Below are 112,794 nucleotides of genomic sequence, written 5' to 3'. Positions count from 1 at the left end.
GGGATTTGCTGGGCGAGGGGGGCATGGCCTCGGTCTACCTCGCGTACGACTCCGCGCTCGACCGCCAGGTCGCCATCAAGACGCTCCACAGCGAACTGGGCCGCGAGGCTTCCTTCCGCGAGCGCTTCCGGCGCGAGGCGCAGGCTGTTGCGAAACTGTCGCACACCAACATCGTCTCGGTCTTCGACACGGGCGAGGGGACCGTCACCTTCGGTGCCGGCGGCGGCGACGAGGCGGTCATGCCGTACATCGTCATGGAGTACGTGGAGGGCCAGCCGCTGGGCTCGGTACTCGACGCGGACGTGCACCAGTACGGGGCCATGCCGGCGGACAAGGCGCTGAAGGTGACGGCCGACGTGCTGGCCGCGCTGGAGACCAGCCACGAGATGGGCCTGGTCCACCGCGACATCAAGCCCGGCAACGTGATGATGACCAAGCGCGGCGTGGTCAAGGTCATGGACTTCGGCATCGCCCGGGCCATGCAGTCGGGGGTCACCTCGATGACGCAGACCGGCATGGTGGTCGGCACCCCGCAGTACCTGTCCCCGGAGCAGGCGCTGGGGCGCGGTGTGGACGCCCGCTCGGACCTGTACTCGGTCGGCATCATGCTGTTCCAGCTGCTGACGGGCCGCATCCCGTTCGAGGCCGACTCCCCGCTGGCGATCGCGTACGCGCACGTCCAGGAGGAGCCGGTGGCCCCGTCCTCCATCAACCGGTCGATCACGCCGGCGATGGACGCGCTGGTGGCGCGGGCCCTGAAGAAGAACCCGAACGAGCGCTTCCCGACGGCCGCGGCCATGCGGGACGAGATCATGCGGATCATGTCGGCCGGCCACACCGGTGCCCCGGCGATCGTCCCGGGCGCGGCCACGGGCGGCAGCGGCGCGGGTGTGGGCTCGACGGTGTTCCCGCCGGTGGACGCGGGCTTCCAGCCGCCCCCGGCGCACTCGCTCCAGCAGCCGTACCAGGCCCCGCAGACCCCGCCGCCGGGCCCGTACGCGCAGCCGGCCCCGACGCAGCAGCAGCCGGGCGGCTACGCGTACCCGCACACGGCGCAGGCGCCGCAGCAGCAGCAGTACGCGCCGCAGACCCCGCCGCCGTTCACCATCTCCCCGGCTCCGGCGCCCGCTCCGGCGCCCTCGGGCGGGAAGAAGAACACGCCGGTGGTGGTCGGCGCGATCGTGGTGGCCCTGCTGGCCATCGGCGGGCTGATCGCCGTGCTGAACATGGACGACGGCGACAAGGACGAGAACAACACCGCGGGCCCCGCCGCCTCGGCGTCCGCGTCGGCCTCGGCCAAGGCGGGGCACAAGGGGCCGGACATCTCGCGCACGATCGACGCCGAGAAGTGCAAGAGCCCCACGAAGTCCTACAAGGACTCGACGAAGGTCATGGCCCCGGACTTCCGGTACAAGAACCTGATGTCGATCAAGCAGTGCATCCAGGCGGCCGGCTGGAAGTACAAGATCACGGAACGCGACGAGACCGTCTACGGCCAGGACACGGTGCTGGAGCAGCTGCCCGAGGCCGGGGCCGACGTGCCCAAGGAGGGCACGGAGTTCACGCTGATCGTGTCGACCGGAAATCCGCAGTAGCGGACCACCCGCCGCGGACCGCGGACTGACGCCCGGGCATCCCGGGGCACCCTGACGGGTGTCCCGGGATGCCCGTTTTATCCCCCTGTGCCAACCTGAGTCCGACGCCTCGGCTCCCGGCGTCCAGGCCGCACGGAACGGGAGGGGCCACCCGTGGTCCAACGCCTCCGCGCCCCGCACTGGACGGTCGGAGCCGCACTGGCGGCCGCCGCCCTGCTGGCCACCGCGCCCGCCTGCGCGACCTCCGCCCGCTTCCCCGCCGCCGCGGTGCGCGAGAGCCCCGGCCCCGGGAACCCGGGGCAGCTCCCGGCGGCGGACGAGGAGGTCCCCGAAGAAGCGTACGAGGAGCTTGCGGGGAGCCCCGGAGGCGTCGGGCGGGAGCACCCGGGGCGGCCCGCGGACGCCCCCGCCGACCCCGAGGTCACCACCGTCTCCCGGCCCCTGCACCCGGTCCGCCCGGCCCCGCGCCCGGAGCGCCAGCGCCCCGCCACCCAGCGGCCCGCCACCCGGCGGCCCACCACCCCGGCGAGCCCCGTGCCCAGCCCCGCGCCGAGCGGCTCCACCCCGGCCTCGGCACTGGGCACGGAGCCGAACGAGCGGATCGCCGACCTGGCCGCGCACCTGCTGCCGCTGGGCACCGGACTGGCCCTGATGGGCGTCGGACTGGGGTACATGGGCGTCCGGCTGCGGCGGGGCCGCTAGCGGCGGACGGGGCACCGGCGCGTACCCCGGTACGGGCATACTCGGTATACATACCGAGTATGCCCGTGTATACATACCAAGTATGTCAATCCGCCACGGCCTTCTCGCGCTGCTGGAACGGGGCCCCCGCTACGGCTCCCAGCTGCGCACCGAGTTCGAATCCCGCACCGGCTCCACCTGGCCCCTCAACGTCGGGCAGGTGTACACCACCCTCGCCCGCCTGGAGCGCGACGGACTCGTCGCGCCCGGCGGAGAGGACGCCGCCGGGCACACCCTCTACGCCATCACCGACACCGGGCGCGGCGAGCTGCGCGACTGGTACGAGCGCCCGGTGGACCGGGCCAACCCGCCCCGCGACGAGCTGGCCATCAAGCTCGCCATGGCCGTCGGGGCCCCCGGTGTGGACATCCGCGCCGTCATCCAGTCCCAGCGGCACGCCACGGTCAGGGCGATGCAGGACTACACCCGGCTCAAGGCCCAGGCCCTGTCCGCCATCGAGACCGGGCAGGCACACGAACGCGACGACGTGGCCTGGCTGCTGGTGCTGGAGCAGCTGATCTTCCAGACCGAGGCCGAGGCCCGCTGGCTCGACCACTCCGAGGCCCGCCTGGTCCGGCTGGCCGCGCTCGGCACCACCACCGGCGGCGCACCGGCCGCCCCGTCCGCCGGCACCGCCACGCCGCCCCCGGCGGCCGCCACCGGCCCGACCACCGGCACCACCGGCCCTGCCGCCCGTACGCGGCGGGGCTGAACAGCCCTTCCAAGGGGGATTTTTCATGCCCGACCAGCAGCACAGCTCCCACCCGAACCACGCGAACCACCCGAACCACCCGAACCACGCGAGCCACGCGAGCCACCCGGGGCGCGACTCCCAGCCCTCCGCGCCCGTGCTCCGGCTGGAGAACCTCGTCCGCACGCACGGCAGCGGCGCCACCGAGGTGCACGCCCTGCGCGGGATCGACCTCGCCGTCCACCCCGGCGAACTCGTCGCCGTCATGGGCCCCTCCGGCTCCGGGAAGTCCACCCTCCTCACGCTCGCGGGCGGGCTCGACACCCCCACCGGCGGCCGGGTCGTCGTCGAGGGCGTCGACCTCACCACCGCCGGACGCCGCAAACTGGCCGCCCTGCGCCGCCGCAGCATCGGCTACGTCTTCCAGGACTACAACCTCATACCGGCCCTCACGGCGGCCGAGAACGTGGCCCTGCCCCTCGAACTCGACGGGACCTCCGCCCGCAGGGCCCGCACCGCCGCCCTCGCCGCCCTGGAGGAGATCGGCCTGCGCGCCCTCGCCGACCGGTTCCCCGACGAGATGTCCGGCGGCCAGCAGCAGCGCGTGGCCATCGCCCGCGCCCTCGTGGGCGACCGCCGCCTGGTCCTGGCCGACGAACCCACCGGTGCCCTCGACTCGGAGACCGGGGAGTCCGTGCTCGCCCTGCTGCGGCTGCGCTGCGACGCCGGCGCCGCGGGGATCCTGGTCACGCACGAGCCCCGCTTCGCCGCCTGGGCGGACCGGGTGGTGTTCCTGCGCGACGGCAGCGTCGTCGACGAGACCCTGCGCAGCCACGCCGACTCGCTGCTCTCCGGGCGGGCGGCCGGCCTGTGACCTCCCCGCTCGCCTCCTGGTACCACTCCTGGGTCGCGGCCCTGCGCATCGCCCGCCGCGACGCCTGGCGCGCCAAGGGCCGCAGCGCCCTCGTCCTCGCGATGATCGCCCTGCCGGTCGTCGGGGTCAGCGCCGTCGACCTCACCCTGCGCAGCGCCGAACTCACCCCCGGGCAGACGCTGTCCCGCCGGGTCGGAGCCGCCGACGCCCGGATCGAGTGGACCGGCCTGTCCGGCCCGATCCTCCAGAGCCCCGACGGCGAGCGCTACGCGCCCGTCGGCGGCTACGCCACGTACCGGCCCGACCCGGAGAAGGAGCCCGACCCGCTCAAGAACGCGGTCCCGGCGGGCGCCGAAGCCGTCCGGGAAAGCAGCGCCGGCGTCAAGGTGCACACCCGGCACGGCCTCCTCGACACCCAGCTGCGCGAGCTGGACGTCCACCACCCGCTCACCGGGGGCCTGTTCACCCCCCTGCGCGGCCGGCTGCCCCAGGGACCGGGCGAGGTCATCGCCACCGCCGCCTTCCTGGAGCACTCCGGGCTGTACGTGGGCTCCTCGGTGACCCCGCGCGGCTCGAAGGCCCCGTACCGGATCACGGGGGCCTACGAACTGCCCTCCGAGCTGGCCCGGGACGAACTACTGGCCCTGCCGGGCACCCTGCTCGGCCCGCTCGACCGGGACCTGACGGCGGCCGGGGCGCCCGGACTCCACCCCACCGACTCCTTCCTCGTGAAGGTCGGCGGCGATGGTTTCACGTGGAACATGGTCAAGGAGGCCAACGCCAAGGGCGGCCTCGTACGCTCCCGCGCCGTGGCCGAACACCCGCCCGCAGACTCCGCGGTGCCGCTCTACGCCCAGGAACCCGACCAGCGCTACGCCAGGCCGGGCCCGGACGGCGGCCGGATCACCGAGAAGGCCGTCATGGCCACCGTCGTGGGCCTGGCCCTGCTGGAGGTCTGCCTGCTCGCCGGACCCGCCTTCGCGGTCGGCGCCCGGCGCTCGCGCCGCCAGCTCGGCCTGGTCGGCGCCAACGGCGGCGACCGCCGGCACATCCGGGCCATCGTCCTCTCGGGCGGCCTGGTCGTCGGCGCCGTGGCCGCCGTCACCGGCTGCGCCCTCGGCGTGGGCCTCACGATCGGGCTGCGGCCGCTCCTGGAGGAGAAGATCGGCAGCCGCTTCGGCGCCCTCGACTTCCGCCCCCTGGAACTGCTCGGCATCGCCCTGCTCGCCGTGCTGACCGGTCTGCTGGCCGCGTTCGTCCCGGCCGTCACCGCCTCCCGGCAGACCGTGCTGGCCTCCCTCACCGGCCGCCGCGGCATCCGGCGCGCCAACCGCGTCCTGCCTCTGGTCGGGCTGCTCGCCGTCGCCGTCGGCGCCGCGCTGGCCCTCTACGGGACCCGCTACCGGGTCAGCCCGACCGTCGTCATGGGCGGCAGCGCCCTCGCCGAGCTGGGCGTCGTCGCCCTCACTCCGGTGCTGGTCGGCCTGTTCGGGCGGCTGGGGCGGTGGCTGCCGCTGTCGCCGCGGCTCGCGCTGCGCGACGCCGTCCGCAACCGGGGGCGTACGGCCCCGGCCGTGGCCGCCGTACTGGCCGCCGTCGCCGGAACGGTGGCGGTCTCCACGTACCAGCACAGCCGGGACGTCCAGGCCCGCCACGAGTACGTCGCCGAACTCCCCGCCGGCGCCGGCCTGCTCAGCGCCAACGGCAACAGCTCCCACAAGGACGTGCCGACGGCTCGCGAGACCCTCACCCGCACCCTGCCGGTGGCGGTACGCGCCGATGTGGACCGCCTGTCGATCGGCAACCCCAACTGCGAGCAGTACAGCAGGGAACCGGGCTGCGGACGGGTCGCGCTCATCGTCCCGAAGGAACAGCGCTGCCCGCTGTACGAATCCGAGCACGGCCCCGCCGACTTCCCGAAGGAGGAGGTGAAGAAGCTGCGCCAGGACCCCCGCTGCGCGGTCCCGCGCCGCCCGGGCTCCACCTTCGACACGATCGTGGCGGACGAGAAGCTCCTCCAGGTCCTGGAGGTCACGGACCCGGGTTCGGTGGCGGCACTCAAGGCGGGGCGGCCGGTCGCCTTCGACCGCCGCGTCGTCAAGGACGGGAAGATCACCCTCCGGCTCGTCACCGACCCCGTCGCCGCGCAGAAGGCCGAAGCGGTTCACGCCGAACTCCCCGGCCAGGACAAGGTCTTCGCCGTCCACCAGGCGCCCGAGGGCGTCGACTCCTGGGGTGTGCGGGTCGTCCTGCCGCCCGCCGCCGTGAAGGCCGCCGGTATCGCCACGGCCCCGGTCGGGGCGTACTTCAGCCTGGAGCGGGCCGCCACCACCGAGCAGCGCCAGCGCCTGGACGGGGAGATCGACCGCACGGGCGCCGACGTCCGCGTCTCGATCGAACGCGGCTACCAGGAGGACAGCACCATCGGCATGCTGGCCCTCGCCGTGTTCGCGGGCCTGGTCACCATCGGCGCGGCCGGCATCGCGACGGGCCTGGCCCAGGCGGACTCCGAGGCCGATCTGAAGACCCTGGCGGCGGTGGGAGCGGCCCCGCGGGTGCGGCGCACCCTCAGCGGCTTCCAGTGCGGGGTGGTCGCCCTGATGGGCGTCGTCCTCGGCTCGGCGGCGGGCATCCTGCCCGCGGTCGGCCTTCGCCTCACCCAGGAGCGCGAGCAGCGGAGCCTGCTCCAGCGCGCCGTCGAGATGGGCCACTCCACTCCGGACGAGTCCCTCTACGTGCCGATCGCCGTCCCCTGGGACACCCTGGCCGGGCTCCTGGTCCTCGTCCCCCTGGGCGCGGCCGTACTGGCCGCACTGGTCACGAAGTCGAGCGGCGCCCTGGCCCGCCGGGCCGCGGGATGACGTCGCCGCCCCCGCACAGGGTGGATCACGCCCGTGCGGGGGCACACCGTGTGAGAACGAAGGTGTGCGAGAGAATGGCGGCATGGAGATGCCGAGGAGTGAACGGTCGCAGGACAGTCCCCCGCACGTCCTGATCGTGGGACAGGACGGGTCGGCGGTCGGCGGCGCCGATGACGAGTCGCGCGAGGTCCCGGTGACGGAGATGGTCGAACAGCCCGCCAAGGTCATGCGGATCGGCAGCATGATCAAGCAACTTCTGGAAGAGGTCCGCGCCGCACCTCTGGACGAGGCCAGCCGGGTCCGTCTCAAGGACATCCACGCGGCGTCGGTGAAGGAACTGGAAGACGGCCTGGCCCCGGAGCTGGTCGAGGAACTGGAGCGCCTCTCCCTGCCGTTCACGGAGGAGGCGGTTCCGTCCGAGGCCGAACTACGGATCGCCCAGGCGCAGTTGGTGGGGTGGCTGGAAGGCCTCTTCCACGGCATCCAGACGGCCCTGTTCGCGCAGCAGATGGCGGCGCGGGCCCAACTGGAGCAGATGCGCCGCGCCTTGCCCCCCGGCGGCCCCCACGACGACGACGAGGGAGGCCCCCACGGCGCCATCCGCTCGGGCCCGTATCTCTAGCCTCCGGCGGGGCTGTTCACAGCCCCGCCGGCGTGTGAGGCGTCGGGGGCCGACGGCAGCCGGGGGAGGGCCTGGGGGCGGGGGCTTCCAGGACACGCCGAAAGGGCGGGGCGGGGAGAAGGTTCCGCGCAGCGGCACACCCGCAGCCACCGCCGGACCGGCCCCGGCGTAAGCGGGGGGTAAGCGGGGTCCGACGGAACCCATATGGCCCCCGCATACTCAGGGGCATGAGCTACGACGCCATCGTCCTCGCCGGCGGCGCCGCCCGGCGCCTCGGCGGGGCCGACAAGCCCACCCTCCCGGTGGGCGGCCGCACCCTCCTCGACCGCGTCCTGGCGGCCTGCCAGGACGCCGCCGCCACCGTCGTCGTCGGCGGCCGCAGGCCCACCGCCCGCCCCGTCGACTGGACCCTGGAAGCCCCGCCCGGCGGCGGCCCGGTGGCCGCGCTCCAGGCCGGGCTGCGGCGGACGACCGCCGGGCTGGTCCTCGTACTCTCCGCCGACCTGCCCTTCCTCGACGGGGACACCGTCCGGTCCCTCCTCTCGTCGGCCGCCGCCGGCTCCGGGGACGGGGCCCTGCTCAGAGACTCCGAGGGCCGCGACCAGCCGCTCGTCGCCGCCTACCGCACCGAACCCCTGCGCCGCGAGATCGCCCTGCTCGCGACCGAGCACGGCACCCTTCACGGCCTCCCCCTGCGCGCGCTCACCTCCGAGCTGGACCTGGCCAGGGTCACCGCCGCCGCGCCACTCGCCTCCTTCGACTGCGACACCTGGGAGGACCTGGCGACGGCCCGTGCCCGGATCAGGGAGCATGGGAACGTGCTGGATCAATGGATCAACGCCGCCAAGAACGAGCTCGGCATCGACGTGGACGTCGACACCAAGACCCTGCTCGACCTCGCCCGTGACGCCGCGCACGGTGTCGCCCGGCCCGCGGCCCCGCTGACGACCTTCCTGGTCGGCTACGCGGCCGCACGCGCCGAGGCCGCCGGCGCGGACCCCGCCGAGGCCGTCGCCGAGGCCTCCCGGAAGGCAGCCGCCCTGGCTCTGCGCTGGGCGGCGGAGGCCGAATCCCCCGACGCCCGGCCCACCGACCCCGAGGGGAGCGGCTCTCCATGACCCGTACCGATGCCGACGGCGCCCTGGACGAGGCGCTCGCCCTGGTCAGCCGTACCTCCGCCGCCGACGGCGGGACCGGCGGGCACCGCGCCAGTGCCTGGCAGCGCGCCCGGGAGACCGCCGCCCTGGCGGGCACGACCGTCCGGGCCCGCAGCCACCGGGTGGCCCTCGCGGACGCGCTCGGCGAGGTACTGACCGGGTCCCTGGACGCCCTCGGCGACCTGCCGTCCTTCGACACCTCCGCCATGGACGGCTGGGCGGTCGCCGGGCCCGGCCCCTGGGTGATCCGCCCCGGCGACGGGATCCTGGCCGGGGGGACCGCAGACGCGTCCCCCGCACCCCTCGCCGACGGCGAGGCCGTCCGGATCGCCACCGGCGCCCGCATCCCCGCCGACACCACCGCGGTGATCCGCAGCGAACACGCCCGCGAGTCCGGCACCCAGCTGCACGCCACCCGCCCCGTCGGCACCGGCCAGGACATCCGCCCGCGCGGCCAGGAGTGCCGCTCCGGCGACCCGCTGCTCCCGGCCGGCTCCCTGGTGACCCCCGCCGTCCTGGGCCTGGCCGCGGCCGCCGGGTACGACGAGCTGGTCACCCGGCCCCGGCCGCGCGTGGAGATCCTCGTCCTCGGGGACGAGCTGCTCACGGAGGGCCTCCCGCACAACGGGCTGATCCGCGACGCGCTCAGCCCCATGCTGGGCCCCTGGATCACCCGCATCGGGGCCGAGGTGGTCTCCACCCGCCGGCTCGGGGACGACCCGGCCGGGGCCGAGGCCCTCTTCGAGGCGATCACCGGCTCCACCGCCGACCTGGTCGTCACGACCGGCGGCACCGCCTCCGGCCCCGTCGACCACGTCCACCCCGTACTGGAGCGGGCCGGCGCCGAGCTGCTCGTGGACGGGGTCGCCGTGCGCCCCGGACACCCGATGCTGCTGGCCCGCCTCGGCGACCGGACGGACGGCCGCCACGTGGTCGGCCTGCCCGGCAACCCCCTCGCGGCCGTGTCCGGCCTGCTGACCCTCGCCGAGCCGCTGCTGCGCGCCCTCGCCGGCCGCCGCCAGCGCCCGCGCTACGCCGTACCGGTGCAGGGCGACGTGCCGGGGCACCCGTACGACACCCGGCTGGTGCCGGTCCTGCTGACCGACGAGCACGCGGTACCGCTGCGCTACAACGGCCCGGCGATGCTGCGCGGGGTGGCCGCCGCCGACGCGCTGGCCGTCGTACCGCCGCACGGCGCGCGGAACGGGCAGGAACTGGAGGTCCTCGACCTGCCGTGGGCCGCCGGGGGATGTTTCACGTGAAACTGCACGGTCAGGACGCGATGGCGCGCGGCGCCGACGAGAGGCTCGTCTCACGCCGCATCAAACTGCCCAAGCGGGTGGTGGAAAGACCGCTGCGCCAGGTCGCCAAACGGCTGCTGATGGCGCTGTTCGTGCTCTGCCTGACGGTCCTGATCGTCTGGCTCGACCGGGACGGCTACCACGACAACGCCAACGACGAGGTCGACCTCCTCGACTGCGTCTACTACGCGACGGTCACCCTGTCGACGACCGGATACGGCGACATCGTCCCGTACAGCGACAGCGCGCGGCTGGTCAACATCCTGCTGATCACCCCGCTGCGCGTGCTGTTCCTGATCATCCTGGTCGGCACCACCCTGGAGGTCCTGACCGAACGCACCCGGGAAGAATGGCGGTTGAACCGCTGGAGGAAGAACTTGCGCGAGCACACGGTCGTCGTCGGCTTCGGCACCAAGGGCCGCTCGGCGCTCCAGACGCTGTTGGCGACCGGCCTCCAGAAGGAGCAGGTCGTCATCGTCGACCCCAGCGCCAAGGTCGTCGACATGGCCAACGCGGAGGGGTTCACGGGGGTCGTCGGCGATGCCACCCGCTCGGACGTCCTGCTGCGCGCCGAGCTCCAGAAGGCCCGTCAGATCATCATCGCCACCCAGCGGGACGACACCGCGGTCCTCGTCACGCTGACGGCCCGGCAGCTCAACCGGGGCGCGCGGATCGTGACCGCGGTCCGTGAGGAGGAGAACGCGCCGCTGCTGAAGCAGTCCGGCGCCGACGCCGTCATCACGAGCGCGAGCGCCGCCGGGCGGCTGCTGGGACTGTCCGTGCTGAGCCCGAGGGCGGGCGCGGTGATGGAGGACCTCATCCACCAGGGCAGCGGCCTGGACCTGATCGAACGGCCCGTCAACCGGTCCGAGGCCGGGCTGGGCGTGCGGGAGACGGGGGACCTGGTGGTCAGCGTGGTGCGCGGGCACCGGCTGCTCGCCTACGACGATCCGCAGGCGAGCCCGCTCCGGCTGACCGACCGGGTGATCACCATCGTGCGGGCGACCCCGCAGACGACCCCTCAGGTCACCCTCGGCCCGGCGGAGTAGCGGGCGCGGTAGATTCCGGGCCATGCATGCGATCACCATCGAGCAGCCGGGCGGCCCCGAGGCCCTCGTCTGGGCCGACGTACCCGATCCGGTGGCGGGCGAGGGCGAGGTGCTCGTCGAGGTCGCGGCGAGCGCCGTGAACCGCGCCGACGTCCTGCAGCGGCAGGGCTTCTACGATCCGCCGCCGGGGGCCTCGCCCTATCCCGGCCTGGAGTGCTCCGGACGCGTCGCCGCCGTGGGGCCGGGAGTGTCCGGCTGGGCGGTGGGCGACGAGGTGTGCGCACTGCTGTCGGGCGGCGGGTACGCGCAGAAGGTCGCCGTGCCGGCGGGCCAGCTGCTGCCGGTCCCGCAGGGCGTGGACCTGGTGGCGGCGGCCGCGCTGCCGGAGGTGGTCGCGACGGTGTGGTCCAACGTGTTCATGGTCGCGGGGCTGCGGCCGGGCGAGACCCTGCTCGTGCACGGCGGTTCGAGCGGCATCGGCACCATGGCGGTCCAGCTGGGCAAGGCCGTGGGCGCGCGGGTGGCGGTGACGGCGGGCGGCAAGGAGAAACTGGAGCGCTGCGCGGAGCTGGGCGCGGACATCCTGATCGACTATCGCGAGCAGGACTTCGTGGAGGAGCTGCGGACCGCGACGGGCGGCGCCGGGGCGGACGTGATCCTGGACATCATGGGCGCGAAGTACCTGGACCGGAACCTGGAGGCCCTGGCCGTGAACGGCCGGCTGGCCGTGATCGGCTTCCAGGGCGGGGTGACGGCGGAACTCGACCTGCGCAAGCTCCTGGCGAAGCGGGGGGCCATCACGGCGACCTCGCTGCGCGCCCGCCCGCTGGAGGAGAAGGCGGCCATCATCGCGGCGGTGCGGGAGCACGTGTGGCCCCTGATCGGCGCGGGCCGCGTCCGGCCGGTGGTCCACGCGACGTATCCGATCACGGAAGCGGCGGAGGCCCACCGGGTCCTGGAGTCGAGCTCGCACGTGGGCAAGATCCTCCTGACGGTCTGAGGGCCTCCCGAGGCCCACGGGAGGCTCCCGGGAGCCCTCGGCCCGACGGTCCGGCACGGTCGGCGGAGAACGGCGGCGGCCAGCCCCTCCGGAGGCGGGGAGGGCCACCGTCCGGGCCGTCCTCCGCCCGGCGGCCTGGACCCCGCCGCCCCTGCCCCTTGCCCGACGGGCGGGCCGCCCGCCCGCGCCCGGCTACAGACCGCGCAGCAGGACCGCCGGGTTCTCCACGCAGTCCGCGACGTAGCGGAGGAAGCCCCCCGCCGCGCCCCCGTCGCAGACCCGGTGGTCGAACGTCAGCGACAGCTGGACGACCTGACGGACGGCCAGCTCGCCGCGGTGCACCCACGGCTTCGGGACGATCCGCCCGACGCCCAGCATGGCCGCCTCCGGGTGGTTGATGATCGGCGTGGAGCCGTCCACCCCGAAGACCCCGTAGTTGTTCAGGGTGAACGTCCCGCCCGTCAGGTCGGACGGGGCCAGTTTCCCGGCCCGGGCCAGCTCCGTCAGCCGGGCGAACTCCGCCGACAGGGACTCGGGGCTGCGCGTGTGGGCGTCCCGGACGACCGGGACCATCAGCCCGCGCTCGGTCTGGGCGGCGAAGCCCAGGTGGACCGCGGGGAGCCGGACGATCTCGTTCGCCGCGAGGTCCACCGTGGAGTTGAGCTCCGGATACCGCGCCAGCGCGGCCGTGCAGATCCGGGCCAGCAGCGCGAGCACCGAGATCTTCGGGCCGTCCACCGCGTTCATCGCGGCCCGCGCCGCCATCAGCTCGGTGGCGTCCGCGTCGACCCAGCAGGTGGCCTCGGGGATCTCGCGCCGGCTGCGCGAGAGCTTCTCCGCCACGGCGCCGCGCAGCCCCTTGAGCGGGATGCGCTCGCCCCGCGCGGCCACCGCCACGGGGGCGGCCACGGGCGCGGGTGCGGCCACGGGCGCGGGTGCGGCCACGGGGGCCCGGAGCGCGGCTTCCACGTCGGCCCGCAGGATCAGGCCCTCCGGCCCGGATCCGCGCAGCGCCCGAAGGTCGACGCCGTTGTCCCGGGCCAGCTTGCGCACCAGCGGCGAGATGACGGGCACCGGCCCGGCGGGAGCCGCCGGGGCCGGGGCCGCGACCGGGACAGGGACCGGTGCAGCGACCGGGGCCGCGGCGGGCGCCGACACCGCGCTGGTGACGGGTCGCACCCGCCGCCGACGCGCCGGGCGCGAGTGGTCCGAGCCGTACCCGATCAGAGGCCGGGGCGCGTTGGCGGAGCCTTCGGCATCCGCCTCGGCGACCGGGGCCTGCGGAGCCCCGGCGGGCGCCGACTCCGCACCCACCGCCACGGTGATCAGCGGGGCGCCGACCGGCAGCTCCTCGCCCTCCTCGCCGAACCGGGCGGTGACCACACCGCCGTACGGGCAGGGCACCTCCACCATCGCCTTGGCCGTCTCGACCTCGACGACCGGCTGGTCGATGGCGACGACGTCGCCCACCGCCACCAGCCACCGCACGATCTCGGCCTCGGTCAGCCCCTCGCCGAGGTCGGGCAGCTTGAATTCCATGACCTGCGCCATCAGTTCTCCCACTGCAGGCGGGCCACCGCGTCCAGGATCCGCTCCACACCGGGCAGGTGGTGCTTCTCCAGCATCGGCGGCGGGTACGGGATGTCGAAGCCCGTCACGCGCAGCACCGGCGCCTCCAGGTGGTGGAAGCAGCGCTCGGTCACCCGGGCCGCGATCTCCGCACCCGGGCCGCCGAAGCCGCCGGCCTCGTGGACCACGACCGCGCGCCCGGTGCGGCGCACGGAGGCGACGACCGTCTCCTCGTCGAAGGGGACGAGGGAGCGCAGGTCCACGACCTCCAGGTCCCAGCCCTCCTCACGGGCCGCCTCGGCCGCCTCCAGGCAGACCGGCAGCGAGGGCCCGTAGGTGATCAGGGTGGCGCTCGTACCGGCCCGGCGGACCAGGGCCTCGCCGATGCCCGGCACGGGCGCGGGCGCCTCCGGCGACCACTGCGACTTGGACCAGTAGAGCCGCTTCGGCTCCAGGAAGACCACGGGGTCGTCACTGGCGATGGAGGCGCGCAGCAGCCCGTACGCGTCCTCGACGGTCGCCGGGGTGACGACCGTCAGGCCCGGCGTGGCCGTGTAGTACGCCTCGGAGGAGTCGCAGTGGTGCTCGACGCCGCCGATGCCGCCGCCGTACGGCACGCGGATGGTGATCGGCAGCGGCATGGCGCCCCGCGTGCGGTTGCGCATCTTCGCCACGTGCGAGATGAGCTGCTCGAACGCCGGGTAGGCGAACGCGTCGAACTGCATCTCCACGACCGGCCGCAGCCCGTACATGGCCATGCCGACCGCGGTGCCGAGGATGCCGGCCTCCGCGAGCGGGGTGTCCGTGACCCGGTCCTCGCCGAACTCCTTCGCGAGCCCGTCGGTGATCCGGAAGACCCCGCCGAGCGTCCCGACGTCCTCGCCCATCACGTGGACCGTCGGGTCCTCGGCCATCGCGTCCCGCATGGCCCGGGTCAGCGCCTGCGCCATCGTCGCGGGCTTGACCCCCTGCTGAGCCACCGTGGTCATGCGTCACCTTCCGCTTCCAGTTCGGCGCGCAGCATGGCCGCCTGCTCGCGCAGCCGGCCGGTCTGCTCGGCGTAGACGTGCGCGAAGAGGTCCATCGGGTCCAGTACGGGCTCGGCGTTCATCCGCTCGCGGAGGTCCGCCGCCATCGCCTCGGCCGCGTCGCGCGCCTCCCGGACGCCGGACTCGTCGAGCCAGCCGCGCGCCGTGAGCTCGCGCTCCAGCAGCTCCACCGGGTCGTGCGCCTTCCAGGCCTCGACCTCGGAGTCGGACCGGTAGCGGGTCGCGTCGTCGGCGTTCGTGTGGGCCTCCATCCGGTAGGTGACGGCCTCGATCAGGGTCGGGCCGCCGCCCGAGCGCGCCCGCTTCACGGCCTCGGTGAGGACCTCGTGCAGCGCGGCGGCGTCGTTCCCGTCGACCAGCCGGCCGGGCATCCCGTACCCCACGGCCTTGTGGGCCAGGGTCGGGGCGGCCGTCTGCTTGGCGAGCGGGACGGAGATGGCGAAGCCGTTGTTCTGGACCAGGAAGACCACCGGGGCCTGCCAGACGGCCGCGAAGTTCAGCGCCTCGTGGAAGTCGCCCTCGCTGGTGCCGCCGTCGCCGACCATGGCGAGCGCGACGACCTCGTCCCCGCGCAGCCGCGCGGCGTGCGCCACGCCGACCGCGTGCGGGAGCTGGGTGGCGAGCGGGGTGCACAGCGGGGCTATGCGCAGCTCGCGCGGGTCGTAGCCGGTGTGCCAGTCGCCACGCAGCAGCGTGAGCGCCTGGACGGGGTCCAGTCCGCGCGCCACGGCCGCGAGGGTGTCGCGGTAGCTCGGGAAGAGCCAGTCCTGCTCCTCCAGGACCAGCGCGGCCGCGATCTCTGCGGCCTCCTGCCCGACGGTGGAGGGGTACACGGCGAGACGGCCCTGCCGGGTCAGCGCGGTGGCCTGGGCGTTGTAGCGGCGGCCCCGCACCAGCTCGGCGTAGTAGCGGCGCATCAGCGCGGGGTCGAGGTGCTCGGCCGCCGCGGTGCCCAGGACCCGGTAGGGCTCCGGGTCCGGAAGCAGCGGAGCGGCCTCCGTGCGGGGCCTCCAGGCGGGCGGCGGGGTGACTCGGTGGGACGCACCGGCACCGGGCAGCTCTTGGACCGTCATGGCGGCGTACACCTCCTCGTGGGAAGCGGGCAGGGCGGGCCCCCGGTTGTGGGGTGCCTCACCTACCGATTGTTCGGTCGTCGGCGCAATTTGGCTACAGGCGCCTTCAGGCTGTGGACAAACTGGCGACGGGGCCCTGGGATGGGTGCAGGACGTCCAGGAGAGGGAGGCAGTGGGCAATGCCGGATGAACAAATGGCCGGAACGGGCTCCGTACCGGCTTCACCGGGGGGTGCCCCGGCCGCTCCGGCGGCACCGCCGGTTCCCGTCCCGCCGGTGGTACCGGCGCCGCCCGTGCCGCCCCGCCCCCTCGACCCGATCGACCGGTCGATCATGCGCCTGCTCCAGGCGGACGGCCGGGCGTCGATACGGTCGGTGGCCGAGCAGGTGCACGTCTCGCGCGCGAACGCGTACGCCCGGATCAACCGGCTGATCGACGACGGGGTGATCCGCGGGTTCACAGCCCGGGTGAACCACGAACGGGCAGGTCAGGGGGCATCGGCCTATATCACCCTGAAGATCGTCCAGAACTCTTGGCGGACGGTGCGCGAAAAGCTGCGCGAGCTGCCGGGGGCCGCCCACATCGCCCTCGTGAGCGGGGATTTCGACGTCCTGCTGCTGGTCCACACGGCGGACAACCGCACGCTGCGGGAGCTGGTGCTGACGCGTCTGCAGTCCATCCCTGAGGTGCTGTCCACCCGCACGCTGCTGGTCTTCGAGGAGACGGACCTGCTGGACCCGGGCCCCGCCGGCGGCCCGGCGCTCACGGAGGACTGAGGACGCCCGCGGAGGGCCGGAAAGGGGGGAGGGGGGAAGGGGAAAGGGGGCCGGAATCCGGACCCCCCTTCCCCCGCCGCTCCCGCTAGGACTTCGCGCGCAGGCCGTCCAGGGCCATGCTGACCACGGCGTCCGCGAGCTGGTCGGGGGTCGTGCCCGGGTGCGGGCGGTACCACTCGACCAGTGAGTTGACCATGCCGAAGAGCAGGCGGGTGGCCAGCCGGATGTCCACGTCCGCCCGCAGGTCCCCGTCCGCGGCGGCGGCCTTGAGCAGCTCGGCGACCTGGTGGTCGAACTCGCGGCGGCGCTCCAGGGCCCAGCGCTCGGTGCGGGTGTTGCCCCGCACCCGCAGCAGGAGGGTGACGTACGGGAGCTCCGCGACCAGGACCTCGACCGTGCGGCGGGTGACGTACTCGACGCGCGCGACCGCGCGACCGCGCAGGGCGCCCGGCTCCTCCAGGACCGCGAAGAGCTCGTCCAGCGCCCGGCTGACGGCCCGGTGCAGCAGCTCCTCCTTGCCCGCCACGTGGTGGTAGATCGAGGACTTGGAGATCCCGGCGGCCTTGGAGAGGTGCTCCATGGAGGTGCCGTCGTAGCCGCGCTCGTTGAAGACCTGCACCGCCACCGACAGCAGCGTCTCGGGGGTGTAGGTGTCGCGCCTGGCCGTGGTCATCCGGCGACCTCCTCCGCCGCCTCTGCGGCGGCCTCCTCCGCTTCGCCGTCGTCCGCGTAGCCCAGTTTGAAGAGGGCCAGCGAGGGGGCGTAGCGGCCGCCGGGGCAGCGCTCGTCGAGGTGGTGCAGGAGGTCGTACGCCCAGTCCCGGCCGACCCGCGCGTGCCATTCGGAGGGGCCCAGCGGGTAGTTGACGCCGAGCCGCATCGCGGTGTCGATGTCCTCGGCGGAGGCCACCCCGCGCGCCACGGCGTCGGCGGTGAGGTCGATCAGCATGGCCACGGTCCGGGCGACGATCATGCCGGGGACGTCCCCGATGACGGAGACCTCCTTGCCAAGCCGCTGGAAGAGGCCGACGGCCTCGGCGAGGGTGCGCTCGCTGGTGTCCTCGCTGACCGACAGGGCGATCCGGGTGGCCTCGCGGTAGTCCAGCGCGAGGTCGAAGTAGACGACGTCGGTGAACTCGACCGCGGTCCTGCCGTCGGCGAGCACCAGCTGGCCCTCGCCGGGCAGCTGGATGTACGGGCCGCCGTGCGCGGTGGAGGTCACCGCGATGCCGGCCTCCTCGATGAGCCCCGCCAGGGCGGCGGCCGGTCCGAGGTCGCCGACGACGGACACCTTCTCCGGCGCCTTCTGCGGCTCGGCGTTGCGCGGGGCGGGCGGCTGGGCGCCCTCGCCGTACGGGTACCAGCCGTGCCCGGACTTGCGGCCGAGGCGGCCCGACTGGACCAGCCGGCGCTGCGCGAGCGAGGGGGTGAACTTGGGGCTGCGGAAGAAGGACTCCCACACCGAGCGGGTGACGGCCTCGTTGACGTCCTGGCCGATCAGGTCGGTCAGGGCGAACGGGCCCATCTTGAAACCGCCGCTCTCGCGCAGGACGGCGTCGATGGTCGCGGGGTCGGCGCCCTGCTCCTCGTACACGGCGAAGGCTTCCGCGTAGAAGGGGCGGGCGATCCGGTTGACGATGAATCCGGGGGTGTCGGCGCAGCGGACCGGGGTCTTCCCCCAGCCCAGGACCGTGCGGTACGCGCGTTCGGCGGCGGCCGGGTCCGTGGCGGAGCCGCTCACCACCTCGACGAGGGGGAGCAGCGGGGCCGGGTTGAAGAAGTGCAGGCCGAGGAAGCGGCCGGGGTGCGCCAGACCGGCGGCGAGTTCGGTGACGGAGAGGGAGGAGGTGTTGGTGGCCAGCAGGGCGTCCGGCGAAACCACCTCTTCGAGTGCGGCGAAGAGGGCGTGCTTGACGGTGACGTCCTCGACGACGGCCTCGATGACCAGGGCGGCGTCGGCGAGGTCGGCCAGGCCCTCGGCCGCCCCGATCCGGCCGGCGGCCTCCTCGGCCTCGGCGCGGTCGAGGCGGCCCTTGGCGGCCATCCGCTCGACGCGGTCGCGCACGAGGGCGGCCCCGGTGGCGGCGAGGGCGGCGTCGATGTCGTGGATCAGCACGCGGTGGCCTGCGAGGAGGGCCACCTGGGCGATGCCCTGACCCATGGTGCCGGCGCCGACGACCGCCACAGTGCGGGACCGCTCGATTGCTGTCATGTCCTGATCCTCCCGCACCGGGTTGTCCACAGGTCCTGCCGGGCCCTCTTGTCCCGACCGATCGTTCGGTTACTCTAACTCCAGTCTGCTCTTCTTCACCCGCCCCTGCCTGATCTCACGCTGAGAACCAGCCTGATCCTGCCCGGCTCAACGAGGAGTTGGTCCCTGATGGCCGCCGAGCTCACCCTCTCCCAGCTCACCGAGAAGCACCGGCCCACGCTGGACCAGGCGCTGGCTGCCATCCGCAGCCGCGCCTACTGGTCCCCGCACCCCGAGCACCCCAAGGCCTACGGGGAGACCGCCCCGGCCGACGGGCTCGCCGCCTTCGAGGCCGTCCGCGGCACCCGCTTCGACCTCGACCAGCCCGGCACCGACGGCTGGACCGGCGGCGAGGTCTCGCCGTACGGCCCGGAGCTGGGCGTGGAGTACCCGCACGCCGACGTGGACGTCCTGCTGCCCGCCATGAAGGCCGGCATGGGCGCCTGGCGCGACGCCGGACCCGCGGCCCGCGCCGCGGTCTGCATCGAGATCCTCTCCCGCATCTCCGCCCGCACCCACGAGTTCGCGCACGCGGTGATGCACACCAGCGGCCAGGCGTTCATGATGGCGTTCCAGGCGGGCGGCCCCCACGCGCAGGACCGCGGCCTGGAGGCCGTCGCCTACGCGTACGAGGAGCAGACCCGGGTCCCCGGCCAGGCGGACTGGTCCAAGCCGCAGGGCAAGCGCGACCCGCTGGAGCTCGGCAAGACCTTCACGGCGGTGCCGCGCGGCGTCGCGCTGATGATCGGCTGCAACACGTTCCCCACCTGGAACGGCTACCCCGGCCTGTTCGCCTCCCTGGCCACCGGCAACGCCGTCCTGGTCAAGCCGCACCCGCGCGCCGTCCTCCCGCTGGCGCTGACCGTCAAGGTGGCCCGCGAGGTGCTCGCCGAGGCGGGCTTCGACCCGAACCTGGTCGCGCTGGCCGTCGAGCGGCCGGGCGAGGGCATCGCCAAGACCCTCGCGGTCCGCCCCGAGATCAAGCTGATCGACTACACGGGTTCGACGGAGTTCGGCGACTGGCTGGAGGCCAACGCCCGCCAGGCGCAGGTCTACACGGAGAAGGCCGGCGTCAACACGGTCGTCGTCGACTCGACCTCCGACTACAAGGGCATGCTGTCCAACCTGGCCTTCTCGCTGTCCCTCTACAGCGGCCAGATGTGCACCACCCCGCAGAACCTGCTGATCCCGCGCGAGGGCATCGAGACGGACGCCGGCCACAAGTCGTACGACGAGGTCGTCGCCGACCTCGCCGCCTCGGTCGGCGGCCTGCTGGGCGACGACGCCCGGGCCAACGCTCTGCTGGGCGCGCTGGTCAACCCGGACGTCAAGGCGCGCCTGGAGGCCGCGGCGGGTCTGGGCGAGGTCGCGCTGGCCTCCCGCGAGGTGGCCAACCCCGAGTTCCCGGACGCGGTCGTGCGCACCCCGGTGATCGTGAAGCTGGACGCCGGCAAGCCGGACCCGGAGGCGGCGTACCTGTCGGAGTGCTTCGGCCCGGTCTCCTTCGCGGTGGCGGTGGACTCCACCGCCGACGCCCTGGAGCTGCTGCGCCGCACGGTGCGGGAGAAGGGCGCGATGACGGTGGGCGCCTACACCACCTCGGCGGACACCGAGCGGGCGATCGAGGAGGTCTGCCTGGAGGAGTCGGCGCAGCTGTCGCTGAACCTGACGGGCGGGGTCTACGTGAACCAGACCGCGGCCTTCTCCGACTTCCACGGCTCGGGCGGCAACCCGGCGGCGAACGCCGCGCTGTGCGACGGGGCGTTCGTCTCCAACCGCTTCCGCGTGGTGGAGGTCCGCCGCCAGGCGTAGCCCTCAGGACCGGGGCCCTCCCCAGTGGAAGAGGGTCATCGCCACGCTGGTGGCCAGGTTGTAGCTGGAGACCTGGGGCCGCATCGGGAGGGACACCAGGTGGTCCGCCCGGGCACGCAGCTCGGGCGAGATCCCGTGGCGCTCGGAGCCGAAGGCCAGCAGGGCGTCGTCCGGGAGGGTGAGGGCGCGGATGTCCTCGCCCTCCGGGTCCAGCGCGTACACGGGCCCGGGCGGCAGCTCCTCCAGCTCCAGCCGGTCCACGGTGGTCGCGTAGTGCAGCCCGGCCCCGGCACGGACCACGTTGGGGTGCCAGGGGTCGAGGTCGCCCCGGGTCACCACGCCGGTGGCGCCGAAGCCCGCGGCGAGGCGGACGACGGCGCCGACGTTGCCGAGGTTGCGTGGGTTGTCGAGCAGGACGATCGGCGCGGGCCGGGGCATGCGCGCCAGGGCGGCCCGCCCGGCGTCCCGGTCGGGCCGGACGGCGAGGGCCGCGACGCCGGTGGGGTGCACGCGGGGCAGCAGCTCCTTGAGCGGCCCCTGGCGCAGCAGCCGCGCCACCGCCTCCTCCACGTCGGGCGCGAGCTCGGCGGCGAGCGCCCGCACCCGCTCGGGCTCGTCGGCGACGACGGCCACCACCTCGGCCCCGAACCGCAGCGCGTGCTTCAGCGCATGGAACCCGTCCAGCAACACGACATCGTCCCGCCCGGCCGCCCCGGCCCACTCCCGCACCACACTCATACCCCCGACCCTAAGGCCCGGCCGGGCGGCGCCGGGCCGCCGCTGCGCGGAGCGCCCCCCTACCCGGCCTTCCACCGTTCTCCGGGCTCCGCCCGGACCCGTTCCGGGTGCTCCGCGCCCGTCGCCCGAACGCCGACGGGGCTGGAGTCGCAGCGGCTATCCGGCCTCGCCGGCGTTGGGGGCGCGGGGGTCCGGGGGCGGAACCACCAGAAGCGGGGGCCGGGGCGGAGCCCCGGGAAGCGGAGGAAGGGCGGGGCGGGAAGCCGCTCCGCGCAGCGGCACCCGCAGCGCGCAGGCCCGCGCCCCCACCCACACCAGGAACCCGGTCGGCAGGAACACCGCATCGGCGGCGATCATCGCCAAGGAGAAGAACGGCAGCCCCAGCAGCACCGCGATCCCCGCGTGCTCCAGCATCATCACCGCCAGCAGCACGTTCTTGACCCGCCGGTTGAACAGCGTGAACGGGAACGCGACCTGCACCACCACGGTCCCGTAGGTCAGCAGCATCACCGCCACCCCGCTGCCCGCCAGCACCCCCGACAGCCCCGGCCACGGGGAGAAGTAGTCCAGCCGCAGCGGGTAGTACAGCGCGGTCCCGTCCTGCCAGCGTGAGCCCTGGATCTTGTACCAGCCCGCAGTCGCGTAGATCAGGCACACCTCCGCCGTGATCACGAGCATCCCGGCGTTGTGCAGCAGATTGGCGAGCACGTCCAGGGCGGCCCGCCGCTCGCCCTCAGGCTCGTACCGCTCGGCCAGCCACCACAGCAGGGCCCCCGCCCACAGCGCCGCGAACACGGCCGCCCAGCCGTCGCTCAGCCGCCCGCCGAGCACCGCCCAGGCGAGGAGCGCGCCCAGCACGCCCCACAGCGCCGGTCCGGCCGGCCCCGCCGCGGCGCTGCCGCGCAGCCGGGCCCGCCGCGCGTCCAGCGACCAGACCTGCGCGCAGCGCGTGAGCACCAGGTAGACGGCCATCAGGTGGATGACGTTGTCGCCGCCGTCGCCCATGAACACGCTGCGGTTCTGCAGCGACAGCACCCCGACCATGAACAGCACGGACGTCGCCCGGGTCCGCCAGCCCAGCGCCAGCAGCGCGCTCGCGGCCACGGCGAGGCCGTAGACGAGCTCGAACCACCACCCGGACGCGGACCACAGCAGCACCGTGAAGGCGTGGTTGCCGGCGAGCAGCCGCTCGGCGAGCTGCCAGCTCCACGGCCCGTCGGGCCCGTACAGCTCCTGGCGGTGCGGGAACTCGCGCAGCAGGAAGAACAGCCAGGTCCCGGCGAAGCCGATGCGTACGACGGCGCTCTGGTACGGGCCGAGGGCCTGGCCGCTGACCTGCGCGAGCGCCCGCCTCAGACGGTCCACCACGGCAGCTCCCGGTAGTACGTCTGGGTGTCCGTCTTCTCCCCGCTCCAGGCAGGCGCGGCCACCGAGCGCGTCGCCGAGCGCAGCTGGACCCGTACGATCCGGTCCCCGCCGGGGAGTCCCGCCCCCAGCCGGCCGCCGGCGATCCGCTTCAGGTAGGCCTCGGACAGCTCGCCGCGGTCGGCGTTGGTCGCCTTGTTGTCGTCGTCGTGGGAGCCGGTGAAGAAGTCCCAGGCCCGGCGTAGCTCGTTCTGCCGGGTGTGGCTCGGCAGCGGGCTGTGCCGGATGGCGGCGGCGTCCTCGGCGGACAGGTCCCGCCAGTCCGTGGTGACGAGGGCGCCGGCGGCGGTGCGGACCTGGGCGCGGGCCTCCACGGCGATGTTCTGCTGGAGCGGGTTGGGGGCGAAGAGCCTCCAGTTCTGCTCGAACTCGGGGTAGATCCAGCCGTCGACCAGGCCCGCGTGCCGCTTGCTCAGCGTGTTGGAGGGGGCGACGTGCAGGAAGACCAGCCCCAGGTGCAGGCAGGCGGCGACGGCCAGCGCGCCGGTGACCAGCGCCGCGAGAACCCGGTACGGGAGGGACAGCCCGGCGATCCCGGGCGCCCGGGGAGGGGCCGTGCCGGGCCCGTCCCCGCGCTCGCGCTCGTTCGCGTCCATCCCGCCCCGATCATCCGGCGTCCACAGGCTTGCCCACAGAGGTTGACACCCTACGGGCCGCCGTCTCACCATTGAAGAGGATGAACCGAACGATCGGTCGGTCGGGCGGACGGCAGACTCGGACGCAGATTCGGACAGGGAGCCGTGATGGTCGCAGTGACTCCGGAGACGGGGACGTCGGGCGGGGTGGACGGAGGGTCCGCCGGCCTCGGCGCGCAGCTGAGGGCGGACTTCGACGCCGCCGTCGCGGCGGAGGAGCGCGTGGAGCCGCGCGACTGGATGCCCGAGGAGTACCGCGCCTCCCTGGTCCGGCAGATGGCACAGCACGCCCACTCCGAGATCATCGGCATGCAGCCCGAGGCCAACTGGATCACCCGCGCGCCCTCGCTGCGCCGCAAGGCGATCCTGATGGCCAAGGTCCAGGACGAGGCGGGGCACGGCCTCTACCTCTACAGCGCCGCCGAAACCCTCGGCACCAGCCGGGACGAGCTGCTCGACAAGCTCCACTCCGGCAGGCAGAAGTACTCCTCGATCTTCAACTACCCGACTCTGACCTGGGCGGACGTCGGCGCCATCGGCTGGCTCGTGGACGGCGCGGCGATCACCAACCAGGTGCCGATCTGCCGCTGCTCCTACGGCCCCTACGCCCGCGCGATGGTCCGGATCTGCAAGGAGGAGTCCTTCCACCAGCGCCAGGGCTACGAGCTGCTCCTCGCCCTCTCCCAGGGCACCGAGGCCCAGCACGCCATGGCCCAGGACGCCGTGAACCGCTGGTGGTGGCCGTCCCTGATGATGTTCGGCCCGCCGGACGACGAGTCGGTCCACAGCGCCCAGGCGATGGCCTGGCGGATCAAGCGCCACTCCAACGACGAGCTGCGCCAGCGCTTCGTCGACATCGCCGTCCCGCAGGCCGAGTCCCTGGGCCTGACCCTGCCCGACCCGGACATCCGGTGGAACGAGGAGCGCGGGCACCACGACTTCGGCGCCATCGACTGGGCCGAGTTCTGGGACGTGCTCAAGGGCAACGGCCCCTGCAACGAGCAGCGCATCAGCCAGCGGCGCAAGGCCCACGAGGAAGGCGCCTGGGTCCGCGAAGCGGCCACGGCGTACGCGCAGAAGCACACCGGCACCGGACGAGAGGTACAGGCATGACGCAGAACTGGCCCCTGTGGGAGGTGTTCGTGCGCTCGCGCCGCGGCCTCTCGCACACGCACGCGGGCAGCCTGCACGCCCCCGACGCCGAGATGGCCCTGCGCAACGCACGCGACCTCTACACGCGGCGCAGCGAAGGCGTCTCCATCTGGGTCGTTCCCTCCGCGGAGATCACGGCCTCCTCCCCGGACGAGCGGGACCCGTTCTTCGCCCCGTCCGCCGACAAGCCCTACCGCCACCCGACCTTCTACGAGATCCCCGAGGGGGTGCGCCACCTGTGAGCACCGACACCACCACCCAGCCGGCGGTCACGGCAGCCGTCCTCGCCCTCGCGGACGATGCTCTGATCCTCTCCCACCGCCTCGGCGAATGGGCCGGCCACGCCCCCGTCCTGGAGGAGGAGGTCGCCCTCGCGAACATCGCGCTCGACCTGCTCGGCCAGGCCCGCGTCCTGCTCTCCATGGCGGGCGACGAGGACGAGCTGGCCTTCCTGCGCGAGGAGCGCGCCTTCCGCAACCTCCAACTGGTCGAACAGCCCAACGGGGACTTCGCCCACACCATCGCCCGCCAGCTGTACTTCTCCCTGTACCAGCACGAGCTGTACACGGAACTGGCCGCAGGCGACGGCCCGTTCGCCCCGCTGGCGGCCAAGGCCGTCAAGGAGACCGCCTACCACCGCGACCACGCCGAGCAGTGGACGCTGCGGCTCGGCGACGGCACGGAGGAGAGCCGCCGGCGCATGCGCGCGGCCCTGGACGGGCTGTGGAAGTACACCGGGGAGATGTTCCGCCCCGTCGAGGGCCTCGACGTGGACCCCGCCGCCCTGGAGGCCCGCTGGCTGGCCGCGCTGGGCGGCGTCCTGGAGCGGGCCGGACTGGACCTGCCCGAGGGCCCGCGCACGGGCGCCTGGACCGCCGGAGCCGGCCGCCAGGGCCTGCACACCGAGTCCTTCGGCCGGCTGCTCGCGGAGATGCAGCACCTGCACCGCAGCCACCCCGGAGCGTCGTGGTGACCGCCGCCGCCGGGGCGAGCCGCCTGGAGGCGGAGCTGGCCGAGCTGGCCGGCACCGTCCCGGATCCGGAGCTGCCCGTCCTGACCCTCGCCGAGCTGGGCGTCCTGCGCGGCGTGCGGATGCATGACGAGGGGTACGCCGAGGTGCTCCTGACTCCCACCTACACCGGCTGCCCTGCCATCGAGGCGATGTCCGCCGACATCGAGCGCGTCCTCACCGACCACGGCATACCCCGGGTGCGGGTCACCACCGTGCTCGCCCCCGCCTGGTCCACCGACGACATCAGCGCCGAAGGCCGCCGCAAGCTCGCCGCGTTCGGCATCGCCCCGCCCCGCCCGCACTCCGCCGGCGGACCGGTCCCGCTCACCCTGTCGGTGCGCTGCCCGAACTGCGGCTCCACCGACACCGAGCTGCTCAGCCGGTTCTCCTCCACGGCCTGCAAGGCGCTGCGCCGGTGCGTCGCCTGCCGCGAACCGTTCGACCACTTCAAGGAGCTGTAGATGGCCGCACCCCGCCACGGCGCGTTCCACCCCCTGACGGTGGCGGCGGTCGACCGGCTCACGGACGACTCGGTGGCGCTGACCCTGTCGGTGCCCGAGGAGCTGCGCACCGAGTACCGGCACGCCCCCGGCCAGCACCTGACGCTCCGCCGCAGGCCCGCCGAGGGCGCCGAGGTCCGCCGGACCTACTCGATCTGCTCCCCCGCCCCGTCCGCCGACGGCCCGGGCCCGGCCGAGCTGCGCGTGGGGGTGCGCCTGGTGGAGGGCGGCGAGTTCTCCACCTTCGCCCACAAGGAGATCGGCACCGGCGACGTGCTGGACGTGATGGTCCCGGCCGGGCGGTTCACCCTGGACCCGGCGGCCGCCCCGGCCTCGGCGCACTACGCGGCGATCGTCGGCGGCAGCGGCATCACCCCGGTCCTGTCGATCGCGGCCACCCTGCTCGCGGCCCGCCCCGACGCCCGGTTCTGCCTGGTGCGCAGCGACCGCACGGCGGCCTCCACGATGTTCCTGGAGGAGGTGGCCGACCTCAAGGACCGCTACCCGGACCGCTTCCAGCTGGTCACCGTCCTCTCCCGCGAGGAGCAGGAGGCCGGGCTGCCGTCCGGGCGGCTCGACGAGGCCCGCCTCACGTCCCTGCTGCCCGCGCTGCTGCCGGTCGGCGAGGTCTCGGGCTGGTTCCTGTGCGGCCCGTACGGGCTGGTGACGGGTGCGGAGCGGGCCCTGGCCGCGCTGGGCGTCGTACGGACCCGGGTGCACGAGGAGGTCTTCCACGTCGAGGAGACCGCCCCGCTGGACCCCGTGCGGTCCTCGACGCCGGTCGCGGCCCACGGGCGGGTCACCGCCCGGCTCGACGGCCGCTCGGGCACCTGGCCGGTGCAGGCCGGGGAGTCCCTGCTGGACGCCGTGCTGCGCAACCGCGCGGACGCCCCGTACGCCTGCAAGGGCGGGGTCTGCGGAACCTGCCGGGCGTTCGTGGTCTCGGGCGAGGTGCGCATGGACCGCAACTTCGCGCTGGAGGAGGAGGAGACGGAGGCCGGGTTCGTGCTGGCCTGCCAGTCCCACCCCGTGACGGAGGAAGTGGAGATCGACTTCGACCGCTGAGCCGCCCCGGCGGGCTGTGTTTCTGCCGCCTCCTGCTCTATCTTGACGCCCCGTCAGGTCCAGTGGCCGAGCCCGCTGGACCACAGCACCGGTGCGCGCGGGAGGACAGGCAGTGGACTTCACCTTCACCGAGGAACAGCGGGCGGCCGTCGAAGCGGCGAAGGCGGTGTTCGCCGACGTCGCCCCCGACGGCGTCCCCAGCCCCGCGCTCACGCCGGGGGCCGTCGCCGAGGAGTTCGACCGGCCCCTGTGGGCCACGCTCGCCCGCTCCGACCTGCTGGGCCTCGTGCTCGCCGAGGAGCACGGCGGGGCAGGCCTGGACACCGTCGCGCTCTGCCTGGTGCTGCGCGAGGCGGCCGGGGCGCTGGCCCGGGTGCCGCTGCTGGAGCACTGCGCGACCGCCATGGCCGTCCAGTCCCACGGCGGCCCCGAGCTGGCCGCCGCCCTGCTGCCCGGCGCCGCGCGCGGCACGCTCGTCCTCACCGCCGCCGCGCAGGGCCGCACCGGCCACGACCCCGCCGAACTGGCCGTCACCGCACGCCGCGAGGACGGCTCCTGGATCCTGGACGGGGTGCAGACCGCCGTCCCCTGGGCGCACTGCAGCGACTGGATCGCCGTCCCCGCGCACACCGGCGACGGCGGGGCCGTCCTCGCGCTGATCCCCCGCGCCACCGAGGGCCTCACCCTCGCCGACCAGTACTCCACCAGCGGGGAGAAGCTCGCCGAGCTCACCCTGGACGGGGTCCGGGTCCCCGCCGCCCACCTGATCGACGCCCCCGGCGCCTGGGAGCGGCTGCGCCAGGTCCTGACCACCGGGACCTGCGCCCTCGCGCTCGGCCTCGGCGAACGCGTCCTCGCCATGACCAGCGACTACACGGGCAAGCGGGAGCAGTTCGGCTTCCCCGTGGCCACCTTCCAGGCCGTCGCGGTCCAGGCCGCCGACCGCTACATCGACCTGCGCGCCATGGAGGTCACCCTCTGGCAGGCGGCCTGGCGGCTCGACGCCGCGACCGGAGCGGCGGGCGGTCCGCTGCCCGCCTCCGGGGACGTGGCCGTCGCCAAGATCTGGGCCTCCGAGGGCGTGCGCCGGGTCGTGCAGACCGCGCAGCACCTGCACGGCGGCTTCGGCGCCGACACGGACTACCCGCTGCACCGCTACCACGCCTGGGCCAAACAGCTGGAGCTCCAGCTCGGCCCGGCCGCCGCGCACGAGGAGGCCCTGGGCGACCTGCTGGCCGCCCACCCCCTCGGCTGAGGCCGGAGCCGGGCGGGTGCCGGAACCGGTCGGCGGGCCCGCGCCGGGCCCGCGCCGGCGCACGTCAGCCCGGCACACGTCGACCCCGGCGCGCGTCGGCCCCGGAGGGCGGAGGCTAGAGGACGAAGGCCGGGTTCCCGTTCTCCGCCACCATCGGCCGCCCGGCGCCGTCCCAGGCCTGCATCCCGCCGGACACGTTGACGGCGTCGATGCCCTGGCCCACGAGGTACTGGGTGACCTGGGCGCTGCGCCCGCCCACGCGGCACATCACGTACGCCGTGCGGCCGTCCGCGACCGCCTCCGTCACCTCGCCGAAGCGCGCGACGAAGTCGCTCATCGGGACGTGCAGCGCGCCCTCGACATGACCGGCCGCCCATTCGTCGTCCTCACGGACGTCCAGGACAAGGCCTTCGGCGGGCACCGCGGCGGCCTCCACCGAGGGGAGCGGTCCGAAGTTCATGACAGCCTTCTCTCTTCACGGATCTGGCCTGCCAACCTATCCGACCCCGGCACCCGGGCTCACGGAGTCGCGAAGGACGCCAATTCCGCCTCGCGCTCGGAGACCTGGGCCAGCAGCTGCTCGGCGATCTCCTCCAGCAGCCGGTCCGGGTCGTCGGGGGCCATCCTCAGCATCGCGCCGATCGCGCTGTCCTCCAGCTCCTTGGCCACCATCGACAGCAGCTCCTTGCGCTGCGACAGCCACTCCAGCCGGGCGTACAGCTCCTCGCTCTCGCCCGGCGCCGCGGCCTGCGGCACCGGGCCCGCGTCCCACTCCTCGGCCAGCTCGCGCAGCAGCTGCTCCTCGCCGCGCCCGTAGGCGGCGTTGACCCGGGCGATGAACGCGTCGCGCCGCGCCCGCTCCGTCTCGTCCTGAGCCAGGTCCGGGTGGGCCCGGCGGACCAGCTCGCGGTAGAGCCGGCGGACCTCCTCCGAGGGGCGCACCCGCTCCGGCGGGCGCACCGGCCGGTCGGTGAGCATCGCGGCCGCGTCGTCGGAGATCCCGTCCGAGCCCAGCCAGTCGTGGAACAGCTCGTCCACCCCGGGCATCGGCATGACCAGCGAGCGGGCCTCACGGGCCCGCCGCAGGTCCTCGGGATCGCCGCTGCGGGCGGCCTTCGCCTCCGCGATCAGCGCGTCGAGCTCGTCGAGCCGCGCGTACATCGGCCCGAGCTTCTGGTGGTGGAGCCGGGAGAAGTTCTCGACCTCCACCCGGAAGGTCTCCACCGCGATCTCGAACTCGATCAGTGCCTGCTCGGCGGCCCGCACGGCACGCTCCAGGCGGGCCTCGGGGCGCTCGTCACCGGAGGCGGCCTGCTCTTCGGGGGCTGTCTGTCCGCTCTGCTCGCTCACCCGGCCAGCCTACGGCCCGACCGGGGGAGCCGTTCCTCCCCCGGCCCCGCGGACCGCCGGTCAGACCCCGAACTCGGCCGCGATCCGGCCGGAGCGCACCGCCGCCACCAGGTCCGCGTGGTCGGCCTCGCTGCGGTCGGCGTAGGCGACGGCGAAGGCGGCCACCGCCTCGTCCAGCTCCTCGTTCTTGCCGCAGTACCCGGCCAGCAGCCGCGGGTCGGCGCTGTGGGCGTGCGCACGGGCCAGCAGGGCGCCGGTCATCCGCCCGTAGTCGTCGAGCTGGTCGGCGGTCAGCGCCGCCGGGTCCACGCTGCCCTTGCGGTTGCGGAACTGGCGGACCTGGTACGGGCGCCCCTCGACGGTGGTCCAGCCCAGCAGGATGTCGGAGACCACCTGCATCCGCTTCTGCCCGAGCACGACCCGGCGGCCCTCGTGCTCCTCCTCCGGGGAGTGGAAGCCCAGCGCGGGCAGGTGCGGCAGCAGCGCGGAGGGCCGGGCCTCCTTGACCTGGAGCACCAGGGGCTCGCCCCGGTGGTCCAGCAGCAGCACCACGTACGAGCGGGTGCCCACGCTGCCGGTGCCGACGACGCGGAAGGCCACGTCGTGGATCGCGTAGCGGGCCAGCAGCGGCAGCCGGTCCCCCGACAGCGTCCCCAGGTAGGGGCCCAGCGAGGCGGCCACGGCGGCGGCCTCCTGGTCGCCGACGCGGCGCAGCACGGGCAGCGCGTCCACGAAGCGGCGGCTCCCGTCGTCGACCGCCTCGGTCGACTTGGCGGCGAACCGGGCGGAGGTGTTGTTGCGGGCCTTCGCCGAGACCCGCTCCAGCGTGCCCAGCAGGTCGCGGGCGTCGGTGTGGGAGACGAGCTCCTCGTCGGCGATGGCGTTCCAGGCGTCGAGCGCGGGGAGCTTGGCCAGCAGCCGCATGGTGCGCCGGTAGGCGCCCACGGCGTCCCGCGCCGCCGCCCGGCAGGTGTCCTCGTCGGCGCCGGCGACGCGTCCGGCCAGCACCAGCGAGGTGGCGAGGCGCTTGACGTCCCACTCCCACGGGCCGAAGACGGTCTCGTCGAAGTCGTTGAGGTCGATCACGAGCCGGCCGCGCGCGTCACCGTAGAGGCCGAAGTTGGCGGCGTGGGCGTCACCGCAGATCTGCGCGCCCACCCCGGTCACGGGTCCGCCGGACAGGTCGTGCGCCATCAGGCCGGCGGCTCCCCGCAGGAAGGCGAAGGGATTGGCGGCCATCCGGCCCACGCGTATCGGGGTGAGCTCGGCGACCCGCCCGACGTTGGACTCCTCCACCGCGCGCACGGCGTCCGGGCGGTCGGCGGGTATCTCGAAGCCGGCGTGGGCGGAGCGCGGCACGCGCAGCCGCAGCGCCCGGCCGGCCTCCTTGGGGGAGCCGGCCACGGTCCTCGGGGCGAAGCCCGGGACGCGCGGGACGCGCCCGCCGGACCGTCCCGCGTCGGCGGCTTCCGCCGCGTCCGCCGCGCCCACCGCGTACCGTCCCGATGCCGTCGCCATGTGCGCCGCCCCCCGCCTCGTCATGCCCCACCGGCGGCTTCTCCGCCGGTCAGATCGGCCCGACGGTACCCCAAGTCCCCCGGACGGCACCGCCACAGGGCTGCCACAGCCCTGCTACAAACCGGCGTCCCGCGCCAGCAGCGCCGCCTGCACCCGGTTCTCGCACCCCAGCTTCGCGAGAATCCGGCTCACGTACGTCTTCACCGTCGCCTCGCTCATGTGGAGCCTGCGGCCGGCGTCCGCGTTGGACAGGCCCTCCCCGAGCAGCGCCAGCACCCCGCGCTCCCGCTCGCTCAGCCCCGCCACCCGCCGCCGGGCCTCCTCGCCGCGGCCCGCGGCCTGCCCGCCGGCCAGCTGGTCCACCACGTGCCGGGTCGCGGCGGGGGACAGATAGGCGTCGCCGGCCGCGGCCGCCCGGACCGCGCCGATCAGTTCGCCGGGCGCCGAGTCCTTCAGCAGGAACCCCGCGCCGCCCTGGCTCAGCGCCCGCAGCACGTTCTCCCGCTCCCCGAAGGTGGTCAGGATCAGCGCCCGCGCGCCCGGCACCGCCCGCCCCAGCTCGCCCAGCGCGGTCAGCCCGTCCATCACCGGCATCTGGATGTCCAGCAGCACCACGTCCGGGGCGTGGGAGCGGGCCAGCTCGACCGCCTCCCGCCCGTCGGCACCCTCCGCCACGACCTCGATGTCCGGCGCCGAGGTCAGGATCATCCTGATCCCGGCCCGGATCAGCGGCTCGTCGTCAGCGATCACCACTCGGATCACCTTGGCTGTCACCCGCGCTCCTACTGCTCGACCTCGTACGCCTGCTTCTCCACGAGCTTGCCGTCCAGGAAGCAGAACCGGAAAACGGTGTCCTTCGTGAGCTCCGAGGAGTCCACGGCCAGCAACGCCAGGCAGTCCGACCCCGCCGGCGGCGGCGGGCCCTTGCGGTCCACGCCCATCGTCAGGACGCTGTCCCCGTCCGGCAGCCGCTTGCGCACGGACTCCTCGGACTCGCCCACGTGCACCGCGTCGTACTGGTCCTTGCTGATCATCGCCTGGTCCGCGGTGCCCACCAGCAGGACCACCCCGGCGCCCAGCACGATGACGAGCAGCACCACGGCCGCCACCGCGATCCCGCAGCCCGTCGCGACGCCCCCGGCCCGGCTGCGGAGGGGCACGGACAGCTCGCGGTCCAGCGCCGCCCAGTCCATCGGCGGGGCCGTCCTGGCGGCCCCCTCCCGTGCCAGCGACAGCGCCTGCGACCGCTGGCCGAAGTCGTCGGCGAAGTCTGTGGCGACGTCGTCGGCCGCCCCGGCCGGCTCCGTCCCGTACGGCAGCACCCCGGCCACCCGGAACCCGCCGTCCCCGGTGGCGCCCGCGTGCACCATGCCGCCGACCAGCCGGGCCCGCTCCCGCAGCCCCGTCAGGCCCTGTCCGCCGGAGACCACCTCGCCCGAACCCCTTTCCGGGGCCGGTCCGTTGGCGATCTCCACCACCAACGAGTCGTCCTCGTAACGGAGTTCCACGGCGATCGACGACCCCGGGGCGTGCTTGTAGGCGTTGGTCAGCGCCTCCTGCACGATCCGGTACGCGGCGTGGTCGCAGGCCGCGACCAGCTGCCGGGGCCGCCCCGCCGTGCCGAACCGCACGTCGGTCCCCGCGGCCCGCGCCGCCTCCACGATGCCCGCGATCCCGGCCACCCCGCGCGCGGCCGGCTGCGCCTCGTCCGCGGGGGCGGGGGCCTCCACCCCGTCCCGCAGGATCCCGACGACCTCGCGCAGCTCGTGCATCGCCGCCACCGAGGCCTGCCGCAGCACCCCGACCGCCTCGCGCTGGCGGTCGGTCAGCGCGGGGTCCACCTCCAGCGCCCCCGTGTGCACGGAGATCAGCGCCAGTTGGTGGCCGAGGCTGTCGTGCATGTCCTGGGCGATCCGCTGCCGCTCCCGCAGCCGGGCCTGCCCGGCGACCATCGTCCGCTCCCGCACGAGCCGGTCGTTGCGCTCCTGGAGGGCGCTCAGCAGGGTCCGGCGCTGGTGCCAGTACCGGCTGGCCAGGCCGGGCATGACGGTGGCGGCGAGGAAGAGCAGGGTGGCGAACACGATCACCAGGAAGGGCCGCATCTGCGCCCACTGGTCGACGAGCGTGAGGCCGACCGACGCGACGAAGGCCAGCACGAACGCCCCGAGCGCCCGGCCCACGCCGACGATCCTGCGTCCCGCGGACCAGCCCAGCACGATCGTCACGAGGAACACGGCGGGCAGGAACGCGCTCGCCGCGGCGCCCGCCACCAGCGTGGCCGCCGGCAGCCGCCTGCGCAGCAGCACCAGCGCCACCACGGCCACGGCCCCCAGGGCCGTCTTCAGGCCCCAGCTGTTGCCGAGTTCGTCGACGCCGAGGCCCAGCAGGGCCAGCAGCCCCGCGAGGGCCAGGTCCCCCGCCAGCATCCGCCGGGACCAGGTCTCCGGCCCCTCCAGCCACTCCCGGCCCGCACGCACCCTCGCCTTGACATCCACGCGACCGACCCTAGACAGCGGCACACCACGCGGGCCGCCCTCTTTCGTCGCGCCCGGCACGACGAAAGTCGGACGATCGTCGGCGACGCACGACGGCGGCCGCACGAACGGCCGGAAACAGCGAGAAGCCCCGATCCGGAGTCCGGACCGGGGCTTCCCCGATGTGGGCGAGGGGGGATTTGAACCCCCACGTCCCGAAGGACACTGGCACCTGAAGCCAGCGCGTCTGCCGTTCCGCCACTCGCCCGAGCAGCTCTCCAGTGGATCTTGCCTTTCGGCCCGTTCCCCTGGCGACGTCGAAACAGTAGCACGTCAGAAGGGGTGGATTGAAATCGCTTTCCCGTCACCCCCGGTGGACCTCCCGACGGCCCCTCCCGCAGCCCCCTCCGGGTGCGGGACACTGTCCTTGGAGCACCCCTACGATCCCTTGTGAGTACCAACACTCCTGTGGACAGGAGCGAAGGGGAACCACCCGAATCCGCCACGCGTGGATACGATCAGTAAGCAGTACAGGGCGACAGCGACGGAGGAGGTGCCCGATGGGAGTCCTGAAGCGGTTCGAGCAGCGTCTCGAAGGTCTGGTGAACGGCACCTTCGCCAAGGTGTTCAAGTCCGAGGTCCAGCCGGTGGAGATCGCCGGCGCCCTCCAGCGGGAGTGCGACAACAACGCCACCATCTGGAACCGCGAGCGGACCGTCGTCCCCAACGACTTCATCGTGGAGCTGAGCTCCGGCGACTACGAGCGCCTGAGCCCCTACTCCGGGCAGCTCGGCGACGAGCTCGCGGGTCTCGTCCGCGACTACGCCAAGCAGCAGCGCTACAGCTTCATGGGCCCCATCAAGGTCCACCTGGAGAAGGCCGAGGACCTGGACACGGGCCTCTACCGCGTCCGCAGCCGCACCCTGGCCTCCAGCACCTCCCAGGACCCCTCCCAGGCCCCCCAGGGCCGGCCGGGCGGTTACGGCTACCCGCCGGTCGCCGCCCCTCCCATGCCCGCGGGTCCTCCCCCGGGCGCACCCGGCGGCCGCCCCGGCGGCGCCCCTGCGACTTCCGGCGCTCCGGGCACCATGCGCCGCTGGATCGAGATCAACGGCACCCGCCACCAGATCTCGCGTCCCACGCTCGTACTCGGCCGCAGCACCGAGGCCGATGTGCGGATCGACGACCCCGGCGTATCCCGCCGGCACTGTGAGATCCGGACCGGAACACCCCCGACGATCCAGGATCTCGGGTCCACCAACGGCATCGTGGTGGACGGACAGCACACCACCCGCGCTACGCTCCGCGACGGCTCGCGGATCGTCGTGGGCAGCACCACCATCATTTACCGGCAAGCCGAAGGGTGAAGCGGGGGCAATGTCAGAGCTGACCCTGACGGTCATGCGGTTGGGTTTCCTGGCCGTTCTGTGGCTGTTCGTCATCGTGGCCGTTCAGGTCATCCGCAGCGACCTGTTCGGTACGCGCGTCACGCAGCGCGGCTCGCGCCGCGGCGGCGGCGCGGCGGCCGCGCCGCAGCAGACCGGGCGGCAGGCCGCCCCGCCGCAGCAGCGCCAGCGCCGGGGCGCGCCGACCAAGCTCGTCGTCTCCGAGGGAACCCTCACGGGCACCACCGTGACCCTCGCCGGCCAGACGATCACGCTGGGCCGCGCCCACGACTCCACGATCGTGCTGGACGACGACTACGCCTCCAGCCGCCATGCCAGGATCTACCCCGACCGTGACGGCCAGTGGATCGTCGAGGATCTCGGGTCCACCAACGGCACGTATCTCGACCGGACCCGACTCACCACCCCGACGCCCATTCCGCCGGGCGCCCCGATCCGCATCGGCAAGACCGTCATCGAGCTGCGGAAGTAGTACGAGAATGAGCGAGCGGAGCGAGCGAGCCGCAGCGGTCCGTCCCACCGGGGACACGGGCCCGAGCGCGCTCCCGACCGGAGGGTGGGCAGTGTGGCTCGAGACCGGTTGTACCCCGAAGCGTCGTCGACAGGGCAGGTGCGCATGAGTCTGTCCCTGCGTTTCGCCGCCGGATCGCACAAGGGGATGATCCGCGAGGGCAACGAGGACTCCGGCTACGCCGGTCCCCGGCTCCTCGCCGTCGCCGACGGCATGGGCGGCCAGGCCGCCGGCGAGGTAGCCAGCTCCGAGGTCATCTCCTCGCTCGTCCAGCTCGACGACGACATCCCGGGCTCCGACATCCTGACGGCCCTCGGTATCGCCGTGCAGCGGGCCAACGACCAGCTGCGCGTCATGGTCGAGGAGGACAGCCAGCTGGAGGGCATGGGCACCACGCTCACCGCCCTGCTGTGGACCGGCCAGCGGCTCGGCCTCGTCCACGTCGGCGACTCGCGCGCCTACCTGCTCCGCGACGGCGTCCTCACCCAGATCACCCAGGACCACACCTGGGTCCAGCGGCTCGTCGACGAGGGCCGGATCACCGAGGAAGAGGCCACCACCCACCCGCAGCGCTCGCTCCTGATGCGGGCGCTCGGCAGCGGCGACGTCGTGGAGCCCGACCTCTCCATCCGCGAGGTCCGGGCCGGCGACCGCTACCTGATCTGCTCCGACGGCCTGTCGGGCGTGGTCTCCCACCAGACCCTGGAGGAGACCCTCGCCGACTACCACGGCCCGCACGAGACGGTGCAGTCCCTGATCCAGCTCGCCCTGCGCGGCGGCGGTCCGGACAACATCACCTGCATCGTCGCGGACGTCCTCGACACCGACAGCGGCGACACCATGGCCGCCCAGCCGAACGACACCCCGGTGGTCGTCGGCGCGGTCGCCGAGAACCCTCACCAGCTCTTCGACGGCAACGCCATGCAGACCCCGGCCGGCCGGGCCTCGGGCCTCGGCCGCCAGACCCCGCCTCCCCAGGGCGCCTTCGGCCCCCCGGGCAGCGGTGAAGCCGCCGGCTACGGCTACCCCGACCAGAGCCAGGGCGGCGGCGCCCCGTACGGAACCTTCGGCGAACCCGAGGCCTACGACGCCGACGGCCAGTACGACGACTCGTACGACCACCCGCGCAAGCGGCGCAGCAAAGGGCGCAAGTGGACCACCCGCACCCTGATCCTGCTCCTCGTCGCCGGCGTCGTCGGCGGGGGCCTGTACGCCGCGCACCGCTGGACGCAGACCCAGTACTACGTGGGCGTCAAGGGTGACCACGTCGCGCTGTACCGCGGCATCAGCCAGAACCTGGCCTGGATCCACCTCTCTCAGGTCGAGACGGATCATCCCGAGATCGAACTGAAGTACCTGCCGTCCTTCAAGCGGAAGCAGGTCGAGGCCACCATCAGCGAAGACAACCTCGACGGGGCGCGCAAGAAGATCGACGAGCTCGGCACCCAGGTCTCCGCCTGCAAGCAGGAAGAGGCCCGCCGCGCCGCCGAAGCGCAGGGCAGCCAGACGCCCGGACCCAGCCTGACTCCCGCGGAGCAGGCTGTCGTCGGCCAGTGCGAGAAGCAGTAGAGATACGCGGGCACAGGGGGCCCGCCACACCATGAGCGTTGTCACCAACACGACCACCATCGGCGCCATCGAGGCGCCGAGCCGGCGGAACACCGAGCTCCTGCTGCTCGCCTTCGCCGTGGTCATCCCGATCTTCGCCTACGCCAACGTGGGCCTGTCGATCCACGGCGAGCTGCCCCCGGGCATGCTGGTCTACGGGCTCGGCTTCGCCGTGCTCTCCGGCATCGCGCACCTCGTCGTACGCCGCTACGCCAAGTACGCCGACCCGCTGCTGCTGCCGATCGCGACGCTGCTCAACGGGCTCGGCGTCGTCCTGATCTGGCGGCTCGACCAGTCCGAGCGGCTGCGGACCCTCGCCAAGCGCAGCTTCGGCACCTTCTCGGAGTCCGCGCCGCGGCAGATGATGTACACGGGGCTCGCCATTGCCCTGTTCTCCGTCGTGCTGCTGGTCCTCAAGGACCACCGCGTGCTCCAGCGGTTCACGTACATCTCGATGGCCGGCGCCCTCGTCCTGCTGATCCTGCCCGTCGTCCCGGGTCTGGGCGCGGACGTCTTCGGCGCGAAGATCTGGATCAGCGTCGGCGGGTTCTCCATCCAGCCCGGCGAGTTCGCCAAGATCGTCATCGCGATCTTCTTCGCCGGCTACCTGATGGTGAAGCGCGACGCCCTGGCCCTGGCCAGCCGCCGCTTCATGGGCCTCTACCTGCCGCGCGGCCGCGACCTCGGCCCGATCCTGATGATCTGGGCGATGAGCCTGCTCGTCCTCGTCTTCGAGAACGACCTCGGCACCTCGCTGCTGTTCTTCGGCATGTTCGTGATCATGCTGTACGTGGCCACCGAGCGGACCAGCTGGATCGTCATCGGCCTGCTCATGTCGGTCGGCGGCGCCACGGTCGTCGGCATGACCGCCAGCCACGTCAAGGTCCGCGTCACCGCCTGGCTCGACCCCTTCGCCTGCTACACCACCTCGGGCGCCTGTGAGCAGGTCGGCCAGTCGATCATGAGCTTCGGCTCCGGCGGCGTCCTCGGCACCGGCTGGGGCCAGGGCAACTCGGACCTCATCGGCTTCGCCGCCAACTCCGACTTCATCTTCTCGACCGTCGGCGAGGAGCTCGGCCTGACCGGCGTCATGGCCTTCCTCCTGCTCTACGGCCTGATCATCGAGCGGGGCGTGCGCACCGCCCTCGCCGCCCGCGACCCCTTCGGCAAGCTCTTCGCCATCGGACTCTCCGGCGCCTTCTCCCTCCAGATCTTCGTCGTCGCCGGCGGAGTCATGGGCCTCATCCCCCTCACCGGCATGACCATGCCCTTCCTCGCCTCCGGCGGTTCTTCCGTCCTGGCGAACTGGGTGCTCATCGCCATCCTCATCCGGATCAGCGACACCGCACGCCGACCCGCCCCGGCCCCCGCTCCGTCCCCCGACTCCGAGATGACCCAGGTGGTCCGCCCGTCATGAACAAGCCCCTGCGCCGCATCTCGCTGTTCTGCGGGCTCCTCGTCCTCGCCCTGCTGATCCGAACCAACTGGCTGCAGTACGTCCAGGCCGAGGACCTCAGCACCCGCAAGGAGAACCGCCGGGTCCAGATCGCCCAGTACGCCACGGAGCGCGGCAACATCATCGTCGGCGGCCAGCCGATCACCGGGTCCGCGGTCACCGACGGCAGCGACTTCAAGTTCAAGCGGACCTACATCGACGGCCCGCTGTGGGCGCCGGTCACCGGCTACGCCTCGCAGGCCTTCGGCTCCACCCAGCTGGAGAAGATCGACGACGGCATCCTCACCGGCAACGACGACCGGCTGTTCTTCGACCGGACGATCGGCATGTTCACCGGTGAGAAGAAGCAGGGCGGCAACGTCATCACCACCCTGAACGCCGACGCCCAGAAGGCCGCCTTCCAGCAGCTCGGCGACAAGAAGGGCGCGGTCGCCGCCATCGACCCGCGCACCGGCGCCATCCTGGCCCTGGCCAGCACGCCCTCGTACGACCCGTCGACCTTCGCGGGCAACTCGAAGAACGACGAGAAGGCCTGGCGGACGCTGAACGACAGTGCCGACAAGAACCTGGTCAACCGCGCCCTGCGCGAGACCTACCCGCCCGGCTCCACCTTCAAGGTGGTCACCGCCGCGGCCGCGCTGGAGCACGGGGTGGTCAGCGACATCAACGCCCCGACCGACACCCCCGAGCCGTACATCCTGCCGGGCACGCGGACCCCGATGGTCAACCACGCCAGCGGCTGCGAGAAGGCGAGCCTGAACGACGCGCTCAAGGTCTCCTGCAACTCGGTCTTCGCACACATCGGCGACAAGGTCGGCCGCGACGGCATGGTCGAGACCGCCCAGAAGTTCGGCTTCAACAGCACCATCGACACCCCGGTCCGCGCCTTCGCCAGCGTCTACGACAAGACGATGGGCAAGGACGGCAACGCGCTGAGCTCGATCGGCCAGTTCAACACGGCGGCCACCCCGCTGCAGATGGCCATGGTCACCGCGGCCATCGCCAACGACGGCAAGCTGATGAAGCCGTACATGGTCGAGCAGCTCACCGCGCCCAACCTCGACACGATCGAGAAGCACGAGCCGCAGGAGATGAGCCGGCCCCTCAGCGCGGCGAACGCGCAGAAGGTCCAGCAGATGATGGTGAACGTCGTCGAGAACGGCACGGGCACCTCGGCCAAGATCAAGAACGTCAAGGTCGGCGGCAAGACCGGTACGGCCCAGCACGGCGAGAAGAACGCCAAGCGCCCCTACGCCTGGTTCATCTCCTACGCGGAGCTGCCCGACGGCTCCTCCCCCGTGGCCGTCGCCGTCGTCATCGAGGACAGCGACGTCAAGGACCGCGAGGACATCACCGGCGGCGGCCTGGCCGCGCCGGTCGCCAAGGCCGTCATGGAAGCCGTGCTGAAGAACAAGGGATGAGTCCCGCAGACAGGATCCGAGCGCTCGGTACCGGTCCGATATCAGCCTGTGGTCACGAACCGATCACCGACGATCGGCCGGTAGCCTTGCCGCGGACAGCACACCGCCGGACCACACACAGGTGCGGTCGGGACTGACGGAGAGGGCTGGAACGTTATGGAAGAGCCGCGTCGCCTCGGCGGCCGGTACGAGCTGAGCCACGTGCTCGGCCGCGGTGGCATGGCCGAGGTCTACCTCGGGCACGACACCCGGCTCGGCCGTACCGTCGCCGTCAAGACCCTGCGCGCCGACCTCGCCCGTGACCCGTCCTTCCAGGCCCGGTTCCGCCGCGAGGCCCAGTCGGCCGCGTCCCTCAACCACCCGGCCATCGTCGCTGTCTACGACACCGGCGAGGACTACGTCGACAACATCTCCATCCCGTACATCGTGATGGAGTACGTCGACGGCTCCACCCTGCGCGAGCTGCTGCACTCCGGCCGCAAGCTGCTGCCCGAGCGGACCCTGGAGATGTGCATCGGCATCCTCCAGGCGCTGGAGTACTCGCACCGCGCCGGCATCGTGCACCGCGACATCAAGCCCGCCAATGTCATGCTCACCCGGACCGGCCAGGTCAAGGTCATGGACTTCGGCATCGCCCGCGCCATGGGCGACTCCGGGATGACCATGACGCAGACCGCCGCCGTGATCGGCACCGCCCAGTACCTCTCCCCGGAGCAGGCCAAGGGCGAGCAGGTCGACGCGCGCTCCGACCTCTACTCCGCGGGCTGCCTGCTCTACGAGCTGCTCTGCGTGCGACCCCCGTTCGTCGGCGACTCCCCCGTGGCGGTCGCCTACCAGCACGTACGGGAAGAGCCGCAGCCGCCGTCGAACTTCGACCCCGAGATCACGCCCGTGATGGACGCCATCGTCCTCAAGGCCCTGGTCAAGGACCCCGACTACCGCTACCAGTCCGCCGACGAGATGCGCGCGGACATCGAGGCCTGCCTGGAGGGCCAGCCCGTCGCCGCGACCGCGACCATGGGCGGCGCCGGCTACGGCTACCCCGACCAGGGCGGCTACGGGCACCAGGGCTACGACCAGCCCACCACCGCCCTGCGCTCCCCGGACTCGGGCCAGACCTCGATGATGCCGCCGATGCCCCCCGGGGGCGACGGCGGATACGGGTACCAGGACCAGGGGCACGGCGGCTACGACCAGGGTCACGGCCGGCGCCAGCAGAAGAAGAGCCGCGCCTCGACGGTCCTGCTGGCCGTCGCCGGTGTGCTCGTCCTGGTCGGCGCGATCCTGATCGGCAAGTCCCTCTTCAACACCGCGGACAACCGCCCCGCCGTCCCCAAGCTCGTCGGCCAGACCTTCGAGTCGGCGCAGGGCAGCGCCAAGAACATGGGCCTCACGGTGGAGAAGGAGGCCGAGGAGCCCTGCGCGGACCAGCCCAAGGGCAACGTCTGCTCGCAGAACCCGGCCGAGGGCACCAAGGTCGACAAGGGCTCGTCGGTCAAGGTCAAGGTCTCCTCGGGAGCGCCCAAGGCGGCGGTCCCCGACGTCGCGCGGCTGAAGTTCGAGGACGCCGAGGCCCTGCTGAAGAAGAGCAACTTCCAGGTCGAGAAGAAGCTCGTCGAGTCCGACGGCGCCAACCCCGGCACCGTCCTGGACCAGAACCCCAAGGCAGGCACCCAGGCCGAGCAGGGGTCGGTGGTCACCCTCCAGGTCGCCAAGGAGGTCGCGAAGGGCATCGTCCCGGACCTCACCGGCATGACCAAGGAGGCCGCGGTGAAGGCCCTCCAGGACGCCAAGCTCAAGCTCGGCAGCACCACCGAGGTCGATCAGCCCGGAGCCGCGCCGAAGACGATCGTGGCGCAGCAGTACGCGCCCGGCCAGCAGCTCCCCAAGGACACCCCGGTCAACGTCAGCATCACCAAGGCGTCCTCGCAGCCGGCCGCCGTTCCGGTGCTGACCGGGCAGACCGTGGCCCAGGCCAAGAACGTCCTCAAGCAGGCCAACCTGAGCTTCGGGGCCGTCCTGGGCGGTCCGACCGACGACAACGCCATCGTGGTGGCCTCCGACCCGGCCGCCGGTACCCCGGTCCCGGGCGGCACAGTCGTCAACGTCCGCACCATGGCGAACCCGAGCCAGCCGCAGGACGGCGGGCAGGGCGGCGGAGGCTTCTTCGGCGGCCTGACCGGCGGCCGACGGTAGCCGGCCGGCGACACCGCCCGGTTTCACGTGAAACAGGCCCGGCCCCTCGTGGGGGCCGGGCCTGTTCCGCATGCGGCGCGCGATCAGCGCAGCTCGGCCGGCGGGGTGCGGTTCGCGTCCACCTTCTCCGTGCGCACCAGCTCGCCCCAGACGATGTAGCGGTACTTCGAGGTGTAGACCGGGGTGCAGGTCGTCAGCGTGATGTAGCGGCCGGGGGCGGTCTTGCCCGACTCCTTCGGGACCGGGTTGATCACGTCCGTGTTGTACTTCGACGTCTGGGCGAGCTCGGCGAAGACCTTGTACACGTACCAGGTGTCTTTGGTCTCGAAGACGACCGCGTCGCCCTTCTTCACCTTGTCGATGTTGTGGAACTTCGCCCCGTGCCCGTCGCGGTGCGCGGCCAGCGCGAAGTTGCCCTCGGCCTCCCAGGGCAGCGCCGCCTTCACCGGGTCCGTGTAGTAGCCGGCCACGCCGTCGTTGAGGACGTCCGGGGAGGTGCCGGTCTTGACCAGCACCTCGCCGTTCCTCATCGACGGCACATGCAGGAAGCCGACCCCGCCCTGGGTGTCGAGGGCCCCCGGCTGCGCGGCCGAGCCCGCGGCGGGGCCGGGAGCCTGCTGCCACTGCCGGCGGATCTGGTCGCCCCGGGCCGAGGCCTGCCGGTCGGCGAGCACGTTGGTCCACCACAGCGAGTACGCCACGAACAGGCCCAGGACCAGCCCCACCGTGATCAGGAGCTCCCCCAGCAGGCTCAGGGCCCCGGCGACCACACTGCGGTCGGCGGGCGGCGGTGCGGAGCGGCGGCGGGCACGAGACACTGCGGATCGTCCTTACAGGCTGTTCAGCGGCTGTTCAGCGCGGGCGGAGCACCCTGGCTGCGCGGGCGTTCGTCGACCATCCTGCCCCATACGATCATCCGGTAGGTGCTCGTGAACTCCGGGGTGCAGGTCGTCAGCGTGATGTACCGGCCGGGGCCGGTGAATCCGGAGCCCTCCGGCACCGGCTTGATGACGGACACGTTCGCCGGGGAGGTCTGCGGCAGGGACGAGGTCATCCGGTACGTGTAGTAGGCGTCGCGGGTCTCGACCACGATCGGGTCGCCCGGCACCAGCTGATTGATGTACCGGAACGGTTCGCCGTGGGTGTTGCGGTGTCCGGCGACCGCGAAGTTGCCCTGCTTGTCGGCGGGCATCGCCGTCTTCAGCGCGCCCTCGCCGTAGTGGCCGACCATCCCCTTGTCGAGCACCTTCGCCTTGCTGACGCCCTCGGCCACCGGCACCTTCAGGTCCAGTCTGGGGATGTGGAGGATCGCGAAGCCCTGCCCGGGTTCGAAGGCCGCCACGGGCGGCGCGGCGGCCGCCGGGGGGTTCTCCCAGTTCTGCCGCAGCGAGCCGGCGGCCCCGTTCGCCTCCCGCTCCGCCAGCAGGTTCGTGTACCAGAGCTGGTAGGCGACGAACAGCAGCATCACCACGCCGAGGGTGATGAACAGTTCGCCGACGGCCCGGCTGAGCACCACCACGGGCCCCCCGGAGCGCGGGCGGGCGCGCCTGCGGCCCCGCCCGCCCCGTCTGCGGGCCCGCGCGTGCGAGCGCTTCGCGGCCTCCTGCGCTGCCCTGCGCCGCGCGGCCCGGCCCTCGCTGGGCGCGGACGGCGCGACCGTCGTCACGCGACGGCCTTGCCCACCACCGGGGCCAGGCCTTCCGACCGTGCGAGGGCGCCGGCGTCACCGCAGCGCACGAGCCAGTTGGCGAGCATCCGGTGGCCCCACTCGGTCAGCACCGACTCGGGGTGGAACTGGACGCCCTCCACGTCGTGTTCCCGGTGCCGCAGGCCCATGATGATCCCGTCCTCGGTGCGCGCGGTGACCTCCAGCACGTCGGGCAGGGTCTGCGGCTCCGCGGCGAGGGAGTGGTAGCGGGTCGCCGTGAACGGCGAGGGGAGTCCGGAGAAGACGCCCAGCCCCTCGTGGACCACGGGGGAGGTCTTTCCGTGCAGCAGCTCGGGGGCGCGGTCCACGACACCGCCGTAGGCGACGGCCATGGACTGCATGCCGAGGCAGACGCCGAAGACGGGGACTCCGGTGTCGGCGCAGTGCCGGACCATGTCGACGCAGACGCCGGCCTCCTCGGGCGTGCCCGGACCGGGGGAGAGGAGGACGCCGTCGAAGCCGTCCTGGGCGTGGGCGAGCTCGACCTCGTCGTTGCGCAGCACCTCGCATTCGGCGCCGAGCTGGTAGAGGTACTGGACCAGATTGAAGACAAAGCTGTCGTAGTTGTCGACAACCAGAATGCGCGCGCTCACGGAGTCGCTCCCGATCCCTCGTCCACCGTCACATCGTTGAAGGGAAGGAGCGGCTCGGCCCAGGGGAAGACGTACTGGAACAGTACGAACACCACCGCGAGGACCAGTACGAGAGAGATCAGCGCCCGCACCCACGCGTTGCCCGGCAGATGCCGCCAGATCCAGCCGTACATTCCGTCCGTTTCCTTCGTCGTCCACGATTCACTCACGCACCGCGGGGGCGGTACCGCACCAGACTACGGGCCGGGGCCCCCGCGGCGGGGGTCACCCGGACAATCCCCCGCGATCGGCGGGACGGGTTCCGGTGAGCTCCGCCCAGACGATCAGGCGGTGGCTGTGGCCCCATTCGGGGTCGCAGGTGGTGAGGGTCAGGTACCTGCCGGGAGTGGCGAAGGGCGAGCGGCGCGGGACGGGCTCGACCACTCCGGTCTCGGTGGGCAGAGTGCGCAGCGGGTCGGCGCGGACGGTGTAGGTGTAGCGGTTCACGGCGTCGCGGACGATCACGGTGTCGCCGGGGCGCAGCTCGTCCAGGTCCTTGAAGGGGTCGCCGTAGGTGCGCCGGTGGCCTGCGACGGCGAAGTTGCCCTCCCCGCCGGGGCGGGCGGTGCCGGCGTAGTGGCCGAGGCCCTTCTTGAGCAGGTCGGTGTCCGTGCCCTCCAGGACCGGCTTGCTCCAGTCCGCGCCGAAGCGGGGGACGTACATCTCGGCGAAGGCCTGTCCGGCGGGGTAGGGCTGCGGCGGGGGCGGATCGGACGGGGCCGCGGGGGCCGACGGGCCGGGGGAGGCCGGCTGGGCGGGGGAGGCCTGCTGGGGCGCGGGGGCGGGGGCCGCCGCCGCCCAGCGGTCGCGCAGCCGGGCCCGTTCGCCGTCCATGGCCTGGTCGGCCTTGACCCCGGTCCACAGCAGCACGTACGCGACGAACAGCACGATCAGCGTCCCGGCCGTCAGGCACAGCTCGCTCAACGTCCGTACGGCGAGGCGCAGTACGGCGTCAGGGCGAGGCGGACTCCAGCGGCTTCGCATAGTGGAGGTCCACTGTGCCGGAGTAGCCGGGAAGTGTCAGCCTCTTGTCCTCGTCCACTTTCCAGCCGAGCCCGTACGCGTTGACGTACAGCTGGTAGTTCTGGATGGCGGGGGAGGCATTGAGGGCCTTGCGCAACGCGCCCGGGTCGCCGACCGCCGACACCTTGTACGGGGGCGAGTACACCCGGCCCTGGAGGATCAGGGTGTTGCCGACGCAGCGGACGGCGCTGGTGGCGATCAGCCGCTGGCCCATGACCTCGATGCCCTCGGCGCCGCCCTGCCACAGCGCGTTCACCACGGCCTGGAGGTCCTGCTGGTGGATCACGAGGTCGTTGGGCTGGGGCTCGGGCACGCCCGGGACGCGGGCGGTGGCGTTGGGCGGGGCGTCGTTGAGGGTGACGCTGAGGCCCTTGCCGGTCAGCTCCTCGGTGCCGGAGGCCTTGCGCAGGGCGGCGAGCTTGGCGTCCTCGGCCTTGGTGCTGCCGTTGTCGCGGTCGGCGAGGGCGTCGACCTGTGTGCGGACGGCGGCGGCGGTCTTCTCCAGCTCGGCGTTGTTGGAGCTGCGCTCGTGGATCAGGTCGGAGAGCTTGAGCAGGGAGGCGTCCGTGCGGATGTTCGTACCCTTGGACGTGTTGAAGCTGGTGACGAAGATGAGGCCCGCCAGGGCGAACACGGCGGCCGTCAGCAGCCCCATCGCCCTGGCCCGGCGGCGGGGACCCGCGGAGGAGTCGCCGGAATCGCTCAACGTACCCTTCTCCTTCAACGCCACAGGTCCACTACGCTAACGGACGCCCGGGGCAGGCAAGGTCCCCAGCGCATCGACAGGAGAGCCCCTCGTGCCGAAGTCACGTATCCGCAAGAAGGACGACTACACGCCTCCGCCGGCGAAGCAGGCGCAGCAGATCAGGCTGGGGAGCCGCGGCTGGGTCGCCCCGGTCATGCTGGCCTTCTTCCTGATCGGTCTCGCGTGGATCGTCGTCTTCTACGTGACCGACACCCAGCTGCCGATCGAGGCTCTGGGCAACTGGAACATCGTGGTCGGTTTCGGATTCATCGCTGCCGGATTCGGCGTCTCCACCCAGTGGAAGTAGTACACGGATAGCCGAGCGGCGCAACCTCTCCCCAGGAGTTATCCACAGCGTCATCCACACCTGAGGAAAAGACAGAAGATCTGTGGATAACTCTGTGGAGAGTTGACGCCGGTGTGATCAGGTGAGCGCGGCCGTGCGCACCATGATCAGGGCCGCTGTCAGCAGGAGGACCACCACACAGGTGCCTCCCTGAACCAGTGTGCGCCTCCTGCCCGTGGCGGGGGCGAGCATGCCCAGCGCGACCAGCGCGCCCGTCACCAGGCCGCCGATGTGCGCCTGCCAGGACACCGACCAGGCGCCCCCCAGGGGCACGAAGGTCACCAGCAGCATCAGCCCGAGGGTGACCAGCACCGGCCGCATCTCGTACCGCAGCCGGCGGGCGAGGACGACGGTGGCGCCCAGCAGCCCGCAGATGGCGCCGGAGGCGCCGAGCGTCGGGGTGTTGGGCGCGGTCAGCAGGTAGACCAGGGCGCTGCCGCCCAGGCCCGACAGCAGGTAGAGGGCCAGGTAGCGGGAGCGGCCCAGGGCCGCCTCCAGCGGGCCGCCGATCACCCACAAGGCGACCATGTTGCCGAAGATGTGCCACCACTCGACATGCAGGAACATCGAGGTCAGCAGCCGGTGGTACTGCCCGGTCGAGACGCCCTCGACGGGCGCCCCGTAGTACTCCACGTACCGGCCCAGCAGCTCCAGCTGGACGGCCAGGCCCGGTACGGCGTACACGGCGAGGAACACCGCCACGTTGACCCCGATGAGGATCTTGGTGATCAGCTGGGGGTCGGCGGCGACCAGCCCGCCCGTGACCGTGCGCGGAGCGTTGGCCGCCGGGGCGTGCCCGGTGCCGGAACCGCCCCGGACGCACTCGGGGCACTGGTAGCCGACCGAGGCGCTGATCATGCACTCCGGGCAGATGGGCCGGTCACAGCGGGTGCAGCTGATGCCGGTGTCGCGGTCCGGGTGGCGGTAGCAGCCCGGCAGACGGTCGGTGTCCATCGGTCCCCTCGGTCGGCGGCGGGGCGGGCCGTGCGCGTCCCCGCGGATCCGTACACATGCAGTACGGACGGGCGGGTCCCGTTGGTTCCCGGGGCGCCCCGGGAACTGGCGGACGGCGGAGCCGTCAGTGCCCGGCCCCGCGGCGCTCGACGGACACGGACTGGATGATCACGTCGTCCAGCGGCCGCTCGGTGCGCGGGTTGGTCGGGCCGGACGCGATGGCGTCCACGACCTTCTGGCTGTCCTTGTCGGTGACCTCGCCGAAGATGGTGTGCTTGCGGGTCAGCCAGGCGGTGGGCGCCACGGTGATGAAGAACTGCGAGCCGTTGGTGCCCGGGCCGGCGTTGGCCATGGCGAGCAGGTAGGGCTTGGTGAAGGCCAGGTCGGGGTGGAACTCGTCGGCGAACCGGTAGCCGGGGCCGCCGGTGCCGTTGCCCAGCGGGTCGCCGCCCTGGATCATGAAGCCGCTGATGACGCGGTGGAAGACGGTGCCGTCGTAGAGCGGGGACGTGGTCTTCTGGCCGTCCGTGGGACGGGTCCACTCGCGGGCGCCCGTGGCGAGCTCCACGAAGTTCCGGACGGTCTTCGGCGCGAAGTTCTCCAGCAGCTCGATCTCGATGTCGCCGTGGTTGGTCTTCAGGGTGGCGTAGAGCTTCTCGGCCACGGATCTGCCTTCCATAGTCATCACTGTCGGTCCCGATCCTCCCACGGAGGGGAGTACCCGGAGGAAATTCCCCCACCCGGATGCCCTGTCACGCATGCCGCACGGCGCTGTGGCAGGCATGATCCGACAAAGGGTGGAAAGGTGAACTGTGTCCGCCACCGAGGAGGAGGATCCCGTGACCCGCAAGGACAGCGTGAGCCTGGCCGCCGAGAACGCCAGGGACGCCGTGAGGCACGCGGCGGAGGCGGTGGCCCCCTATGCGGAGACCGCCCGGGACGCGGCCGTCCACTACGCCCAAGAGGCGAACGCACGGCTGGCCCCCAAGGTCTCCCACGCCGCCAACCAGGCGTCCCAACAGGCCCGCGCCGCCTACGACACCCATCTGTACCCACGGATGACCGCGGCGCGCACGCATCTCCCGCCGCACGTGGACCGGGCCGCCACGAAGGCCGTCCACCAGACGCGGCAGGCGTGCCGGCACGCCGTCGAGTACACGGCACCGCGCCTGGAGAGCGCCATCGCCGCGGGCCGGCCGGTGGCCGAGGAGGCCTCGAACCGCTCGATGGCGGCGCTGGCCGCGCTGCGCGGGCAGGTCACGGCCGAGGAGGTGCGGCAGCTGGTACGACGCCACGAGCGGCGGGCGAAGTGCGGGCGGCTGTTCAAGGGCGTCGCACTGGCCGCCGTGCTCGCCGGCGCGGCCTACGCGGCCTGGCGGTGGTGGGACCAGCAGTCCAACCCGGACTGGCTCGTGGAGCCCCCGGCCGCCACCGAGCCGTCGGCGCAGGACGCCGCGGCCTTCGACGAGGCGCAGGCCGCCAAGGAGAAGGAGAACGGGTCGCCCTGAGCGGACCCGCGCATGACGGCGGGGGCCCGGATCCTGGTGGATCCGGGCCCCCGCCGTCATGCGGGACGCCCGCTCAGCCGGGCAGGGTCAGCACCTGCCCCGGCTGGATGAGGTCGGGGTTGGCGCCGATCACGCCCCGGTTCATCGCGTACAGCTCGCGCCAGCGGGCCTCGTTGCCGAGCTCGCGGCGGGCGATCGCGGCGAGCGAGTCCCCCGCCCTGACGGTGTACGTACGCTTCTTGGCGGCGGCCGGCGGCCTCGGCGGCACGGGCACGGCCTTGTGCGCGGCCGACAGGTCGCTGGGCTCGGCCGGCGCCGGGTGCGGCCGGGCCTGCCCCGCCGCGGTCCTCGGCATGGCGGCCTTCGGCGCGCCGGCCGCCCGCTCGGCCGCCGCCTTGCCGGCCCCGGACGCGTCGGCGTACTTCGACCCCATGTCGGACGGCGTCGGCGGGGCGGCTCCCGCGCCGCGCTCGGCGGCCTGCTGCTCCTTCTGCTCCGCCTGCTTCTTCTTGTCGTGCTTCAGGAAATCGAAGAGCCCCATCTGCGTGTGCCTCCGGCGTGGTGTGGGTGTGCCCCCTGCGTGCCTGCCTCCACCCACTGTCGGCCACGGGGAGCGCCGGGGCCCTGTGGCCGGGCCGTCCGGGGGACCCCGCCGGCCGGCCGCCCCCCGTGCCGTCCGGCTGTCACTCACCGTGTCCCTTGCCGGAGTTCCGGGGAGACGACGGGAAAGGGGGATGACAGAAGACCCCCTGACCGACGTTTCCGCAGGTCAGGGGGTCTCTTGAAGTGGAGCCTAGGAGATTCGAACTCCTGACATCTGCCTTGCAAAAGCAGCGCTCTACCAACTGAGCTAAGGCCCCGTGCGTCCGGACGCGGGTCCTCCCCCGGGAGGGAGTGTCCGTTCCGCAGGACAGAGTACCCGGTGCACCCCCTCATCCCGCAAAATGATAGGGACTCCCGCCCCGCGACCACGCTCCGTAAGATGCTCGCGAGGTTCGCACCAGCGAAGGGGAGTAGGAAGAGTGGACGCAGTACAGCAAGAGGCAACCGCCAGAGCCCGGGAGCTTCAGCGCAGTTGGTACGGGGAGCCGCTGGGCGCCCTGTTCCGGCGGCTCATAGATGACCTCGGCCTGAACCAGGCTCGCCTCGCTGCTGTCCTCGGACTGTCGGCGCCCATGCTGTCCCAGCTGATGAGCGGGCAGCGCGCCAAGATCGGCAACCCGGCCGTCGTCCAGCGGGTCCAGGCCCTCCAGGACCTCGCCGGGCAGGTGGCGGACGGCAGCGTCAGCGCCGGCGAGGCCACCGACCGGATGGACGAGATCAAGAACACCCAGGGAGGGTCCGTCCTCAGCAACAGCGGCCAGACCACGACGAGTTCCGGCGCCCCCACCGTCAAGCGGGTGGTCCGGGAGATCCAGTCGCTGCTGCGGTCTGTCTCGGCGGCGGGCGACATCATCGACGCGGCGAACGCCCTCGCCCCGAGCCACCCCGAACTGGCCGAGTTCCTGCGGGTGTACGGCGCCGGGCGCACGGCCGAGGCGGTGGCCCACTACGAGGCCCACCAGAACTGACGCACCGGGGGCGGACGGGGGCGGAACGGGGGGACGGGCGCGGCGACGCGTGAGGTCTTCGCCGGCCGGTACGAGCTGGTCGACCGGGCGGGCCGGGGCGGCGCGGGTGCCGTCTGGCGGGCCTGGGACCGACGCCGGAACCGGTACGTCGCGGTGAAGGTGCTCCTCCGGGGCGACGCCCGCACGCTCCCGGGGTTCGTGCGCGAGCAGGCCCTGCGCATCGGCCACCCGCACGTACTCGCCCCCTCCGGCTGGGCGGCCGACGACGGCGAGGTCCGCTCACCAGGGACCTGGTCGGCGGCGGCACCCCGGCCCAGGTGGTCGCGGACTGCGGGCCGCTGCCGCCCCGCCTCGCGTGCGTCCTGCCCGACCAGCTCGTGTCGGGGCCGGCGGCGGTGCACGCGGAGGGCGTCGTCCACCGCGACGTCACGCCGGCCGGCATCCTGCCGGAGGCCACCGGGAAGGGGGCGGCCGCACCCGGCCGTCCGACTACCGCTACGCCGTCGGGCCGCTCGCCCTGTACGTGCCGACGGGCCGCAAGCCCGAATCCCGGTCACTGGTCGAACAGTTCTCCGGCCACGGTCTCCCCGACATCCCTGAAGGGGTCTCGGCGCCGCTGTGGGACGCCGTCGCGCACCTCCTGCACCCGGAGCCCCAGAACCGGTTCCGCAGCGCCACAGGGGCGCGCAAGGCCCTTGCCGAGGCCGACCGGCCGTTCCCCTTCCCGGTCGAGGACGAGGAACGGGTCAAGGCCTTCGACCAACTGGCCCCGCTCCCGCCCGGCTTCACCCCACAGGGCCCCCAACACCCCTCTGGCCTGCGCCACATGATCACGCCATCCCGACGGCCCGCCTCGGCGCGCCGGCCCCCAGGCCCCCAGCGCCAGAGCCCCCTGAACAGCACGAAGCCCCGACTGCAGCGGCAGCCGGGGCTTCATGAGATCAAACGTGGGGCTCACACGCCGGAACCGGAAGGCACGGAGTCGGTTGCCTCCGTCCACAGGTCCTGCTCGGCGCGGTCCGCCTGGATCTGGCGGTACACGAGGAGCCCGCCGATGGCGGCCAGTGCGACCAGGAGCAGCTTCTTCACCGCGCGACCTCGTCTTTCGTTGACGTTGGGGACTTCTGGGCGCCAACAATACACACCGACCGATACCGATCGGTTATCTAGGGGGCCCTGGACGGCCCAACGGCGAAGACCCCCAGTCCTGAGGACTGGGGGTCTTCGACTCTGTGGGGCTAACAGGATTTGAACCTGTGGCCTCATCCTTATCAGGGATGCGCTCTAACCAACTGAGCTATAGCCCCTCCGCGCCTGCGCGCTGACTCCTGAAGATTAGCGCACAGACGCAGTGGAACCCAAATCCGCTCCCGCGGGGCTTTCCCGCAGGTCAGTCATCGGGTCATTCGTCCTCGGCCAGCGTGAGCTCCACGCCGCCCACGAAGCCCGCCGACAGGTTGTAGATGAACGCGCCCAGCGTCGCCAGGGCGGTCATCAGCACGACGTCGATCACCGCGATGACCGAGGTGAAGATCAGTACGCGCGGCAGCGACAGGAACGACTGGAGGTCGAACCCGTTGCCCTCGTTCGAACCGGTGGCCTCGCTGATCGTGCCGCCGACGGTCGAGAAGATGCCCATGGCGTCCATGACCATCCACAGCACCGCGGACGCCACGATCGTGCAGACACCGAGCGCGATGGACAGCAGGAAGCTGACCTTCATCACCGACCACGGGTCGGCCTTGGCCACCCGCAGCCGCGCCTTGCGCGTCCTGGGCGTCGTACGGGTCCCCGGACGGGGCGCCCGCTGCTTGCCCGGCCCCGCGGGCGCCGCGTAGGCCTGCGGGGGGTGGTAGGGCTGCTCGGCGGCGTCCTTGGCCGCGCCGGACTTCTGCTTCTGCTTGGACTGGGACTGCGGCTTCGCCTGCGGCTCCGACTGCGGTCCTCGGGTGTCCGTCACGGTTCCCCCCCTGCCTTCGGCGGGGGTACCCCCGCCCTGGGATTCCGCGGCGGGGCCACGGGCACCGTTCGCTCCAGTCTTGGCCGGTCCGGCGCCCGTGGCTCCACTCACGACTTACTCCTCGTGCTCCCGATCCGAGGACCCTTCGCCCCCGGCGGCCTCGACGGCCGTTGCCTCGGCTGCCGCGGTCTCGATCCCTGTCTCGGTCTCGTCGACCTCGTCAGCTTCCTGACCGGCCTCGGCGTTGCGGGCGATACCCACCACGGCATCCCGCTTGCCCAGGTTGATCAGCTGGACGCCCATGGTGTCACGGCCCGTCTCCCGGACTTCGTTGACTCGCGTGCGGATCACACCGCCGCTGAGCGTGATCGCGAGGATCTCGTCCGATTCGTCCACGACCAGCGCGCCCACGAGCGACCCGCGGTCCTCGACGATCTTGGCGGCCTTGATGCCCAGACCGCCGCGGCCCTGGACGCGGTACTCGTCCACCGCGGTCCGCTTGGCGTAGCCGCCGTCGGTCGCGGTGAACACGAACGTGCCCGGACGCACCACGCTCATGGACAGCAGTTCGTCACCCTCGCGGAAGCTCATGCCCTTCACGCCCGAGGTGGCGCGCCCCATCGGGCGCAGCGCCTCGTCCGTCGCCGTGAAGCGGATCGACTGCGCCTTCTTGCTGATCAGCAGCAGATCGTCCTCGGCGGACACCAGCTCGGCGCCGATCAGCTCGTCGTCGCCCCCGTCCTCGGTCTCCCGGAGGTTGATGGCGATGACGCCACCGGAACGCGGCGAGTCGTAGTCCTTCAGCGCCGTCTTCTTCACCAGGCCGGCCTTGGTGGCCAGGATCAGGTAGGGCGCCGCCTCGTAGTCGCGGATCGCGAGGATCTGGGCGATCTTCTCGTCCGGCTGGAAGGCCAGCAGGTTCGCCACGTGCTGCCCGCGGGCGTCACGGCCGGCGTCCGGCAGCTCGTACGCCTTGGACCGGTAGACGCGGCCCTTGTTGGTGAAGAACAGCAGCCAGTGGTGCGTGGTGGACACGAAGAAGTGGTCGACCAGGTCGTCCTGCTTCAGCTTCGTGCCGCGCACGCCCTTGCCGCCGCGCTTCTGCGAGCGGTAGTCCTCGGTCTTGGTGCGCTTGACGTAGCCGCCGTGCGTGATGGTGACGACGATGTCCTCTTCGGCGATCAGGTCCTCGATGGACATGTCACCGTCGAAGGGCACCAGCTTGGAGCGCCGGTCGTCGCCGTACTTCTCGACGATCGCGGCCAGTTCCTCGCTGACGATCGAGCGCTGCTTCTCCGGCGAGGCCAGGATCGCGTTGTACTCGTTGATCTTCGCCTGGAGCTCGTCGTGCTCGGCGACGATCTTCTGGCGCTCCAGGGCCGCCAGGCGGCGCAGCTGCATCTCCAGGATGGCGTTCGCCTGGATCTCGTCGATCTCCAGGAGGCCCATCAGGCCCTCACGCGCGATCTCGACGGTGTTGCTGCGCCGGATGAGGGCGATGACCTCGTCGATGGCGTCCAGCGCCTTGAGCAGGCCGCGCAGGATGTGCGCCCGCTCCTCCGCCTTGCGCAGGCGGAAGCGCGTACGGCGGACGATGACCTCGATCTGGTGCTGCACCCAGTGGCGGATGAACGCGTCGATCGACAGGGTGCGCGGCACCCCGTCCACCAGCGCCAGCATGTTCGCGCCGAAGTTCGTCTGCAGGTCGGTGTGCTTGTACAGGTTGTTCAGCACGACCTTGGCGACGGCGTCCCGCTTGAGCACGATCACCAGGCGCTGGCCGGTCCGGGACGAGGTCTCGTCGCGGACGTCGGCGATGCCGCCGATCTTGCCGTCCTTCACCAGGTCGGCGATCTTCTGCGCCAGGTTGTCGGGGTTGGTCTGGTACGGGAGCTCCGTGACCACCAGGCACTGGCGGTTCTGGATCTCCTCGACCTCGACCACGGCGCGCATCGTGATGGAGCCGCGACCGGTCCGGTACGCCTCCTCGATGCCCTTGCAGCCCACGACCAGGGCGCCGGTCGGGAAGTCCGGGCCCTTGATGCGCTCGATGAGCGCGTCCTGGAGCTCCTCGTGCGTGGCGTCCGGGTGCTCCAGCGCCCACTGGGCGCCGGCCGCGACCTCGCGCAGGTTGTGCGGCGGGATGTTGGTGGCCATGCCGACGGCGATGCCGGCGGAGCCGTTGACGAGCAGGTTCGGGAACCGCGCCGGCAGGACGGTCGGCTCCTGGTTGCGGCCGTCGTAGTTGTCCTGGAAGTCGACGGTCTCCTCGTCGATGTCCCGGAGCATCTCCATGGCCAGCGGCATGAGCTTGCACTCGGTGTAGCGCATGGCGGCCGCCGGGTCGTTGCCCGGGGAGCCGAAGTTGCCGTTGGAGTCCACCAGCGGCATGCGCATCGACCACGGCTGGGCCAGGCGGACCAGGGCGTCGTAGATGGAGCTGTCGCCGTGCGGGTGGTAGGTGCCCATGACGTCGCCGACGACGCGGGCGCACTTGTAGAAGCCCTTCTCGGGCCGGTAGCCGCCGTCGTACATCGCGTACAGCACGCGCCGGTGGACGGGCTTGAGGCCGTCCCGCACGTCGGGCAGCGCGCGGGAGACGATGACGGACATCGCGTAGTCGAGGTAGGAGCGCTGCATCTCCGTCTCGAGCCCGACGGGCTCGATGCGCAGCACGGGCTGCTCCTCCGCGGGATTCTCTGCGGTGGGGGTGGTTTCGTCGGCCATTGCTGGTCAGAAGTCCTTTCAGGCGGTCAGCGGAGGCCGACTCAGATGTCGAGGAAGCGGACGTCCTTGGCGTTGCGCTGGATGAAGGAGCGCCGCGCCTCGACGTCCTCACCCATCAGCACCGAGAACAGGTCGTCGGCCTGCGCCGCGTCGTCCAGCGTGACCTGGCCGAGCACACGGTGGTCCACGTCCATGGTGGTGACGCGCAGCTCCTCGGCGTTCATCTCGCCCAGACCCTTGAAGCGCTGGATCGAGTCTTCCTTGATCCGCTTGCCGTTCTGCTTGCCGAGCTCGACCAGGGCGTCGCGCTCACGGTCCGAGTACGCGTACTCGAAGTCGTCGCGGCCCCACTTGATCTTGTAGAGCGGCGGGCGGGACAGGTAGACGTGCCCGGCCTCGACCAGCGGACGCATGAAGCGGAACAGGAAGGTCAGCAGCAGGGTGTTGATGTGCTGGCCGTCGACGTCGGCGTCCGCCATCAGGATGATCTTGTGATAGCGGAGCTTCTCGATGTCGAAGTCCTCGTGCACACCGGTGCCGAAGGCGCTGATCAGCGCCTGGACCTCGGTGTTCTGGAGGATCTTGTCGATACGGGCCTTCTCGACGTTCAGGATCTTGCCGCGGATGGGCAGGATGGCCTGGTACATCGGGTTGCGGCCGGACTTCGCGGAACCGCCGGCGGAGTCACCCTCGACGATGAAGATCTCGCACTTGGTCGGGTCGTTCGACTGGCAGTCCGAGAGCTTGCCCGGCAGCGAGGCGCTCTCCAGGAGGCCCTTGCGGCGGGTCAGGTCGCGGGCCTTGCGGGCCGCGACGCGGGCCGTGGCCGCCTGGATGGCCTTGCGGACGATGTCCGCGGCCTCGACCGGGTTGCGGTCGAACCAGTCGCTGAGGTGCTCGTGGACGACCTTCTGCACGAAGGTCTTGGCCTCGGTGTTGCCCAGCTTGGTCTTGGTCTGGCCCTCGAACTGGGGCTCGCCCAGCTTGACCGAGATGATCGCCGTCAGACCCTCGCGGATGTCCTCGCCGGCGAGGTTGTCGTCCTTCTCGCGGAGCAGCTTCTTGTCACGCGCGTAACGGTTCACCAGACCCGTCAGCGCAGCGCGGAAGCCCTCCTCGTGGGTGCCGCCCTCGTGCGTGTGGATCGTGTTCGCGAAGGAGTAGACGCCCTCGGTGTACTGCGAGTTCCACTGCATGGCGATCTCGACCGAGAGCATGCGCTCCTTGTCCTCGGCCTCGACGTCGATGACGGTGGGGTGGATCAGCTCGCCCTTGCGCGAGTTGAGGTACTTCACGAAGTCGACGATGCCGCCCTCGTAGTGGTACTTCACCGTGCGCGCCTGCGGCTCGGTGATGTCCGCGTCCGGGTCGTCCGCGCCCGCCGTGGCCTTCGCCGACTCGCGCTCGTCGGTCAGCGTCAGGGTCAGGCCCTTGTTGAGGAAGGCCATCTCCTGGAAGCGCCGCGACAGCGTCTCGAAGGAGTACTCGGTGGTCTCGAAGATGTCCCCGTCGGCCCAGAACGTCACCGACGTGCCGTGCTCGCCGGTCTCCTCGTTCTTGGCCAGCGGGGCCGTCGGCACGCCCAGCTTGTAGTCCTGGGTCCAGCGGTGGCCGTCCGTCTTGACCTCGACCGCGACCTTCGTGGACAGGGCGTTCACGACGGACACGCCGACGCCGTGCAGACCGCCGGAGACGGCGTAGCCGCCGCCGCCGAACTTGCCGCCGGCGTGCAGGACCGTCAGGACGACCTCGACGGCCGGCTTCCCCTCGGACGGCACGATGCCGACCGGGATGCCTCGGCCGTTGTCGATCACGCGCACCCCGCCGTCGGCGAGGATCGTCACGTCGATGGTGTCCGCGTGCCCGGCCAGCGCCTCGTCGACCGAGTTGTCGACGACCTCGTAGACGAGGTGGTGCAGCCCACGCTCACCCGTCGAGCCGATGTACATACCCGGCCGCTTGCGGACCGCGTCCAGGCCCTCGAGGACCTGGATCGCACTGGCGTCGTAATTCTTCTCGTTGGAGTCGCCGGAATCGGCCACGAAGCGCCCTTTCTGGCACAGCGCAGCCCGTACTCCGGACCAGCATGTGCACCGGCGGGAGCGGCCGCGTCGATCTGCGTTGTCTGCGTTGTCGGGTGTCTCCCCGCCAATCGGGCGGGATTGTCTCCAGTCTACCGGTACCACTGACATGAGTGGGGGTTTGCCGGTGCCTGAGTCCGCATGTGCCGCCCTGAACCTCCTCTCTCCGACTCCCCATATCCAGGGAGGGGCCCAAAGAGGCTCACACGGGCGTCCAGCGCTTCGGCCTGTCAACCCACGGCTACCGTGAGGGACGCCGCATTCGGCGCCCCGTCCCGTCGGACTCCGAGGGGCGGGGCGCGGGGCCCCGCAGAGGGCTACCCGTAGGTATCGCCGGGGCCGGAACTGCCCGGGGCGCGCAGCGGCCCGTACCGCTTGGGGCGGGCGCCGGGCCCCTGGACCTTGATCATCCGGACGGTGCCCTGGCCGAGCTCCGCGTTGAGCCGGGCCACCAGCTGCGGGGCCAGCAGCTTCAGCTGGGCGGCCCAGGCCGAGGAGTCGCAGCGGACCAGGAGCTCACGGTCCTCGTAGCGTTCCGGTTCGCAGTGCGCGGCGATCTCCGGACCGACGATGTCCGCCCAGCGCTCCATCACCCCGGCGACCGCGATCGGCATCTCCCAGCCGCGCTCGGTGCGCAGCCGGTCCAGCGCCGCCATCAGCGGCATCGGATCCCGGGCGTCGGCGCGGGCGCCGGAGCGCAGCCCGGGCTGCTGCCGGTTCTTCCTCCCGGTGGCCGCGTTGCCCCGCGCCCGGGCCTGCTCGCGCGCGGCGGCCAGGGCCTGGCGGGCCAGGTCCACGCCGGAGGGCTCGGCGGCCCGGCGCCGCTCCCGGTCCCCCCCGGTGCCGTCGCCGCGGGGGACGCCGGTGCCGTCGCCGCGGGGGACGCTGCCGGAGCCGCCGGTGTCGGAGCCGCCGTTCACAGCCGGGTCACCTCACCGCCGGACACCGCGAACCGCGTCCCCGTCAGCACGCCCGGCACGTCGTCGTCCACCGCCGCCGTCACCAGGACCTGCTCGCCCGGGGCCACCAGTTCCGCGAGCCGCTCACGGCGGCGGGCGTCGAGCTCCGCGAAGACGTCGTCCAGGATCAGCACCGGCTCGTTGCCCTCCGAGCGCAGCAGCTCGTACGAGGCCAGCCGCAGTGCCAGCGCGTACGACCAGGACTCGCCGTGGCTGGCGTACCCCTTGGCCGGGAGGTCGCCGAGGTGCAGGAGCACGTCGTCGCGGTGCGGCCCGACGAGGGTCACGCCGCGCTCGATCTCCTGCTTGCGCACCTCGGACAGACCCGCCAGGAGCACCTCGTAGAGCGCCTCGCGGGTCCGGGGCCCGCCGCTGTCGACGCCCTCGCCGACGGAGGCCCTGTAGGCGAGCCCGAGCGGGCCGCCGCCGGGCGCGAGCTGCTCGTATGCCTTGTCGGCCAGCGGCAGCAGGGTCGCGATCAGGTCGAGCCGGTGGGCGAGCAGCTCGGCGCCCGCGCGGGCGAGGTGCTGGTCCCACACGTCGAGGGTGGACAGGTCCATGGAGCGGCCGCCGTGCCGGCGGGCCATCGCCGCCGACTTCAGCAGGGTGTTGCGCTGCTTGAGCACCCGCTCGTAGTCGGAGCGGACGGCCGCCATGCGCGGGGAGCGGGCGGTGACCAGCTCGTCCAGGAACCGGCGCCGCTCGCCCGGGTCGCCCTTGACCAGGGCCAGGTCCTCGGGGGCGAACAGCACGGTCCGTACGATGCCCAGCACGTCCCGCGGCCTGACCTGCGAGGACCGGTTGATGCGCGCCCGGTTGGCGCGCCCCGGGTTGAGCTCCAGTTCGACCAGCTGCTGGCGCTCGCCCTGGGTCACGGCGGCGCGGACGACGGCGCGGTCGGCGCCCATCCGCACCAGGGGGGCGTCGGAGGACACCCGGTGGCTGCCCAGGGTGGCCAGGTAGCCGACGGCCTCGACGAGGTTCGTCTTCCCCTGGCCGTTGGGGCCCACGAAAGCCGTGACGCCCGGGGCGAGGGGGACCTCGGCCCGGGCGTACGAGCGGAAGTCGGCCAACGAGAGATGCGAGACGTGCATACGGCGCCGACCTCCCCCGGCTTCCTGCTGCTGTGCTCTGTGGTGCTGTGGTGCGGTTACTTCTTCTCGACCGCGTGGCCGCCGAACTGGTTGCGCAGCGCCGCGATCATCTTCATCTGCGGCGAGTCGTCCTGGCGGGACGCGAAGCGGGCGAAGAGCGAGGCGGTGATCGCCGGCAGCGGCACCGCGTTGTCGATCGCCGCCTCGACGGTCCAGCGGCCCTCGCCCGAGTCCTGGGCGAAGCCCTTGAGGCCCTCGAGGTGCTCGTCCTCGTCCAGGGCGTTCACGGCCAGGTCCAGCAGCCAGGAGCGGATGACCGTGCCCTCCTGCCAGGACCGGAACACCTCGCGGACGTCGGTGACCGAGTCCACCTTCTCCAGGAGCTCCCAGCCCTCGGCGTAGGCCTGCATCATGGCGTACTCGATGCCGTTGTGGACCATCTTCGCGAAGTGGCCGGCGCCGACCTTGCCCGCGTGGACGGAGCCGAAGTCACCCTCGGGCTTGAGGGCGTCGAAGACCGGCTGGACCGCGGCGACGTGCTTCTCGTCGCCGCCGTACATCAGCGCGTAGCCGTTCTCCAGGCCCCAGACGCCGCCGGAGACGCCGCAGTCGACGAAGCCGATGCCCTTGGCCTCGAGCTCCTTGGCGTGCTTCTCGTCGTCCGTCCAGCGGGAGTTGCCGCCGTCCACGACGATGTCGCCGGGGGAGAGCAGCTCCGCCAGCTCGTCCACGGTGGACTGCGTCGCGGCGCCTGCCGGGACCATGACCCACACCACGCGGGGGGCCTGGAGGCTGTCCACAAGCTCCCGCAGGCTGTGGACATCGGCGAGGTCCGGATTGCGGTCGTATCCGATGACGGTGTGGCCTGCGCGGCGGATGCGCTCGCGCATGTTGCCGCCCATCTTGCCGAGACCGACGAGACCGAGCTCCATCAGGTGGGTTCCTTAAGCGTTGGGGCCGTCTGTATCGGGGCTCCCCGGGGACCGGTGGTTTCCGGCCGTTTTCTCCTGGGTCGCCCGCCGGGTCCGAGCCTACGCCGGGCGGTGGCGCGGGGCCGCTCCGCACGGCGCCGGGCCCGGCGCCCGCTGCTGCGGGTCCGGGCCCGGTACCGGTGCGCGCAGGGGCGTCAGCCGGAGAGGCGGACCGGCATGATCAGGTACTTGTAGGCCTCGTCAGCCTCCGCGTCGACCGCCGGACGGCCGCTGAGCAGGGCGGGCTTCGTCGAGGTGGTGAAGCTGAGCTGGGCGGCCGGCGAGTCGATCGCGCTCAGGCCGTCGAGCAGGAAGGTCGGGTTGAAGGCGATCGAGATGTCGTCACCCTCCAGCGTCGCGTCGACGCGCTCCACAGCCTGTGCATCGTCGCTGGAGCCGGCCTCCAGGATGAGGACGCCCTGCTCGAAGCTGAGGCGGACCGGGGTGTTGCGCTCGGCGACCAGGGCCACGCGCTTCACGGCCTCGACGAAGGGGGCGGTCTCGATCACCGCGACCGAGTTGAACTCCGTCGGGAAGAGCGTGCGGTACTTCGGCAGGTCGCCCTCGAGCAGGCGGGTGGTGGTGCGGCGGCCCGCACCCTCGAAGCCGATGAGGCCCTCGCCCTGGCCGGAGCCGGAGAGCGCCAGGGTGACGGTGTCGCCGCTGGTGAGGGACTTGGCGGTGTCGAGGAGGGTCTTGGCGGGCACCAGGGCCACGGCCGAGGCGTCCGGGTTCTCCGGCTTCCACAGGAACTCGCGGACCGCGAAGCGGTAGCGGTCGGTGGAGGCCAGGGTGACGCGGTCGCCCTCGATCTCGATGCGGACACCGGTCAGCACGGGCAGCGTGTCGTCGCGGCCGGCGGCGATGGCCACCTGGGCGGCGGCGGAGGCGAAGACCTCGCCGGGGACGGTGCCGGTGGCGGTGGGCATCTGCGGCAGGGCCGGGTACTCCTCCACAGGCAGGGTGTGGAGTGTGAACCGCGAGGAGCCGCAGACCACGGTCGCCCGTACACCGTCTGTGGAAATCTCCACCGGGCGGTTGGGGAGGGCGCGGCAGATGTCGGCGAGGAGCCGGCCGGAGACGAGGACGGTGCCGTCCTCCTCCACGTCCGCCTCGACGGAGACGCGGGCCGAGACCTCGTAGTCGAAGCCGGAGAGGGACAGGGTCCCGTCCTCGGCCTTGAGCAGCAGGCCCGCGAGCACGGGCACCGGCGGCCGGGCCGGGAGGCTGCGTGCGGCCCAGGCCACCGCCTCCGCGAGTACGTCGCGCTCCACCCGGATCTTCACCGGAACCGCCTCCTGCTGTTGCTCGCTCGTCTGCCGGCCTTCGTCGTCGGTCGTCGATGCCTCGACCGATGCCGGTGACCAGTCTGACGTACGGCGCCGACAGTCGTTGCGGCTGGCGGTCAAGTCGGGAGCGAGGCGGCGGGACGGCCGTCCGGCGAGTTGTGCACAGGACCTGCTTGAAAACCGAATCCACGCCAACTGTCTATGGGGGTAGTAGTAGGGCCTGTGGAAACGGTGGAAAAGCTCGTCTTCGCAGGTCAGACCCAGTTTTTTATCCCCACACCCTGTGGGTGGCACCGGTGGACAACACGGTGTCTCTGTGGAGAAAGGAAAGTTCTGCACAGGCCGTCCCCAGGGGGCCCCCACTACTCCACAGGTGTGTCCCCAGTTTTTCCCCAGAAGTCCACAGCCCAAACGTCGACATCCGTGTGACGGCTTTCACTCGTGCCGGTGATGGGAGGGGGCCGGTTGCCGAACAGTGGACAACCGTGTGGAGAACCGTCGGGAACCTGTGCACAGGATGCGCGAACCTGTGAGTCGGCGGTGGACAGAGGAGTGGACGAGCCTGTGGATGATTTTTCTGTCCACAGGCTGTGGATGAGGCTTGCGCACAATTCCACACGTCCCTGACCTGGGCTGATGATCCCTCAACCCGCACCCCTGTGGACAGATTGTGGGTGAGCAGCACTGTCCTCAGCCTGTGGACAGGAGAAAGTTGGGGAATCTGTGGACAACTGCCTCTCCAGGGGGCGTATTCGAACAGAGCAGGGGCGCACGAACGACAAAGGGCGCCCCCGGTTCGTTCCGAGGGCGCCCTGTGCCGGGGTCTGAGAGGCCCCCGACGCGCCGACCGAGGCCCGTCGTCAGCCGTTCTTGATGCGGTTGGTGAGCTCCGTGACCTGGTTGTAGATGGAACGCCGCTCCGCCATCAGGGCGCGGATCTTGCGGTCCGCGTGCATGACGGTGGTGTGGTCGCGGCCGCCGAACTGGGCCCCGATCTTCGGCAGGGACAGGTCGGTCAGCTCCCGGCACAGGTACATGGCGATCTGCCGCGCCGTCACCAGCACCCGGCTGCGCGAGGATCCGCACAGGTCGTCCACGGTCAGCCCGAAGTAGTCCGCGGTGGCCGCCATGATGTCGGCGGCGGTGATCTCGGGCGCGCTGTCCTCGCCGCCCGGGATCAGGTTCTTGAGGACGTCCTCCGTCAGACCCAGGTCCACCGGCTGCCGGTTGAGGCTCGCGAACGCCGTGACCCGGATCAGCGCCCCCTCCAGCTCGCGGATGTTGCGCGAGATGCGGGAGGCGATGAACTCCAGCACCTCCGGAGGGGCGTTGAGCTGCTCCTGGACCGCCTTCTTGCGCAGGATCGCGATCCGGGTCTCCAGCTCGGGCGGCTGGACGTCGGTGATCAGGCCCCACTCGAAGCGGTTGCGGAGCCGGTCCTCCAGCGTGACCAGCTGCTTGGGCGGCCGGTCGGAGGACAGCACGATCTGCTTGTTGGCGTTGTGGAGCGTGTTGAAGGTGTGGAAGAACTCCTCCTGCGTCGACTCCTTGCTCGCCAGGAACTGGATGTCGTCGACGAGCAGGATGTCCATCTCGCGGTAGCGCTTGCGGAACGCGTCGCCCTTGCCGTCGCGGATGGAGTTGATGAACTCGTTGGTGAACTCCTCCGAGCTCACGTACCGCACCCGGGTGCCCGGGTAGAGGCTCCGCGCGTAGTGCCCGATGGCATGCAGCAGGTGCGTCTTGCCGAGGCCCGACTCCCCGTAGATGAAGAGGGGGTTGTAGGCCTTCGCGGGCGCCTCGGCGACGGCCACCGCGGCAGCGTGCGCGAAGCGGTTGGAGGCACCGATGACGAAGGTGTCGAAGAGGTACTTGGGGTTCAGCCGGGCGGTCGGCTCCAGCGGGCCCGAGGTGGAACCGCCGGAGGGGGCCGACGGCGGCGGTGCGGGCGTGGGCCGGCCGGGGGCCGGACGCGGCGCGGGCTGCTCGTACGACGGCTGGTCGTACTGCTGCGGCTCGTACTGCGGGGGTTCGTACTTCTGCTGCTCGTAGCCGCCCTGGTCGTAGCCGCCGGCCTCGGGCTGCTGGAGGTAGCCGGGCTGCGGGGAGGCGTACGGGTCCCGCTCGGGGAAGCGCTGCTGCTGCCAGCCGTAGTCGTCCTGGCCGCCGCGGGGCCAGGCGCCGGGCTCGGGGCGCGGCTGCTGGTAGTCCGGGTAGGCGGGGCGGGCGGTGGGCAGCTGCTCCTCGCCGGGGCCCGGGCGCGGGCCGCCGTACGGCTCGTAGGCCTCGCGGGAGGAGGGGGCGGGCGCGGCGGGGGGCGCGGGCTCGCCGGCGGAGTCGTCCACCGTGATGGCGATGCGGATCGGGCGGCCACACTCGCGGCTGAGGGCGTCGCTGATCAGCGGCGCGAGACGGCCCTCCAGGACCCGCTTGCCCCATTCGTTGGGGACGGCGAGCAGGGCGGTGTCCGCGACCAGGGCCAGCGGCTGGCAGCGCTCCACCCACTGCTTGTCCTTCGGCTCGATCCCCTGCTGACCCTCGCCGAGCAGCTTCTCGAGCACGCGTGGCCACACTGCGGCAAGATCGGCAGGTACGTCAGCCACAGAGCACGCTCTCTCACAGGTCCCTCGTCCCACGAATGTGTGGTTCTTTGGGACGGTCGGGACAAAAAACAGGGATCAGACCACGGTAGTCAGGCCGGTGGCTGCGGTTCAAGTCGTTGTCCACAGCCTGTGCACAGTGTGGGGCAGAGGGCGCTCGGTTTGACCGGATGGCGTAGCCCCGCGTACCGTAGCGAGGTCGAGTTGTCGATGGCTGCTGCCGCCTGCCTACCGATGGGCGAAGGTCACTGATTGTGATCATTTAGCGGTGTCCACTCGGGCGAACACGCGAGTTCCTCGTGGGCGCACGGTGACAGCCAGGCGATGTACCGCCACAACGATTCATTTTCTGGAGCCCCCGAGTGAGCAAGCGCACCTTCCAGCCGAACAACCGCCGTCGTGCCAAGACCCACGGCTTCCGTCTGCGTATGCGTACCCGCGCCGGTCGCGCCATCCTGGCGAACCGCCGCAGCAAGGGCCGCGCCGCCCTCTCCGCGTAACAACGCGCAGGTCGTGACGTCGTGCTGTCTCCCGAAAATCGGCTGAGGCGGCGCGAGGACTTCGCGAGCGCGGTGCGCCGAGGCCGTCGGGCCGGTCGCCCGCTCCTCGTCGTCCACCTACGTACAAGCGGTGCAACGGACCCGCACGGGCCGGGGGAGACTGATCCCTCGACGCGTGCGGGTTTCGTCGTCAGCAAGGCCGTAGGCGGCGCGGTGATCCGTAACCGGGTCAAGCGTCGTCTGCGTCACCTCGTACGGGATCGGCTCTCCGTGCTGCCCGCCGGTAGCCTGGTGGTGGTGCGGGCGTTGCCCGGAGCGGGTGAGGCCGGCGTCGACGAATTGGCCCGGGACCTGGATGCCGCTCTGGTGCGGCTCCTCGGAGGCGCGGCTCGATGAAGTACCCGCTGCTCGCTTTGATCAAGCTGTACCAGTGGACGATCAGTCCGCTGCTCGGGCCGGTGTGCCGCTATTACCCCTCGTGCTCGCACTACGGGTTCACGGCCATCGACCGGCATGGTGCGGTGAAGGGATCGGTCCTGACCGCCTGGCGGATCCTGCGGTGCAACCCGTGGTCCCCCGGCGGTGTCGACCATGTCCCACCTCGTAAACGCCCGCGTTGGCACGAGCAGCTGCGCAGTGCGTTGCGTCGACCTCGCAATGCTCAAGGAGCCTGATTAGTGGACACGATTGCCAGTCTGTTCAGCTTTATCACCACGCCAGTCTCGTGGGTCATCGTCCAGTTCCACAGCCTGTACGGCGCGCTCTTCGGGCCGGACAGCGGTTGGGCCTGGGGCCTGTCCATCGTGTCCCTGGTGGTCTTGATCCGCATCTGCCTGATCCCGCTCTTCGTGAAGCAGATCAAGGCGACGCGTGGCATGCAGGCGCTCCAGCCGAAGATGAAGGCGATCCAGGAGCGCTACAAGAACGACAAACAGCGCCAGTCCGAAGAGATGATGAAGCTGTACAAGGAGACGGGTACCAACCCGCTCTCCTCGTGCCTTCCCATCCTGGCGCAGTCCCCGTTCTTCTTCGCGCTGTACCACGTGCTCTCGGCCATCGCCAACGGCCAGACCATCGGCGTCATCAACCAGTCGCTCCTGGAGAGCGCGCGCCAGGCGCACATCTTCGGTGCCCCGCTGGCGGCGAAGTTCACGGACAGCGAGGAGAAGGTCGCCGCCCTCGGCGCCTCCCTGACCGACGTCCGGATCGTGACCGCGGTCATGATCGTCATGATGTCGCTGTCGCAGTTCTACACGCAGCGCCAGCTGATGCAGAAGAACGTGGACCTCTCGGTCAAGACGCCGTTCATGCAGCAGCAGAAGATGCTCATGTACATCTTCCCGCTGATCTTCGCCTTCATGGGCATCAACTTCCCCGTCGGTGTCCTCGTCTACTGGCTGACCACCAACGTGTGGACCATGGGCCAGCAGATGTACGTGATCAACCAGAACCCGACCCCGGGCAGCAAGGCGCAGGACCAGTACCTGACCCGTCTGCTGAAGCACGTCTCCACGCACGGGAACGTCAAGGGCCGGGGCAAGAAGAAGATCGTCGCGGCGATCGTGGCCAAGGGCCCGGACCGCAACGACAACGAGCGCAAGTTCATCACCGCGCTGTCGAAGCAGGGCATGGCCGCGCAGGCGGACGGTTCCGTGATCAGGAGTTCCGAGGCCACTGCGGACGCGGACTCGGCGAGCGGTGGCGTCGCGACGAAGCGGCAGCAGCCCAAGCGCCAGTCGAAGTCGAAGCGCCAGACGCCCCCCAGTAAGCCCTCGAAGAAGTAGAAGGAGTCCCTCCCGTGACGGAAGGCACCACCACCGCCGCCGCTGAGAGTGGCGACACCCTCACCCGCCTCGAGCAGGAGGGTGAGATCGCGGCCGACTACCTCGAGGGTCTGCTGGACATCGCCGACCTGGACGGCGACATCGACATGGACGTCGAGGCCGACCGCGCCTCGGTGTCGATCGTCAGCGACTCGAGCAGCCGCGACCTGCAGAAGCTCGTGGGCCGCGACGGTGAGGTCCTGGAGGCTCTCCAGGAGCTGACCCGCCTCGCGGTGCACCGGGAGACCGGGGACCGCAGCCGGCTGATGCTGGACATCGCGGGCTTCCGGGCGAAGAAGCGTGCGGAGCTGGCGGCCCTGGGCGCCAAGGCCGCGGCGGACGTGAAGGTCTCGGGCGAGCCGCTGAAGCTCGCTCCGATGACCCCGTTCGAGCGCAAGGTCGTCCACGACGCCGTGGCGGCCGCCGGTCTCAAGAGCGAGTCCGAGGGCGAGGAGCCGCAGCGCTTCGTCGTTGTGCTTCCGGCCTGACCCGGAATGGTGTGAGTCGGCCCCGCCTGTGTCGCAGGCGGGGCCGATGTTTGTAAGCCTGGCAGTTGAACGACCACGGTTTGACGTGAGCGGTTCTGTACGGAAGGACGGTCCCCGTGACGGAGGCAGCGGAGCTTCCCCCGGCGCCTGAAGAGGCGCGCGCGGTGTTCGGTGAGTTTTTCCCGGAAGCTGTGCGGTATGCGGAGCTGCTCGCGGACGCGGGCGTCAAACGAGGCCTCATCGGGCCCCGTGAGGTTCCCCGGCTGTGGGAGCGGCACCTGCTGAACTGCGCGGTGCTCTCCGAGGTGGTGCCCGCCGGCGTCACCGTGTGCGACGTGGGTTCGGGCGCCGGCCTGCCCGGTATCCCGCTGGCCCTGGTCCGGCGGGACCTGAAGATCACCCTGCTGGAGCCGCTGCTGCGCCGGACGACCTTCCTCCAGGAGGCCGTCGAGCTGCTGGGACTGGACCATGTCACGGTGGTGCGCGGCCGGGCCGAGGAAGTGCTCGGCAAGGTCCAGCCGGTGCACGTGGTGACGGCACGCGCGGTGGCCCCGCTGGACCGGCTGGCGGGCTGGGGCGTGCCGCTGCTGCGTCCCTACGGCGAGATGCTCGCGCTCAAGGGCGACACGGCCGAGGAGGAGCTGGTCTCGGCGAAGGTGGCCCTCAGCAAGCTGGGTGTGGTGAAGACCTCAGTGCTCCAGGTCGGCGAGGGCGTGGTCGATCCCCTGTCCACGGTGGTCCGGGTGGAGGTCGGGGAGAGCCCCGGCGGGGTGCGTTTCGCGGCCAAGCGGGCGAAGGCCGCGCGGGTCGGCCGGACGCGCAGGCGCCGTTGATCTTCGTGCCGTAGGTGGGTTTTGGGGCGGGTTGGGCCCTATAGGTGCGGATTTCGGAGTGTCGTAGAGGGCTGAAGTCTCCGCCCCGGCATCGTGTTTCACGTGAAACATCGCTCTCTGCTGCACGGAATCATCAGCCGCGGCCGGGCTGCTGCCGCCCCCCGTCCCCGCCAGGACGCGGGGGTGACGGAGCTGTCCACAACGGCGGATTCATCCACAGGAGCACGGGCCCCGCTGGTTCGCGACCCGGGTGGCATGGCAGGCTCTGTTCATCGCGAGCCCGCTGCCGAGGAGAGTGACACCGTGCGGTCCGACGCCAACCTCGCGGGGCCGATGACCGATCCGGTCCCCGGTCCCCGCTCTGAACCGCCAGGCGATGTCTCGCCCGAGGCGCCCCCGGTGGTGGCCGGGGGAGAGACCTCGTTGCCCCTCGTGGACAACGACGACACCGAGGACACCCCCATCGAGCGCGCCGCGCAGCTGGCGGTGGAGTCCATCGGGCGTTCCGGTGTCCCGCTGCCCCGGCCGGCGCAGACGCGGATCATGGTGGTCGCCAACCAGAAGGGCGGCGTGGGCAAGACCACGACGACCGTGAACCTGGCGGCCTCCCTGGCCCAGCACGGTGCCCGCGTGCTCGTGATCGACCTGGACCCGCAGGGCAACGCCTCGACGGCACTCGGGATCGACCACCACGCGGACGTGCCCTCCATCTACGACGTGCTCGTCGACAGCCGGCCGCTGCTGGAGGTCGTCCAGCCGGTGGTGGACGTGGAGGGCCTCTTCTGCGCCCCCGCCACCATCGACCTCGCGGGTGCGGAGATCGAGCTCGTGTCCCTGGTGGCCCGCGAGAGCCGGCTCCAGCGTGCGATCCAGGCGTACGAGCAGCCGCTCGACTACATCCTGATCGACTGCCCGCCGTCCCTGGGCCTGCTGACCGTGAACGCCCTCGTGGCGGGCGCGGAGGTGCTGATCCCGATCCAGTGCGAGTACTACGCGCTGGAGGGGCTGGGCCAGCTCCTGCGCAACGTCGACCTGGTGCGGGCCCACCTGAACCCGACCCTGCACGTGTCCACGATCCTGCTGACGATGTACGACGGCAGGACCCGGCTCGCCTCGCAGGTGGCGGAGGAGGTGCGCACCCACTTCGGCGAGGAGGTGCTGCGCACGAGCATCCCGCGGTCGGTGCGCATCTCGGAGGCTCCGAGCTACGGGCAGACCGTCCTCACGTACGACCCGGGTTCCAGCGGCGCCCTCTCCTACCGGGAGGCGGCGCGGGAGATCGCGCTCCGGGGAGCCGGAATCCATTACGACGCCCCGAGCGCCCCCATGGGCACGGGCATGAACAGCACGCAGAGTATGGCGGAGGGGATCCAGTGAGCGAGCGACGTAGGGGTCTGGGGCGGGGGCTCGGCGCGCTGATCCCGGCCGCTCCCCAGGAGAAGACGCCGGTGACGGGCGGCGGGTCCACCTCTCCTTCGGCGGTGCCGGTACTGACGTCGGAGCGGGGCGTCGCCGCGGCGAAGCTCGCCGTGCTGACGCAGACCGATGTTCCACGTGGAGGATCGGCCCCGGGTGAGCCGGCGGCCGTGCCCGCACCGGCCCGGCCGGAGGAGGAGGTGGCGGGGGCGACGTTCGCGGAACTCCCGCTGGACGCCATCACGCCGAACCCGCGCCAGCCGCGCAACATGGAGCACCTCGACGAGGATGCGCTCGCCGAGTTGGTGACCTCGATCCAGACGGTGGGCCTGCTCCAGCCCGTGGTGGTCCGGGAGGCCGAGCCCGGGCGCTATGAACTGATCATGGGCGAGCGGCGCTTCCGCGCCTGCGGTCAGGCGGGGCTGGAGCGGATCCCGGCGATCATCCGGGCGACGGACGACGACAAGCTCCTGCTGGACGCCCTGCTGGAGAACCTGCACCGGGTCCAGCTGAACCCGCTGGAGGAGGCGGCCGCGTACGACCAGCTGCTGCGGGAGTTCAACTGCACGCACGACCAGCTGGCGGACCGGATCGGACGCTCGCGTCCGCAGGTCACCAACACCCTGCGGCTGCTGCGGCTCACGCCGGAGGTGCAGAAGAAGGTGGCCGCCGGTGTGCTGCTGGCGGGTCATGCGCGGGCCCTGCTGGGCGTGGAGAACGCCGAGGAGCAGTTCCGTCTCGCCCAGCGGATCGTGGCCGAGGGCCTGTCGGTGCGTTCGGTCGAGGAGATCGTGCAGCTGATGGGCTCCGAGCCGTCGGGCACCGCGAGCACCGTGAAGCCCAAGGGCCCTCGGGCCGGCGGCCGGGTGTCGCCCGCGCTCAGCGAGCTGGCGACGCGCCTGTCGGACCGGTTCGAGACGCGGGTGAAGGTGGATCTGGGCCAGAAGAAGGGAAAGATCACCGTCGAGTTCGCGTCGATGGAGGATCTGGAACGGATCCTGGGGACCCTGGCGCCGGGCGAGGGCCGGGTGCTGGAGCAGGGCCTCTCCGGGGAGTAGCCCCTCGTCTCCTGTCGTCGCCGCTGCCCCCTGCTTCTCGAGCCACCCTCGAAGAAGCGGGGGGCAGTGGTTACGATGCCGTCATGGGTCGTCGGCTCGTACCGCTCACGCTGGACAACCTCCAGGACCTGCCCAGGCGTTGCCGGGGCTGCGTGTTCTGGGAGCTGGATCCCGTCACCGGCGGGGCCGCTGTGAAAGCGGGCACCGCGGAGCTGGAGAAGGAGGCCTGGATCTCCGCCGTCCTCCTGGACTGGGGCTCCTGCGGCCGGGTGGTCTACGTGGACGAGGTTCCGGTCGGGTTCGTCCTCTACGCGCCGCCCGCCTATGTCCCGCGTGCCGCCTCGTTCCCGACGAGCCCGGTCTCGCCCGACGCAGTGCAGCTGATCACCGCCTGGATCATGCCGGGCTATCAGGGGCAGGGTCTGGGGCGGGTGATGGTCCAGACGGTGGCCAAGGACCTGCTGCGGCGGGGCTTCAAGGCGATCGAGGCTTTCGGTGACGCCCGCTGGGAGCGGCCGGCGTGCCTGCTGCCGGCCGATCATCTGCTGTCGGTCGGCTTCAAGACCGTCCGTCCCCATCCGGCCCATCCGCGGCTGCGGCTGGAGCTGCGCACGACGCTGTCGTGGAAGGAGGACGTGGAGCTGGCTCTGGACCGGCTGCTGGGCGGCGCGAGGGCGCGGAAGGAACCGGTGCTGCGGCCCCTGTGAGGATCGCAGGACACGAGAACGGGGCCGCCCCTCCGGAGGGGCGGCCCCGTTCTTCACGTGCTCCCCGGCTGCACCGGGGCCGGCTCTTAGGCCTTGACCTGGATGAAGCCGTCCAGGTCGCGCAGGATGGCGGCCTTCGGCTTGGCGCCGACGATGGTCTTGGCGACCTCGCCGCCCTGGTAGACGTTCAGCGTCGGGATGGACATGACGCCGTACTTGGCGGCCGTGGCGGGGTTCTGGTCGATGTTGAGCTTGACGATCTCGATCTGGTCGCCGTACTCGGCCGCGATCGCCTCCAGCGACGGGGCGATCTGGCGGCACGGACCGCACCACTCGGCCCAGAAGTCCACGAGCACGGGCTTGTCGCTGCCCAGGACCTCGGCGTCGAAGTCTGCGTCAGTCACGTTCTTGAGGGTGCCGGCCACAGCGGCCTCCTTTTTTCCTGCGGGTGGGGTGTAGGGGGGGTGGTGCGGGGTCAGACGGTCGCGGCGGCGGGCTCGGCGTCCGAGAGGGCGGCCAGGAAGCGCTCCGCGTCGAGAGCGGCGGAGCAGCCGGTGCCGGCGGCGGTGATCGCCTGGCGGTAGGTGTGGTCCACGACGTCGCCGGCGCCGAAGACACCGGTGACGTTGGTGCGCGTCGAGGGGGCGTCGACCTTCAGGTAGCCCTCGTCGTCCAGGTCGAGCTGGCCGGTGAACAGCTCGGTGCGCGGGTCGTGTCCGACGGCGATGAACAGGCCGGTCACGGGGAGCTCGGAGGTCTCGCCGGTCTTGGTGTTGCGCAGGGTCAGACCGGAGAGCTTCTGCTCACCGTGGATCTCGGCGACCTCGCTGTCCCAGGCGAAGCTGATCTTCGGGTCGGCGAAGGCGCGGTCCTGCATGGCCTTGGAGGCGCGCAGGGTGTCACGGCGGTGGACGATCGTGACGGACTTGGCGAACCGGGAGAGGAAGGTCGCCTCCTCCATCGCGGTGTCGCCGCCGCCGACCACGGCGATGTCCTGGTCCTTGAAGAAGAACCCGTCGCAGGTCGCGCACCAGGAGACGCCGCGTCCGGAGAGCGCGTCCTCGTTGGGCAGGCCGAGCTTGCGGTGCTGGGAGCCTGTGGTGACGATGACGGCCTTGGCGCGGTGGACCGTGCCGGCGGTGTCGGTGACGGTCTTGATCTCACCGGTGAGGTCCACGGAGACGACGTCGTCCGGGACGAGCTCCGCGCCGAAGCGCTCGGCCTGCGCACGCATGTTGTCCATGAGGTCCGGGCCCATGATGCCCTCGCGGAAGCCGGGGAAGTTCTCGACCTCGGTGGTGTTCATCAGCGCGCCGCCGGCGGTGACGGCACCCTCGAAGACCAGGGGGTTGAGCGAAGCGCGTGCGGTGTACAGGGCGGCCGTGTAACCGGCCGGCCCGGAGCCGATGATGATCACGTTTCGTACGTCGCTCACGGGTTCTTTCCTCGTCTCTGCGGACTTCGTGCTGCCTACCGGGGGCCGGTGCGGACTCTCACCCCACCCAACGGATCCTACGGCGCGTGCATTCCCCTGCCGTCACCCTCTGCCTAGGAATGCGCCGCGCGCGAAGTCCTTCAGCTGCGGGGATAGGTCTGGGTGAGAAGTGGCTTTTCCAGGGTCGCGGAGGGGTTGTCCGCACAGCCGGAGGCCACGAGGTAGGCGTCCACCAGGGCGGGGTCCTGGGTATGGGGCAGGACGACGAGGTAGACCGGTGTGCCCTGGTAGCGGCCCGGTTCGGCGGCGAGGGGGGCCTCGGTGCGGCCGGTCGCCCGTTGGACGCACGCAGGGACCGCGGCCGGGGCCGGCTCCGGCGAGCCCGGCCGCTCGGCGGGGGCGAGCCCGGGAGAGGGGTTGTCCAGCTGCATGGTCCGGTTCGTGTCCCCGGGTGCCGTCTCGGGAGCGTTCGCGGCAGGGCCGGCGGCCAGGAGCCGGTGGACGTTCTGCCGGAGTCCCTGGGCGGTGTACTCGCCGGGGGCGGCCGAGCCGGCGGCCCGCACGGTGTTGTTGCTCGTGGCGGTGTCGTGGGCGCCGGTTCCGGTGAGCCCGTTGAAGAGGAGGACGCCGAGTGCGCAGGCGGCCGCCCCGGCCAGGCCGGCGAGGACGGCGATCCGGCGGCGGGCGCGGCGACGGCCGGGCCCGGTTGAGCCGGACGGGTGACCGGCCGGCCGGCGGGCCTCGGTCCGGCCCGGGGTGCCGGGCGTTGTTTCACGTGAAACATCGTCCGAGGCGCGCGGTTCGGGGGCGGAGGGGGCCTCGGCCCGGGACGAGGTGGAGTCGAGCAGGGCCTCGGCGGCGAGGGCCGCGTCGATGCGTCCGGCGATCTCGGAGGGCATTCGCGGCGGTCCGGGCAGGGTGCCCAGCAGGGAGCGGATCTCCTCCAGGGAGGCCAGGACGTCGGCGCACAGGGCGCAGTCCGCGAGGTGGCGGCGGACCTCGGCGGTGCGGGAGGGGGAGAGGAGCCCTTCGGTCAGGTCGGAGATCTCCGAGACCTCCGGGTGCCGGATCGTGCCGGCGGTGCCGGTTGTCGGGGTCACGGTCGTCCACCTCCGCCCTTCACAGGGTCTGGGTCCGGTTCGGGATGCCTGGGGTCTGCCGCAGATGGGACGGGTGCCCCCGGCGTCCGGTTCCTTGCCCGCTCGGTGGCGGTGTTATCCCCGGCATTCGTGCGCAGATGAGTGAGGAGCGGGAGGAGTTTCGCCCGGCCGCGCGCGCACCGGCTCTTGACCGTTCCGACGGGGACGTCGAGGACTGCGGCGGCTTCGGCGACGGGGTATCCCTGCATGTCGACGAGGACGAGGGCGGCACGCTGGTCGGCCGGGAGGGTGGCGAGGGCGGCCAGGAGCTGGCGGTGGAGGTCGTGGCGTTCGGCGGGGGCCTCGGCGGACTCGTGCGGCTCCAGGAGGCGCTCCAGGCGCTCCGTGTCGTCCAGGGGCGCGGTCCGGCGGGAGGCGGCCCTGCGGGCACGGTCCAGACAGGCGTTGACGGTGATCCGGTGCAGCCAGGTGGTCACCGCGGAGTTCCCGCGGAAGGTGTGGGCGGCCCGGTAGGCGGAGACCAGGGCGTCCTGGACGGCGTCGGCCGCCTCCTCCCGGTCGCCGAGGGTCCGCAGGGCGACGGCCCACAGCCGGTCGCGGTGCCGCCGCACCAGCTCACCGAAGGCTTCCGGATCCCCGGCGACGTGCAGGGCCAGGAGTTCCTGGTCGCTGCGGTCGCCGGCTGCGGCTTCGTCCAACGGTGAGCCCCTCCCCTGCCGTGCGTCAGCCCTTGAACTTCACGTCCGTGATGCCCTGCTTGTAGCCGGCGCCGCTGTAGTCGTCGTAGCCCGCGTATGGCATCTCGGTGATCCACAGGAGCACGTAGCGCGTCTTGACCGGCTTGTCCGTGGTCAGCTTGGCGCTGTTGACCTTGGTGGTCGTGCCCGCGATCTTCTTCATCGACGCGAGCCTGGTCTTGGGCTGCAGACCGTCGACCGCGTACAGCGTCAGGGTGGTGTGGTCGCCCGCGTGCCTGAGCCCTATCGAGGCTTCGCTGACCTCCTGCTCGGAGCCGAGGTCGTAGACGATGCCGACGCCTTCCTTGATCACGATCTTCGGGCCGTCGGAGAAGCTCTTGGTCCGCCAGTAGCTGGAGGTGTCCCCGTCGTACGTCTTGCCGACGTCAGCGGCGTTCTGCGGGACGCCGTCCGGGGCGTACTCCTTCGCGTCCTTGACGGCGAGCGGAGCGGGGTCCTTCTTCTCCGGGGCGGGGCCCTGCTGCTGTGGCTGGGTCGTCTCGTTGTTGTTCTGCTTGCCGTGGCCCAGGAGGGCGTCGGCAAGCTGCCAGCTGCCCAGACCCAGGGCGGCGATCAGGAGGGCGGCGACACCCCACTTCAGGGCGCGGCCCGTACGGCTCTGCAGCGGGGGCGGCGGGGGCACCGGGACCGTGATCGGCGTCGTGGGCATGCCGACGGGAGCCGGGCGGCCGTAGCTGCCCTGCTGGTAGGTGGTGTGCTGGTACTCCGGCGGCGCCGTGAAGGCGGGCTCCGGCGGCTTGATGCGGGGCATCGCCGCGACGGCCTTGGCCAGCTCCTCCGGAGTGGTGCAGGCCGGCTCCTGGCGGGAGGCGGTGGCCCCGTCGTTGGCGAGGGCGCGCATGGCGAGCTCGCCGAGGCCCCGGTGGACGCCGGCGCGGACCTGGTCGGGGGCGAGCAGGCCGACGCCCTTGGGCAGCCCGCGCAGGCCGTAGGCGTCGTTCTCGTACGGCCAGCGCTGGGTAAGGGCGGCGTACAGCAGTGCGCCGATGGCCTCGGTGTCCGCCCGCTGCGGGGTGTCACTGGTGATGCCGCGCAGGGCGGCGTTCACGGCGAGGCCGCGGATGCGGTACTGGCCCGTGGAGGTCCGCAGTATCGCGCTGGGGGTCAGGCGCAGGTGGGCCAGGCCCTCGCGGTGCGCGGCGGCCATGGCCTGGGAGACCTGGCTGACCAGCTGGTAGGCCTCGTGGGGCTCCAGGGTGCCGGCGGCGAGGACGGCCGTGAGCTCGGTGGCGTCCGGCAGCCACTCGTGGACGACGTAGACGAGGTCGTTCTCCTCGACGGCGTCGAGGACCTGGACGAACCGGGGGTCGCCGAGCAGGGCGGAGGAGCGGGCCGCCGCCAGGACGGTGCGAGCCCGGGGGTGGTCGGCGGGCAGGAGGTGGACCCCGACGGCGCGGCGCAGCTTCTCGTCCATCGCGCGCCAGCTGCTGAATCCGTCCAGACGGGTGACGCACTCCTCGAGGCGGTAGCGCCGCGCGAGCTTGTGGCCGCTGTGGAGTTCGGGCGCGGCCACGGGTGCCGCGCTTCTGCGTTCGCCGTCCTTCTCGGGCATGGGCTCGTCCGCGGCTCGTCCGTTCTGGGTGTCCACCCCGTCGGCCGTGGCCTTGGCCGCATCTGCGGCCAGCGGCTGGTCGCCGCTGTTGTCGGCCACGTCGACGGCAGCTGTGCTACGTTCCGCCACCGTCGTCCCTGCCTCCCCATCCGTTGCGCGCTGTCGGCCAGTCTGCGAAGCCATGCCAATTGTGCCCACAGTCCGGCGCTATGCACGACACACGATGGGGCCCGACGGTTGTGCGCATCAGCGACCCAGTCGGCCGCGGACCATTCCGACCATGGAGTTGAGCTCTTCGATGCGCATGCGCTTGGCGGCGAGGAGGAACACGGCCCCCAGCGCGATGCCTCCGGCGACCAGGGCGGCGACGGAACCGAGGGCTCCGCTGCCCAGGACCTGCATGACCCCGTAGGCGGCGGCGCCGGCCACCGCGGCGGCCGGGACGCACGCGCCGATCAGGCGGGTGTAGGTGCGCATCACGTGGGCGCCGTCGAGGTCCCCGCCGAGGCGGGCCTTGAGGCGGCGCCAGGCCACGCCGACGCCGACCAGGTAGCCGAGGCCGTAGGCGGCGGCCATGCCGACGACAGCCCAGCGTGCGGGCAGGACGAAGTAGGCGAGGGCCGAGACGGCGGCGTTGACGGCCGCGACGATGACGGTGTTGTAGAAGGGGGTCCGGGTGTCCTCGTAGGCGTAGAACCCGCGCAGGACCACGTACTGGACGGAGTACGGGATCAGGCCGAGGCCGAAGGCCATCAGCATGTAGCCGATGTTCACGGCGTCCTTGCCGGCGCTGGCGTAGAGCAGGGTGGCGATCGGGACGCCGAGCGCGAGGAAGGCGAAGGCGCAGGGCACGATGGCGACGGCCGAGGTGCGCAGGCCGTAGGAGATGTCGTCGCGGACCGCGGCGGCGTCGCCGTCGTGGGCGGACCGGGAGATCCGGGGCAGGACGGCGGTCATGACGGACACGGTGATGATGGCCTGCGGCATCTGCCACAGCAGGAGCGCGTATTGGTAGGCGGTGATGCCGGTACCGCCGTGGCCGAGCTTCTCCGCGGCCGTGCCGGCCGCGGTGGCGAGCTGGGTGACGACGACGAAGCCGATCTGGTTGGCGAGGACGAAGAAGAAGGTCCACTTCGCCAGGCCGACCGCCTTGCCGAGGCCGTGGCCCTTCCAGTCGAAGCGCAGGCGCGGCTTGAAGCCCGTCTCGCGCAGGTAGGGCAGCATCGCGAGGGCCTGGACGGCGAGGCCGAGCAGGGTGCCGATGCCCAGGAGGCGGACGCCTTCGGGGGTGATGGTCGCCTCGGAGACCCCGGAGGTGGTGAACCCGCCGAAGGCCCAGATGAAGGCGCCGAAGGTGGCGATGATGACGATGTTGTTGAGGACCGGGGTCCACATCATCGCGCCGAACCGGCCCCGGGCGTTGAGGATCTGACCGAGCACCACGTGGACGCCCATGAAGAACATCGTGGGCAGGCAGTAGTGGGCGAAGGCCACGGCGACGTCGAGGCGCTTCGGATCGCCGGCGATGGTCGGCGACATCATGCGGATGAAGATCGGGGCGGCGAGGACGCAGACGACGGTGACCGAGCCGAGCAGCGTGATGACGAGGGTGAGCAGGCGGTTGGCGTAGGCCTCGCCGCCGTCGTCGTCGTTCTTCATGGCGCGCACGAGCTGCGGGATGAAGACCGCGTTGAGGGCGCCGCCGCCGACGAGGACGTAGATCATCGTCGGCAGGGTGTTGGCGACCTGGAAGGAGTCGTTGAGGGAGGCGACGCCGATGGCGCCCGCGGTGATCAGGGTGCGGGCGAAGCCGGTGATGCGGGAGACGATCGTGCCGGCCGCCATCAGGGCGCTGGACTTGAGGAGGCTGGCGGCCTTGCCGGCGGGCTTGCTCGGGGCCGGGGCCGCGACGGGGGCCTCCTCGGCGGGGGCGCCGGGGGCTGCCTGCTGGTCGCGGTAGAGGTGCGTGAAGGCGTCGGGCTCGGGCTGCTCGTCGGAGGCGCTGGTCACGAGCGAGTCCACCCCGACGAACTGCGTCGTCGAGGCGTGGTCGCCGTACGGCAGGTGGCGGGACGGGCCGTCCGGCTCGGGCGGCGGGGTCTGGGCCCAGACGCGCGGGTCGGGACCGTGCGAGGGCGCCTGGGGCGCGGCGTACAGCGGACCCGGCTCCTGGTAGGTGCCCGGCGGCGGCGGGGGGTGCGAGGCGCGGTCGTAGAGGACCTCGGCGACGGGGTCCTGGGCCGACAGGTCCTGCGACCGGTACGGGTCGCGGTCGTAGGCGTCCTGGACGTACGGGTCGTGCTCCGGCGCGGCCGCGGGCGGCGGAACCTGCCCGGGCACCGGAGTGCCGGGGGCAGTGCCCTGGGCGGGCCCAGGCCCGCCCGCGCCCTGCGCGCGGTCACCGTCGTACGGCGCGTTCATCGCAACCCCACCTCATCGTCCCCAGGCCGACCGGCCACGGCATCGCTCAACGGTCCACTGTCTCACCCGTTCCGGACCCCTCTGTGCTTTGCGGTCCGGTGTCCGCGGTCCCGTCACTCGGCTGCGTGCTCTCCTCGGCGGCCGCGCGGGCGGCGACCCGCTTGCGGCTGGCGTACATCTTGATGCCGGCCAGGACCAGGAGGAGCACACCGCCGGCGATGACGAGCATGACGGTGGGGGTGATCTCGGTGGCCTCGACGGTGAACTTGCGTTCCTTGCCGTATGGCACGCCGTCCTTGGTGAACAGGCGCGCGGTGACCTCGACCGGACCACTTGCGGTGGCGTTGGCGGTGAACTTTACCGTCTGGCTGTGGCCGCCCTGAACGGTGACTTCCTGTTCCGATTCGCCGCTGTCGCCGAACATCAGGCGGGTCGGGTTGGCGGACTTCACCCTCAGTACAAGGTTGTGTACGTCCTGGACGAGGCTGTTCTGGACGCTGACCGGGATCGTCGCGCTATGTCCGGACAAGGTGGCGTCGGACTTGGGGATGACCTTGACCTTGTCGGTCAGCCCGAGCAGGTAGGACTGGACCTCGTCGCGGTAGCGGTCGGCCTCCTCGGGGCGGCCGCGCCAGGACGTGGACATCTCTCGGTTGGTGGTGTTGCCGAAGGGGATCTCGACCCGGTCCGGTGCCGTGAGGATGACCTTGAACCGGTCGAGGGTGCTCTGGGTGGTGCGGATCTTCTCGAACGCCGACACCGGGAGCTCCTGCCGGCTCAGGGCCTCGGGGTACTGGCCCGCGCCGGGGACCTGGGTCGCGGCTCCGGGGTCGGGCTTGGCGGCGGCCGCCGCCTCCAGGTCGGAGGGCTGGGTCCAGCGTGCGGCCTGGAGCCCGCGCAGTGCGGTGGCCATCGACTCCGCCTGGGTGGTGGAGGGCCGGCGCTGGGGCGCGACCACGTAGCTACGCGGCTCGTCGCCGCGCTGGAGGTTGAGCGCCAGGCTGTGGGCGAGGAACCGCTGCACTGCGAGCGTGGAGTTCCCGGCGCTCGCCATGTCGCCCTCGAAGGCGGTGGACAGGTCGGCGTCGGCGACCACGGCGGTGGTACCCGCGCCGATGGGACGGGCGGCGCTCGGGGTGTAGCCGAGGGCGCCGGTCTCCTGGAGGCTGTCGCTGCGGGTCAGCACATTGTGGGCGCCGGCCGAGGTGGCCACGTTCACGATCGACGGGTCGATCGCGCCGTCCACGGGCCAGGAGAAGTCGGTGGAGGGGGTGACGTGCAGCACGGTCTCGACGGCCTGCTTCGCCTTGTCGGTGGCGGGCCGCAGCTGGCCCAGTGTGCCGGAGACGTCCTTGCCGTGGTGGGCGAGGGAGGCGATGTCGGGGTCGGCGAACGGCAGGGCGACGACCTTCTTGCTCTGTACGGCGCTCTCCAGGGAGCTCAGCCACTGCTCGGCCACGGCCTTGTTCCGGCCCTGGACGGGCTTGCCGTCCGGGTCGGCGCTGCGCACCCGGTAGCCCTTGGTCATCGCGTCCACGGTGGCCAGCAGGTCGGGGTCGATGACCCAGGTGACGGGCAGGTCCTTGCCGAGCGAGACCATCCGCTCCAGCCGTCCGCCCGGCCGCAGCTCGTCGGCCAGGGAGTCGTCCTTGAAGACCGGGGTCTGGACCTCGTCCGAGCCGGTCTCGGCGGTGACACGGGTCGTGGAGACCAGCGGCCAGACGTAGGTGAGGGAGGACCGTTTGGCGGCCGGGTCCGGCTGCCAGGGCAGGAAGGTCCGCTGGATGCCGAGCACCTGCTCGGACGGGCGGCTGTCGGTGGTCCCGGACACGGAGACGCCCAGCTGGTAGACGCCGTCGGCGCCCAGGTCCAGCTTGTTCACCGGCACCTTGATCGTGAAGGGCTGACCCACCTTCGAGGGCAGGGAGTCGATCTTCACGGCGAAGGCCGGGTCGATCTCCCCCGGGTCGGCCCCGGGCCGGAAGCCCTTGCGGTCCGCCACCTCGTCGATGGCCGATCGGTCGCCCACCATGGGGCCGACGCGCAGCCCGACGTGGGCTCCCTTGATCGTCTCGCGGCCGTTGTTGACCACGGTCCCCTGGATGGTCAGCGTGTCGCTCTTGACCGGAGCGCTCGGCGACACCTCGGAAAGCTGCACGTCGACGGGGGAATCGGCGGCCTGCGCGGTGGGGGCGGGGGCGTAGACGAGGGCAGCCAGCACCGGCGTCCCGCTCAGCAGGACGACCGCCCGCCGCAGCCATCGGCGCCGGGCGGGGGCGGGGGCCGCCCCCTGGATGTCTGCCGCCTCGGCCACGCGCTCACCAGTCCCTCGAAGTGTCAGTGGTCGTCGGTTCTGCGTCCTCGCATGGTAACGAGGCGCGCTGTGCGCGAGTGCCGCGCCTTGCTCCACAAGATCGGTTCCGGATCCGTTCCGGTTCCCGGGCCGCAGCGCTGCTTCCCGGGCGAAACCGGGCGGCCCCGGCCGGGCGGGCCACGTACCCTTTTCTGTTGTGCCGAACGCCAATGAAGACAACCCCAGTGCCCTGAGTCAGGTGCAGCGCCGCGCGGTCAGTGAACTGCTGCGGGTCGCTCCCGTCGCCGACGAGCTCGGCCGCCGGTTCCAGGAGGCGGGCTTCCGCCTCGCCCTGGTCGGAGGGTCCGTACGCGACGCGCTGCTCGGGCGTCTCGGCAACGACCTCGACTTCACCACCGACGCGCGTCCCCAGGACGTACTGAAGATCGTGCGGCCGTGGGCCGACTCGGTCTGGGACGTCGGCATCGCCTTCGGTACGGTCGGTGCCCAGAAGGAAGGCTTCCAGATCGAGGTGACGACGTACCGCTCCGAGGCGTACGACCGCACCTCCCGCAAGCCCGAGGTCTCCTACGGCGACTCGATCGAGGAGGACCTGGTCCGCCGGGACTTCGCGGTCAACGCCATGGCGCTGGCCCTGCCGGAGCAGGAGTTCGTCGACCCGCACGGCGGTCTGGAGGACCTGGCCTCCGGCGTGCTGCGGACGCCCGGGACCCCGGAGGACTCCTTCTCCGACGACCCGCTGCGCATGCTGCGCGCGGCCCGGTTCGCGGCGCAGCTGGACTTCGAGGTCGCCCCCGAGGTCGTGGCGGCCATGAAGGCGATGGCCGACCGGATCGAGATCGTCTCGGCTGAGCGGGTGCAGGCCGAGCTGAACAAGCTGCTGCTCTCCGCCCACCCGCGCAAGGGCCTGGCCCTCCTGGTGGATACCGGTCTCGCCGACCGGGTCCTGCCGGAGCTGCCCGCGCTGCGGCTGGAGAGTGACGAACACCACCGGCACAAGGACGTCTACGACCACTCGCTGATCGTCCTGGAGCAGGCGATGGCGCTGGAGGAGGAGGGCCCGGACCTGGTCCTGCGTCTCGCCGCCCTGCTGCACGACATCGGCAAGCCCCGCACGCGCCGCTTCGAGAGCGACGGTCGGGTCTCCTTCCACCACCACGAGGTGGTGGGCGCGAAGATGACCAAGAAGCGCATGACGGCGCTGAAGTACTCGAACGACATGGTCAAGGACGTGTCCCGGCTGGTGGAGCTGCACCTGCGCTTCCACGGCTACGGTGACGGCGAATGGACCGACTCGGCGGTGCGGCGCTACGTCCGCGACGCGGGGCCGCTCCTGGACCGGCTGCACAAGCTGACCCGGTCCGACTGCACCACCCGCAACAAGCGCAAGGCCAACGCGCTCTCCCGCACCTATGACGGGCTGGAGGAGCGGATCGCGCAGCTCCAGGAGCAGGAGGAGCTGGACGCGATCCGCCCGGACCTGAACGGCAACGAGATCCAGCAGATCCTGGAGATCGCTCCGGGGCCGGCCGTGGGCAAGGCCTACGCCTTCCTGCTGGACCTCAGGCTGGAGAACGGCCCGATGGAGCGCGAGGCGGCGGTGGCGGCCCTCAGGCAGTGGTGGGCCGAGCAGGCTGCCCAGGGCTGACGGTCGCGGCGGCCGGGAGGGGTCGATGTTTCACGTGAAACACAGGGACCGTTTCACGTGAAACAGACCCCGTCACCGCTTCAGGTGGAGGAACACCGCCGTGGCGGCGTAGATCAGGGCCGTGGCCAGGAGCAGGGCCGCGGACCGGCCGTCGGCGGGGAGCATCAGTGAGGACACCGCGGCCGCCCCGACGAACGCCACGTTGAACAGCACGTCGTAGACGGAGAAGACCCGGCCCCGGTAGTCGTCGTCCACCCGGGACTGCACCACGGTGTCCGTGGAGATCTTGGCCCCCTGCGTGGCGACACCGAGGGCGAAGGCCGCGACGAGCATGGGCTCCGGGGCGAAGAAGAGGCCGAGGGCCGGTACGAGGACGGCGGCGCCGGCCGCGCAGACGGTGATCCAGCGCAGCGGTCCCAGTCGGCCGACCATCCAGGGGGTGACCACGGCGGCCGCGAAGAAGCCCGCCCCGGAGACCCCGACGGCGATCCCCAGCAGGGCCAGGCCGTCCGACTCGTTCTCCGACCACGCGTAGCGGCAGAGCATCAGGAGCATCACGGTGAGGGCCCCGTACGCGAAGCGCATCAGCGTCATGGCGGTGAGGGCCCGGGCCGCCTCCCGCCGCCCGGCCAGATGCCGCAAGCCCTCGACCATGCCGCGGACGGTGAGGGCGACCCCTTCGGCGATCGACGGGCGCGTGCGGCCGGGAGGGTGGTCCGGCCCCAGGAGGCCGATGGCCAGCCGTAGCGCCACCAGCCCCGCGCACAGGTACAGGCCGGCCCCGACCAGGACGACGAGCGCGTTGGACCCCGAGCCGAGCAGCTGGACGAGGAAGGCCAGCCCTCCGCCGGCCACGGCCGCGAGCGTTCCGGCGGTGGGCGAGAGGGCGTTCGCGGTGACCAACTGGTCGGAGTCCACGACATGGGGCAGGGAGGCCGCGAGTCCGGCGAGGACGAAGCGGTTGACGGCCGTCACGGACAGGGCCGAGCCGTAGAAGAGCCAGTCGGGGACGTGCGCGACGATCAGTACGGCGGTACCGCAGGCGAGCAGGGACCGCAGCAGGTTGCCGTAGAGGAAGACCTGGCGGCGGCGCCACCGGTCGAGCAGCACTCCGGCGAAGGGGCCGATGAAGGAGTAGGGCAACAGGAGTACGGCCATCGCGGAGGCGATGGCCGCGGCTGAGGTCTGCTTCTCCGGGGAGAAGACCACATAGGTGGCCAGCGCGACCTGGTACGTCCCGTCGGCGGCCTGGGACAGCAGCCGTACGGCGAGCAGGTTGCGGAAGTCCCTCCGGCGCAGGAGTACGCGCAGATCACGTACGACGGGCATGTGGGCAAGGGTCACATACACCGAGGGTCTCCGGACACATAGCCCGGAGACCCTCGGTGGAAGAACCGTCGAAGAGCAGGTGTCCCGGGGGACCCTGGACCCGACCGGCGGCGCGACTAGCGCTCGACCTCGCCCTTGATGAACTTCTCGACGTTGGCCAGGGCCTCGTCGTCGAAGTACTGGACCGGCGGGGACTTCATGAAGTAGCTGGAGGCCGACAGGATCGGGCCGCCGATGCCGCGGTCCTTGGCGATCTTCGCAGCGCGCAGGGCGTCGATGATGACACCGGCGGAGTTCGGGGAGTCCCACACCTCGAGCTTGTACTCGAGGTTCAGCGGGACGTCGCCGAAGGCGCGGCCCTCGAGGCGGACGTAGGCCCACTTGCGGTCGTCGAGCCACGCGACGTAGTCGGACGGGCCGATGTGGACGTTCTTCTCGCCGAGCTCGCGATCGGGGATCTGCGAGGTGACGGCCTGCGTCTTGGAGATCTTCTTCGACTCGAGGCGGTCGCGCTCGAGCATGTTCTTGAAGTCCATGTTGCCGCCGACGTTGAGCTGCATGGTGCGCTCGAGGCGGACGCCGCGGTCTTCGAACAGCTTGGCCATCACGCGGTGCGTGATGGTCGCGCCGACCTGGGACTTGATGTCGTCGCCGACGATCGGGACACCGGCCTCGGTGAACTTGTCGGCCCACTCCTTGGTGCCGGCGATGAAGACCGGGAGGGCGTTGACGAAGGCGACCTTGGCGTCGATGGCGCACTGGGCGTAGAACTTGGCCGCTTCCTCGGAACCGACCGGGAGGTAGCAGACCAGGACGTCGACCTCGCGGTCCTTGAGGACCTGGACGACGTCGACCGGGGCCTCGGAGGACTCCTCGATCGTCAGGCGGTAGTACTTGCCGAGACCGTCGAGGGTGTGGCCGCGCTGGACCGTGACGCCCTTGTTCGGGACGTCGCAGATCTTGATGGTGTTGTTCTCGCTGGCGCCGATGGCGTCCGAGAGGTCCAGGCCGACCTTCTTCGCGTCGACGTCGAAGGCAGCGACGAACTCGACGTCACGGACGTGGTAGTCGCCGAACTGGACGTGCATCAGACCCGGGACCTTGGTGGCCGGGTCGGCGTCCTTGTAGTACTCGACGCCCTGCACCAGCGAGGCGGCGCAGTTGCCCACGCCGACGATGGCTACGCGAACCGAACCCATTCCGGTTGCTCCCTGTTTATTCTCGGAACGAGGCCTGCGAGATGCAGGTCTCACTTTGCTGTTTCGTCGGGCGGACCGGGTCGTCTCTGGTCCCGTCCCGCCCTCTCGCTCTCGATGAGCTCGTTCAGCCAGCGCACTTCACGCTCGACGGATTCCATTCCGTGCCGCTGCAGCTCGAGCGTGTAGTCGTCCAGGCGCTCCCGCGTACGGGCGAGCGAGGCGCGCATCTTCTCCAGGCGCTCCTCCAGCCGGCTGCGACGGCCCTCCAGCACGCGCATCCGCACTTCCCGTTCGGTCTGGCCGAAGAAGGCGAAGCGGGCGGCGAAGGACTCGTCCTCCCATGTGTCGGGGCCGGTGTGGGAGAGGAGCTCTTCGAAGTGCTCCTTACCTGCTGCCGTCAACCGATAGACGATCTTGGCGCGGCGCCCTGCGAGTGAAGCGGCGAGAGCGTCTTCCGGGGCGTGCCCCGGTTCTTCGATCAACCAGCCGTTGGCGACCAGCGTCTTCAGGCAGGGGTAGAGAGTCCCGTAGCTGAACGCCCTGAATACCCCCAGCGAGGTGTTGAGCCGCTTGCGGAGCTCGTAGCCGTGCATGGGGGATTCGCGAAGCAGGCCGAGCACGGCGAACTCGAGGATGCCGGAGCGTCTGCTCATCCGCCTGCTCCTCTCTGCCTCGGAGTTTATGTCGAGCTGATGTATCGGCTCGATACATCCAGACCATAGATCGGGGCGCTCCCGGCGACAAGCCAAGACATGGTGACCGGCGTCACATCACCAATTCATACGATGCAAGTTGCCTGATTTGGGGTGAACTTCGGCACTCATTGGGTTTTGGCCGTGCGTAGGCTGTGCGGAAGGACCACCGGGGGGAACCGGAATCACCTGCCGCTTCCAGGCCACTCGCCTGCCCGAGGAGTAGTCGTTCGATGAGCGAGCACCGCCGCAAACCGCCGCAGCCCCAGGGCGGCGGCCGCGCCGCGTCCCGCCGGGCTGCCCAGCCGCGCCCCGGCCGGGGCCCCGGTCCCGGACGGGACCTCCCCGCCGCACCGCCGGGCGGACCCTACGCGGACCAGAGTGCCCACAGCAGCCGCACCGACGCCCGCCGGGGTGCCCAGCGCCCCGCCCCCGGCCGAGGACGCCCAGGTGGGAAGGGGGGAGACGGCCGCACGCGGCTCATCGACTACCCCCGTGCCGGAAAGGCCGGGTGGAAGCGGTTCGTGCCCTCCTGGAAGCTGGTGACCGGCAGCATCCTCGGCTTCTTCGCCGTCGTCATCGCCGGGGCCGGCGTCGGCATCGCCATGGTCGGCACCCCGGACGCGAACAAGGCGGCCAAGGCACAGAACAACGTCTTCCAGTGGGCCGACGGCTCTCAGATGGTCGCCACCGGCGGGTCCACGAACCGGCAGATCATCCCGATAGACCAGATTCCGGTCTCCATGCGGAATGCCGTGATCGCGGCGGAGAACGAGTCCTTCGAAACGGACAAAGGCGTCGACCCGATGGGTATCGCCCGCGCCGTGGTGAACATGGCCACGGGTGGTTCGACCCAGGGTGGCTCCACCATCACCCAGCAGTACGTCAAGAACACCTACCTCGACTCCGAGCAGACGCTCAAGCGCAAGGTCACCGAGCTCTTCATCGCGATCAAGCTGGGTGCCACCGAGGAGAAGGACAACGTCCTCGCGGGCTACCTGAACACGGCCTACTTCGGCCGTGACGCCTACGGCATCCAGGCCGCCGCCCGTGCCTACTTCGGCAAGGACGCCAAGGACCTCAACCCGTCCGAGAGCGCCTTCCTCGCCTCCCTGCTCAAGGGCCCCAACCTCTACAACCCGGACGGCGGCATCGGCTCCGCGGCCACCCCCGAGGCCAACGAGAAGCGCGCCCGGGCGCGCTGGGCGTGGGTGCTCGACCGCGAGGTCGCCGTGCACCGCATGGAGCAGTCCGAGCGGGACAAGTACAAGGAATTCCCCGCCCGGGTCGACCTCGCCCAGGCGAGCGGCATGTCCGGCCAGACCGGCTACCTCGTCGAGGTGGCCAAGTCGTACGTGATGAAGACGGCCGACATCAGCGCCGAGAAGATGGCCCTCGGCGGCTACACCATCCGCACCACCTTCCAGAAGCCCAAGGTGGACGCCCTGTCCAAGGCGGTCGAGGACACCCGCAACGACTTCCTCGACGAGAAGAAGCGGCCGGAGTACGACACCTTCGTGCAGTTCGGGGCCGCCTCCGTCGACGTGAAGACCGGCGCGATCGTCGCCCTCTACGGCGGCCCCGGCTGGGACCACAAGTACTTCGCCAACAACGCCAACACCTCCGGCGTCCCCGTCGGCTCGACCTGGAAGCCGTACGTGCTGGCCGCGGCCATGGAGTACGGCACGCAGAACTCCAAGGGCTCCGGCATCTCGGCGATGAGCAAGTACAACGCCAACGACCTCACGGTGATCAACGACCGCTCGGGCAAGCCGCTGCTCGGCCCCGACGGCCAGCCGTTCAAGCAGAAGAACGAGAGCGAGTACCCGTACGGCTACGTGACCCTGAACGAGGCGATGGAGAAGTCCATCAACGTCCCGTTCGCCCAGCTCGTCTTCGACGTCGGCCACAGCAAGGTCCGCCAGGTCGCGAAGTCCACCGGCATCCTGGAGGAGTCGATGGACGAGAACAACAACGCGTCTTTCGCCCTCGGCACCTCGACGCCCAGCGCCATCCGCATGGCCGACTCCTACGCCACCTTCGCCGCGTCCGGGACGCACCACGAGCCCTTCTCCGTGCTCCAGGTCAAGAAGGACGGCAAGGACGTGCCGGGGTTCCAGGCCCCCAAGGAGTCCCGGGCCATGGACAACTCCGTCGCGGACAACATCACCAAGGTCCTGCGGAACGTCGTGGAGAACGGCACCGGCACCAAGGCCAAGAAGCTGGGCCGGCCCGCCGCGGGCAAGACCGGTACCACCGACCAGAACAAGTCGGCCTGGTTCGTCGGCTACACCCCGGAGCTGTCCACCTCGGTCACGCTCTTCCGCAACGACCCGAACTCCAAGGACAAGAAGCTCATGTCCATGAACCACGTGGGCGGTGTCGACTCCATCCACGGTGGTGACATCCCCACGGTGATCTGGACCGAGTACATGCGCGAGGCCCTCAAGGGCACCCCGGTCAAGGACTTCCCGGAGGCCCAGGACCTGGGCGTCGTCGCCGACGCCGCCGGCGCCCCCTCGCCGACCCCCTCGGCGTCCGTGTCGCCGTCCGGATCGCCGTCGGCCTCGCCGTCGACCTCCCCGTCCACGTCCGTGTCGCCCTCCCCGTCCCAGGGGGGCAAGCCCTGCAAGCCCAGGCCCTGGAACCTGTGCGACCCGCAGACCGCGGCCGGTACGAGCACCGGAGCGGGCGGTGACACGGGAGGGACCACCGACCAGCCCTCCCCGCCCGCAACGGGCCGCCCCGGACGCCAGGGCGGTACGACCACCTGGGGCAGCATCATGGGCACCCAGGGCTGACCCCGCCCCGCCCGCACCACCGAGGGCCGTCGCACACCGTGCGGCGGCCCTCCCCCGTGTCCGGGCCGGTACGGCAGGATGAGCCCATGACCAAGGTGCACGAGGACCAGTCGCCCGTCCTGCCCACGCAGCAGGACGAGGTGGCCGCCGCCGGCAGCGAACTCATCGGCGGGCCGGCCGGCCGGTACGCCCGGCTGGGCGGCCACTGGCTGACCCCCGTCCGCGTCGTGGTTCTCGTGGCCCTCGGCATGTTCGCGCTCGGCATGGTGCAGAAGCTGCCCTGCTACGACTGGGCCTGGTTCCAGGGAGCGGGCTCGCAGTACACCCACGCCTGCTACTCCGACATCCCGCACCTGTACTCCGCCCGCGGCTTCGCCGACGGCCTCGTGCCCTACCGCGACCGGTTCCCGGACCTGGCGGTCGACCCGAAGTACGGGGGCATGCAGTACCTGGAGTACCCGGTGCTCACCGGGGCCTTCATGCAGGTGGCCTCCTGGCTGACCCCCTCGTCCGGGGCCATCCAGCACCGCGAGCAGATGTACTGGATGGTCAACGCGGGCATGCTGATGGCCTGCGCCGCGGTCATCGCCGTCTGCGTCGCCCGGACCCACCGGCGCCGCCCCTGGGACGCCCTGCTGCTCGCCCTGGCCCCCGCCTTCGCGCTCAACGCGACCATCAACTGGGACCTGCCGGCCGTCGCCCTCGCCGCCGCCGCGATGCTGATGTGGTCGCGCGGCCGTCCGCTGCTGAGCGGCGTCCTCATCGGCCTGGCGACCGCGGCCAAGCTCTATCCCGTGCTGCTGCTCGGCGTGCTGTTCGTCCTGTGCTGGCGGGCCGGGAAGTGGCGGGCCTTCGGCGCCGCCGCGGCGGGCGCGGTCGTCTCGTGGCTCGTGGTCAACCTGCCGGTCATGCTCTACGCCTGGGACGGCTGGAAGCGGTTCTACGAGTTCAGCCAGGAACGCCCGATCGACTTCGGCTCCGTCTGGCTGCTGATCTCCCAGCGCACCGGCAACCCGCTGGAGGGGGCCAACACGTACGCGACCGGGCTGACCCTGCTGCTGTGCCTGGGCATCGGCCTGCTCGCGCTGACGGCTCCCAGGCGGCCCCGGTTCGCCCAGCTGGCCTTCCTGGTCGTCGCCGCCTTCATCCTGGCCAACAAGGTCTACTCGCCGCAGTACGTCCTCTGGCTCGTCCCGCTCGCCGCGCTGGCCCGGCCGCGCTGGCGCGACTTCCTGATCTGGCAGGCCGGCGAGATCGCCTACTTCCTGGGCATCTGGTTCTACCTCGCCTACACGACCAGCGGAGACAAGCACCAGGGGCTGCCGCTGGAGGGCTACCAGCTGGCCATCGCCGTCCACCTGGCGGCCACGCTCTACCTGTGCGCGGTCGTCGTACGGGACGTCCTGCTGCCCGAGCGCGACGTCGTACGGCGCGACGGCTCGGACGACCCGTCCGGCGGCGTCCTGGACGGGGCCGAGGACGTCTTCGTGCTCGGGGAAAGGGCGAAGGCGCCGCGGTACGCGGCGCCTTCGGAAGGACAGCGGGTCGCCTGGGGCATGGACCCGGACCAAGGGCACTGACCACCCCGCGGGGCGTGCCCGCGGGGTCCGGATCAGGCGTCGAGCACCCGGTCGAACTGCGTCGTGGTGTGGCGCAGGTGGGCCACCAGCTCGTCGCCCACCTTCGGCTCGGTCGCGTCCGAGGGCACGAACAGGATCGACACCTGCATGTGCGGGGGCTCGGCGAACCAGCGCTGCTTGCCCGCCCAGACGAAGGGCGAGAGGTTGCGGTTGACGGTGGCCAGGCCCGCCCGGGCGACGCCCTTGGCGCGCGGCATGACCCCGTGCAGGGCCTTGGGGGCCTCCAGGCCCACCCCGTGCGAGGTGCCGCCCGCGACCACGACCAGCCAGCCGTCGGAGGCGGCCTTCTGCTGGCGGTAGCCGAAACGGTCCCCCTTGACCACGCGCGTGACGTCCAGGACCGCGCCCCGGTACTGGGTGGCGTCGTGGTCGCCCAGCCACAGCCGGGTGCCGATGCGGGCGCGGAAGCGGGTCTGCGGGAACTGCTGCTGGAGCCGGGCGAGCTCCTCGGCGCGCAGGTGGCTGACGAACATGGTGTGCAGCGGCAGACCGGCCGCACGCAGCCGGTCCATCCAGCCGATGACCTCCTCGACGGCGTCCGAGCCGTCCGGGCGGTCCAGCGGCAGGTGCAGGGCGAAGCCCTCCAGCCGGACGTCCTCGATCGCCGACTGGAGAAGACCCAGGTCCTGCTCGGAGATGCCGTGGCGGCGCATCGAGCTCATGCACTCGATGACCACGCGGGCGCCGACCAGGCCGCGGACCCCGTCCACGGAGGACACCGAACGGATCACCCGGTCCGGCAGCGGCACCGGCTCCTCACCCCGCCGGAAGGGGGTGAGGACGAGCAGGTCTCCGCCGAACCAGTCCTTGATGCTCGCGGCCTCGTACGTCGTCCCGACGGCCAGGATGTCGGCGCCCATCCGGGTCGCCTCCTCGCACAGCCGCTCGTGGCCGAAGCCGTAGCCGTTGCCCTTGCAGACGGGGATCAGACCGGGGAACTGGTCGGTGACCGTCTTCTGGTGCGCACGCCAGCGCGCGGTGTCGACGTAGAGCGTGAGCGCCATGCCCGTCCGGAGCCTCTCTGGGAAAGCTGCGTGGTGCAGCTGTGCGGTGTGTGGGGAAGGGGCGGGGTCAGCGACGCGACATATACATGTCGAGCGCCTTGTGGAGGACCTTGTTGAGCGGGAAGTCCCACTCGCCGACGTACTCGACCGCCTCGCCGCCCGTACCGACCTTGAACTGGATCAGGCCGAACAGGTGGTCGTTCTCGTCCAGGGTGTCACTGATGCCGCGCAGGTCGTAGACGCTGGCGCCGAGCGCGTACGAGTCGCGCAGCATGCGCCACTGCATGGCGTTCGAGGGGCGGACCTCGCGCTTGTGGTTGGCGGAGGCGCCGTAGGAGTACCAGACGTGCTGGCCGACCGTCAGCATCGTGGCGGCCGCGAGCGGTTCGCCCTCGTGCTTGGCGATGTACAGCCGCATGCGGTTGGGGTCCTCGGAGTTGAGGGCCGTCCACTGGCGCTGGAAGTAGCTGAGCGGTCGCGGGCGGAACTTGTCGCGCTCGGCCGTGATCTCGTAGAGGTACTGCCAGGTGGGCAGGTCCTCGTAGCCGCCCTGGACGACCTCGACGCCGGCCTTCTCGGCCTTCTTGATGTTGCGGCGCCACAGCTGGTTGAAGCCCTTGAGGACGTCGTCCAGCGAGCGGTTGGCCAGCGGCACCTGGAAGACGTAGCGGGGCTGGACGTCGCCGAATCCGGCGCCGCCGTCCTCGCCCTGCTGCCAGCCCATGCGGCGCAGCTTGTCGGACACCTCGAAGGCGCGGGGCTCGATGTACGAGGCCTCCACGTCGCGCAGGCGCTTGACCTCGGGGTCCTGGATGCCGGCCTTGATGGCGGCGGAGTTCCAGCGGCGGATGACGACGGGCGGGCCCATCTTCACGGTGAAGGCGCCCTGCTGCTTGAGGTGCGCCAGCATCGGCTGGAGCCACTCCTCCAGGTTGGGGGCGTACCAGTTGATGACCGGGCCCTCGGGGAGGTAGGCGAGGTACCGCTTCACCTTGGGCAGCTGGCGGTACAGGACGAGTGCCGCACCGACGAGTTGGCCGGACTTGTCGAACCATCCGAGGTTCTCCGAGCGCCACTCGTTCTTGACGTCGGCCCATGCCGGGACCTGGCAGTGGCTAGCCGAGGGCAGGCTCTGGAGGTACGCCAGATGCTGCTCTCGGCTGATGGTGCTCAGGGACAGGCTCATGCGGGGTGTCTCCTCCGGCGGCTTCGCTGGCTATGGCGCGAAGCCTACTGCGACGGGGGCGCCACCCATCTGGGGGACGGGCCGTAGTCCGGGCCGGTGTCCGGCCGGCGCCCTGTCGAGGAGATCCCCCGGTCAGCCCATCAGGCCGCCGAAGAGGCCGCCGTGCGCCATACCGAGGAAGAAGCCGATGCCAGACGCACCAAGGCCGATGATCAGTGCGAAGCGCTCGCGTGTCGTCTCGGAGATGAACTGCCCGTAGGCGCCGGTCACGATCCCGATCAGTCCCGTCCAGGAGCTGAGCAGGTGCAGATTGTGGAAGAACGCAGTGACGAACGCCACGGCGCCGAGGACCAGGGTGACCGCCATCAGGGTGTCCTGGAGCGGGTGGGGCTTGCCGTCGGTCGCGAGCAGGGAGATGGGCGGACGATCCATTGCCTGTGCCATCGGAAGGCACCTCCTGGCTGGAGCGGAGTGGTGTGGCGGTGCGGCCGCCGGCCTGCGCCGGGGGCGTAGCACCGAGCACACCCGTTGCCTACAGATTGTGGCCCCCTCCTGCCGGATTTCAACCGGAAGGAGTCGAGCAGGTAGTCTGTACGGTCTGCGCGGTGTCTGCTCTCAGGCATCGTGCGGCACGCATCACGACCCTCCTGCCACGGATCGACCGTGGCCGCTGAGTCCAAAGGAGGTGGGTTCCACATGCGTCACTACGAAGTGATGGTCATCCTCGACCCCGATCTCGAGGAGCGCGCTGTCTCCCCGCTGATCGAGAACTTCCTCTCCGTCGTCCGTGAGGGCAACGGAAAGGTCGAGAAGGTCGACACCTGGGGCCGTCGTCGTCTCGCTTACGAGATCAAGAAGAAGCCCGAGGGCATCTACTCGGTCATCGACCTGCAGGCCGAGCCTGCGGTCGTCAAGGAGCTCGACCGCCAGATGAACCTGAACGAGTCGGTTCTCCGGACCAAGGTCCTTCGCCCCGAGACCCACTGAACTCCGGTTCAGCGGTAATCGGGATCGAGTAGCACAGCAGCCCAGCAGCAATCCCCGCCGAGAGGTTCATCCATGGCAGGCGAGACCGTCATCACGGTCGTCGGCAATCTCGTCGACGACCCCGAGCTGCGCTTCACCCCCTCGGGTGCGGCGGTCGCGAAGTTCCGTGTCGCGTCCACCCCCCGCACCTTCGACCGTCAGACCAACGAGTGGAAGGACGGCGAGAGCCTGTTCCTGACCTGCTCGGTGTGGCGGCAGGCGGCCGAGAACGTCGCCGAGTCCCTCCAGCGGGGCATGCGCGTCATCGTGCAGGGCCGGCTGAGGCAGCGGTCGTACGAGGACCGTGAGGGTGTCAAGCGCACGGTCTACGAGCTGGACGTCGAGGAAGTCGGCCCCAGCCTGAAGAACGCCACGGCCAAGGTCGCCAAGACCACCGGTCGCGGTGGCCAGGGTGGATACGGCGGCGGCGGTCAGCAGCAGGGCGGCGGCGGCTGGGGAGCCCCCAGCGGCGGTCCCCAGGGTGGCGGAGCTCCCTCCGACGACCCGTGGGCGTCCAGCGCGCCGGCCGGTGGCCAGCAGCAGGGCGGCGGCGGGGGCGGCTGGGGCGGAAGCTCCGGCGGCTCCGGCGGCGGCTACTCGGACGAGCCTCCCTTCTAGGGCAGCTCGTAACCCCACTTCTTGATCACACAGGAGAGACACCATGGCGAAGCCGCCTGTGCGCAAGCCTAAGAAGAAGGTCTGCGCGTTCTGCAAGGACAAGACCGCGTACGTGGACTACAAGGACACGAACATGCTGCGGAAGTTCATTTCCGACCGCGGCAAGATCCGTGCCCGCCGCGTTACCGGCAACTGCACGCAGCACCAGCGTGACGTCGCCACGGCCGTGAAGAACAGCCGTGAGATGGCGCTGCTGCCCTACACGTCCACCGCGCGCTAAGGAAAGGGTGACCGACCAATGAAGATCATCCTGACCCACGAGGTTTCTGGCCTCGGTACCGCCGGCGATGTCGTCGACGTCAAGGACGGTTACGCTCGCAACTACCTGGTCCCGCGTGGTTTCGCGATCCGCTGGACCAAGGGTGGCGAGAAGGACGTGGCGCAGATCCGCCGCGCCCGCAAGATCCACGAGATCGCGACCATCGAGCAGGCCAACGAGGTCAAGGCCAAGCTCGAGGGCGTGAAGGTCCGTCTGGCCACCCGCGCGGGTGACGCCGGTCGCCTCTTCGGTTCCGTCACCCCGGCCGACATCGCCACGGCGATCGAGGCTTCCGGTGGCCCGAAGGTCGACAAGCGCCGCGTGGAGCTGGGCTCCCCGATCAAGACCCTCGGTTCGTACCAGGTCTCCGTGCGTCTGCACGCCGAGGTCGCCGCGAACGTGGGCATCGAGGTCGTCGCCGCCTAAGGGCAGCGCATGAAGGGCCGCACCCTCCGGGGTGCGGCCCTTCGTCGTTCCCGGGTCGGCGTCCACCGGGCGTCCCGCGGTGGACGCCGGACGCCCCGGCATGTTTCACGTGAAACACGAGCGGGAGTGTCCCTGCACGGCACCGCCCGGTTACCGGGTGGCGCCCGCCACCAGCCACCGTCCCGAGCGGGCGCGCCACTGGAGGGTGGCCATCCGGACCAGCATCATCAGCGTCATGGCGAACCAGAGCGCCGTCAGGCCGCCGCCCATGACGGGGACGAGCAGTGCGGCCGGGGCGAACACCACGAGGGTCAGCAGCATGGCCCGGGCGAGGTAGGGGCCGTCACCGGCGCCCATCAGCACCCCGTCGAGGATGAACACGACCCCGCAGACCGGCTGGGCCAGGGCCACGACCAGGAGCGCCGGGAGCAGGGCCTCCTCGACCACCGGGTCGGTGGTGAAGAGCGGGATGAGCAGGGGGCGGGCCAGGACGACCAGCAGGCCCAGGACGAGGCCCGAGCCGATGCCCCACCGCACCATGCGGCGGCAGACGTCCCGGGCGCCCTCCGTGTCGCCGGCGCCCAGGTAGAGGCCGATGATGGCCTGCCCCGCGATGGCGATCGCGTCCAGGGCGAAGGCGAGCAGGCTCCACAGGGAGAGCGCGATCTGGTGGGCGGCGATGTCGGCATCCCCGAGCCGGGCCGCCACCGCGGTCGCGATCATCAGGATGGCGCGCAGGGACAGTGTGCGCACCAGCAGTGGCACGCCTGCCTGGGCGCTGGCGCGGATGCCGGCCCGGTCGGGCCGCAGGGAGGCTCCGTGCCGGCGGGCGCCCCGGATCACCACCCAGAGGTAGGCGACGGCCATGGCGCACTGGGCGACGACCGTGCCCCAGGCGGACCCTGCGATGCCGAGCCCGGCGCCGTAGACGAGGGCCACGTTCAGGGCGCCGTTGAGGGCGAAGCCCCCGACGGCCACGTAGAGCGGCGTCCGGGTGTCCTGGAGGCCGCGGATGACCCCGGTGGCCGCGAGCACCATGAGCATGGCCGGGATGCCGAGCGCGGAGACGCGCAGGTACGTGACCGCGTACGGGGCGACGGTGTCCGAGGCGCCGAAGAGTGAGATCAGCGTCGGCGCGGCGGCCAGGACGAGGACGACGACCGCCGCCCCGAGCAGCAGGGCGAGCCAGATGCCGTCCATGCCCTGCCGGATGGCCGCGCGGAGGTCGCCGGCGCCCACCCGGCGGGCCACGGCCGCGGTGGTGGCGTAGGCGAGGAAGACGAAAATGCTCACGGCGGTCGTGAGCAGGGCGGCGGCGACTCCGAGACCAGCCAGCTGGGGGGTGCCGAGATGGCCCACGATGGCGCTGTCGGCCATCACGAAGAGCGGCTCGGCGACGAGGGCGCCGAAGGCGGGGAGGGCGAGGGCGAGTATCTCGCGGTCGTGCCGCCTCGGGGCGGCCTTCTCAGCCGGGGGGGCCTGTGTCATGTGCTCAATCTAATCTTCCACAGGTAATAGATGCAATCGCCTTGTGGCTCTTACGCGGTCGCTGACTTGGGAGTTCTCGGCGCACCGTCCGGGGCGATCTTGGGACAGTGGCCAAGAATTTTCTCTGCAGTCGGCGGTGGAGAAGGAAATCGCAGGTCAGTGGCGGTGTAGGGGTGGGCCGGGTGATTTTGTCCACAGCGTCGTCCCCCGGTCTGTGCACAGCTTCGGGGGACTTACCCACAGCATTGGGTCCGTCGTCCACATGTCATCCACACAGCCTGTGGATAACAAGATTGGCTGACGTCGCTCGCGGCCCTACCGTTGTGCGTTGCCCGACGCGCCGAGAGCCGATCCGGGCGTCCCAAATGTCAGAGCCGTGTCGTAGAAAGAGTGACACGGCGAGGTCCGCGCTGCGGACGGGAGGAGGCGGCCCGGTGAGCATGCCCGAGCCCATGGACGACCCCTGGGCCGACAGCGGTCCCAGTGACCGTCTGCCCGCCCGTTCGCGCCGGAGCGGCGACGGCCGCGGCCGCGGCGGGGACGAGGAGCGCGACCGGGGCCGCGAGGGCGGTTCCTGGGACGGCGGTGGCGGCGGCTTCGAGCGTGTCCCGCCCCAGGACCTGGACGCCGAGCAGTCCGTGCTCGGCGGCATGCTGCTGTCCAAGGACGCGATCGCCGACGTGGTCGAGGTCCTCAAGGGCCACGACTTCTACCGTCCGTCGCACGAGACGATCTACCAGGCCATCCTCGACCTGTACGCGAAGGGCGAGCCGGCCGACCCCATCACCGTCGGCGCGGAGCTCACCCGGCGCGGCGAGATCAGCAAGGTCGGCGGCGCCTCCTACCTGCACACCCTGGTGCAGTCCGTGCCGACCGCGGCGAACGCCGAGTACTACGCGGAGATCGTCCACGAGAGGGCCGTCCTGCGCCGCCTCGTCGCCGCCGGTACGAAGATCACGCAGATGGGGTACGCGGCCGACGGCGACGTCGACGAGATCGTCAACAGCGCCCAGGCCGAGATCTACGCCGTCACCGAACAGCGGACCTCCGAGGACTACCTGCCCCTCGGCGACATCATGGAGGGCGCGCTCGACGAGATCGAGGCCATCGGATCGCGCTCCGGCCAGATGTCGGGCGTCCCGACCGGGTTCACCGACCTGGACTCCCTGACCAACGGCCTGCACCCGGGCCAGATGATCGTCATCGCCGCCCGACCCGCCATGGGCAAGTCGACCCTCGCCCTGGACTTCGCCCGCGCCTGCTCCATCAAGAGCAACCTGCCGAGCGTCATCTTCTCCCTCGAAATGGGCCGCAACGAGATCGCGATGCGCCTGCTCTCGGCGGAGGCCCGGGTCGCGCTGCACCACATGCGCTCCGGCACCATGACCGACGACGACTGGACCCGGCTCGCCCGCCGCATGCCCGACGTCTCGGCCGCCCCGCTGTACATCGACGACTCCCCGAACCTGTCGATGATGGAGATCCGGGCCAAGTGCCGCCGGCTCAAGCAGCGCAACGACCTCTCGCTCGTGGTCATCGACTACCTCCAGCTGATGCAGTCGGGCGGCTCGCGCCGCCCCGAGAGCCGCCAGCAGGAGGTCTCGGACATGTCCCGAAACCTCAAGCTGCTGGCCAAGGAGCTTGAGGTGCCGGTGATCGCGCTCTCCCAGCTGAACCGTGGTCCCGAGCAGCGCACCGACAAGAAGCCCATGGTCTCCGACCTGCGAGAGTCCGGTTCCATCGAGCAGGACGCGGACATGGTGATCCTGCTGCACCGCGAGGACGCGTACGAGAAGGAGTCCCCCCGCGCGGGCGAGGCGGACCTGATCGTCGCCAAGCATCGAAACGGTCCGACGGCCACCATCACCGTGGCCTTCCAGGGCCATTATTCGCGGTTCGTGGACATGGCCAACACGTAGCATCCGATCATGGATGCGCTCTCTGAAGACCTGGAACTCCTGCCCTCCACCCGGCGCGCGCTGAGCCGCCGGATCGCCGTCGCACAGAGCGAGGGCAGGGCTCCGTCGGTGGTGGCGGCCGTCGTACGCGGCGGAGAGGTGGTCTGGGAGGGCGCGCGGACCTCCGTCGTGGGCCACGGTCCCGACGGGGACGTGCAGTACCGCGTCGGGTCGATCACGAAGACGTTCACGGCGGTCCTCGTACTGCGGCTGCGGGACGAGGGGCTGCTGGCGCTCTCGGACCCGCTGGGCCGGCACCTGCCCGGGAGCGGCGCCGACGAGGTGACCATCGGTCAACTGCTGTCCCACAGCGCGGGACTGGCGGCGGAGACGCCCGGTGAGTGGTGGGAGCGCACTCCGGGTGCACAGCGGTCCGGGCTTGCCGACGTGCTGGGCGACGAGCCGTTCAAGCATGTGCCGGGAACCAGGCACCACTACTCCAACCCCGGTTACACCCTGCTGGGTTCGCTCGTCGAGGCGCTGCGCGGGAAGCCGTGGGAGGAGGTGCTGCGGGCCGAAGTGCTGGAGCCGCTGGGGCTGCACCGGACGAGTGCGCAGCCGCAGGCCCCGCACGCGGGAGGCTGGGCGGTGCACCCCTGGGCGGACGTGATGATGACGGAGCCGGCCGAGGACCTGGGACTGATGGCCCCTGCGGGTCAGCTGTGGTCCACGACCCGCGATCTGGCGCGCTTTGCGGCCCTGCTGGCGCGGGGCGACGAGCGGGTGCTGAGCGCGGAGAGCGTACGGGAGATGCGCAGGTCGGTGGCGCCTCCGGAGCCCGGGTTCGCCGATCTCGGGTACGGACTGGGGCTCCAGCTGACGGAGCAGCGCGGGCGCCGACTCGTCGGGCACAGCGGTTCGCTCCCCGGTTTCGTCGCCGGACTCTGGCTGAGCGAGGCCGACGACGTGGCGGCCGTGGTCCTGTCGAACTGCACCTCGGGTCTGGCGGCCTCGACGGTGGCCGCCGACCTGATCGGCATCGTGGCGGACGCGGAGCCACCGTTCCCCGCGCCGTGGCGGCCGTTCGCGGAGGCCGACCCTGTTCCGCTGGAGCTCTGCGGTGTCTGGTACTGGGGTACCGCACCCCATGCGCTGCGGCTGAAGGCGGACGGCTCGCTGGAACTGGGCCCGGTGGGCGTGCTGGGCCGGTCGGCCCGGTTCCGTGCCGGGTCCGACGGGACGTGGACGGGCCTGACGGGCTACTACGCGGGCGAGACCCTGCGGGCCGTTCGGCGGGAGGACGGCTCCGTCAGCCACCTCGACCTGGCCTCGTTCGTGTTCACGCGCGAGCCCTATGACCCCCAGGCCCCGGTGCCCGGCGGGGTGGACCCGGAGGGCTGGCGCGGCATCGGCTGAGGCTCCCCGCCCGGTCGGGAGACGGGCTGGGACAAGCGACGAGGGCGGTCAGGAGACCAGTTCGCGTTCCAGCGGGGTGCGGAAGCGCGGGGTGACCCGGGCGTCGCCCACCCAGGCGGCGAGCCGTGCGGCCTCGGCCCCGATCGCCTCTTCGGCCTCGCGGCCGGGGCTGCCCAGCAGCCGCCAGACGATCTCCCCGTCCGGGCGCTGGGCCCAGCCGCCGACGATCTCGCCGTTCCACCAGACGGTCGGGCCGATGTTGCCCGCGTAGTCGAAGAGGGCGGGCCGGTGGGCGGGGTCGAGGTGGAAGCTGCGGTCGGCCCAGCCCATACCGCTGGGGTCGAGCGCCGGCAGCAGTGCGGCCCAGGGTTCGGGGGCCGGTTCGGGCGCGGTGTCCCCGGGGCAGACGAGGGCAGTGCCGTCGTCGTCCAGGCGGACCTGTTCGGGGCCCACTGCGGCCAGGGCCCTGCGCACGTCGGTCAGGGTCCAGCCGGTCCACCACTTGAGGTCGGCCTCGGTGGCGGGACCGTAGGCCCGGAGCCAGCGGCGGGCGATCTCGGCGCGCGCCTCGGCGGCGGGTACGGCGGGCCACGGCTGTGTGTGCGCCCACCGGAACTGGCTGGAGGTCCACGAGCCGCGCGGCCGGTCCCGGCGGATCCGGCCGTCCGCGGCGAGCAGGCGGATGACGCGGGTGGCCACGCCCGTCTCGGCCTCGTACTTCTTGCCCCGGCCGATGGTGATCTTCTGCCGCAGGGCGGGCACCGCCGCGGAGAGCTGGGCCCCGGTCGAAGGTCCCTGGGAGTCGAGGGCGTCGAGTGCGGCGGCCTCGGCCCGTGCCAGCCAGTCCGCGTCCAGCCCCTGGCCGTCCTCGGCGAGGTGCTTGAGGAAGGTCCGGCGCTCCTTCACCGCGATCGCGCGGGCGGTGGAGGCGTCCACGTGGGGCGCGAGTTCGGTGGACACGGCGAAGAGCGTGTTGCGCATGCTGAGCATCCGGACGACGCTCACGTCCTCGTACAGGGCACGTTCGACCGCTGCGGTGTCGTGGCCCTCGGCCAGGCGGGCGCGGGCGGAGAGGTAGACGGTCGCCGCGTCCGTGGCGTGCAGGGCGACGACCGCGTCCGCGGCCCCGCTCGTGGTGGTGGCGCGGGCCGAGGGGGCCAGGCGGTGGCGGTGGCCGAGCCGGTGGCGGCGGTCGGCGGTGGTGACGAGGGGCAGCCCGGTGCTCATCCTCCCGATCGTAGGCCGGGCCGCCGACAGCGGCCCGGCCCGCCGCGGGCCCGCTCAGAGCTGGAGCTTGAACCCCACGTGGGAGGGGGTGAAGCCGAGCCGCTCGTAGAAGCGGTGGGCGTCGGTGCGGGACACGTCCGAGGTGAGCTGCACCAGTTGGCAGTTCTCCTCGCGGGACCGGTCGACGGCCCATTCGATGAAGCGGGTGCCCAGGCCGCTGCCGCGCTCGTCGGCGTGGACCCGGACCCCTTCGATGATCGAGCGCGTGGAGCCCTTGCGGGACAGGCCGGGCACGATCGTCAACTGGAGGGTGCCCACGACGCGTTCGCCGCGGACGGCGACCACGACGTGCTGATGGGGGTCGTCGGTCAGCCGCCCGAGGGCCGCGACGTACGGGGCCAGGTCGTCCGGGGACTCACGGGTGGCGCCCAGGGGGTCGTCGGCGAGCATGGCCACGATGGCGGTCAGATCGGCCTCGGTGGCGGGCCGGATGACCAGGTCGGGGGCATCGGTCATGGTCGGGCGTCCTCTCTTCAGCCGGCGGCGACGGTCAGCGGGGCCCAGCGTCGGGTCCAGTCGCCGGGCAGGTCGGGGATGTTCCGGGTCATGACGGCGTGGAAGGCCAGGGACTGCAGGCCGCGTTCCTTGAGCCAGGAGACGAGCTCCTCGTGGCGTACGTCGACATCGGTGCGCAGCGGGCGCTCGGTGCTCGCGGCCAGGGCCGTCACCAGTGCCTGAGCGGTGTCGGCGTCCCGGGCGATCAGCGGGCCGACGACATGGGTCTCCATGTTGGGCCAGAGCGCGGCATAGCCGATGAGCGTGCCGGAGGCGTCCTCGGCGACGAGCAGCCGGTCCGTGAAGGCCGGCAGGCGCGTGATCACGTGGGTCCGGTCGGTGCCGAACACGTCCGTGTCCAGCCGGACGATCCCCGGGAGGTCCTCGGCGGTGGCCGGCCGGACCGGGACGCCGGAAGCGGCCCGCCGGGGATCGGGGACGAAGGCGCCGCGGAGCATCTCCGCCCGGCCCGTGGTGTCGAAGCCGAGCTCTTCGTAGAGCGGGCGGCCGTACGGGGTGGCGTGCAGGGTGAGCGGTACGCCGGCGAGAACGTCGTCGCAGACGTACTCCATGAGCCGGCGGCCCAGGCCCTGGCGGGCGAAGCGGTCGGCGACGAGGACCATCCCGATGGCGGCGAGGTCCGGCTTGTCCCGGGAGTCCCCGTAGGAGGTGACGACACAGGCGGCGGCGAGGCCCTGCCGGTCCGGGGCGTCGACGCCGTAGCCGGTTCCGGCGGTGAGGAGCAGCCCCCACTTGTGGTCCTCGCGCGGCCAGCCGCGGTCCTGGGACAGGTCGGCGCAGTGACGGAGGTCGTCCGGGGTCAGTGCGCGGATCGGCAGATCGGTGAGCAGTGGTGGTGTCACCGGCCAAGAGTGGATCATCGGGTCGGGGGCGTCCAGGGAATTCCAGGATCCGGGCGGTCGATGTTTCACGTGAAACGTTGCCTTGTTTCACGTGAAACAGCCGGTCCCTCACCTCCGGCCACAGCGGGTAGGGCCCTTGGATCAAGGTGTGTGCCGCCGAACGCAGGGGCTAGCCTCGACGGCTATGACGCTGCTGCACTTGTTCGACCTTGATGGGACCCTGATGTACGGCTCGGCCGCGCCGGTCGAGATCTCCCGTCAGCTCGGTCTGGAGACCGAGATCGCGAAGCTGGAGCGGGCCTTCGGCGCCCGGGAGATCGGTCCGCAGGACTTCTCGCAGGCGGTGCGCGAACTGTGGGCCGATCTGACGCCCGCGCATGTCCGGGCGGCGTTCGACGGGGCTCCGTGGCTGGCCGGGATCCGGGACGTCTGGCGGGAGGTCCGGGAGCGCGGGGACTACTGCGCGGTGATCTCCCTGTCCCCTTCGTTCTTCGTCGAGCTGCTGCTGGAGTGGGGCGCACATGCCGCGCACGGCTCGGTCTTCCCCGAGGTGCCCTTCACTCGCCCCGTCGACAGGGCGGGGATCCTCACGCCGGAGGGCAAGCTGAGGGTCGCGGACGGGCTGTGCGAGCGGTTCGGGGTGACCCGGGCCGACTGCGTCGCGTACGGAGACTCGATGACCGATGCGTTTCTCTTCGAGGCCCTTCCGCGGTCGGTGGCGGTGAACGCGCGGCCGTACCTGGCGGAGCGGGCCACCCATGTCTACGAGGGCCGTGACCTGCGGGAGGCATATCAGCTCCTGGGGTAGACGCGCCCGGGAGTCGAAGCATCTTAAGGGGATCGTGGGTTCGGAGCGCGGGTTTTCCCCATTCCCCCGCAGGGCCCCCGGTCGGCTGGCACGCTGTGAAACCCGGAACCACGGATTCGAGGCCGTGGCGTGTGAGACCCGACCGAGATGCTCGAAGCGAGGCACCGCATGGACCTTCCGCCCACCAGATCGGCGAGACCCGCGGGCTGGATACCGTCCGGGGTCGGTGCGACCGAACCCTCCCCGGACGCCGTCCTCATCCGCCGGACCCTCGCGGAGATCGCGCCCGTCGCCGACAGGGTCACCTCGTACTTCTACGCCCTGGTCTTCACGGGGCACCCGGAGGTGCGGGAGCTGTTCCCCGCAGCCATGGACACCCAGCGCAACCGGCTGCTGAAGGCACTGCTGACCGCCGCCGAGCACATCGACGATCCGGCGGTGCTCACCCCCTACCTGCGCCGGCTCGGCACCGGGCACCGCAAGTACGGCACCATGGCCTCGCACTATCCGGCGGTCGGGGAGGCGTTGATCGGGGCGCTGGCCCGGTACGCGGAGCTCACCTGGGGACCGGAGGCCGAGGCCGCCTGGGTGCGCGCGTACATCGCGATCTCGCAGACCATGATCGACGCCGCGGCCGAGGACGAGGCGCGGGCGCCGGCGTGGTGGCACGCCGAAGTGGTCTCCCACGATCTGCGCACCTCGGACATCGCCGTTCTGACCGTCCGCCCCGACCAGCCGTACCCGTTCGTGGCGGGCCAGTACACGAGCCTGGAGACCCCGTGGTGGCCACGTGTCTGGCGGCACTACTCCTTCGCCTCGGCACCGCGCGCCGACGGGCTGCTCTCCTTCCACGTCAAGGCCGTGCCGGCCGGCTGGGTCTCCAACGCCCTGGTGCGGCGCGCCCGCCCGGGCGACGTCCTGCGGCTGGGTCCGCCGGCCGGGTCGATGGTGGTGGACCACAGCACCGACAACGGAATGCTGTGCCTGGGCGGGGGGACCGGCATCGCCCCCATCAAGGCGCTGATCGAGGACGTGGCCGAGCACGGCGAACGCCGGCCGGTGGAGGTTTTCTTCGGTGCGCGCAGCGATGACGACCTCTACGACAAGGACACCCTGCTGGGGCTCCAGCGCTCCCATCCGTGGCTGTCGGTGCGCCCGGTGATCGGGGAGGGGATGGCGGGCCAGCTGCCGCACGCGGTCGGCGAGCACGGCCCCTGGAGCTCGTACGACGCCTTCATCTCGGGCCCGCCCGCGATGATCCGCAGCGGTGTGGACGCGCTCAGGCGGATCGGGATCCCCGGTGAGCGCATCCGCTACGACGCGCTGGAGGAACTGGCGGGCGTGGCCGGCTGAGGACCGGCACGGGCCCGCCCGCTCCCCGGCGTACTCAGCCCAGGTCGGGGGCGTGCATGGCGCGCACCCCCTCGATGTTCCCGTCGAGGTAGTGCCGCAGCGACAGCGGGACGAGGTGGACCGCGGCGATGCCGACGCGGCTGAAGGGCACGCGGACGATCTCGTACTCGCCCTGGGGTTCGTCGACTTCGGGGCCGTGCCGGCGTCCGGGGTCCATGGATGCGAGGTGGCAGACGAAGAAGTGCTGCACCTTCACCCCGGTCACTCCCCCCGAGGCGATGTGTTCGACGGTGTCGACGAAACAGGGCACCACATCGGTGATCTTGGCGCCGAGTTCCTCGTCGAGTTCTCTGTGGAGGGCGTCCACGACGGTGGCGTCGGAGGGTTCCACACCGCCGCCCGGGGTGAGCCAGTACGGGTCGACGCCGGGCTTGGTGCGCTTGATGAGGATCAGGTCGTCACCGTCGAGCAGGATCGCGCGGGCGGTGCGTTTGACCACGGGGCGTTCGGTCATGGGAGAAGAGTGGCCCACGTCCGCGCATCTGAAACGCGCCATCGTCCGAAACCCGAGCCGCTCACCAGTGCACGGCGGCGCGCAGCAGGCGGTCATGGGCGCGGGCCAGGTGGGCGAGGGCCAGGCTGCCGGTCCGTACGACGAGGAACCAGGTGCGCAGAGGCGGCAGGTCGGGCTCCAGCAGGGCCACGACCTGGCCGCGGTCGAGGGCGTCCTGGCACAGGTAGCGAGGCAGGACGGCGAGCCCGGCGCCGGCCCGGACGCACTCCAGCACGGCCCGCAGGTCGGGCGCCACGACGGTGGCGGCCGTGTCGGACGCCGGGCCGGGCACGGCGTCGAACACGGCGGCCCAGTAGCGGGTGACCAGCGGCAGGCTCTCGTGGACCTCCACGACCGGGATCCCGTCGAGCGCCTCGGGGCCTTTGGCGAGCAGCTCGCCGGGGCCGGCGAGGGCGGCCCAGTAGGGCGCGGCGACCAGCACCTGTTCCTCGTCGCAGAGGGGGCCCGCGGTGAAGGGCCCGCCCCGGGGCCGGGCGGTAGTGACGACCAGGTCGTGCTGTCCGGCGGCGAGTCCGGCGAGGTTCTCCTCCGTGTCGGCCGCGAAGGCCGTGCGCAGGGTCTGGCCGTGGCCGACGAGGGGCGCGAGGGCGGGCAGCACCCGCAGGCTCAGGAACTCGGGCGGCCCGGCCAGGTGCAGGGTGCGCAGGGCCCCGGCGGCCTGCCGCTCGGTCTCGGCGATCCGCAGCAGGGCGTCCAGGTGCGGGGCCGCCTTGTGGGCCAGCTCGTCACCGACGGCGGTGGGGGTGACACCGCGGGCCCGGCGGTGGAACAAGGGGCGCCCGAGCTGGCGCTCCAGGGTGCGGATCTGGGAGGTGACCGCGGGCTGGGACAGCCCGAGGAGCGTCGCGGCCCGGGTGAACGAACCGGCCCGGTGCACGGCGACGAAGGTACGCAGCAGGGCCAGGTCCATGGCGGCCCCTCTCAGTGGGGGCCTTCAACTATAAATGTGCCGATAGGTTCCTGTCGTTACCGTGATTGGACTCTGACGCTGAGTCAACTAGCCTTGTCGACGTGGTTCTTGTGGGCAGGGAACCCGATGCGGTCCGAGCCACCAGGGGGGAGGCTCGGACCGCCCTCCCACGGGCTCAGGCCCCGGAAGCCGCTTCGTCCAGGGCCCTGAGCACGTCCGAGACCAGGTCCCGGGGGTCCTCGGCACCGGCGGAGAAGCGGATGAACCCCTCCGGCACGGCGTCACCGCCCCACCGTCCGCGCCGCTCCGCGGTGGAGCGCACCCCGCCGAAACTCGTGGCGTCCTCGACCAGGTGCAGGGCGGACATGAAGCGCTCCGCGTGCGCCTTGTCGGGCAGGGTGAAGGAGACCACCGTCCCGAAGCCGCTCATCTGCAGGGCCGCCGTCTTGTGGGAGGGGTCCGAGGGGAGCCCGGGGTAGCGCAGTCCGCTCACCTCGGTGCGGTCGGCCAGCGCCTCGGCGACCGCCAGCGCGTTGGCCCACTGCCGTTCGGTCCGCAGCTGGATGGTGGCCAGGGAACGGTGCGCGAGCCAGGCCTCCATGGGGCCGGGGACGGCGCCGACGATCTTGCGCCAGCGCCGGACGTCGGCGGCGAGCTCCGGGTCGTGGCACACGACGTAGCCGAGCAGCAGGTCGCCGTGGCCGGTGAGCCCCTTGGTGCCGCTGGCCACGGAGAAGTCCGCGCCCAGCTCCAGCGGCCGCTGCCCGATCGGGGTGGCCAGGGTGTTGTCGACGGCCACCAGGGCGCCCGCCGTGTGCGCGGCCGCGGTGAGCCGGCGCACGTCGCACACGTCGAGCCCGGGGTTGGAGGGGGTCTCGATCCACAGCAGCCGGGCCCCGTCGAGGGCGGTGAGCTGGGCGTCCCCGCCGGTCGGCGCGGTCCGTACCCGGACTCCGTACGCCTCCAGCTGTTCCCTGACCAGGGGCAGCGCCTGGTACCCGTCGTCGGGCAGGACGACGGTGTCCCCGGCGCGGGCCTGGGAGAGGAGGACGGCGGAGACCGCGGCCATGCCGGAGGCGAAGACGATCGTGTCCACGTCCCGGCGGCCCGGTGCCTCCAGTTCGCCGATCGCCCGTTCCAGCAGGGTCCAGGTGGGGTTGGTGTCGCGGCCGTAGGTGTACGGGCCCGCCACCTCGCCGGGGAGGTGGAAGTGGGCGGCGAAGACGGGTCCGGGCAGCGGCGGTTCGTTCTTGACGGGCTCGGGCAGCCCGGCGCGTACGGCCCGGGTCCCGTCACCGTACGCGGCCTGCGGGGCCGTCTCGCCGGCGGAGTGCCCGGCCACGGGGTGTTCGGTCATACGGTGTGCTCCTTCACGGCGGCGCGTACGGCGTCCAGCAGGCCGGGGCTCGCGGCCTCGACCAGGGCGAGGCACTCCTCGAACCCGTCGAAGGGGCCGTAGTACGGGTCGGGTACGTCCAGGGCACCCGAGCCGTGCGCGGCTGCCGCGGGGTCGTACGAGCGCAGGAGCCGGACCTTGGCGGCCGCCTCCGGGGTGGGGGCGAGGGTGCGGAGGTCGCGCAGGTGGCCTGAGTCGAGCGCGATGACGAGGTCGAGGCGGTCGAACCAGGAGGTCCGGAACTGCCGGGCGCGGTGGCCCTGTGCGTACCCGGCGGCCTCCAGCACGGCCACGGTACGGGGGTCGGCGCCGTCGCCCTCGTGCCAGCCGCCGGTGCCGGCGCTGTCGACCTCGACCAGGCCGTCGAGTCCGGCCGCGGCCACGTGCGAGCGGAAGACGGACTCGGCCATGGGGGACCGGCATATGTTGCCGGTGCATACGAAGCACACGCGGTACATGGGCGGGCCCGTTCAGTCGTTGTCGGGCAGGGCCAGGTTCAGGGCCCAGGAGACGACGGAGATGATGAGACCGCCGAGGAGGGCGGTCCAGAAGTCGTCGACGTGGAAGCTGAGCTCGAGCTGGTCGGCCAGCCAGGAGGTCAGCAGCAGCATCAGGGCGTTCACGACGAAGGTGAACAGTCCCAGGGTGAGGATGAAGAGCGGGATCGAGAGCAGCTTCACCACGGGCTTGACGATGAGGTTGACCAGGCCGAAGAGGAGCGCGACCAGGATCAGCGACACCGTCCGGCGGCCCAGCGAACTGCCGTCGTCGAGCGTGATGCCGGAGAGCAGCCAGACTGCGACGGCCAGGGCCCCCGCGTTGGCGAGCGTCTTGACTACGAAATTCGTCATGTGTCTGATCGTGGCAGAGAACACGCGGGCCGGGCATCGGCAGATGTGCGGATCCGGGAACCACTGGGCAAGGGCAAGGGGCACAGCGAACATGAAGGCCTTCCGGCTTGACGAGCTCGAAGCCGAACGAGCCGCCAACGACGGCGCCTACCTGCAGTTCCTGCGTGAGCGGAACATGTCGGTCGGGCTCTACTCGCTTGATGCGGGGCAGAGCGACCCGCAACAGCCGCACCGCCAGGACGAGGTGTACTTCGTGGTGAGCGGCCGCGCCTCGATCACGGTCGGGGAGGAGACGACGACGGTGGCGAACGGCAGCGTGGTCTACGTCCCTGCGGGGGTGCCGCACAAGTTCCACCACATCACCGAGCCGCTGAAGGTGATGGTCGTCTTCTCGCCGCCGGAGGCCTGAGACCCCGCCCGTCTGGGGGTCGTCCCCCTGATCCCCCTAGGGGGCGGGTCAGGGGGTTCCGGGGGCTCGCGGGCCCCCGGTCCGTGCTCGCGGCTCCTAAGCTCGAGACCAAGGAAGACGACGCCAGGGACACCGGCGAGGACGAGGAAGAGGTAGGGACATGGACGGGATCCGAGCGATGTTCGCGGGCACGCCGTGGTGGGTCAAGTGGGTCGCCGTTCCCCTGCTGGCGCTCTTCGTCTTCGGCGGGATCATCACCTCGATCATCGGCACGCTGATCGGCTTCGCCTTCAAGGTCCTGCTGTTCGCGGCCCTGGTCGGCGGCCTGGTCTTCGTCGTCAAGAAGGTTACGGGCAGCGGGGCGAAGAGCTCCTCCGGCAACTGGTAGGCCGCCGGGCCCGAGGGGTGCGGGCATTGCGCCAGGCGGGCGAACCTGACCCGGCAAACCCCTCATCCTGTGGCAATCGGTGGATAGGCTGGCAATCCGTGCCGTTCCCTGGGCGCCGGCGGGCCCCCTGGGCCCGCCGCCACGCCTGGGGGTGAGCTGTGTCTCCGGATCGCAATGCCGGTGTGCCGACGCTGATCGGCTCGGTGCAGAGGGCCCTCCGGCTGCTGGAGGCGGCGAGCTCCCATTGCGAAGGAGCCCCGGCGAAGCAGCTGGCGCGCGAGGCGGGGCTCCCGCTTCCCACCGCGTACCACCTGCTGCGCACCCTGACGCACGAGGGCTATCTGCGCCGGGAGGGCGGGGTGTTCGTCCTCGGCGATGCGGCCGGCCGGCTGGCGGACGGAGGACTTCAGCAGAAACGTCGCAGCATGATCCTCGACTCGCTCGCGCACTTTCGCGACGCGGTCGGGGCCCCCGTCTACTTCGCGGTCTACCGCGAGGGTGAGATCGAGGTCATGGGTGTCTCGGACACCCCGGCCAACCCCGCCTGCGAGGAATGGGCCGATTTCCGCGCCACCGCGCACGCGCACGCCATCGGTCAGTGTCTGCTGGGGCAGTTGGACGAGAAGACGCGCAGGGACTACTACGACCGTCGTCCGGTCGAGGGCATCACGCCGTACACCGTGCGGGACATGCGCACGCTGGAGGAGCGGATCGGCTCCCTGCGGCGGATGCAGCCGGTGACCGAGCATCAGGAGTACGCACTGGGCACGGTGTGCGCGGCCATCCCGATCACTGCCGGCGACGCCGCTGCGGCCATGGCCATTTCTCTCCCTGTGCACCAGGAATTCCGCTTGCTGTGTGTAGTCGATCGACTACGGAGTGAAGTAGGCGCGCTGCTGAGCACCCTCTCCTTCTCTATCAGTATCTGAAAACTCACTCCTTGTGATCTGCTGGCGCTTCCACCACCCTTGTCAAGAGGGCCCTGGGGGATCATTCCTGGCCACTTCCACTACAGCGGGGTAGGCAATGCGCGAGTCGGTACAGGCAGAGGTCATGATGAGCTTCCTCGTTTCCGAGGAGCTCGCGTTCCGGATCCCGGTGGAACTCCGGTACGACGCCCGTGACCCCTACGCCGTACGCCTGACCTTCCACCTTCCCGGAGACGCCCCGGTGACCTGGGCGTTCGGCCGGGAGCTGCTTCTCGACGGCATCAACAGGCCCTGCGGTGACGGTGATGTGCACATCGCTCCCACCCAACCGGGAGAGCTCTCCGACGTCCACATCCGCCTCCAGGTCGGCGGCGACCGGGCCCTGTTCCGTGCCGGCGCGGCCCCTCTCGTCGCGTTCCTCGACCGGACCGACCGGCTCGTTCCGCTCGGTCAGGAGCGCAGCCTCGGCGACTTCGAGGAGACCCTCGACGAGGAGCTCGGCAGGATCCTCGCCCAGGCGCAGCAGCAGAACGGGCAGAACGCGGGCTGAGGACCCGCTCTCCGGGGCCCGTCCCCATCCTCCTCAGCGCTTGCGCCGCCGTCCCCGCCCACCGCGGGCGGGCGTCGCGGCCTGGGCGGGGACGGCGCCCGCGGGGGCGGGGGCGGGCCGGTCCGCGGACACCACCAGCGCGGCCAGTGCCGTGGTCACGGGGACCGAGGCGACGAGACCGATCGAGCCCACCAGGGTCCGTACGATCTCCTCCGCCACCAGCTCGCTGTTGGCCACCGTGCCCATGCTGCTGTTCGCGATGGAGAACAGCAGCAGCAGGGGGAGCGCCGCGCCCGCGTAGGCCAGGACGAGGGTGTTGACCACGGAGGCGATGTGGTCCCGGCCGATCCGGATGGCCGCCCGGTACAGGGCGCGCGGACCCATGTCCGGGTCCGCCTGGTGCAGTTCCCAGACGGCGGAGGTCTGGGTGACGGTCACGTCGTCGAGGACGCCGAGCGATCCGATGATCACGCCCGCGAGCAGCAGACCGCTCATGTCGATGTTCGGATAGAGCCCGTGGATCAGCCCGGTGTTGTCGTCCGTGTTCCCGCTCAGGAACGCCCAGCCGATGAACAGCGAACCCAGCAGCCCGATCAGCAGCAGCGAGACCAGGGTGCCGAGGACGGCGACCGAGGTGCGGGCGGTGAGCCCGTGGCACATGTAGAGGGCGATCAGCATGATCGCGCTGGCGCCGACGACCGCGACGAGCAGGGGGTTCGAGCCCTGGAGGATCGCCGGGAGGATGAAGAGGGTCAGCACCCCGAAGCTCACGACGAGCGCGATGAGCGCGAACAGTCCGCGCATCCGGCCGACGACGACCACCGCCACCGCGAAGACGGCCGCGAGCAGGATCATCGGGAACTTGCGGTTCAGGTCGATCACGGAGTACTGGAGGTCGCGCGGCGCGTTCGGCGCGTAGGCGACGACCACCTCCTGGCCCATCTCCAGCTGCCGTGGCGCACCGGGCTGGACGATCTCGAAGAAGACGCGTCCCTTGTCCGGCCCGGTGCCGACCTCGACGGTGGCCCTCTTGCAGGCGCCGGGCTGTGCCTCGCGCCCCTCGGGGGCCGGGCCGTTGCCGGTTGACGGGACTTGCGAGGCGTTCACCGACTTGCAGTCGACGTCGGAGATCGCGACCACCTTCGCCTGCTGCGTCTGACGGTCGAAGCCCACCCCGGTGCGCTCGTGGCCGGGGGCGCCGCCGGGCCAGAGCACCACCAGGCCGGCGAAGACGGCGACGGCGAAGGGGATCAGCACGGCGGAGATCACCTTGCGCAGGTGCTTGGATCCCGGGGCAGCCGGCCCGTGCCCGTGCCCGTGGCCATGCCCATGGTCGTGTCCGCGCGCCTGCCCGTGATCCCGACCGTGTCCGTGCGCGTGCCCATCGGAGTGCCCGTGGCCGTGGGAAGGCTCCTGTGGGCCGTCGGCCGCGTGCCCGGGGGACGCATGTTCGTGGCCGGTGTGGCCCCAGGTTTCTGTGGGCTGGTTGGGGGGCTGCGGCGAGGTCGTCACCGGCAGATCATCGCAAGAGATGAGGGGGCCCACTGTTCAGCACGCCACAGATGACGCTAGCGTGGGGGCTACTTTGCACAACGCGGGAGCTCGGAGCACCGGGCTGAGAGGGCGCTGATCACCGTACGCGCAGCAGATTGCGTGCGGGAGGAGGCTGCGTCGACCGCCGAACCTGTTACCGGGTAATGCCGGCGTAGGGAGATCAGGTCTCATGACCATTCAGGACGCACGCACGCCTGCCGTCGACCAGGGCGCCGACGGCCAGACCGAGCGCCAGCCCGGCTGGCACAAGGGATACCTGGCGGGTTCCCGTCCGGACATCCGGGTGCCGGTCCGCCAGGTCCACCTCACCAACGGCAAGGACGTGACGCTCTACGACACGTCCGGTCCGTACACCGACCCGCAGATCGAGACCGACGTGCGCCGCGGCCTGCCGCCGCTGCGGGAGAACTGGATCATCGGCCGCGGTGACACCGAGGAGTACGCGGGCCGTCCCGTGCGCCCCGAGGACGACGGCATCAAGCACACCTCGCCCCGCGGTGGTCTCAAGAACCTCGACGCGGTCTTCCCCGGCCGCCCGCGCCTCCCGCGCCGGGGCCGCGGCGGCCAGGCCGTCACGCAGCTCGCGTATGCCCGCCGGGGCGAGATCACCCCGGAGATGGAGTACGTCGCGATCCGCGAGAACGTCTCCCCCGAGGTCGTCCGCGAGGAGATCGCCGCAGGCCGCGCGGTGCTCCCGGCCAACGTGAACCACCCGGAGATCGAGCCGATGATCATCGGCAAGCGGTTCCTGGTGAAGGTCAACGCCAACATCGGCAACTCGGCCGTCACCTCCTCCATCGAGGAGGAGGTCGACAAGATGACCTGGGCCACCCAGTGGGGCGCCGACACGGTCATGGACCTCTCGACCGGCCGCAACATCCACACCACGCGCGAGTGGGTCCTGCGCAACTCCCCCGTGCCGATCGGCACTGTGCCGCTCTACCAGGCGCTGGAGAAGGTCGACGGCCGTGCCGAGGACCTGACCTGGGAGATCTACAAGGACACCGTCATCGAGCAGGCCG

Annotated in this window: 105 protein-coding genes, 3 tRNA genes, 1 pseudogene and 1 riboswitch (2 of these 110 cut by a window edge); of the genes and pseudogenes, 52 read left to right on the top strand and 57 right to left on the bottom strand. The window is 71.6% G+C overall.

Annotated features, from left to right (window positions below; all coding sequences use genetic code 11):
• The 10 genes from ACFY15_RS06380 to ACFY15_RS06335 all read left to right on the top strand — a co-directional run.
• On the top strand, positions 1 to 1,595 hold the 3' portion of the coding sequence (locus tag ACFY15_RS06380) for a protein kinase (protein WP_390825106.1). The gene continues 67 nt to the left of window position 1, outside the view; the window shows 1,595 of its 1,662 coding nt (coding positions 68-1,662); its start codon lies beyond the left edge, outside the window; it ends in the stop codon at positions 1,593 to 1,595.
• Positions 1,596 to 1,748: 153 nt separating this feature from the next.
• Positions 1,749 to 2,297, top strand: a complete 549-nt coding sequence (locus ACFY15_RS06375) for a hypothetical protein (protein ID WP_390686236.1) — start codon at positions 1,749 to 1,751, stop codon at positions 2,295 to 2,297.
• Positions 2,298 to 2,379: 82 nt separating this feature from the next.
• Positions 2,380 to 3,048 (top strand): PadR family transcriptional regulator, encoded by a 669-nt coding sequence (locus tag ACFY15_RS06370; RefSeq protein WP_390686235.1) that lies wholly within the window; start codon positions 2,380 to 2,382, stop codon positions 3,046 to 3,048.
• A gap of 25 nt (positions 3,049 to 3,073) precedes the next feature.
• Positions 3,074 to 3,901, top strand: coding sequence for an ABC transporter ATP-binding protein (locus ACFY15_RS06365; RefSeq protein ID WP_390686234.1), 828 nt, complete (start codon positions 3,074 to 3,076; stop codon positions 3,899 to 3,901).
• 101 nt (positions 3,902 to 4,002) lie between these two features.
• On the top strand, positions 4,003 to 6,762 hold the full coding sequence (locus ACFY15_RS06360; protein WP_390686384.1) for an FtsX-like permease family protein: 2,760 nt from the start codon (positions 4,003 to 4,005) through the stop codon (positions 6,760 to 6,762).
• A gap of 82 nt (positions 6,763 to 6,844) precedes the next feature.
• Positions 6,845 to 7,384, top strand: a complete 540-nt coding sequence (locus ACFY15_RS06355; RefSeq protein WP_390686233.1) for a bacterial proteasome activator family protein — start codon at positions 6,845 to 6,847, stop codon at positions 7,382 to 7,384.
• A gap of 227 nt (positions 7,385 to 7,611) precedes the next feature.
• Positions 7,612 to 8,502, top strand: a complete 891-nt coding sequence (locus ACFY15_RS06350) for an NTP transferase domain-containing protein (RefSeq protein WP_390686232.1) — start codon at positions 7,612 to 7,614, stop codon at positions 8,500 to 8,502.
• Positions 8,499 to 9,803 (top strand): molybdopterin molybdotransferase MoeA, encoded by a 1,305-nt coding sequence (locus tag ACFY15_RS06345; RefSeq protein WP_390686231.1) that lies wholly within the window; start codon positions 8,499 to 8,501, stop codon positions 9,801 to 9,803. Before ACFY15_RS06350 ends, ACFY15_RS06345 begins: the two co-directional genes overlap by 4 nt.
• On the top strand, positions 9,791 to 10,891 hold the full coding sequence (locus tag ACFY15_RS06340) for a potassium channel family protein (protein WP_390825105.1): 1,101 nt from the start codon (positions 9,791 to 9,793) through the stop codon (positions 10,889 to 10,891). The genes ACFY15_RS06345 and ACFY15_RS06340 overlap by 13 nt, the downstream gene beginning before the upstream one ends.
• 22 nt (positions 10,892 to 10,913) lie before the next feature.
• A complete protein-coding gene (locus tag ACFY15_RS06335) occupies positions 10,914 to 11,891 on the top strand; it encodes an NAD(P)H-quinone oxidoreductase (protein ID WP_390686229.1) in 978 nt (325 codons plus the stop codon).
• Positions 11,892 to 12,083: 192 nt separating this feature from the next.
• Here ACFY15_RS06335 and ACFY15_RS06330 read toward each other — a convergent pair whose 3' ends face one another.
• Genes ACFY15_RS06330 through pdhA form a run of 3 tightly spaced genes read right to left on the bottom strand, consistent with a single transcriptional unit; the run spans position 12,084 to position 15,582 of the window.
• Complete coding sequence (locus ACFY15_RS06330) at positions 12,084 to 13,442, bottom strand: dihydrolipoamide acetyltransferase family protein (RefSeq protein WP_390686228.1); 1,359 nt, start codon at positions 13,440 to 13,442, stop codon at positions 12,084 to 12,086.
• Positions 13,442 to 14,449 (bottom strand): alpha-ketoacid dehydrogenase subunit beta, encoded by a 1,008-nt coding sequence (locus ACFY15_RS06325; RefSeq protein WP_390686227.1) that lies wholly within the window; start codon positions 14,447 to 14,449, stop codon positions 13,442 to 13,444. Before ACFY15_RS06325 ends, ACFY15_RS06330 begins: the two co-directional genes overlap by 1 nt.
• Positions 14,446 to 15,582: a pyruvate dehydrogenase (acetyl-transferring) E1 component subunit alpha gene (pdhA, locus tag ACFY15_RS06320; protein WP_366454150.1), complete on the bottom strand. Its 1,137-nt coding sequence runs from the start codon at positions 15,580 to 15,582 to the stop codon at positions 14,446 to 14,448. Before pdhA ends, ACFY15_RS06325 begins: the two co-directional genes overlap by 4 nt.
• Positions 15,583 to 15,761: 179 nt before the next feature.
• Here pdhA and ACFY15_RS06315 point away from each other — a divergent pair, with 179 nt between their 5' ends.
• Complete coding sequence (locus ACFY15_RS06315) at positions 15,762 to 16,358, top strand: Lrp/AsnC family transcriptional regulator (RefSeq protein WP_390686226.1); 597 nt, start codon at positions 15,762 to 15,764, stop codon at positions 16,356 to 16,358.
• Between the two features lie 85 nt (positions 16,359 to 16,443).
• Here ACFY15_RS06315 and ACFY15_RS06310 read toward each other — a convergent pair whose 3' ends face one another.
• Entirely contained in the window at positions 16,444 to 17,031 is a 588-nt protein-coding gene (locus ACFY15_RS06310; protein ID WP_366454148.1) for a TetR/AcrR family transcriptional regulator, read from the bottom strand.
• The gene (locus ACFY15_RS06305) at positions 17,028 to 18,569 is read right to left on the bottom strand and encodes a 3-hydroxyacyl-CoA dehydrogenase (protein WP_390825104.1); all 1,542 of its coding nucleotides are present in this window, start codon (positions 18,567 to 18,569) and stop codon (positions 17,028 to 17,030) included. The genes ACFY15_RS06310 and ACFY15_RS06305 overlap by 4 nt, the downstream gene beginning before the upstream one ends.
• Before the next feature lie 168 nt (positions 18,570 to 18,737).
• Between ACFY15_RS06305 and paaN the strand changes: the two genes are divergently transcribed.
• Positions 18,738 to 20,420 carry a phenylacetic acid degradation protein PaaN gene (paaN, locus tag ACFY15_RS06300; RefSeq protein ID WP_390686224.1) on the top strand — a complete coding sequence of 561 codons (1,683 nt, stop codon included), beginning with the start codon at positions 18,738 to 18,740 and terminating at the stop codon, positions 20,418 to 20,420.
• Positions 20,421 to 20,423: 3 nt separating this feature from the next.
• Here paaN and ACFY15_RS06295 read toward each other — a convergent pair whose 3' ends face one another.
• From ACFY15_RS06295 to ACFY15_RS06285, 3 genes are all read right to left on the bottom strand, one after another.
• Positions 20,424 to 21,158 (bottom strand): TrmH family RNA methyltransferase, encoded by a 735-nt coding sequence (locus ACFY15_RS06295; RefSeq protein ID WP_390686223.1) that lies wholly within the window; start codon positions 21,156 to 21,158, stop codon positions 20,424 to 20,426.
• A gap of 156 nt (positions 21,159 to 21,314) precedes the next feature.
• A complete protein-coding gene (locus tag ACFY15_RS06290) occupies positions 21,315 to 22,574 on the bottom strand; it encodes an HTTM domain-containing protein (RefSeq protein WP_390825187.1) in 1,260 nt (419 codons plus the stop codon).
• A complete protein-coding gene (locus ACFY15_RS06285) occupies positions 22,511 to 23,179 on the bottom strand; it encodes a DUF5819 family protein (RefSeq protein ID WP_390686221.1) in 669 nt (222 codons plus the stop codon). The genes ACFY15_RS06290 and ACFY15_RS06285 overlap by 64 nt, the downstream gene beginning before the upstream one ends.
• A 147-nt stretch (positions 23,180 to 23,326) precedes the next feature.
• On the opposite strand from ACFY15_RS06285, the gene paaA reads away from it, so the two are divergent.
• The 6 genes from paaA to ACFY15_RS06255 all read left to right on the top strand — a co-directional run bounded on the left by paaA (position 23,327) and on the right by ACFY15_RS06255 (position 28,202).
• Entirely contained in the window at positions 23,327 to 24,331 is a 1,005-nt protein-coding gene (gene paaA, locus ACFY15_RS06280; protein ID WP_390686220.1) for a 1,2-phenylacetyl-CoA epoxidase subunit PaaA, read from the top strand.
• The gene (gene paaB, locus ACFY15_RS06275) at positions 24,328 to 24,612 is read left to right on the top strand and encodes a 1,2-phenylacetyl-CoA epoxidase subunit PaaB (protein ID WP_351877754.1); all 285 of its coding nucleotides are present in this window, start codon (positions 24,328 to 24,330) and stop codon (positions 24,610 to 24,612) included. The genes paaA and paaB overlap by 4 nt, the downstream gene beginning before the upstream one ends.
• Positions 24,609 to 25,343, top strand: coding sequence for a 1,2-phenylacetyl-CoA epoxidase subunit PaaC (gene paaC, locus ACFY15_RS06270; RefSeq protein ID WP_390825103.1), 735 nt, complete (start codon positions 24,609 to 24,611; stop codon positions 25,341 to 25,343). The genes paaB and paaC overlap by 4 nt, the downstream gene beginning before the upstream one ends.
• Positions 25,337 to 25,843, top strand: coding sequence for a 1,2-phenylacetyl-CoA epoxidase subunit PaaD (gene paaD / locus ACFY15_RS06265; protein ID WP_390686218.1), 507 nt, complete (start codon positions 25,337 to 25,339; stop codon positions 25,841 to 25,843). Before paaC ends, paaD begins: the two co-directional genes overlap by 7 nt.
• The gene (locus ACFY15_RS06260; protein WP_390825102.1) at positions 25,844 to 26,947 is read left to right on the top strand and encodes a 2Fe-2S iron-sulfur cluster-binding protein; all 1,104 of its coding nucleotides are present in this window, start codon (positions 25,844 to 25,846) and stop codon (positions 26,945 to 26,947) included.
• A gap of 112 nt (positions 26,948 to 27,059) precedes the next feature.
• Complete coding sequence (locus ACFY15_RS06255; RefSeq protein ID WP_390825101.1) at positions 27,060 to 28,202, top strand: acyl-CoA dehydrogenase family protein; 1,143 nt, start codon at positions 27,060 to 27,062, stop codon at positions 28,200 to 28,202.
• Between the two features lie 115 nt (positions 28,203 to 28,317).
• On the opposite strand, the gene ACFY15_RS06250 is transcribed toward ACFY15_RS06255, so the two are convergent.
• The 6 genes from ACFY15_RS06250 to ACFY15_RS06225 form a co-directional block, all read right to left on the bottom strand.
• On the bottom strand, positions 28,318 to 28,662 hold the full coding sequence (locus ACFY15_RS06250) for a rhodanese-like domain-containing protein (protein WP_390686215.1): 345 nt from the start codon (positions 28,660 to 28,662) through the stop codon (positions 28,318 to 28,320).
• 59 nt (positions 28,663 to 28,721) lie between these two features.
• A complete protein-coding gene (locus ACFY15_RS06245) occupies positions 28,722 to 29,552 on the bottom strand; it encodes a hypothetical protein (RefSeq protein WP_390825100.1) in 831 nt (276 codons plus the stop codon).
• A 60-nt stretch (positions 29,553 to 29,612) separates the two neighbouring features.
• Positions 29,613 to 31,070 (bottom strand): DUF2252 domain-containing protein, encoded by a 1,458-nt coding sequence (locus ACFY15_RS06240; protein ID WP_390686213.1) that lies wholly within the window; start codon positions 31,068 to 31,070, stop codon positions 29,613 to 29,615.
• A gap of 114 nt (positions 31,071 to 31,184) precedes the next feature.
• The gene (locus tag ACFY15_RS06235; RefSeq protein ID WP_390686212.1) at positions 31,185 to 31,844 is read right to left on the bottom strand and encodes a response regulator; all 660 of its coding nucleotides are present in this window, start codon (positions 31,842 to 31,844) and stop codon (positions 31,185 to 31,187) included.
• An 8-nt stretch (positions 31,845 to 31,852) separates the two neighbouring features.
• Positions 31,853 to 33,565, bottom strand: coding sequence for a sensor histidine kinase (locus tag ACFY15_RS06230; protein ID WP_390686211.1), 1,713 nt, complete (start codon positions 33,563 to 33,565; stop codon positions 31,853 to 31,855).
• A 164-nt stretch (positions 33,566 to 33,729) separates the two neighbouring features.
• Positions 33,730 to 33,812: transfer RNA gene (locus ACFY15_RS06225), tRNA-Leu, on the bottom strand.
• A gap of 292 nt (positions 33,813 to 34,104) precedes the next feature.
• On the opposite strand from ACFY15_RS06225, the gene ACFY15_RS06220 reads away from it, so the two are divergent.
• The 6 genes from ACFY15_RS06220 to pknB all read left to right on the top strand — a co-directional run bounded on the left by ACFY15_RS06220 (position 34,105) and on the right by pknB (position 42,142).
• Positions 34,105 to 34,911, top strand: coding sequence for an FhaA domain-containing protein (locus ACFY15_RS06220; RefSeq protein ID WP_390686210.1), 807 nt, complete (start codon positions 34,105 to 34,107; stop codon positions 34,909 to 34,911).
• Positions 34,912 to 34,921: 10 nt separating this feature from the next.
• Positions 34,922 to 35,422, top strand: coding sequence for an FHA domain-containing protein (locus ACFY15_RS06215; RefSeq protein WP_344160193.1), 501 nt, complete (start codon positions 34,922 to 34,924; stop codon positions 35,420 to 35,422).
• 144 nt (positions 35,423 to 35,566) lie between these two features.
• A complete protein-coding gene (locus ACFY15_RS06210) occupies positions 35,567 to 37,030 on the top strand; it encodes a PP2C family protein-serine/threonine phosphatase (RefSeq protein WP_390686209.1) in 1,464 nt (487 codons plus the stop codon).
• A 31-nt stretch (positions 37,031 to 37,061) separates the two neighbouring features.
• Positions 37,062 to 38,486: an FtsW/RodA/SpoVE family cell cycle protein gene (locus ACFY15_RS06205; protein WP_390686208.1), complete on the top strand. Its 1,425-nt coding sequence runs from the start codon at positions 37,062 to 37,064 to the stop codon at positions 38,484 to 38,486.
• Positions 38,483 to 39,946, top strand: a complete 1,464-nt coding sequence (locus ACFY15_RS06200; protein ID WP_390686207.1) for a peptidoglycan D,D-transpeptidase FtsI family protein — start codon at positions 38,483 to 38,485, stop codon at positions 39,944 to 39,946. Before ACFY15_RS06205 ends, ACFY15_RS06200 begins: the two co-directional genes overlap by 4 nt.
• 156 nt (positions 39,947 to 40,102) lie before the next feature.
• On the top strand, positions 40,103 to 42,142 hold the full coding sequence (gene pknB / locus ACFY15_RS06195; protein ID WP_390686206.1) for a Stk1 family PASTA domain-containing Ser/Thr kinase: 2,040 nt from the start codon (positions 40,103 to 40,105) through the stop codon (positions 42,140 to 42,142).
• A gap of 83 nt (positions 42,143 to 42,225) precedes the next feature.
• Here the strand turns inward: pknB and ACFY15_RS06190 are convergent, their stop codons facing one another.
• The 6 genes and pseudogenes from ACFY15_RS06190 to ACFY15_RS06165 all read right to left on the bottom strand — a co-directional run bounded on the left by ACFY15_RS06190 (position 42,226) and on the right by ACFY15_RS06165 (position 46,160).
• Positions 42,226 to 42,960 (bottom strand): class E sortase, encoded by a 735-nt coding sequence (locus tag ACFY15_RS06190; protein WP_390686205.1) that lies wholly within the window; start codon positions 42,958 to 42,960, stop codon positions 42,226 to 42,228.
• 23 nt (positions 42,961 to 42,983) lie between these two features.
• Positions 42,984 to 43,856, bottom strand: a pseudogene (locus ACFY15_RS06185) (class E sortase); the annotation flags it as partial.
• A complete protein-coding gene (locus ACFY15_RS06180; protein WP_390686204.1) occupies positions 43,805 to 44,443 on the bottom strand; it encodes an aminodeoxychorismate/anthranilate synthase component II in 639 nt (212 codons plus the stop codon). The gene ACFY15_RS06180 and the pseudogene ACFY15_RS06185, both read right to left, overlap by 52 nt.
• Complete coding sequence (locus ACFY15_RS06175) at positions 44,440 to 44,616, bottom strand: hypothetical protein (protein ID WP_030011120.1); 177 nt, start codon at positions 44,614 to 44,616, stop codon at positions 44,440 to 44,442. Before ACFY15_RS06175 ends, ACFY15_RS06180 begins: the two co-directional genes overlap by 4 nt.
• A gap of 91 nt (positions 44,617 to 44,707) precedes the next feature.
• Entirely contained in the window at positions 44,708 to 45,466 is a 759-nt protein-coding gene (locus ACFY15_RS06170) for a class E sortase (RefSeq protein ID WP_390686203.1), read from the bottom strand.
• Positions 45,435 to 46,160 carry a DUF881 domain-containing protein gene (locus ACFY15_RS06165; RefSeq protein WP_390686383.1) on the bottom strand — a complete coding sequence of 242 codons (726 nt, stop codon included), beginning with the start codon at positions 46,158 to 46,160 and terminating at the stop codon, positions 45,435 to 45,437. Before ACFY15_RS06165 ends, ACFY15_RS06170 begins: the two co-directional genes overlap by 32 nt.
• A gap of 142 nt (positions 46,161 to 46,302) precedes the next feature.
• On the opposite strand from ACFY15_RS06165, the gene crgA reads away from it, so the two are divergent.
• Entirely contained in the window at positions 46,303 to 46,557 is a 255-nt protein-coding gene (gene crgA / locus ACFY15_RS06160; protein ID WP_366454121.1) for a cell division protein CrgA, read from the top strand.
• Between the two features lie 117 nt (positions 46,558 to 46,674).
• Here the strand turns inward: crgA and ACFY15_RS06155 are convergent, their stop codons facing one another.
• Together ACFY15_RS06155 and ACFY15_RS06150 are read right to left on the bottom strand one after the other, a co-directional pair.
• A complete protein-coding gene (locus ACFY15_RS06155) occupies positions 46,675 to 47,550 on the bottom strand; it encodes a rhomboid family intramembrane serine protease (protein ID WP_390686202.1) in 876 nt (291 codons plus the stop codon).
• A 124-nt stretch (positions 47,551 to 47,674) separates the two neighbouring features.
• Complete coding sequence (locus ACFY15_RS06150; protein WP_390686382.1) at positions 47,675 to 48,214, bottom strand: peptidylprolyl isomerase; 540 nt, start codon at positions 48,212 to 48,214, stop codon at positions 47,675 to 47,677.
• A gap of 175 nt (positions 48,215 to 48,389) precedes the next feature.
• Between ACFY15_RS06150 and ACFY15_RS06145 the strand changes: the two genes are divergently transcribed.
• Positions 48,390 to 49,058, top strand: coding sequence for a DUF5324 family protein (locus ACFY15_RS06145; RefSeq protein ID WP_390686201.1), 669 nt, complete (start codon positions 48,390 to 48,392; stop codon positions 49,056 to 49,058).
• A 73-nt stretch (positions 49,059 to 49,131) separates the two neighbouring features.
• Here the strand turns inward: ACFY15_RS06145 and ACFY15_RS06140 are convergent, their stop codons facing one another.
• Positions 49,132 to 49,599, bottom strand: a complete 468-nt coding sequence (locus ACFY15_RS06140) for a LysM peptidoglycan-binding domain-containing protein (RefSeq protein ID WP_390686200.1) — start codon at positions 49,597 to 49,599, stop codon at positions 49,132 to 49,134.
• Positions 49,600 to 49,845: 246 nt separating this feature from the next.
• A tRNA-Ala gene (locus ACFY15_RS06135) sits at positions 49,846 to 49,918 on the bottom strand.
• A 162-nt stretch (positions 49,919 to 50,080) separates the two neighbouring features.
• Between ACFY15_RS06135 and ACFY15_RS06130 the strand changes: the two genes are divergently transcribed.
• Complete coding sequence (locus ACFY15_RS06130; RefSeq protein WP_042817888.1) at positions 50,081 to 50,629, top strand: transcriptional regulator; 549 nt, start codon at positions 50,081 to 50,083, stop codon at positions 50,627 to 50,629.
• Between the two features lie 954 nt (positions 50,630 to 51,583).
• On the opposite strand, the gene ACFY15_RS06125 is transcribed toward ACFY15_RS06130, so the two are convergent.
• From ACFY15_RS06125 to dnaA, 10 genes are all read right to left on the bottom strand, one after another.
• Positions 51,584 to 51,718: a DLW-39 family protein gene (locus tag ACFY15_RS06125; protein WP_208809277.1), complete on the bottom strand. Its 135-nt coding sequence runs from the start codon at positions 51,716 to 51,718 to the stop codon at positions 51,584 to 51,586.
• A 144-nt stretch (positions 51,719 to 51,862) separates the two neighbouring features.
• Positions 51,863 to 51,936: transfer RNA gene (locus tag ACFY15_RS06120), tRNA-Ile, on the bottom strand.
• Positions 51,937 to 52,031: 95 nt separating this feature from the next.
• A complete protein-coding gene (locus ACFY15_RS06115) occupies positions 52,032 to 52,700 on the bottom strand; it encodes a DUF3566 domain-containing protein (protein WP_390686199.1) in 669 nt (222 codons plus the stop codon).
• A 3-nt stretch (positions 52,701 to 52,703) separates the two neighbouring features.
• Positions 52,704 to 55,316, bottom strand: coding sequence for a DNA gyrase subunit A (gene gyrA / locus ACFY15_RS06110; protein ID WP_390825099.1), 2,613 nt, complete (start codon positions 55,314 to 55,316; stop codon positions 52,704 to 52,706).
• Positions 55,317 to 55,357: 41 nt separating this feature from the next.
• Complete coding sequence (gene gyrB / locus ACFY15_RS06105) at positions 55,358 to 57,379, bottom strand: DNA topoisomerase (ATP-hydrolyzing) subunit B (RefSeq protein ID WP_390686381.1); 2,022 nt, start codon at positions 57,377 to 57,379, stop codon at positions 55,358 to 55,360.
• Positions 57,380 to 57,714: 335 nt separating this feature from the next.
• Positions 57,715 to 58,194 (bottom strand): DUF721 domain-containing protein, encoded by a 480-nt coding sequence (locus ACFY15_RS06100; protein ID WP_390686380.1) that lies wholly within the window; start codon positions 58,192 to 58,194, stop codon positions 57,715 to 57,717.
• 119 nt (positions 58,195 to 58,313) lie between these two features.
• Positions 58,314 to 59,450, bottom strand: a complete 1,137-nt coding sequence (recF, locus tag ACFY15_RS06095) for a DNA replication/repair protein RecF (RefSeq protein ID WP_390686197.1) — start codon at positions 59,448 to 59,450, stop codon at positions 58,314 to 58,316.
• Positions 59,451 to 59,506: 56 nt separating this feature from the next.
• Positions 59,507 to 60,382 (bottom strand): phosphogluconate dehydrogenase (NAD(+)-dependent, decarboxylating), encoded by an 876-nt coding sequence (gene gnd, locus ACFY15_RS06090; protein WP_042815744.1) that lies wholly within the window; start codon positions 60,380 to 60,382, stop codon positions 59,507 to 59,509.
• Between the two features lie 194 nt (positions 60,383 to 60,576).
• Complete coding sequence (gene dnaN, locus ACFY15_RS06085) at positions 60,577 to 61,707, bottom strand: DNA polymerase III subunit beta (RefSeq protein WP_344160297.1); 1,131 nt, start codon at positions 61,705 to 61,707, stop codon at positions 60,577 to 60,579.
• An 863-nt stretch (positions 61,708 to 62,570) separates the two neighbouring features.
• On the bottom strand, positions 62,571 to 64,271 hold the full coding sequence (dnaA, locus tag ACFY15_RS06080) for a chromosomal replication initiator protein DnaA (protein WP_390686196.1): 1,701 nt from the start codon (positions 64,269 to 64,271) through the stop codon (positions 62,571 to 62,573).
• A gap of 401 nt (positions 64,272 to 64,672) precedes the next feature.
• Here dnaA and rpmH point away from each other — a divergent pair, with 401 nt between their 5' ends.
• The 9 genes from rpmH (at position 64,673) to ACFY15_RS06035 (ending at position 71,135) form a co-directional block, all read left to right on the top strand.
• Positions 64,673 to 64,810 (top strand): 50S ribosomal protein L34, encoded by a 138-nt coding sequence (gene rpmH, locus ACFY15_RS06075; RefSeq protein ID WP_018547628.1) that lies wholly within the window; start codon positions 64,673 to 64,675, stop codon positions 64,808 to 64,810.
• A 21-nt stretch (positions 64,811 to 64,831) separates the two neighbouring features.
• Complete coding sequence (gene rnpA, locus ACFY15_RS06070) at positions 64,832 to 65,206, top strand: ribonuclease P protein component (RefSeq protein WP_390686195.1); 375 nt, start codon at positions 64,832 to 64,834, stop codon at positions 65,204 to 65,206.
• Positions 65,203 to 65,484 carry a membrane protein insertion efficiency factor YidD gene (gene yidD, locus ACFY15_RS06065; RefSeq protein ID WP_390686194.1) on the top strand — a complete coding sequence of 94 codons (282 nt, stop codon included), beginning with the start codon at positions 65,203 to 65,205 and terminating at the stop codon, positions 65,482 to 65,484. The genes rnpA and yidD overlap by 4 nt, the downstream gene beginning before the upstream one ends.
• 3 nt (positions 65,485 to 65,487) lie before the next feature.
• The gene (yidC, locus tag ACFY15_RS06060) at positions 65,488 to 66,594 is read left to right on the top strand and encodes a membrane protein insertase YidC (protein WP_390686193.1); all 1,107 of its coding nucleotides are present in this window, start codon (positions 65,488 to 65,490) and stop codon (positions 66,592 to 66,594) included.
• Positions 66,595 to 66,608: 14 nt separating this feature from the next.
• The gene (locus tag ACFY15_RS06055) at positions 66,609 to 67,121 is read left to right on the top strand and encodes a protein jag (RefSeq protein ID WP_390825098.1); all 513 of its coding nucleotides are present in this window, start codon (positions 66,609 to 66,611) and stop codon (positions 67,119 to 67,121) included.
• 116 nt (positions 67,122 to 67,237) lie between these two features.
• The gene (gene rsmG / locus ACFY15_RS06050; RefSeq protein WP_042810509.1) at positions 67,238 to 67,954 is read left to right on the top strand and encodes a 16S rRNA (guanine(527)-N(7))-methyltransferase RsmG; all 717 of its coding nucleotides are present in this window, start codon (positions 67,238 to 67,240) and stop codon (positions 67,952 to 67,954) included.
• A gap of 255 nt (positions 67,955 to 68,209) precedes the next feature.
• A complete protein-coding gene (locus ACFY15_RS06045) occupies positions 68,210 to 69,331 on the top strand; it encodes a ParA family protein (protein WP_390686191.1) in 1,122 nt (373 codons plus the stop codon).
• Positions 69,328 to 70,428, top strand: coding sequence for a ParB/RepB/Spo0J family partition protein (locus ACFY15_RS06040; RefSeq protein ID WP_390686190.1), 1,101 nt, complete (start codon positions 69,328 to 69,330; stop codon positions 70,426 to 70,428). The genes ACFY15_RS06045 and ACFY15_RS06040 overlap by 4 nt, the downstream gene beginning before the upstream one ends.
• Before the next feature lie 83 nt (positions 70,429 to 70,511).
• A complete protein-coding gene (locus ACFY15_RS06035) occupies positions 70,512 to 71,135 on the top strand; it encodes a GNAT family N-acetyltransferase (protein WP_390686189.1) in 624 nt (207 codons plus the stop codon).
• Positions 71,136 to 71,221: 86 nt separating this feature from the next.
• On the opposite strand, the gene trxA is transcribed toward ACFY15_RS06035, so the two are convergent.
• The 7 genes from trxA to ACFY15_RS06000 all read right to left on the bottom strand — a co-directional run bounded on the left by trxA (position 71,222) and on the right by ACFY15_RS06000 (position 80,715).
• Positions 71,222 to 71,560 (bottom strand): thioredoxin, encoded by a 339-nt coding sequence (gene trxA / locus ACFY15_RS06030; RefSeq protein ID WP_042810505.1) that lies wholly within the window; start codon positions 71,558 to 71,560, stop codon positions 71,222 to 71,224.
• Positions 71,561 to 71,610: 50 nt separating this feature from the next.
• On the bottom strand, positions 71,611 to 72,570 hold the full coding sequence (gene trxB, locus ACFY15_RS06025) for a thioredoxin-disulfide reductase (RefSeq protein ID WP_366454107.1): 960 nt from the start codon (positions 72,568 to 72,570) through the stop codon (positions 71,611 to 71,613).
• A 140-nt stretch (positions 72,571 to 72,710) separates the two neighbouring features.
• A complete protein-coding gene (locus ACFY15_RS06020; RefSeq protein ID WP_390686188.1) occupies positions 72,711 to 73,670 on the bottom strand; it encodes an anti-sigma factor family protein in 960 nt (319 codons plus the stop codon).
• Complete coding sequence (sigM, locus tag ACFY15_RS06015; protein ID WP_390686187.1) at positions 73,667 to 74,368, bottom strand: RNA polymerase sigma factor SigM; 702 nt, start codon at positions 74,366 to 74,368, stop codon at positions 73,667 to 73,669. The genes ACFY15_RS06020 and sigM overlap by 4 nt, the downstream gene beginning before the upstream one ends.
• 25 nt (positions 74,369 to 74,393) lie before the next feature.
• A complete protein-coding gene (locus ACFY15_RS06010; RefSeq protein ID WP_390686186.1) occupies positions 74,394 to 76,109 on the bottom strand; it encodes a protein kinase family protein in 1,716 nt (571 codons plus the stop codon).
• 117 nt (positions 76,110 to 76,226) lie between these two features.
• Positions 76,227 to 78,401: a murein biosynthesis integral membrane protein MurJ gene (murJ, locus tag ACFY15_RS06005; RefSeq protein ID WP_390686185.1), complete on the bottom strand. Its 2,175-nt coding sequence runs from the start codon at positions 78,399 to 78,401 to the stop codon at positions 76,227 to 76,229.
• A gap of 46 nt (positions 78,402 to 78,447) precedes the next feature.
• A complete protein-coding gene (locus ACFY15_RS06000) occupies positions 78,448 to 80,715 on the bottom strand; it encodes a DUF6049 family protein (protein ID WP_390686184.1) in 2,268 nt (755 codons plus the stop codon).
• A 196-nt stretch (positions 80,716 to 80,911) separates the two neighbouring features.
• Between ACFY15_RS06000 and ACFY15_RS05995 the strand changes: the two genes are divergently transcribed.
• The gene (locus tag ACFY15_RS05995) at positions 80,912 to 82,363 is read left to right on the top strand and encodes a CCA tRNA nucleotidyltransferase (RefSeq protein WP_390686183.1); all 1,452 of its coding nucleotides are present in this window, start codon (positions 80,912 to 80,914) and stop codon (positions 82,361 to 82,363) included.
• 72 nt (positions 82,364 to 82,435) lie between these two features.
• Here the strand turns inward: ACFY15_RS05995 and ACFY15_RS05990 are convergent, their stop codons facing one another.
• From ACFY15_RS05990 to ACFY15_RS05980, 3 genes are all read right to left on the bottom strand, one after another.
• Complete coding sequence (locus ACFY15_RS05990) at positions 82,436 to 83,692, bottom strand: MFS transporter (RefSeq protein ID WP_390686182.1); 1,257 nt, start codon at positions 83,690 to 83,692, stop codon at positions 82,436 to 82,438.
• A gap of 116 nt (positions 83,693 to 83,808) precedes the next feature.
• Positions 83,809 to 84,891, bottom strand: a complete 1,083-nt coding sequence (locus ACFY15_RS05985; protein ID WP_390686181.1) for an inositol-3-phosphate synthase — start codon at positions 84,889 to 84,891, stop codon at positions 83,809 to 83,811.
• A 50-nt stretch (positions 84,892 to 84,941) separates the two neighbouring features.
• The gene (locus ACFY15_RS05980) at positions 84,942 to 85,544 is read right to left on the bottom strand and encodes a helix-turn-helix transcriptional regulator (RefSeq protein WP_390686180.1); all 603 of its coding nucleotides are present in this window, start codon (positions 85,542 to 85,544) and stop codon (positions 84,942 to 84,944) included.
• Between the two features lie 272 nt (positions 85,545 to 85,816).
• Between ACFY15_RS05980 and ACFY15_RS05975 the strand changes: the two genes are divergently transcribed.
• Entirely contained in the window at positions 85,817 to 88,384 is a 2,568-nt protein-coding gene (locus tag ACFY15_RS05975) for a transglycosylase domain-containing protein (RefSeq protein ID WP_390686179.1), read from the top strand.
• Positions 88,385 to 88,470: 86 nt separating this feature from the next.
• Positions 88,471 to 89,964: a glycosyltransferase family 87 protein gene (locus ACFY15_RS05970; RefSeq protein WP_390686178.1), complete on the top strand. Its 1,494-nt coding sequence runs from the start codon at positions 88,471 to 88,473 to the stop codon at positions 89,962 to 89,964.
• Positions 89,965 to 89,996: 32 nt separating this feature from the next.
• Here ACFY15_RS05970 and ACFY15_RS05965 read toward each other — a convergent pair whose 3' ends face one another.
• The 3 genes from ACFY15_RS05965 to ACFY15_RS05955 all read right to left on the bottom strand — a co-directional run bounded on the left by ACFY15_RS05965 (position 89,997) and on the right by ACFY15_RS05955 (position 92,658).
• Positions 89,997 to 91,028: an alanine racemase gene (locus tag ACFY15_RS05965; RefSeq protein ID WP_390686177.1), complete on the bottom strand. Its 1,032-nt coding sequence runs from the start codon at positions 91,026 to 91,028 to the stop codon at positions 89,997 to 89,999.
• Positions 91,029 to 91,095: 67 nt separating this feature from the next.
• A complete protein-coding gene (locus tag ACFY15_RS05960; RefSeq protein WP_042810209.1) occupies positions 91,096 to 92,214 on the bottom strand; it encodes a peptidoglycan bridge formation glycyltransferase FemA/FemB family protein in 1,119 nt (372 codons plus the stop codon).
• Between the two features lie 132 nt (positions 92,215 to 92,346).
• A complete protein-coding gene (locus ACFY15_RS05955) occupies positions 92,347 to 92,658 on the bottom strand; it encodes a hypothetical protein (RefSeq protein WP_390686176.1) in 312 nt (103 codons plus the stop codon).
• Between the two features lie 252 nt (positions 92,659 to 92,910).
• On the opposite strand from ACFY15_RS05955, the gene rpsF reads away from it, so the two are divergent.
• The 4 genes from rpsF (at position 92,911) to rplI (ending at position 94,603) form a co-directional block, all read left to right on the top strand.
• Positions 92,911 to 93,201 carry a 30S ribosomal protein S6 gene (gene rpsF, locus ACFY15_RS05950; RefSeq protein ID WP_004950685.1) on the top strand — a complete coding sequence of 97 codons (291 nt, stop codon included), beginning with the start codon at positions 92,911 to 92,913 and terminating at the stop codon, positions 93,199 to 93,201.
• Positions 93,202 to 93,273: 72 nt separating this feature from the next.
• Positions 93,274 to 93,858, top strand: coding sequence for a single-stranded DNA-binding protein (locus tag ACFY15_RS05945; RefSeq protein ID WP_390686175.1), 585 nt, complete (start codon positions 93,274 to 93,276; stop codon positions 93,856 to 93,858).
• 43 nt (positions 93,859 to 93,901) lie between these two features.
• Positions 93,902 to 94,138, top strand: coding sequence for a 30S ribosomal protein S18 (gene rpsR / locus ACFY15_RS05940; RefSeq protein WP_005315025.1), 237 nt, complete (start codon positions 93,902 to 93,904; stop codon positions 94,136 to 94,138).
• Positions 94,139 to 94,156: 18 nt separating this feature from the next.
• The gene (gene rplI / locus ACFY15_RS05935) at positions 94,157 to 94,603 is read left to right on the top strand and encodes a 50S ribosomal protein L9 (RefSeq protein ID WP_351877611.1); all 447 of its coding nucleotides are present in this window, start codon (positions 94,157 to 94,159) and stop codon (positions 94,601 to 94,603) included.
• A gap of 150 nt (positions 94,604 to 94,753) precedes the next feature.
• On the opposite strand, the gene ACFY15_RS05930 is transcribed toward rplI, so the two are convergent.
• Positions 94,754 to 96,091 (bottom strand): MATE family efflux transporter, encoded by a 1,338-nt coding sequence (locus ACFY15_RS05930; protein WP_390825097.1) that lies wholly within the window; start codon positions 96,089 to 96,091, stop codon positions 94,754 to 94,756.
• Positions 96,092 to 96,543: 452 nt separating this feature from the next.
• Here ACFY15_RS05930 and dnaB point away from each other — a divergent pair, with 452 nt between their 5' ends.
• Entirely contained in the window at positions 96,544 to 98,010 is a 1,467-nt protein-coding gene (dnaB, locus tag ACFY15_RS05925) for a replicative DNA helicase (RefSeq protein WP_390686379.1), read from the top strand.
• 9 nt (positions 98,011 to 98,019) lie between these two features.
• Positions 98,020 to 99,405 (top strand): serine hydrolase domain-containing protein, encoded by a 1,386-nt coding sequence (locus ACFY15_RS05920; protein ID WP_390686173.1) that lies wholly within the window; start codon positions 98,020 to 98,022, stop codon positions 99,403 to 99,405.
• A 48-nt stretch (positions 99,406 to 99,453) separates the two neighbouring features.
• Here ACFY15_RS05920 and ACFY15_RS05915 read toward each other — a convergent pair whose 3' ends face one another.
• Genes ACFY15_RS05915 through ACFY15_RS05905 form a run of 3 tightly spaced genes read right to left on the bottom strand, consistent with a single transcriptional unit; the run spans position 99,454 to position 102,050 of the window.
• A complete protein-coding gene (locus ACFY15_RS05915) occupies positions 99,454 to 100,632 on the bottom strand; it encodes a winged helix DNA-binding domain-containing protein (RefSeq protein ID WP_390686172.1) in 1,179 nt (392 codons plus the stop codon).
• Positions 100,633 to 100,686: 54 nt separating this feature from the next.
• Complete coding sequence (locus ACFY15_RS05910) at positions 100,687 to 101,148, bottom strand: GNAT family N-acetyltransferase (protein WP_390686171.1); 462 nt, start codon at positions 101,146 to 101,148, stop codon at positions 100,687 to 100,689.
• 17 nt (positions 101,149 to 101,165) lie between these two features.
• Complete coding sequence (locus tag ACFY15_RS05905; RefSeq protein WP_390686170.1) at positions 101,166 to 102,050, bottom strand: GNAT family N-acetyltransferase; 885 nt, start codon at positions 102,048 to 102,050, stop codon at positions 101,166 to 101,168.
• Between the two features lie 184 nt (positions 102,051 to 102,234).
• Between ACFY15_RS05905 and ACFY15_RS05900 the strand changes: the two genes are divergently transcribed.
• Positions 102,235 to 102,858 carry an HAD family hydrolase gene (locus tag ACFY15_RS05900; protein ID WP_390686169.1) on the top strand — a complete coding sequence of 208 codons (624 nt, stop codon included), beginning with the start codon at positions 102,235 to 102,237 and terminating at the stop codon, positions 102,856 to 102,858.
• 168 nt (positions 102,859 to 103,026) lie between these two features.
• Complete coding sequence (locus tag ACFY15_RS05895) at positions 103,027 to 104,211, top strand: globin domain-containing protein (RefSeq protein ID WP_390686168.1); 1,185 nt, start codon at positions 103,027 to 103,029, stop codon at positions 104,209 to 104,211.
• A gap of 34 nt (positions 104,212 to 104,245) precedes the next feature.
• Here the strand turns inward: ACFY15_RS05895 and ACFY15_RS05890 are convergent, their stop codons facing one another.
• The 5 genes from ACFY15_RS05890 to ACFY15_RS05870 all read right to left on the bottom strand — a co-directional run bounded on the left by ACFY15_RS05890 (position 104,246) and on the right by ACFY15_RS05870 (position 107,942).
• Entirely contained in the window at positions 104,246 to 104,725 is a 480-nt protein-coding gene (locus tag ACFY15_RS05890; protein ID WP_390686167.1) for an NUDIX domain-containing protein, read from the bottom strand.
• Positions 104,726 to 104,786: 61 nt separating this feature from the next.
• Positions 104,787 to 105,695, bottom strand: coding sequence for a LysR family transcriptional regulator (locus tag ACFY15_RS05885; protein ID WP_390686166.1), 909 nt, complete (start codon positions 105,693 to 105,695; stop codon positions 104,787 to 104,789).
• A 175-nt stretch (positions 105,696 to 105,870) separates the two neighbouring features.
• Positions 105,871 to 107,052: a cystathionine gamma-lyase gene (locus tag ACFY15_RS05880; protein WP_390825096.1), complete on the bottom strand. Its 1,182-nt coding sequence runs from the start codon at positions 107,050 to 107,052 to the stop codon at positions 105,871 to 105,873.
• Positions 107,049 to 107,549 (bottom strand): low molecular weight protein-tyrosine-phosphatase, encoded by a 501-nt coding sequence (locus ACFY15_RS05875; RefSeq protein WP_390825095.1) that lies wholly within the window; start codon positions 107,547 to 107,549, stop codon positions 107,049 to 107,051. The genes ACFY15_RS05880 and ACFY15_RS05875 overlap by 4 nt, the downstream gene beginning before the upstream one ends.
• Positions 107,550 to 107,561: 12 nt before the next feature.
• On the bottom strand, positions 107,562 to 107,942 hold the full coding sequence (locus ACFY15_RS05870) for a phage holin family protein (protein ID WP_390686163.1): 381 nt from the start codon (positions 107,940 to 107,942) through the stop codon (positions 107,562 to 107,564).
• A 91-nt stretch (positions 107,943 to 108,033) separates the two neighbouring features.
• Between ACFY15_RS05870 and ACFY15_RS05865 the strand changes: the two genes are divergently transcribed.
• The 4 genes from ACFY15_RS05865 (at position 108,034) to ACFY15_RS05850 (ending at position 110,218) form a co-directional block, all read left to right on the top strand.
• A complete protein-coding gene (locus ACFY15_RS05865; protein WP_042810190.1) occupies positions 108,034 to 108,351 on the top strand; it encodes a cupin domain-containing protein in 318 nt (105 codons plus the stop codon).
• Between the two features lie 160 nt (positions 108,352 to 108,511).
• Positions 108,512 to 108,739: a DUF5326 family protein gene (locus tag ACFY15_RS05860; RefSeq protein WP_390686162.1), complete on the top strand. Its 228-nt coding sequence runs from the start codon at positions 108,512 to 108,514 to the stop codon at positions 108,737 to 108,739.
• Positions 108,740 to 108,921: 182 nt separating this feature from the next.
• Positions 108,922 to 109,668, top strand: coding sequence for an IclR family transcriptional regulator (locus tag ACFY15_RS05855; protein WP_390825094.1), 747 nt, complete (start codon positions 108,922 to 108,924; stop codon positions 109,666 to 109,668).
• A 97-nt stretch (positions 109,669 to 109,765) separates the two neighbouring features.
• A complete protein-coding gene (locus ACFY15_RS05850; RefSeq protein WP_390686160.1) occupies positions 109,766 to 110,218 on the top strand; it encodes an SsgA family sporulation/cell division regulator in 453 nt (150 codons plus the stop codon).
• Between the two features lie 33 nt (positions 110,219 to 110,251).
• Here ACFY15_RS05850 and ACFY15_RS05845 read toward each other — a convergent pair whose 3' ends face one another.
• Positions 110,252 to 111,730, bottom strand: coding sequence for a YibE/F family protein (locus ACFY15_RS05845; protein WP_390825093.1), 1,479 nt, complete (start codon positions 111,728 to 111,730; stop codon positions 110,252 to 110,254).
• A 72-nt stretch (positions 111,731 to 111,802) separates the two neighbouring features.
• Positions 111,803 to 111,947, top strand: a riboswitch (TPP riboswitch).
• Between ACFY15_RS05845 and thiC the strand changes: the two genes are divergently transcribed.
• Positions 111,942 to 112,794, top strand: partial view of a phosphomethylpyrimidine synthase ThiC gene (gene thiC, locus ACFY15_RS05840; RefSeq protein WP_390686158.1) — the beginning only. The gene runs 935 nt beyond the window's last position; 853 of the gene's 1,788 nt are visible here — the first part of the coding sequence; it begins with the start codon at positions 111,942 to 111,944; its stop codon lies off the right edge, out of view. Its footprint overlaps the riboswitch before it by 6 nt.

It is taken from the genome of Streptomyces sp. NPDC001373 (assembly GCF_042895815.1).
Lineage (GTDB): Bacteria > Actinomycetota > Actinomycetes > Streptomycetales > Streptomycetaceae > Streptomyces.
This window is presented reverse-complemented; position numbering and strand designations above follow the sequence as displayed.

Bases quoted from the DNA above. Each gene is read 5' to 3' on its own strand.
- ACFY15_RS06335 (WP_390686229.1), top strand. From the start codon at position 10,914: ATGCATGCGATCACCATCGAGCAGCCGGGCGGCCCCGAGGCCCTCGTC.
- ACFY15_RS05880 (WP_390825096.1), bottom strand. From the start codon at position 107,052: ATGACCGAACACCCCGTGGCCGGGCACTCCGCCGGCGAGACGGCCCCG.
- ACFY15_RS06260 (WP_390825102.1), top strand. From the start codon at position 25,844: ATGGCCGCACCCCGCCACGGCGCGTTCCACCCCCTGACGGTGGCGGCG.
- ACFY15_RS06155 (WP_390686202.1), bottom strand. From the start codon at position 47,550: ATGGACACCGACCGTCTGCCGGGCTGCTACCGCCACCCGGACCGCGAC.
- paaN (WP_390686224.1), top strand. From the start codon at position 18,738: ATGGCCGCCGAGCTCACCCTCTCCCAGCTCACCGAGAAGCACCGGCCC.
- ACFY15_RS05985 (WP_390686181.1), bottom strand. From the start codon at position 84,891: ATGGGTTCGGTTCGCGTAGCCATCGTCGGCGTGGGCAACTGCGCCGCC.
- ACFY15_RS06340 (WP_390825105.1), top strand. From the start codon at position 9,791: ATGTTTCACGTGAAACTGCACGGTCAGGACGCGATGGCGCGCGGCGCC.
- ACFY15_RS06200 (WP_390686207.1), top strand. From the start codon at position 38,483: ATGAACAAGCCCCTGCGCCGCATCTCGCTGTTCTGCGGGCTCCTCGTC.
- ACFY15_RS05860 (WP_390686162.1), top strand. From the start codon at position 108,512: ATGGACGGGATCCGAGCGATGTTCGCGGGCACGCCGTGGTGGGTCAAG.
- ACFY15_RS06295 (WP_390686223.1), bottom strand. From the start codon at position 21,158: ATGAGTGTGGTGCGGGAGTGGGCCGGGGCGGCCGGGCGGGACGATGTC.
- pdhA (WP_366454150.1), bottom strand. From the start codon at position 15,582: ATGACGGTCCAAGAGCTGCCCGGTGCCGGTGCGTCCCACCGAGTCACC.
- ACFY15_RS06365 (WP_390686234.1), top strand. From the start codon at position 3,074: ATGCCCGACCAGCAGCACAGCTCCCACCCGAACCACGCGAACCACCCG.
- ACFY15_RS05850 (WP_390686160.1), top strand. From the start codon at position 109,766: ATGCGCGAGTCGGTACAGGCAGAGGTCATGATGAGCTTCCTCGTTTCC.
- rplI (WP_351877611.1), top strand. From the start codon at position 94,157: ATGAAGATCATCCTGACCCACGAGGTTTCTGGCCTCGGTACCGCCGGC.
- ACFY15_RS05895 (WP_390686168.1), top strand. From the start codon at position 103,027: ATGGACCTTCCGCCCACCAGATCGGCGAGACCCGCGGGCTGGATACCG.
- ACFY15_RS06165 (WP_390686383.1), bottom strand. From the start codon at position 46,160: ATGGGGCTGCTGACGGCCGCCGTGTTCGCCCTGGCGGGCCTCATCTTC.
- ACFY15_RS05960 (WP_042810209.1), bottom strand. From the start codon at position 92,214: ATGAGCCTGTCCCTGAGCACCATCAGCCGAGAGCAGCATCTGGCGTAC.
- ACFY15_RS06345 (WP_390686231.1), top strand. From the start codon at position 8,499: ATGACCCGTACCGATGCCGACGGCGCCCTGGACGAGGCGCTCGCCCTG.
- ACFY15_RS05980 (WP_390686180.1), bottom strand. From the start codon at position 85,544: ATGAGCAGACGCTCCGGCATCCTCGAGTTCGCCGTGCTCGGCCTGCTT.
- ACFY15_RS06360 (WP_390686384.1), top strand. From the start codon at position 4,003: ATGATCGCCCTGCCGGTCGTCGGGGTCAGCGCCGTCGACCTCACCCTG.
- ACFY15_RS06315 (WP_390686226.1), top strand. From the start codon at position 15,762: ATGCCGGATGAACAAATGGCCGGAACGGGCTCCGTACCGGCTTCACCG.
- ACFY15_RS06210 (WP_390686209.1), top strand. From the start codon at position 35,567: ATGAGTCTGTCCCTGCGTTTCGCCGCCGGATCGCACAAGGGGATGATC.
- ACFY15_RS06285 (WP_390686221.1), bottom strand. From the start codon at position 23,179: ATGGACGCGAACGAGCGCGAGCGCGGGGACGGGCCCGGCACGGCCCCT.
- ACFY15_RS06140 (WP_390686200.1), bottom strand. From the start codon at position 49,599: ATGGGGCTCTTCGATTTCCTGAAGCACGACAAGAAGAAGCAGGCGGAG.
- ACFY15_RS06250 (WP_390686215.1), bottom strand. From the start codon at position 28,662: ATGAACTTCGGACCGCTCCCCTCGGTGGAGGCCGCCGCGGTGCCCGCC.
- rpsF (WP_004950685.1), top strand. From the start codon at position 92,911: ATGCGTCACTACGAAGTGATGGTCATCCTCGACCCCGATCTCGAGGAG.
- ACFY15_RS06240 (WP_390686213.1), bottom strand. From the start codon at position 31,070: ATGGCGACGGCATCGGGACGGTACGCGGTGGGCGCGGCGGACGCGGCG.
- ACFY15_RS05900 (WP_390686169.1), top strand. From the start codon at position 102,235: ATGACGCTGCTGCACTTGTTCGACCTTGATGGGACCCTGATGTACGGC.
- ACFY15_RS06170 (WP_390686203.1), bottom strand. From the start codon at position 45,466: ATGCGAAGCCGCTGGAGTCCGCCTCGCCCTGACGCCGTACTGCGCCTC.
- ACFY15_RS06355 (WP_390686233.1), top strand. From the start codon at position 6,845: ATGGAGATGCCGAGGAGTGAACGGTCGCAGGACAGTCCCCCGCACGTC.
- ACFY15_RS06330 (WP_390686228.1), bottom strand. From the start codon at position 13,442: ATGGCGCAGGTCATGGAATTCAAGCTGCCCGACCTCGGCGAGGGGCTG.
- ACFY15_RS05885 (WP_390686166.1), bottom strand. From the start codon at position 105,695: ATGGACCTGGCCCTGCTGCGTACCTTCGTCGCCGTGCACCGGGCCGGT.
- gnd (WP_042815744.1), bottom strand. From the start codon at position 60,382: ATGGAGCTCGGTCTCGTCGGTCTCGGCAAGATGGGCGGCAACATGCGC.
- ACFY15_RS06305 (WP_390825104.1), bottom strand. From the start codon at position 18,569: ATGACAGCAATCGAGCGGTCCCGCACTGTGGCGGTCGTCGGCGCCGGC.
- ACFY15_RS05910 (WP_390686171.1), bottom strand. From the start codon at position 101,148: ATGACCGATGCCCCCGACCTGGTCATCCGGCCCGCCACCGAGGCCGAT.
- dnaB (WP_390686379.1), top strand. From the start codon at position 96,544: ATGGACGACCCCTGGGCCGACAGCGGTCCCAGTGACCGTCTGCCCGCC.
- ACFY15_RS05875 (WP_390825095.1), bottom strand. From the start codon at position 107,549: ATGTACCGCGTGTGCTTCGTATGCACCGGCAACATATGCCGGTCCCCC.
- ACFY15_RS06175 (WP_030011120.1), bottom strand. From the start codon at position 44,616: ATGTACGGCTGGATCTGGCGGCATCTGCCGGGCAACGCGTGGGTGCGG.
- ACFY15_RS06220 (WP_390686210.1), top strand. From the start codon at position 34,105: ATGGGAGTCCTGAAGCGGTTCGAGCAGCGTCTCGAAGGTCTGGTGAAC.
- rpsR (WP_005315025.1), top strand. From the start codon at position 93,902: ATGGCGAAGCCGCCTGTGCGCAAGCCTAAGAAGAAGGTCTGCGCGTTC.
- pknB (WP_390686206.1), top strand. From the start codon at position 40,103: ATGGAAGAGCCGCGTCGCCTCGGCGGCCGGTACGAGCTGAGCCACGTG.
- ACFY15_RS05870 (WP_390686163.1), bottom strand. From the start codon at position 107,942: ATGACGAATTTCGTAGTCAAGACGCTCGCCAACGCGGGGGCCCTGGCC.
- paaA (WP_390686220.1), top strand. From the start codon at position 23,327: ATGGTCGCAGTGACTCCGGAGACGGGGACGTCGGGCGGGGTGGACGGA.
- yidD (WP_390686194.1), top strand. From the start codon at position 65,203: ATGAAGTACCCGCTGCTCGCTTTGATCAAGCTGTACCAGTGGACGATC.
- ACFY15_RS05990 (WP_390686182.1), bottom strand. From the start codon at position 83,692: ATGCCCGTCGTACGTGATCTGCGCGTACTCCTGCGCCGGAGGGACTTC.
- ACFY15_RS05920 (WP_390686173.1), top strand. From the start codon at position 98,020: ATGGATGCGCTCTCTGAAGACCTGGAACTCCTGCCCTCCACCCGGCGC.
- ACFY15_RS05955 (WP_390686176.1), bottom strand. From the start codon at position 92,658: ATGGCACAGGCAATGGATCGTCCGCCCATCTCCCTGCTCGCGACCGAC.
- ACFY15_RS06325 (WP_390686227.1), bottom strand. From the start codon at position 14,449: ATGACCACGGTGGCTCAGCAGGGGGTCAAGCCCGCGACGATGGCGCAG.
- ACFY15_RS06215 (WP_344160193.1), top strand. From the start codon at position 34,922: ATGTCAGAGCTGACCCTGACGGTCATGCGGTTGGGTTTCCTGGCCGTT.
- recF (WP_390686197.1), bottom strand. From the start codon at position 59,450: ATGCACGTCTCGCATCTCTCGTTGGCCGACTTCCGCTCGTACGCCCGG.
- ACFY15_RS05970 (WP_390686178.1), top strand. From the start codon at position 88,471: ATGACCAAGGTGCACGAGGACCAGTCGCCCGTCCTGCCCACGCAGCAG.
- ACFY15_RS06035 (WP_390686189.1), top strand. From the start codon at position 70,512: ATGGGTCGTCGGCTCGTACCGCTCACGCTGGACAACCTCCAGGACCTG.
- paaB (WP_351877754.1), top strand. From the start codon at position 24,328: ATGACGCAGAACTGGCCCCTGTGGGAGGTGTTCGTGCGCTCGCGCCGC.
- ACFY15_RS06310 (WP_366454148.1), bottom strand. From the start codon at position 17,031: ATGACCACGGCCAGGCGCGACACCTACACCCCCGAGACGCTGCTGTCG.
- ACFY15_RS05975 (WP_390686179.1), top strand. From the start codon at position 85,817: ATGAGCGAGCACCGCCGCAAACCGCCGCAGCCCCAGGGCGGCGGCCGC.
- ACFY15_RS05890 (WP_390686167.1), bottom strand. From the start codon at position 104,725: ATGACCGAACGCCCCGTGGTCAAACGCACCGCCCGCGCGATCCTGCTC.
- ACFY15_RS05945 (WP_390686175.1), top strand. From the start codon at position 93,274: ATGGCAGGCGAGACCGTCATCACGGTCGTCGGCAATCTCGTCGACGAC.
- ACFY15_RS06045 (WP_390686191.1), top strand. From the start codon at position 68,210: ATGGCAGGCTCTGTTCATCGCGAGCCCGCTGCCGAGGAGAGTGACACC.
- ACFY15_RS05965 (WP_390686177.1), bottom strand. From the start codon at position 91,028: ATGGCGCTCACGCTCTACGTCGACACCGCGCGCTGGCGTGCGCACCAG.
- ACFY15_RS05915 (WP_390686172.1), bottom strand. From the start codon at position 100,632: ATGAGCACCGGGCTGCCCCTCGTCACCACCGCCGACCGCCGCCACCGG.
- ACFY15_RS05865 (WP_042810190.1), top strand. From the start codon at position 108,034: ATGAAGGCCTTCCGGCTTGACGAGCTCGAAGCCGAACGAGCCGCCAAC.
- ACFY15_RS06205 (WP_390686208.1), top strand. From the start codon at position 37,062: ATGAGCGTTGTCACCAACACGACCACCATCGGCGCCATCGAGGCGCCG.
- ACFY15_RS06350 (WP_390686232.1), top strand. From the start codon at position 7,612: ATGAGCTACGACGCCATCGTCCTCGCCGGCGGCGCCGCCCGGCGCCTC.
- ACFY15_RS06370 (WP_390686235.1), top strand. From the start codon at position 2,380: ATGTCAATCCGCCACGGCCTTCTCGCGCTGCTGGAACGGGGCCCCCGC.
- gyrA (WP_390825099.1), bottom strand. From the start codon at position 55,316: ATGGCCGACGAAACCACCCCCACCGCAGAGAATCCCGCGGAGGAGCAG.
- murJ (WP_390686185.1), bottom strand. From the start codon at position 78,401: ATGAACGCGCCGTACGACGGTGACCGCGCGCAGGGCGCGGGCGGGCCT.
- ACFY15_RS05930 (WP_390825097.1), bottom strand. From the start codon at position 96,091: ATGACACAGGCCCCCCCGGCTGAGAAGGCCGCCCCGAGGCGGCACGAC.